The following is a 115,343-nucleotide window of genomic DNA, read 5'->3' as shown; positions in this document are numbered from 1 at the left end:
AAAGCCGCGCTTTTCCACCGGCTTGGGCAGCACGGTCATGGCCCGTACCAGCATCTTGCGCACCAGGGGATAGGCCGCGGTGCCATCGAGCAGGGCATTGCGCGGCGCATACAGGGCCACCCAGAAGCGCTCCCGGCCATTGAAACTGAGGTTGTCCGGCAGCCCCGGCAGGTTGTCGATGAACAGGTCGTGGCTGCCGGCCTTGTCGCCCTTGAGCCAGTAACGACTGATGCGGTAGGCCCCGGTTTCATTGACCAGGACAAACGCCTCGTCCGGTCCCAGGGCAATGCCGTTGGCAAATTCCAGGCCTTCCAGCAACACCTCGGTGGTGCCGCTCTGGAAGTCGTAGCGCAACAGGCGGCCGTCGCCGCCATGCTCGATCACCGCCTCGCCGTCGTGGCCATAGCCCCAGCGGCTGCTGGCGTCGCTGAAGTAGGCATAGCGCCCGGCGGCGTCCACCGCCACGTCGTCGGTGAAACCGAAGTTCAGACCATTGGCTTCGGTGCTCAGGGTCTGCAATTGGCCTTGCGGGTCCAGGCTCAGCAGGCCCTTGATGGCATCAGCGATGATCAGGCGTCCATCCGGATGCCGGGCCAGGCCCAGGGGCCGGCCGCCGGTGTTGACCAGCACCTTGAGGGCACTGCCGTCGAGGCTGGTTTGGATCACCCGACCGTCATGCAGGCCGGTGATCAGTTGGCCCTTCTCCAGAAGCAGGGCCTCGGGCCCCTCGATGTCCCGAGCGCCCACGGGTTGCACCGCCTTGAGCTTGTGGTTCTCGGCATAGGTGCCCTGGCTCAGTGAGGGGGCGGGGGCCGGGGTCCAGGCCACCGGCTGGACCCGGGTCGGTGCCAGTAGCAGGAACGCCAGGATCGCGACCACCAGCAGCAGGAGGATGCGGGCGGGGGAGAAGCGTCGGGGGGCAATCTGATTCATGCAAGGACTCCTGTCAGGGTCGGCTTCAGGATGGGCTGCTGGCCGGGGCGGTGGTTGTCAGCGGGATGGCCTGTTGGGCCGTCTCGCACAATGCCAGCAATGACGCGGCGGATTCTCGCTCTATCCGCCGTTTGAATAACAGCTGATTGCCCAGGCGCATCAGCAGGTTGTCGAAGCGGTATTCCAGGGTCCGCACAAAGCGCGTGCGTTCGCCCGTCAGCGCTTGGCACTCATAGGTCACTTGCAGCTCCAGGCCATGATCGCCCCGGGCGGTGGCACGCCAGCGGTGCCCCGGCAGGTACTCCCGGACCTGCCAGCTCAGGTGGCCGCTGCGTCCGCCGGCATGGATGTCTTCCTCGAAAACCTGCCCGGCGAACAGGGGGCCATCGTCACCCAACACGTTGAGAGAGGATGGATGCCATTGTGGCCAGCAGCGTGGGCTGGCGGCGTAGGCCAGGGTGGCGGCGGCGCTGCGCGGGATCTCGATCTGATGCTGCATGCGGGTCATGGGCGTGGACTCGTCAGGAAAGGGAGCGGGGGCCGGTACTTCTTCCGGTTGCCAGTGCAAGGTGCCGAACAGCCAGTCCATCAGCGGCAGGACGATATTGAAATTGCGCGTCTGCATCAGCTCGCGGCGGTGATGCAGCTCATGCAGACGGCGCATTTGCCGCACCCAGGGCAGGCGCGCCAGGGGATGACTGGCGGGCAAGTGCTCACAGGCATGGAAAACCTCATAGGCCAGGTAGCCGACCAAGGTGCAACTGGCGAACAGCGCCGCGATGTTGCCGTTCCACAGGCGCAGCAGCGCCCACAGCGGCAGGGCGAACAGCAGGCTGTGGACCACGATCAGCCAGGCCGGAAACAGGATCACCCGCCAGTCTTTGCGCTCTTCATAGGTCATCAGTCCCGGGGTGAAGAAACTGTGGTGGTCGCCGGTATGCCGGGCATAGAACAGCCGGGCGAAAGGCTGCTTGTGATGCCCCAGCCAGCGATGCACCACGTAGATGCACAGGTTGAAGAACAGCAGCGACACCGGCACCGCCAGCCATTCCGTGGGCTGCACCCGCTCCAGGGTGCTGCACAGCACCGCAATGCACAGCGCGCCGTAGGCAAGCACGAAGCCGCCATGCAGCCAGGGGTTGTAGCGCGGACTGACCGCGGCTCGATACTGCTCGCGAAAGTGTTGGGTGGTGGTTCGCACAGCGCTGTTTCCCGTTGTTGTTCTTGTGGGCAGCAGCGTAGCCGTCGCCCCTTTATCCGGCCAATGGACAGTGGGATTGAGCGGTATTCATCAAGCTGAACCGGCGGTGAAAAGCGGTCCGGGAAAGGGGGGCGAGGCGGTAGCGGGGTGAATGAAAGATTGACGCCAGAATAGTGGCTATTTAGTATTTTGCCATCAAATTGATATCACTTTTGCTGATGTTCTGTTTCTTTTGACCCGCTTTTCTCTGCTGCGGATCGATGGATTACCAGTTCGATCTTGCCTCGCGAAATCAATTATCGCTCGCCGTGGGCCTTCGGGATGAAGGCCTTTGGGGTTTTTTGCTCCTGCATTGTTGAGAGACTGACATGGACGTTCGCCAACTCGCCTTTATGGCCCGCCAGCCTTCGGCTGCCCTGCAATCGCGTGACTCTTTCTGCGGCTTTTCCAAGCGCAGCCTGGCGTTCATTCTCGCCAACATGATGTTCTGGCAGCCGCTGGTGGTGATGGCCGACGGCATCGTGGTCAACGGTAGCGGCACCACACTGGGTCAGGCCGGCAATGGCGTGCCCATCGTCAACATTGCCGCCCCCAATGGCAGCGGTCTGTCCCATAACCAGTTCAGCGATTACAACGTCGGCCAGCAGGGGGTGATCCTCAACAACGCCACCAACCGCACCCAGTCCACCCAATTGGGGGGGATCATCCTCGGCAACCCCAACCTGGGTGGCCGCGCGGCCAATGTGATCCTCAACGAGGTCAACGGCGGCAGCCCCAGCCAGCTCAAGGGCTACACCGAAGTGGCTGGACAGTCGGCCCATGTCATCGTTGCCAACCCTTACGGGGTGAGCTGCAACGGCTGCGGCTTCATCAACACCCCGAAAGCCACCCTGACCACCGGCAAGCCGGTGATCGAGAACGGCCAGCTCCAGCGTTACCAGGTGGATCAAGGCAGCGTCGCCATTGAAGGCGCGGGGCTCAACGCGAGCAATATCGACCAGTTCGAAATCATCACCCGCAGCGCGAAAATCAACGCCGAGATCCAGGCCCAGCACCTGGCGGTGATCGCCGGGGCCAACGATGTCGACGCCAAGACCTTGAACGCCACGGCGCGGACCGCCAACCCGGCGGATGCGCCGCAACTGGCCATCGACAGCAGTGCCCTGGGCGGCATGTATGCCGGGGCTATCAAGCTGGTGGGGACTGAGGCCGGGGTGGGGGTGAAACTCGACGGCAAACTGATCGCCAGTGGCGGTGATATCCAACTGGATGCCAACGGTCAGTTGCGCATGGCCGACGCCACCGCCGAAAAGGGCGCGGTGGCGATCAAGGCCGGCAGCCTCGATGCCCAGGGCGCGGTCTACGCCGGCAGCGAGCTCAAGGTGCAGACCCGGGGCGACCTGAGCAGCCAGAAAACCCTCGCCGCCCGGGACCGCATCAGCCTCGACAGCGGTGGCCAGTTGAGCAACCAGGGCATCATCGAGGCCGGGGTCAATGCCGACAACAGCCGCAACCCCGACGCGGACATCACCCTCACCGCCCAGAATCTCGACAACCGCGGCAAGAGCATCGTCGCCAGCCGCGATCTGACGGTCACGACCAGGCAGACCCTGGACAATCGGGGCGGGACCTTGAGCGGGCAACGTCAGGTGACGCTCGGTGCCGGCACCCTGGACAACCAGAATCAGGGCCGGGTGCTCAGTAGCGATGCGTTGGTGCTGCAAGCCGGGCAACTGCTGAATCACAACGCCTTGATCACCAGTGATGGCGAGCTCAAGGCCCATGTCGGCCACCTGGGCAATGACCATGGTGAGCTGAGTAGCCTGACCCAACTCACCCTGCAAGTGACCTCGCTGGACAACGTCGCCGGGCTGGTGATGGCGGGCGACACCCTGGACATCAGCGCCAGCGGGAAGATTAGCAACCAGGGCGGGGCCCTGGGGGCGGAGCAGCTGCTGAAGGTGCGCGCGGGGGACCTGGACAACAGCAAGGCCGGCAATCTGCGCAGCGAGGGGCGCCTCAGTGCCGAGGTCGCCGGACGTCTCGACAATCAGGACAAGGGACTGATCCAGGCCACCGGAGTCGTTGAGGTACAGGCCGGGCATCTGGATAACCGCAAGGGCAGGGTTTCCGCCGGCGACACCTTGCAGGTCAGTGGCGAGACGGCGGACAACCGCGGCGGGGTGATGCGGGCGGACCAGGCCCTGAACCTGCTGAGCCGCGAGCTGGACAACCGGGACAAGGGCCGCCTGGAAAGCCAGGCCGCGGTGAGGGTAGAAGGTCGCCGGCTGGACAACAGCGGCGGCCTGCTCAGCGCCACCTCCGGCCTGGCGCTCAAGACCCGGGAAGTGCTCAACAACGGTGGCCGTATCGCCAGCAAGAGCGACCTGCAGGCCCAGGTCGACAGCCTGCGCCAGCAGGGCGGCGAACTGGTGGCCGAGGGCGACCTGCACCTCACAGGTCAGCACCTGGACAACCGCGACAAAGGCCTGGTGGCGTCCCTCAAGGCCCTGACCCTGGACGTCGCTGAAGTGGACAACCGTGGCGGTGCGCTGTCGGGCCGGGGCGAGCTGCAGATCAACGGCCAGGGGCTGAACAACAGCGACGGCGGCAAGGTCCTGGCCGATGATCGCCTGCTGCTCAAGGTGGCCCGGGTGATCAACCAGAACCAGGGGCTGCTGTTCAGCAAGCAGGGGCTGAATCTCAGCGGCAGTAGCCTGGACAACAGCGGCGGCCAGCTGGTGAGTCAGCAGCCCTTGCTGCTGACCCTGAGCGCAGCCCTGGACAACCAGCGAGGCCTGATCAGCGGCGAAGACCTGCTGACCCTCAAGGTGGGCAGCCTGGACAACCGGGGTGGCCGCCTGACCGGCGCCCAGGCCCTGAGCATCGACAGCCGCGGGGCGCTGCTCAACCAGGCTGGCGCCATCGTCGCCGAGCAAGGCCTGGCCCTGGACAGCGCCAGCCTGAACAACAGCGGCAAGGGTGTGATCAGCGCCAAGGCCGACGCGCGCCTGAGCACCGGGGACTTCGACAACAGCCAGGGCGGCAGCTTCACCAGTGCCGGGCAGTTGACCCTGACCACCGCACAACTGACGAACCACCAGGGTCGGATCGGCAGCGATCAGGCACTGAGCGCCAGTGTCAGCGGTCTGGATCAGCAGGGCGGCGAGCTGTTCAGCAACGCTGACCTGACCCTGGACCTCAATCACGGACAGTTGAACAACCAGGGCGGCAACCTGCACACCCCCGGGCAACTGCTGTTGCGCAACCTCGATCAGGTGGACAACCGCGGTGGCGAGATCTCCGGGGCCAAGGCCTTCAGCCTGAACGCGCGGCAACTGGACAACAGTGGCGGCAAGGTCCTGAGCAACCAGGCGCTGACCCTGCGCATCGAACAGGCCCTGGTCAACGTCAAGGGCCTGATGACGGCGGCGGCGCTGGACAGTCGCAGCACTCGACTGGACAACCGCGAGGGCGAGCTGCACAGCCGTGGCGACCTGCAGTTGCAGGTCACCGAGGCGGCCGACAACCAGGGCGGAGTGATCCTGGCCGACGCCCAACTGACTCTCAAGGCCGGCACCCTGGATAACCGCCAGGACGGCCTGCTGGGGGCGACCCGGCAGCTTGACCTGAACATCGAGCAACTGGACAACCGTGGCGGTGAGCTGTCCAGCCAGCAGATCGGCCTGGTCGGCGAGCGCCTGGACAACAGTGCTGCCGGGCGGGTACTGGCCAGCGGCGACCTGACGCTGACCGTGGCCCAGGTCATCAACCAGAGCCTGGGGCTGATTAGCGCGGACCAGGGCCTGAGCCTCAACGGCACGAGCCTGGACAACCAGGGCGGGGATCTGGTGGGGCGGCAGCGCCTGGACCTGGCGCTTGCCGGCGACCTCGACAACCATCAAGGCCGCATCAGCAGCGAAGGCGGCCTGGACATTCAGGTGCGCAACCTCGGCAATCGCCAGGGCAGTCTGTCCAGCGCGGGCGCCCTGCAGATCAGCGCCCGGGAGACCCTGGACAACCGCGGCGGCAAGCTGCTGAGCGACGCTGCGCTGACCCTGTCCAGCGCGCGCCTGGACAACCAGCAACAGGGCGTTATCAGCAGCAAGGCCAAGCTGGCACTGGACACTGGCGAACTGGACAACAGCCAGGGCGGCAACCTCAACAGCGGTGATGCACTGAACCTGACCGCGACCCAGGTCAACAACGACCAGGGCAGCATCGGCAGCGCCAAGGCCTTGCAGGCCTCGGTCAGTGGCCTGCAGCAGCAAGGCGGCAAGCTGTTCAGCAAGACCGCCCTAAGCCTGGACCTCAATCACGGCACGCTGAACAACCAGGGCGGCTTCATCAACGCCCCCGGTCCACTGGTGCTGAGCAACCTGGGCACGGTGAACAACCGCCAGGGTGAAATCTCCAGCGAGCAGGCCTTCGAGCTGGCGGCGCACAGCCTGGACAACAGCGCCGGGCAACTGCTCAGCCATCAGGCGCTGACCCTGCGTATCGACGGCGCGCTGACCGCGCTCAAGGGCAAGATTGCCGCTGCCGCCCTGCAGATTGATGCCGGCAGCCTGGACAACAGCGGCTCGCTACTCAGCGACCACGACCTGGGCCTGAGGGTCGCCGGTGCGCTGCACAACCAAGGGCTGATCCAGTCCGCCGGGCACTTGCAACTCAGCGCCAAGGGCCTGGGCAATCAGGGCGGCAAGCTATTGGGTGGCACGGGATTGAGCATCGACCTGGGACCGCAGACCTCGGACCTGGACAACCGCCAGGGCCTGATCAACACCCAGGGCGTGCTGAGCATCGCCCACCTGCGGGACCTGCAGAACCGCGAAGGTGAAATCTCCAGCGCCCAGGGCTTCAACCTGGCCGGGCGCAACCTGGACAACAGCGCCGGCACGCTGATCAGCAACCAGCAGCTAGGGGTCGAGGCTGCGCAGCTGACCAACCAGCAGGGGCTGGTCTCCGGCTGGCAGGGGCTCAACCTCAGCGGTGGCAGCCTGGACAACCGCCAGCAGGGCACCCTGTCGAGCCTGCTGGGGGAGCTGAATATCGACCTCAGCGGTGCTTTGCTCAACAGTGCGCAAGGCGGGCTGGCCAGCCAGGGTCGGCTGACCCTCAAGGCCGCCAGCCTGGACAACAGCGACAAGGGCATCGTCACCAGCAAGGGCGAGCAGCAACTGATCCTCGGCAGTGGCGGTTTGAACAACGCCCGGGGCGGGCTGATTGAAAGCAGCGCCAGCCTCGACATCGGCGCCGGCGACCTGGACAACCAGGGCGGCCGTCTCAGCGCCGCGGGTGCCCTGAGCTTCACCGGCAACAGCCTGAACAACCAGGGTGGCAGCCTGCGCAGCGAAGGCGCGGTGACCCTCGACCTGCTGGGCGCCCTGGTCAATGCCCAGGGCCAGCTGGCCGCCAGTGGTCCGCTGCTGCTCAAGCGTTCGAGCCGGATCGACAACCAGGGCGGGCAACTGATTAGCCAGAACCTGATGACCCTGTTCAGCGCCAGCCTGGACAACAGCAATCGCGGCACCCTGGCCGCCAACGGTGCGCTGCAAGTCACCACCACTGGCCAATTGAGCAACCAGGGTGATGGCCTGATCTATAGCCGCGATGCCGGTTTGAGTCTCAATGCCGGCAGCCTGAACAATGCCCAGGGAGCGATCCAGAGCGCCAAGGCCCAGACCCTGGCCATGACCGGGGCCATCGACAACCAGGGCGGCAAGCTGATCGCCGAAGACGGCGACCTGCGTATCCAGGGCGCCAACCTGGACAGCCGCGGCGGGGTGCTGTCGAGCCTCAAGGGACTGTTTGAGGCACGTGTCTTGGGGCAACTGAACAACCATGGCGGCCAGGTCGAGGCCCGGAGCCTGGACCTGCAGGCCCTGGCCGGGATCGATAACGGTGGCGGGCGCATGGCGGCCAAGGGCGGCGATCTGCTGCTCAACAGCGGTGGCGCGGGGGTGGATAACAGCAACGGCGGGCTGTACGCCAGCGGGCGGGTCAAGGCCAGTGGCCACTCGCTGAACAACAGTGTGGGGCAGATCAACGGCCAGCACATCGACCTGGATTTCAAGGGGCCAGTGAACAACCGTGGCGGCCTGATTGAAAGCCGCGAGAGCCTGGCCCTGCGAGGCGCCAGCCTCGACAACCAGGGCGGCAAGCTGCGGGCCCTGGCGACCGGGGGCAAGACCGAACTGCAGATCGGTGGCCAGTTCGACAACCGCAACGGCCTGCTGGAAACCGCCAACACCGACCTGACCCTGGCGGCGTCGGACTTCCTCAATCAGGGCGGCAGCCTGCTGCACCTGGGAGAAGGCAACTTCGATATCGCCACCGGTAATGTGATCAATGCTGGCGGCAGCCTGATCACCCGTGGCGGCCTGACCCTCACTGCCGACAGCTGGACCAACAGCAGCGTGATCCAGGCCGGACGCTTGAACCTCAACGTCAACCAATTCGCCCAGACCGCCAGCGGCCAGCTGCTGGCCAGCCAGCACTTGCAGGCCCGGGGCGGCAACTGGAGCAACGACGGGTTGCTGGCCAGCGATGGCAGCCTGGACCTGCAGATCGGCGGCACCTATTCCGGCAATGGCCGGGTGTCCAGCCTGGGCGACATGACCTTCGCTGCTGCTCAGGTGAACCTGGGCAGTGCCGGCAGCATCGCTGGCGGCGCTGATACCCGGGTCAACATCGGCGGGCAACTGAACAACGCCGGGCGCCTGACTTCCAACGCCACACTCACGGTGAATGCCGGCGGTGTGCTCAACACCGGCACCCTGGGCGGCGCCCAGGACCTGAGCCTGACCACCCCAACCCTGGTCAACGACCATGGATTTGTCTTCAGCGGCCAGAACGCCAGCCTCAACGTCAACACCCTGACCAACAGCTATGGCGAGTTCTACAGCCTGGGCGGCCTGACCGTGGCCGGCATGGCGGCCGGCACCTCGGCCCAAAGCCTGAAGAACATCTCCGGCAACATCCAGAGCGGTGGCGATATCAATATTGCTGCCCTGGATCTGGTCAACGATCGTGAAAAATACGAGGCCAGCCAGCAGATTACCGATGGCCGCATGACCATCCGCTGCGCCCAGCACTGTGGCGGCGGCGCCAGTTGGGTCCGGGGGCCGGTGTTTATCTACCGGACAGTGGAAGGGGTGGTGAGCAGCGACTCGCCGCAGTCGACCCTGAATGCGGGAGGCAACCTGACGGTCAACAGCAGCAGTTTCCTCAACCGCTACAGCACCGTGTCGGCAGGCAATGACCTGACCATCACCAGCGGCGCTATCACCAACCAGGCCTCCTTGGTGGCGTCCGGTTCTTCCGGCTATGAAGTCGGTGCCGGGGTCAAGATCAAGCGCGGGCTGTTCTTCCAGCTGGCCCGTGACGTGCAAGCCTATGATCGGGCGCACCCCCAGGGCAGTGCCTTCAACCCGCAGGATTTCGCGGCCCTGGTGGCCAAGTTCAACCCGGGGATCTTCTATGGCATCGACCGGCCGGTAGAGACCTCGACCCTGAGTTCTTCCTCCGCGCCGGCCATCATTCAGGCCGGTGGTAAGGCCCGGCTCACGGCGGCCAACGACATCAGCAGCATCAGCGTGATCAAGAGCGCCATTGCCGTGGGCGATCGCGCCCGGGACACCGGCGTGGGGGCGGCGAGCAAGCCGCTGATGGTGGTGCTCAACTCCCAGCTGCCGCCGGACCTGGCGCAGCAGCAGGTCAATCCCCTGAGCCTGCCGAACTTCAGCCTGCCTTCGGGGCAGAACGGGCTGTTTCGCTTGAGTGGCCAGGGGGGCACCGCGCAGCCTGCGGGCCCGGCGCACAGCTGGAACATGGGGGGCGCCAGCCTGGAACTGACCTCGCGTCAGGCCGGGCCGGAGCCGATCCGCCCTCGGGACCTGAGCAGTCAACCGCTGCCGCAGGTGGCCCTGGGCGCCCGTGAGCTGAATCTGCAGGATCACCAGGCCACCGGCGTCGATGGCCGCACCGCAGCGGTCCAGGTCAGCGCGACGGCGGCGGACTCGCCGCTGGGCGTGCTGCCCGTGGGCGGCACCGGCAACCAGAGCGTCAGCCGGGTCCAGGGCCTGCCGGACAGCAGCGTGCGCAGCAATCCCCACAAATACCTGATCGAAACCAACCCGCTGCTCACCGACCTCAAGCAGTTCATGAGCTCCGATTATCTGCTGTCGAACCTCGGGTATGACCCGGACCAGAGTGCCAAGCGCCTGGGTGACGGCTTCTATGAGCAGCGGCTGATCCAGCAGGCGGTGACGGCGCGTACCGGCCAGCGGTTCCTCGATGGCCAGAACAGTGACGAGGGCATGTTCAAGTACCTGATGAACAACGCCATCGCCAGCAAGGATTCGCTCAACCTCGCGGTGGGCGTGACCCTGACCTCCCAGCAAGTGGCGGCCCTGACCCACGACATCGTCTGGCTCGAAGAGCAGGAGGTGAACGGCGAGAAGGTGCTGGTGCCGGTGCTGTACCTGGCCAACGCCAACAACCGCCTGGCGGCCAACGGCGCCCTGGTCCAGGGCCGGGACGTGACCCTGATTGCCGGTAAGGACCTGGTCAACTCCGGGACCTTGCGTGCCAGTGAGAACCTGAGTGCGACCACCGGCAACAACCTGGTCAATGGTGGCCTGATCGAGGCCGGCGAGCGCCTCAACCTGCTGGCCGGGGACAATCTGGTCAACCGCGCGGGCGGCATCATTGCCGGGCGCGATGTGACGGTCCGCGCCCTGGGCGGGGACGTGATCAACGAGCGCAGCATCAGCACGTTCCAGAGCAACCCTGGGAGCACCACCCAGCGCCTGGACTACGCCAACAACGCGGCGCGGATCGAGGCCGGCAATAACCTGAGTGTGCAGGCGGGCCGCGATATCAATAACGTCGGCGGGGTGCTCAGCAGTGGTGCCGACATCGCCCTGGTGGCGGGGCGCGACGTCAACCTGACGTCGGCCCGGGAGCACGACAAAATCACCCGCGATCGTTACTTGAACGAAAGCGTCACTCAGCATGGTTCCAGCGTCAGTGCCGGGCGTGACATCGCAGTCAGCGCCGGACGCGACCTGACGGCAGTCGCCAGCCAGATCGAGGCCAAGCGGACCATCGCCATGGATGCCGTGGGGGACATGACCCTGGCCTCGGCCGCGGATGAGCAGCACAGCTACTCCAAGACCAAGAAGGTCACCCGCCAGGAAGATCATGAGCGTCAGGTCGGCACTTCTCTCACTGCCGGGGCCGATGTGGTCCTCAGTGCGGGCAAGGACCTGAGCCTGATCTCCAGTCGCATCAGCGCCGGCAACGAAGCCTACCTGGTGGCCGGTGACGACCTGGAACTGCTGGCCGCCCAGGACAGCGACTACTCGCTGTACGACATGAAGAAGAAGGGCAGTTGGGGGCGCAAGAAAGCGCGCCACGACGAGGTGACCCAGGTCACCCACGTTGGCAGCCAGATCAGCACTGGCGGCGACCTGACCCTCAAGAGCGGCGGCGACCAGAAGTACCAGGTGGCCAAGCTGGAAAGCGCCAAGGACCTGACCCTGGACAGTGGCGGCGCGATCACCTTCGAGGGGGTCAAGGACCTGCATGACGAGACCCATACCAAGAGCAAGAGCGATCTCTCCTGGTACTCGATGAAGGGCAAGGGTCGCACCGATGAAACCCTGCGCCAGAGCACCCTGGTGGCCCAGGGCAATCTGCTGATCAAGGCGGCCGATGGCATGCGCATCGATATCCGCCAGGTCGACCAGCAGACGGTCAGCCAGACCATCGATGCCATGGTTCAGGCCGATCCGGGCCTGGCGTGGATGAAGGACGCCCAGGCGCGTGGGGATATCGACTGGCGCCAGGTCAAGGAAATCCACGAAAGCTTCAAATACGACTCCTCGGGTCTCGGCGCGGGGGCCAAGCTGGTAGTCGCGATTCTGATGTCCCTGGCCATGGGCCCGGCGGGCCTTGGCCTGGCAGCGCCCCAGGCGGCGGTGGCCGGCAGCCTGGCCACCACCGGGGTCAGCAGCACCATCAGCAACAAGGGCAACCTGGGCTTGGCACTCAAGGAAACCTTCAGCGCCGACAGCCTGAAAAACGCCGCCATTGCCGGGTTCACCGCCGGTGCCTTCGAGTACGCCGATGCCAACTGGTTCGGCGGTGCGGACAGCGCCGGAGCGGGTACTGCAGTCCCGGGCACCGAGGGCAGCACGGCCTCGACCTTGCAGAATGCCAACCCGTCCAAGGACATCTTCCGCTGGAGCACGGCGGCCGACACCGTGACCCGCACCACGGGCCGGGCGCTGATCTCCAGCGGCATCTCCACGGCGATCGGGGGTGGCAGCTTTGGCGACAACTTTGGTGCGGCCTTGCTCGGCGAGGCGGGCAACGTGGCCATGGCGACGGGGTTCAACTGGGTCGGCGACAACGTCCGCTTCCCCAATGGCGGTCTCGAGAAGATCGTCGCCCACGCCCTGATGGGCGGTCTGCTGGCGGAAGCCACGGGCGGCGATTTCAAGACTGGCGCCGCGGCAGCCGGTTTGAACGAGGCCCTGATCAACCAACTGGCGAGCGTGGCCGACGGCAACAAGGACCTGCAGTTGGCGCTGTCACAATTGACCGGCCTGGTGGCAGCTGCGGCAGTGGGCAAGGACCTGGACAAAGGGGCGCAGATTGCCCAGATGGCCACGGCCTACAACTATCTGTTCCACGAGGAAATACTCGAGAAAGACCGCAAGCTGAGTGCCTGTACGACGAAAACCGAATGCGACGGCATTCGCGACTACTACCGCAATCTGGATGAGACCCGGAACAAGGAGTTTCCGCAGCTTTGCCAGCAGAACCCGACACTGTGCCAGGCGGTATTCGAGCGCCTCAGGTCCGAGGAAGGGACCAATCAGCAATGGATGAGCGACCTGCGCAAATCGGACCGGCCCGACCTGTTTGCTCAGTTGACCGATCTGTATCTTGTCATGGGCAACAATCAGGTCGCGCTCAATCGTTACATTGCCAACGCTCAGCGGGACAAGTATGGAACCCTGGGGGTGGTGGCTGCCGACTACATCCTCGAGGCCGCGGACCCCAGGTCAAAACTCTTCACCCCGGGCGGTGGCGCCAAGGGGCTGGCGGATGGGATCAAGCGCGGTATCGTTGGCGGCGGGGCCGGCCAGAACGGCGGCATCAAGCATGTCTATGATTCGCTGCGCAAAGCGCCGGAGTACCCCGTGGGCTTCAAGGAGCGCGCCGGAGGAACCACCCGCAATGCGGTCAAGAACGTGGAGGCGCTGGCTGACTTGCGCAAGGTGGAGCCCGGCAAGTGGAGCAAGGTGTACAAGGATGGTTTCGATAACGCGGGTGCACGGGTCTCGGTGCACTATTTCCAGAGTGAAAGTGGCAAGGTCTTCAACGTGAAGACCAAGAACGGTTGGAGTAATACCCGGTGAAGGAAATATCGTTGATGGTTGAAGCTCTGGGCTCTGAACAGGCCACCCGGCTGGTGTGCACGCTGGCGATTGGCTTGTTGACGTCGTTGCGCACCGAGGCCATCTCCCTGGAGGAGGCCGAGTGGATCCTGTTCACGCCGCGTACCGCAAGCATTTTGCAGGACAAGGGGCTATCGCCCGAGCTCTGTAATCTGATCATGGAGGCATGCGAACTGGAGGATGTGCAGAGCCTGAGGCCGGATCGCCTGGAGGCCAATGTGCAACAACTGGCCGAGCGTTTTGCATCGATCCTGCAAAGCGATCCCGGTTATGCCCACAGAGCCAGTGAAAAGATCCGTCGGGAAGACTTGTATGTCATCCGTTAGTCCTCGACCTGCTGAACTTCGTGTTGCTGCTTGCTCATCTGATCAGCAATCCGCGCTTGCTCGGCGAAGTCAGGGGAGGGGTAGCTGTTGCTGATGCCCGTGTTGGCGCCGCTAGTGACGCTGTTGCGGATCTTCCTGGCCGCCGCCATGACCTGCTGGCTGACCGCGCGTTTGTTCCTGCCGCAGCAGGGTCCTGGTCCCGCCGTGGCCAAGTGATTCACGTGCCCCCGGTTGCCGTTACAGGCAGCCGGGTGGGGGCGCGCCACGAAGTATCCAGCACTCGGATCGCCGCTGGAGATTGTCCTGGGCTCGGCCAAGGTCCAGCGTCTCAACCTGATCTGGCATCGCCAGCAACAGCTGGCGTCGGGGGCAGTGGTTGCACGGAAATATCAGCGCGATTGCCCCTGCGGCGCAGGTATGAAGAGCACAGGCTCGGCCCCGAAAAAAAGCCACTGATGCGGGCTTCTTAGTTGTTGCAGGCCCTTCGGGCCAAGGCTTTCGGGGGGCTCGAGGCCGAACGTCTTGATGGGCCTCCGGTTTGCAATCAAGAATCTTCTCGGTCACGCCCGAGAGCCGTCCTATCTCATTCACAAGTTAACGTTTGTAGGCTTTCCAGGCCTTGAGGAGCAAGGCAAACGTCAAACACGAGATAGGTATAAAACCCATGAAATTCATCAAGTCCGCACTGTCTGTCGCTGTGTGCTGTGTCGCTGCCCAGGCCATGGCGGCCGACGGCGAAATCAACTTCACCGGCTCGATTACTGCCAATACCTGTTCGGTGAGTGTCGGCGACCTCAACGGCGGTGCCGGCGTTAATGTTTCCCTGGGCAACGCGCCCGCCCTGTCACTGAAAAAGGCCGGCGATACCGCTGGCGCCGGTTCCTTTGCCCTGAGCATGACGGCACCGAAGGACGACAAGGATTGTGTGCTGACCGGCAAGACCGCCACCGTGCGCTTTCTCAGCATGAACGGTGCCGCCGGCCCCAACGGTGAGTGGTTGGCCCTGGAGGGCGCAGGCGGCGCCGGGGTGGCCAAGAACGTCGCGGTGCAGATTCGCGACGCCAAGGGCGTGGACGTGCAACTGGGCCGGGCTTCCAGCGAGTACGCGGACCTGACCCAACCGATGCGTTTCACCGCCAACTACATCGCCACCGGTGAAGCCACGCCGGGCACCGCCAACGCCAAGGCGTCCTTTAGCGTCGACTACAAGTAAGCGCGTTCCGGCCGAGGCTCCTGCCTGTGACTTGGGGGCCTCGGCATGCCCTGTTCCCTGCCTCAGGTTCTGATCGATATGACTACTTTCCCTCGCTTTCGCGGCGCGCTGCTGTGTGCGTCCCTGGCGCTGCTCTGGCCCGTCTCCCAGGCCAGCGCCGGCATCATGCTCAATGGCACGCGGATCATCCTCAACGCCGATGAACGCAGTGCCTCGACCATCGTCTCCAACCTCACCAGCAGCGATTACGCGGTGCAGACCTGGGTCAATGACGCCGCGGACAGCAAGGGCTCGCTCAGCCCGTTCATCGCCATGCCGGCGCTGTTCAAGGTGCGTGCGGGCGAGGAGCAGGTGGTACGGATCATCAAGACGCCCGGGCAACTGCCGGAGGATCGGGAGTCGGTGTTCTATTTCAATGCCCAGGAAATTCCCCTGCTGGAGCAAAAGCAGGAGAACACCCTGAAAGTGGCGGTGCGCACCCGGGTCAAGCTGTTCTATCGGCCCGGCCACTTGCCGGGCAGCGCTCAGGACGCGCCCGGCCAGTTGACCTGGAAACTCCTGGCGCAACCGTCGGGAACGGTGTTGCAGGTGACCAACCCGAGTGCCTATCACATCACTTTCATCGCTATCCGGGTGATGGATGGCGACACCCCGATCGAGCTGCAGGACGTCGACATGGTGGCCCCCAAGTCCACCCAGGACTTCCCTCTCAAACGCCGGCTCAAGTCCGGCAGCGCCACTGTGGAATTCTCGATCATCAATGACTACGGGGGTTACAGCGATCCGTTGAAGTCCAGTGCGACATTTTGAGCCGATGACGTGCCTACGGAATGAAACCAGCGCATTCATGCAGAGGGTCAAGTTCGGGATGTGTGTGTGTTTGAAAAACTGGGTCGGTTGTTTGGCCGGATCGCTATTGTTGGCCGCGCTCAAGAACAGCGCAGTAGTCGCCGCAGAGTTCGATAGCGGATTCGTGGCGGATTTTGGCGGCAGCGGTGCGCTGAAAAGCGATCTCGAAGCCATGCTCCATGAGCAGGACGTGGGCCCGGGCCGCTACCTGGTGGAGATCAGTCTCAACCGTGATTATTTTGCCCAGCGCGACCTCAGCTTTGTCCCCGGCGACAAGGGCCTCAAGGCCTGCCTGCCGCAGGCACTGCTGACGGAAATGGGAGTCAAGCTGCCTCCCTTGCAGGCCCCCGGCATCGATGAGCAATGCCTGGACTTGCCCGGGCTGGTGCAAGGCGCGAGCGTGAATTTCGACAGCCGCCAGCTCCGGCTGGACATCAGCGTGCCGCAGATAGCCATGAACCGCGATGCTCGGGGCTATGTGGCGTCCGAAGAGTGGGACAGCGGGGTCAATGCCGGCTTTCTCAACTATCAGTTCTCCGGATCCCAGAGCAGGAACCCGCAGCGCAACGCGGCCAACTATTACCTCTACCTCAATGGCGGTCTCAACCTCGGCGACTGGCGCCTGCGCTCCAGTTCGTCCTATCGCAAGGACGGCACCTGGGAGCGTGCCGCCAGCTATGTGCAACGCGACCTGCCGGGGACCCTGGGCAGCCTGACCCTGGGTGAAAGCGTGACCCCGGGGGACACCTTCCAGAGTGTGCCGTTTCGTGGCGTGCAACTGGCCAGCGACACGCAGATGCTGCCCGACTCGCTGCAGGGCTATGCGCCGGTGATCCATGGCGTGGCCCAGAGCCAGGCCCGGGTCGAGGTGCGTCAGCACGGCTATTCGCTGTACAGCACCTTCGTCTCCCCGGGGCCTTTCGAGATCCGCGACCTCAACGCCGCGTCCGGCAGTGGTGACCTGGAGGTGATCATCACCGAGGCCGATGGCAGCGAGCGGCGTTTCATCCAGCCTTACGCGACCTTGGGCAACCTGCTGCGCGACGGCACCTGGCGCTACAGCGTCAGCGCCGGCCAGTACCATGAGCCGGGCTCGCAGGTGGAGCAGCCGGCCTTCACCCAGGCATCCCTGGCCTATGGCATGCCGCGGGACTACACCCTGTCCCTGGGCGGGTTGCTGGGGGAGGGCTATCGCGCCTATCAAGTCGGTGTGGGCAAGGGCCTGGGCACCTTCGGCGCTTTGTCCCTGGACGTGACCCAGGCCATGACCGACACCCCGCTGGGGTCGCTCAGTGGACAGAGTTATGGCCTGCGCTACGGCAAGGCGTTCGCCACCGGCACCAACCTGCGCTTTGCCGGCTATCGCTATTCGACCCCCGGCTACCGGGACTTCAGCGAGGCCGTGAGCCAGAGCACCTGGGACAGCGATCACGATGCGGACGGCCGCTATCGGCGGGTCAGCCGGCGCAGTCGACTGGAGGCCAACCTTTCCCAGGCCTTTGCCGACAGCACGTCGTTGTACCTGAACCTGTCACAGCAGGATTACTGGAACTCGTCCCGGCAGCAACGTCAGGTGCAGTTCGGGGTCAGTGGCCAGGTGCAGCGGGTCAACCTGTCGCTGTACGCCAGCAAGAGTCTGAGCGCCAGCGATAACGAAGGCGTGCAGTTGGGCCTGACCCTGAGCTTCCCGCTGGGTCGGCACAACGCCAGCGTCAGCCTGGAGCGCAATGCCGACGGCAGCCACGATCAGCGCCTGGGCCTGAGCGGCCTGGCGGGGGACTACCACAACCTCAACTACAACCTGGACATGCTGCGCAGCGAGCATTCGGCCAACACCGGCTCGGCCTCCGTTGGCTATCGCGCGCCCTGGGCCAACCTCAATGCCGGCCTGAGCAGCAGCAGCGCCTACAAGACTGCCAACGTCGGCCTCTCCGGCTCGGTGCTGGCCCATGCCGGTGGTGTGCAACTGGGGCAGAGCCTGGGCGATACCATGGCCCTGGTGGAGGTCAAGGACACCCCCAATGTGGGGGTCAACAATGCGCCGGGCACCTTTACCGATGCCAAGGGCTACAGCCTGGTGCCCTATGTGCAGCCGTACCGGCGCAACCGCATCAGCCTGGACACCAGCAAGCTGGACGCCAACACCGACATCGACAGCGGCGTGAGCACCGTGACCCCGCGGCGCGGTGCGGTGGTGCTGGCGCGCTTCAAGGCCCGGCACACCGAGAAGGTGCTGGCCAGCGTGACCCTGCCCGGGGGCGCGGTGGTGCCGTTCGGCGCGGCGGTGCTGGATGCCGCCGGGCATAAGGTCAATGCCGTGGGCCCCATGGGCCAGGTGTTGCTGGCGGTGGGCGAGAGTCGCGACTTCCGCCTGGTCTGGGGCACCGCCGCCAGTCAGCAATGTGCCGTCACCCTGGACCTGCAACAGACCCGGGAACAGGAAGGCTTCAAGCTGGCGAACCTGCGTTGCGCGCCCTTGGGCCACTAGCGCCCGGTCCCGGCGTCAGACCCGGCCCGCAAGCTTCGGCTTGCGGGCTTTTGTTTGGCTCTGCACCCGGGCTTGGTGCGCCCTGGCTCAATGTGGCTGGGCGGAAGTGGCCAGGGTGCTGTTGAGCTGTTCCATCAGGGTCCTGACCTCCTTGCACAGATGGGCCAGGGCGTCGACGGCGGCGTTGTCCGCCAGGGCTTGCTCCAGGGTTTCGCACAAGCGCAGCAGGGCGTCGGACTGCATCATCTGCGCCGAGCTTTTCAGCTTGTGGGCCTGGCTGGCCAGGGTCTTGAAGTCGAGGCGGGCCATGGCCTCCTCCAGGGCGTGAAGGTCCTGCTGATTGCAGACGATCAGGTGGCCCAGCAGGCTGCGGCGCTTGTCCTCCGGCAGGTTGAACAGCAACAGCGCCGAACTGCCGTCTTCCACTTCCTGCGGCGTCCTGCTCTCGCTGAACAGCGGCACGTAGCGGGCCAGCATCGACACGCTTAAGGGCTTGAGCAGGCAGGCATCCATGCCGGCGGCGAGGCCGGCCTGCATGTCCTCGCCCCGGGCGCTGGCGGTGGTGCCGATGATGGTGCAGGGGGGCATGCGCATCTGCTGTTCCAGGCGGCGGATCTCTTCGGTCAGGCCGATGCCGTCCAGCTCCGGCATGTTGCAGTCGGTGATGATCAGGTCGACCTCGTTGTCCTCCCAGATGAACAGCGCCTCAAGCCCGTCGTGGGCCAGGATCGGCAGGTGGCCGAGCAGTTCGATCTGCTCCTTGAGCAGGGTCAGGCTCGGCAGGTGGTCCTCGACGATGAGGATCTTCAGGCGCCGCTGGATGGGCGCCGCCGGTTCGCTCTTGGGCAGCGCCAGTGGGGTGTCGCTGTGGGGGGCTTCTTCGGCGCAGGCGGTCAGGGTCATGGTGGTGCCCTTGCCCGGGCTGCTGTCCACCAGCAGGTCGCCATCGATGATCCGGCTCAGCGACTGGCAGATACACAGGCCGATGCCGGCGCCACTGTTGCGGTTGACGGTGACCCGGGAGAAGGGCGTGAACAGGCTGGCCATGTCGGCCGGATCGATGCCCGGGCCGGTGTCCTGCACGCTGATGGAGAAGGCGAAGCGCTGTTCGCCCAGCGCCACGCCCTGGACCCGCAGGGTGATGTCGCCACTGTCGGTGAACTTGATCGCGTTGCTCATCAGATTGGAGAGGATCTGCTTGATCTTCAGCCGGTCCAGGCGCAATGGCAGGTCGGCGCAGGCATCGAAGTGGGTGATGATCGACAAGCCCTTGCGGGTCGCCAGGCTGTCGAAGATCCCGCGGATCGAGGTCACTATCTGCCGCAGGGTGCAGGTTTCCAGGTGCAGGCGGGTCTGCCCGGATTCGATGCTGGAGATATCCAGGATGCCCCCCAGCAGCTCCAGCAGGCTGACGGCCGCCTCGTGGGCCAATTGCAGCGATTCGAGGTTCTTGCCCTGGGGCGCCTTGCGGGTCAGTACCAGCTCCAGCATGCCGATGATGGCATTCATCGGGGTCCTGATTTCGTGGCTCATGGTGGCCAGGAAGGTCGACTTGGCGCTGTTGGCCCGGTCGGCGGCCTCCTTGGCCTGGCGCAGTTCTTCGAGGATGCGCAGGCGATCGCCGATATCCAGCCAGCCGCAGACCACGCCGAACACCTGCTGCTGATCGTCGCGCAGCGGCTGGATCCAGTGGTAGATATCCAGGCTCTGGCCGCCCAGGTGCAGGGTCTGGTCTCGGGCAATCGCGCTGCCCGATCGCACCACCTGCTCATAGTCGTGCTGCCATTGATTGACCACGGTGCGGCTGAGCAGCGCGTCGAGGACCTTGCTGTTGGTGCTGGAGGTGGCGCCAGGGACGAAGGTCTGGGCGTAGGGGGTGTTGAACAGCAACAGCTCGCCGTCACGGTCACGCACGTAGATCGGGTGGGGAATGCTGTCGACGATGTTCTGGATCAGGCTCAGGCGCTCCTGCAATTGCTTGCGCACGATGGATTTCTTGAAGATCAGCTTGCGCAGGTAAAGGATCCAGATGCAGGTGGCCAGAAGCAGGACGAAGGAGGCGCTGAGCACCTGATAGACCCGCAGGGTCACCTGTTCCCAGTACTTGTTGTCGGTGGCGGCGTTGGCCCGCCAGCGTCCGGAAATGGCCGCGGTCTCGCTCGGGGAAATGCGCAGCAGGGCCTTTTCGATGATGGAAATCAGCACCTTGTTCTGCGGCTGGCTGGCGAGGCCGATCCGTGCGTTGACGCCCTTGAGCAGGCCCGAGACTTTCAGCGCGTCCTCGTATTTGTAGGACAGGTAGTAGCGGGCCTGGTTGGTGGAGGTCAGGGTGAAGTCGCTGCCGCCGTCGCGTACCCGGTTCAGGGAGTCGGCGACGTTGTCGGTGGTGTGGATCTTCAGGTGCGGGTAGTTCTGGCGGATGTGTTCCAGCAGGGCGTCGGAGGTGGGCAGGGCGATGCTCTGCTCGGGACTGTCCTTGAGGTTGAACTCCTCGGGGCCGTTGTTTCGGGTGATCAGGGTATAGGGCGTGGTGATGACCGGGCGGGTAAACAGGTACTTGCGATCCCGCGAGTCGGTTTCCGACATGATTCCCAGGTCCACTTCGCCCTTGTCGAGCAGTTCCATGGCCTTGTGCACCGAGCGGGTGCGGACGATCTCGAAGCGCAGTCCGGAGTTCAGGCGCACCAGTTCCAGAATGTCGGACATGGTGCCGCCGAACTGGCCGCTGTTGTCGAACAGCGCGTAGGGCGCGAGGTCTTCGCTGACGGCGATCCGGAAGGGCCTCTTGCTCTGCAGCAGCTGCTTTTCCTCGTTGTTGAGCACGCTGACGAATTCGTCATCGCTGCACTTGAGGGTCACCACCCACCAGTTGACCATCCGAATGATCTGGCACCGGCTGCGCGACTGCAGCTGCTGGTTGAGGATCGAGACCAGGCGCCGGTTTTGCCCGGTGTAGGCAAAGCCGATGTAGGCCTCCAGGCCGTTGACGCTGATGTTGGTCACCAGCTGATTGTTGAAGCTCTGGTTCAGCAGGTAGTTGGTGCTGACGGTGTCGCCCAGGTAGGCCTGGGCCTGCCCCTTGAGCACGGCGGCGATGGCGTCATAGGGCGACTGGTAGTTCTTGATGGTGGCGCTGCGGAAGATCTTGAAGGTGTTCTCGTCGATGAAGCCGTCGGGGGTGGAGGAAATCTGTGCCGCGGGATCGCGCAGGTCCACGTCAAGCAGGCTGCCGGTGGTGGAATACAGGGCGATCTGGGTATAGGCGTAGGGCGAGGAGATTTGTACGCCGTACTTTTCCGCCTCCGGTTGGGTGGCGGCATCCACCAGATCGATTTCTCCCGCTTGCAGTGCCTTGAAGGCGCTCATGCGGTCCGGATAGCTGCTGATCTCGAAGCGGATGTTGAGGACTTTCTGCAGCGCCAGCAGGTTTTCCGCAAGGATGCCCTCCAGCTGTTTTTTCTCGGTGAAGATGGTCAGCGGCGGGTAGTCGGGGTAGGTCACGCCGATTCTGACCGGCTTGCGCTGGCTGAGCCAGGCCCGGTCTTGCTTGGTGACCTGGGCGGAGAACTGCAGGGCTTGTCCCCGTGACGATAACTGGAAGGGGTCGGCACCCTGGACAACGGCGGGCAGCAGGGCCGTGAACAGAGTCAGGAGTAGCGTCAGGTAGATGGGGTTCATAGGGCGCAGGTCAAAGCAGATTCATTTCTTTGGCTATGCCGGCCAGCTCTATGGTAGTGCGTACCCCCAACTTGCGAAGAATGTTGATCTTGTGTCCGCTGACCGTCTTGTTGCTCAAGTGCAGACGTTCACCGATGGCCACATTACTCAGTCCCTGGACCAGTAGTTGCAAAACGATGATTTCCTTATTGGTGAGTCTCTGCGAAGCCGACTCGTTGTTCTGGCCGTGTTCCATGTAATGGGCCAGTACTTCCTTGGGGAAGTAAAGATAACCGTCATTGATGGTGTTGAGCCCCTTCACCAGTTCATCCATGTTGGCGCTCTTGTTGATGAAGCCCAGGGCTCCGGCTTGCATGCAGCGGGCCGCATAAGTGCTGGCCAATTGCGAGGTGAAGACCAGGGTCTTGATCTTGAGGTTTTCCGAGTGGATGCGTTGCAGCACCGACAGCCCGTCCAGGCTATCGAGGCCGATATCCAGCAGCAGGTACTCCGGGGCCAGGCTGCGGATCTTGGCGAGGGCGTCCAGGCCATCGGTTGATTCGGCAACGACCTGATAGCCGTGTTGCTCCAGCGTGACTCTGATTGCCCCGCAGATAATCGGGTGATCATCCACGATCAGTACGGTTCTCGTCATGGTTTCCTCATTCTGATTCTTACTTGGAGAGTGTTTATAGCGGTATAGGATAAAGCTCCGGTTTAACATCCGAATTATACCTGCGCACCCTCTTGGACAGTTCTAAAGAGCAGTGCGCTGACGGACTTTTAAGGATGTTCTTGGTTTTCTACAAGAAGCTTCTTGGGTTTTTTGGCGGGTGCTTTTGTTAGCCTGTTGACTCTTTTAGTTGTGCTGGAAAAGAGCATCAGAGGCAGTTAATGCACGGTCGATTATTGTTTTTGCTTTGTTGCATAAGTGGCGGCGCCTGGGCCGATTGCACCGGTGGTGATACTGAAAAGTATCTGGACTTCGACATGGGCACTCAGTATGTGCCCCGTGATGCGCCCATCGGTTCGGTGATCGGCACGGCCAATGCCAGTTTCACTTACAAGCACTCCAGCGAGATTGAATGCCGCCATGGCGATCTGTGGGAGACTCGACTCAATGCCTGGCCCAGAGTGACGGGCATCACCCTGCCACCGTTCACGGGGCTGGATTTGAGCAAGGCCACCATCCTCAAGACCAATGTGCCCGGCGTCGGCGTGGTGATCAGTGCCCCCGGTCGCAGCATGACGCACTGGATCAACGTCAGCGGGGCACATCCTTTGGTCCCGTTCAAACTGAGCAATACCCAGGCCTTGCGTATCGTTGATCCGGTGGAAACCCGCTTCACCCTGATCAAAGTCAGCAATGATATTCCCATGGGCAGCTCGCAGGTCAGTAACAGCCAATCGGCAGTGGCGTTCTGGTCTGGCAACCGCCGTTTCCACAGCGTGTTCCTGCTCGCCACTGTGGTGCGCTCGGAGTGCTCCTTGGCCGGCGGCGCCAACACCTACCTCGAAGTGCCCATGGGCGAGGTCATGCGTCGCCAGTTCAACGGCAAGGACAGCCACATGGACAGCAAGGATGTGGTCATTCCCCTGACCAACTGTACGGCGGGCACCTACCCGACGGATCAGGGCTGGAACTACTACCAGAACGCCAACGCCCACCTGCGCCTGGAGGGCGTCCAGGGCTCGGCGATCCTCGACGCCCATCGGGGCATTCTCGGCCTGACGTCGGACTCCACCGCCAAGGGCGTGGCGGTGCAGGTCCTGCGCAAGGATGGCGTCACCCCCTTAACCTTGGGGCAGGAGGTATCGATGGCCCGTCTCAGCGGCAGCCAAATGAACATCGAACTCAAGGCCCGCTACATCCAGACCTCCGATTCGGCGGCAGGCCCCGAGCCGGGCAAGGCCAATGCCCGGGCGGCCTTTACCCTGACCTACAAGTAACCGCAGCGACTGGTCACACCCGCCCCTGGGGGCGGTGGGGCCGGCAAGGGCATGAACTCGGAAAGCTCTTGCTCCGATTCAGGAAGCGTCCTGAGTTCAAGCGAAGCTGTTTTGGATAGGATGATTTTTTTCCGGAGCTGTCTTGATGTCGACGTTGAGCGTACTGCTGCTGTGTTCGAACGCTTTTCGGGTTCGAGGCCTTTCAAGAATACTCACAGCCTCCGGGGTTGCCCGGGTTCAGGTGATCGGTCAGGAAAGCCAATGGGCGCAGTTCCCGCCCGAGCTGGATGAACTGGACCTGGTGATCTGCGATTCCCTGCAGTCGCTGACGGCCATCTACTACCTGCGCCGGCTCTGCGAGCACTATGGCTTTTTCTCGATGATCGAATGCGAGGCCCTGGATGCGCCCATCCGCTGGGGGCTTGCGAATTTCCGCGCACATTCGGGCAAGTACTGCGCCGGCAGCTACAGCGACCTGGACACCACGCAGATCAGCGGCTTGCTGCTCAAGGCCCTGACCGTCAAGCGCGCGGTGCACAAGCACACCCGCAGCAGCACCCTGGCCGCGCCGAAACGCCCCCCCGCCAGCAACGACTGGGTGGCGCAACGGGATGTGTTTCAGGCCCTGGCCGCGCAGCAGTTCATTCCCTACTTCCAGCCTCAGGTGTGCCTGCGCACCCGACGCATCACCGGTGTCGAGGTCCTGGCCCGCTGGCAGCATCCCGACAAGGGCGTGCTGGGGCCGCAATTCTTCCTCGACCTGTTCGACAGTCCGTCGCGGCATCGCCAGTTGTTCGAGTGCCTGGTGCACCAGGGGCTGCAGGTGCAACGGCAATTGCAGGGCACGTCGGGCGGCGAGGCCCTGGTGTTTTCCTACAACATCGAGGCCAGTCAATTGACCGACCCCGAGTTTGCCGCCCGGGTGTTGCAGCAGATCGACGCCGCCGGGGTGCCCAAGACTCAGGTCACCCTGGAGATCACCGAGCGCCAGGCCCTGACCCTGGACATGCAGAGCATCGAGAACATTAGCGTTCTGCTCAACAGCGGGGTACGCCTGTCCCTCGACGACTTTGGCACCGGGCATTCGTCGATCATGCGTCTGGCGGACATTCCCTTCGGCCAGATCAAGCTCGACTCGGGCTTTGTCGCCAGTGCCCTGGGGCACAAGGAAACCCGGATCATCGAGGCCCTGGTGGGGCTGGCCCGTTCGCTCGACCTGGAGTTGGTGGCCGAGGGCATCGAAACCGAGAAGCAGCGCCGGCATCTGCAGCGCCTGGGAATCGATGCGGCTCAGGGTTATCTGTTCCACAGGCCGATGAAGGGGGCGGCGCTGGCCCGGCTGCTGGCCACGGACAGCCCGCCGCTGCGGCTGATCCGTCAGGGCTAGTGCCACTGCGGTCCGGCACCGCTCACAGCAGGTCCATCTCCTTGGCGATGGTGGCCAGTTCGATGGTGGTGCGCACCCCGAGTTTCTTCAGCACATTGATCTTGTGCCCGCTGATGGTCTTGTTGCTCAGGTTGAGCTTGCTGGCGATTTCCAGGTTGCTGTAGCCGCTGGCCAGCAATTGCAGGATCACCAGTTCCTTGTTGGTCAGGTTGTTCAGTGCGTCATTGGCGGCGTGGCCGATTCCCCGGTACATCTCCAGGACTTCCTTGGGGAAATACAGATAGCCGTCGGCCAGGGCATTCAGGCCCTTGACCAGTTCCTGCAGGCCGGCGCTCTTGCTGATGAAACCCATGGCCCCGGCCTGCATGCAGCGCACGCCGTAGGTGCTGGCGCGATTGGCGGTGAATACCAGGGTCTTGACCTCCAGTTGGTCCACTGCAATGCGTTGCAGGACCGAGAGCCCATCCAGGTTGTCCAGGGAAATGTCCAGCAGCATGTAGTCCGGACGCAGCTTGTGAATCTTGTCCAGTGCGTCGAAGCCGTCGGAGGACTCGCCGATGGGCTTGTAGCCGTTCTCTTCAAGCAGCTCGCTGACCGCGGCGCAGATGATGGGATGGTCGTCGACGATAAGCACGCGTCTTTTTTTCATGGGGTCCTCGGAAGAAACCCTGGTCAGAGCTGTTAGGGCTCGTTGCGTAAAATGGGTCACTCGGCAGTCACTGCTTTTATTGTGGAAGTCATAGGCCCGATGACTCTTTTGCATGGGGTCAACGATGTTTTGCAGGGCCGCGGAGACCGCGGCGTAACCCCAAGAGAGTGAAGGCTTGGTAAACAGCGCAAGCATGTTAGTTCAGAAAAACGGGCAAAAGATTCGCGCAAGAAGCGACTGGTAAATATCCAAGACGCTTCTTGCCAGGGCGCGCGCGCTGTCTGTGAGCGCTGTACTCAAGTGGGAAGTTTGCGCAGTGTCCTCAGCCGCTCGGGGCTGAGGCTGGCGGGGCGGCAGGTCCTGGGCGCCGTTCAGTAGCTATTACGGCGCCTTGAGCATCACATAGGCTTCACCGCCACGGCGATCGTGCATGAGGATGAAGGTCTGCCCGTCGAGGGTGATCTTGGTCGGCACGCTCTGTGCCAGCGGGGTGCTGGAGAACTTGCCGGCCATGCTCAGAAACTGCTGGGTCAGCGAGCTGTCGTTCTGGCTCGGGGTGGTGATCGCGCATTCCTTGCCGGCCTGGACCTGGACCCCCAGGGTCTGGTCCTCGTTCATGCCCATCTTGGCGAAGCCGGCATCGGTGAGTTCAAGAATGCCATGGGCCCGGGCGGCGGTTTCGGCACCGGCGAAGGACGGCGCGGATTTCAGGCAGATATCGCGAAAGGCCAGGATGCCGGCGGAGGTGATGGTGGGTTCCTGCCTGATTTCCCGGGTCACGCTGGAGCAGGCGCCGAGCAGCGCCAGAGCGGCGAGAAGTGAGGCTAGGGATGCGGTGCGGGGCAGAGTGTTCATGGAAAATCCTTGCAAACGGGCCGGCCAGGGCGCGGGGAATGGTGCTTGCCGAAGGAGGCGTCGGCGCTCTAGCAGGTTAGGCAGGGGCACCGTGCAGATCAATCTTTTGTGTGACATCCGCGGAGTCAGGAGCGATTGGCCAAGGGCTGGCGCAGTAATTGCGTGCCTGCTGGATCCGTTCAGCGAGGGGGCCTGTGGCCATGCAGTTACGAGCGTTGCGTTACTTCCACGAGGTGGCCCGGTGTGCCTCCCTGCGTCAGGCGGCCGAGCGCCTGTACGTGACGCCTACCGCCGTGAGCCGGCAGATCGAGCAGTTGGAGCACTTCTTTGGCACTGCGCTGATCGAGCGCGGCCCGCGGGGCATCCGCCTGACGGTGGAAGGCGAGTGCCTGGCCGAGCAGGTCAGTTCCACCTTGCGCGGCTTCGATCAGGTGCGCGACGTGATCGCCAGTCGCCAGAGCCAGGTAGCGGGTAACGTCAGCATCCATGTGTCGGAAAGTATCGTTTCCAGCGTGCTGGCGCCGGTGCTTGCGGCGTTCAACCGGGCCCATCCGAAAGTCACCTTCAACATCGTCATCGCCAGTGCCGGCGCCACCCTGGATGCCCTGTGCAGCGGCGAGGCCGACCTGGGCCTGGCCTTCTACCTGCCGGAGCGGGCCGAGGTGGACGTGACCGCCCATTGCCAGTTGTGGCACCGGGTGCTGGTCAGCGCCGAGCACCCGTTTGCCCAGTGCCCGAGCATTCGCCTGGCGGACCTGCAGGGCCAGCCCCTGGCGATTCCCGATTCGGCCTACGGCGTGCGCCAGGCCCTGGAAGGGGCGGCGAAGAAGCGCGGGGTGAGCATTCTGCCGGTGTTCACCACCAGTTCCCTGGAGGTGCAGAAAAGCCTGGCCCGCCAGCGCGCGGCGGTGCTGATCCTGCCCCAGGTGGATGCCGAGGCCCGGGACCTGGGGGATGGCCTGGTGGCGGTGCCGATCGACGACGAGTCCCTGGAGCGGATCCGCGTCGACCTGTGCGTGGTGCGCAACCGCCCCCTGTCGGTGGCCACCCTGAAATGCCAGGAAATGCTTGCCCGCGCAATGCAGCACTACGCCCTGGTCGATTGAGGTCCTGCATACATGACCCTGTAGCCGCTGCCGAGCCTGTGGCGAGGCTGCGACAAGGTCCGCAGGACCTTGCCTGGCGATCTCTCGCCATCGCACCGCCCCATTTCTCAGAACAACTTGAACGGAAAGTTGCCCACCAGGCGGAACTCGTCATAGCTGCCGTCGATCTGGCCGCCGCTGGCGCGGTGGTTGTAGACGATGGTGCGCAGCACTGCATCCTTGAGCCGCCCGGATTGCACCACATACGCCAGCATCAGGCCGTTTTCGTCGTGCTTGGCGCCGTCCAGGCCGCGCACGTTGTAGCCGCGGTTGCGGCCGTTGCGATCGCCGTCGTAGTGCGTGCCATCGATGTCCCAGCCCTTGGCGTGCCACAGGCTGGCGCTCAGCCCGGGCACGCCGTAGGCGGCAAAATCCAGGTCGTAGCGCAGCTGCCAGGACTTTTCATTGGGGCCGTTGTAGTCCGAGTACAGGGAGTTGGCCATGTAGTTGCCGGTGGACTCCCAGACATAGTCGAAGTACTCGTTGCCGAACACTTGCTGCCAGGCCAGGGTCAGGCTGTGGGCCTGATGGCTGCCGGTCAGCGCCAGGCTCAAGGCGTCGTTGTCGATGTAGCCCAGGCGCTGCTGGCCCTGGTCCCGGGTGTGGTAGTAGTTGAACGCGGTCTTCAGCGCCAGCCGGTTTTTGTCCCCGGCGCGGTGTGTCAGGCCCAGGTAGTACTGGTCCCACATGTTCTCGAAGCGCGAGGCGTAGAGGCTGCCTTCCAGGCCCAGACCGGGTTTCACGGTGGCCCCCAGGTAGCTGATGCGCTCACCGCTGTAGGCGCGGTTGCCGAAGGTGGTGGTCAGGCGCTCGCTGCCGGTGCCGGTGCGCGGGATGGCCCGGTCGAAACTGCCGGCCTGCAGCGCCAGCCAGTCGGTTTCGTTGCTGTACAGGCCCAGGCCCTGAAAGCTTGAGGGCAGGGCGCGGTTGTCCTTGAAACGCAGCACCGGGTTGTCGGTCATCAGGCGTCCGGCCTTGAGCTCGGTGTTGGACAGGCGCAAGCGCACATCGCCGATGCCCAGGCGGCTCCAGGTGGGCAGGGCGTCGCCGTCGCTGTCCACCAGCACCCGGTCGCCGCCATTGGCCACCCGGCCATGACCGCGCTCCAGGTTCACCGCGCTGAACAGCGCGGCATCCACGCCCAGGCCGATCAGCCCCTGGGTGTAGCCCGAGCTGTACTTGAGCATGCCGGTCTGTACCCAGGTTTCCCTGACCCGGGTGCGTTCGATGCCGTCGGGCTTCTTGATGCTCAGGTAGGTGTCGCGCTGGGTGTGCTGGTTGGAATAGTAGTGGCGCAGGTTGAGGTCCAGGTGGCTGCCCTGGATGAACCCCGGCGCCTGGTCCTGCTGGCTCGGGCGCGGGTTGTCCTGGGCGATGACGGCGCTACTGGCCGCCAGTGCCAGGGTGAACAGTACGGGCTGTTGCATGGTGCTTCCCCACAAATCAAAGGCGTCGGTCCTCCGCCCGACCGCGGTCATGCGCGGCCGGCAGGGTAGAGAAAAACGCGGTGCCGTAAAAGGGTGTCGGGCCGTGAGGCGAATGCTCAGCGGGCGCGGGCTTCTGCGAGCCGTTGGCCGGGGTGGCTGCGCCCGGGTGATTGCGGGCGGGTTTCCTTGGCGAACCAGGCCGCGGTCAGGCACACCAGGTTGGCCACCAACAGGTAGCCCACTGGCGACATCGGGTTGCCGGTGGTGCCGATCAGCCAGGTGATGATGATCTGCGCGGTGCCGCCAAAAGCCGCCACGCCAAAGGCGTAGACGATGGAGAAACCGGTGGAGCGCACCGCCTTGGGAAAGCTCTCCACCAGCAGCACGATCAGCGCCGCGCCGCTCATGCCGTGCAGGCCGGAGAGCACCGCCAGGGTCAGCAGGAAAGTCGTCGGGCTGGGATGCTCGGTCATCAACTGCAACGCCGGGAACAGCACCAGCAACAGCACCACTCTTGGCGCCATGAGGATGGTGCGGCGGCCGAAACGATCGCAGAGCATGCCGCCGGCAATTGCGCACACCGCCATCGCCGCGCCGGCCACCAGGGTCGAGAGCATGGAGATGCTGGTGGGCAGCTTGAGCTCGGTGAGGGCGAAGGTGGTCATGTAGTTGATGAAGTACTGGGTGATGGTGCTGCCGGAGAGAATCAGCAACCCCAGCACCAGGGCCCGGCGGTGCTCGCCGAACACCTGGCGCACCAGGCTGCCGGTGCTGGCCTCTTCGCCCTGGCCGTGGAAGGTTTCCGCCAGGTTGCGGCGGATGTAGATGCCGATCGGCAGCACCAGCAGGCCGAACACGAAGGGCACGCGCCAGCCCCAGGTGTTGAGGTCCTCAGGCGATAGCACCTGGGTCAGGGTGTAGCCCACGGTGCCGGCGGCCATGGCGGCCACGCCCTGGGCCACCACCTGCCAGCAGGCGTAGGTGCCGCGCTTGTGCGGCGGCGCGGCTTCGAGGATGTAGGTGGTGGCGGGGCCGGCCTCGCCGCCCCAGGCCAGGCCCTGGATCAGCCGGGTGATTACCAGCAGGATCGGCGCGGCGATGCCGATGCTCTCGTAGCTGGGCAGGATGGCGATGCTGCCGGTACCCACGGCCATCATCACCAGGGTCAGGAGCATCGCCGGCTTGCGTCCGACGCGGTCGGCGTAGGCGCCGATCAGCACCGCCCCCAGGGGCCGCACGATAAAGCCGACGCCGAAGGCGGTGACCGACAGCATCAGGCTGACGAAGGCACTGTCGGAGGGAAAGAAGGTGTGGCCGATCATCACCGCGAAGGTGGCGTAGACCCCGAAATCGAAGAACTCCACGGCGTTGCCGAGGATCACCGCGAACACGCTGCGCTTGCCCCCCGCCGCGTTGGGCGTTTCGGGCTCGGGTGTGGCGGATGGATTGGACGCTTGGCTGTGCATACTGGCCCCTCGAATTTTTATTCATAGGTTGCCCAGGCCCCGGGCGGCAAGGCCCGGAGCTGGGGTGAAGGTGGCAGTTTCGGTGTGTCAGTGAGACGGCGGATTCGGCCAGCTGTGGATTGCTCCGCGCCAGCTCTCATAGGTCTTGGCCACTTGCAGCAGCCATTGATCGGCAAATCGCGGGGCGATCATCTGCAGGCCGATGGGCAGGCCATCGGCGGCAAAACCGCAGTTGATCGACAGCGCCGGTTGTTCGCCCATGTTCCAGGGCAGGGTGAAGACGATGTGCTCGAACGGTTGCTGCGGGTCGTTGCTCGGCGACGGCCACTGCGCGGGAAAGCTGTTGACCTGGTTGGTCGGCGACAGCACCAGGTCGAACTCGCTGAACACCTGGGCGGCGCGTCGGCGCATCTCGAAGGTCTGGTTGAAGCCCTGCACCGCCTCGACCCCGGACAGCTCGGCCCCCGGCGCCGCCCAGTCGCGGATATAGGGCAGCACCTTGGCAAACTGCTCGGCGCCCAGGGCTGAGAGTTCCGCCCATTGCCGGGCGCGCCAGAAGCGGTCCAGGCCGTCCAGTTGCGTGCGGTCCATGATCGGCGCCAGGGTGCGCACCTGGGCGCCGTGGCTTTCGAACCATTTCGCGGCGCGCTCCACCGCCTCACAGACAAAACCTTCCGGCTGCAGCCCGGCGCCGGGCTCCAGCATCAGGCCGATCTTCAAGCCGTTGACCGACACCGGTTCATCGCTCCAGTCGCCGGTCAAGGGCGGCAGGCTGGTGGCATCGCGGGCGTCGGGCTTGGCCAGGTAGCGCATCAGCAGCACCGTGTCCTCGACACTGCGGGTCATGGGCCCGGCGCAACGCCCGGTGTAGTACGGATCGATGGGAATCCGCCCCAGGGTCGGCTTGAACCCCACCAACCCGCACCAGGCGGCCGGCAGGCGCACCGAGCCGCCGATGTCGGTGCCGATGTGCAGCGGCCCGTAACCGGCGGCCGCTGCGGCCGCGGCCCCGGAACTGGAGCCACCGGTATTGCAGGCAGTGTTCCAGGGATTGCGGGTAATGCCGTGGAAGCTCGACAGCCCCGAAGACAACATGCCGAAATCCGGCACCGTGGTCTTGGCCAGGATGATCGCCCCGGCCTCACGCATCCGCGCGGCCGGTGGCGCATCCTGCAGGGCCGGCTTCAGGGCGGTGGCCGCGCTGCCCAGGGGAATCGGCGTGCCTTGGGTGGCGATCAGTTCCTTGATCGTCACTGGAATCCCGTCCAGCGGGCCGTTGGGGGCGCCCTTGTTCCAGCGCTCGGTGGCGGCCCGGGCCAGCAGGCGTACCTGCTCCGGATCGAAGGCATAGAGCGCCCGGATATGCGGCTCCCAGCGCCCGATATGGGCCAGCAGATGGTCGTAGTAGTCCAGGGGCGAGAGCTGGCGGCTGGCGAACTGCGCCAGCAACTGGGCGGTGGATAGATCGTGCAAATCAGTCATCGAACGCATCCTTGTGTCGGGCGTCAGTCGGGTTGCTGATGACCCGACTGTAGCGCTTGCACCTTAGCCCAACCATCACAAAGGACGCAGCGTGGTGTTGCGTTTTTGTGAGCACTGCGGCGGCGTATTGCTCGGCCTGATTGGAATGCGGCCTCACCCAATCGAGACGTTCTGTGGGAGCGGGCTTGCCTGCGAAGGGGGCCGAAAGGTCTACACATGGCTCCCGCTCCTCTTCGCCGGCAAGCCCGCTCCTACCGGTTCAGCGGGTCTGCGCTTGCAGCTGGCGGCCCAGCACATCCAGCACATCGCAGCCATCGCGCAGCGGGATGGCGCAGATCAGCGCCAGCTCTTGCAGCACCACCGCATCGCCGGGAATGTCGGGGCGGGTGGCGAAGTTTTCCAGCAGTTGAGTGACGGCGCGGATGCGATAGGCGGCTGCTTCGTACAGCACATCGGCAGGGGCCTGGGTATCGATCAGCAGGGAAGGAATGGTGCAGTCGTGGCCGGTGATCGGCATGTAGCGATTCATGAGTCCAACTCCATTCAGGGGTGAGCGCTGTCACTCAATCGTCGCCAAACAAAAGGGTGGCAGCTGTACGCGGGTTGGCGAGCCGGGAATGGAAGAACCGACAGACCCGAAGGTCTCCCGCGCACAGCCGCCATCAAGCGGTCATGCGATAACAAAAGCCCTGACCAATCTGCCAGCGCCTCGCTTTGTTCCATTCACAGGGTCGCCAAACCCGTTCGTCATCAGGACGACCCGGGACTATAGGCATGCACTCCAGAACGGGACAAGGCACTGGCAGGACAGGACTTTCTGAGTTTGCTGTAGGACTCAGGAGCGCGAGTGTGGATCAAGCGTGCCGCAGGTTCAATGGCGGGGCTCAGTCGAAGCCGACGCTTGCGCTGTGGCGGGTTTCGCGTTCGTGCAGCTGGTCGATATTGGTTTCGTAGGTGCACTGGCCGCTGCAATGGTGCTCGTAGCTGATGGCCGGCTTGAACTGCAACTTGAGCTTCGGCGTGTCGCTCTCCGGTGCCGGTGCCTGGGCGGTGGCCGGCAATGGAGGCTGCGGGTAGCTCAGGTCAAGGCCGGTGGCCTGGGCCGAACAGGCTGCCATCAGTAACAGGCTGGGGAAAAACGCTTTGCAACTGAGCATCATCGAATCCGCATGGCCATAAAAGGGTTGCCGATTATAACGAGCCAGGGGCGGAAAATTTAACCGCACAGGCTCTGGAATGGACTTTGCGCGGGGTTTTCGTCGCCGTGGACGTTTGCACCGTGAAACATTTGTCACGGGGCAGGGGGACCGCTCGCTCCTACACTGCAACTCATCTTCGTGGCCAAGGACACCTCCCATGCCGGCAAAGTCTGCACCCCGCCTTCTCGACACCCTTGAAGGCCAGCGCCTGCAAGGCAGCGAGGCCGAGCACTGGCGCCAGTGGGGCCCGTACCTGAGTGAGCGGCAGTGGGGCACGGTGCGCGAGGACTACAGCGCTGATGGCGATGCCTGGAGCTACTTCCCCCATGAGCATGCCCGCAGCCGTGCCTACCGTTGGGGCGAGGACGGGCTGGCGGGGTTCTCCGACAAGGCCCAGCACTGGTGCCTGGGGGTGGCGTTGTGGAACGAGCACGACAGCATTCTCAAGGAGCGTCTGTTCGGCCTGGACAATGCCGAGGGCAACCACGGCGAGGACGTCAAGGAGCTGTACTTCTACCTCGACGGCGTGCCCAGCCATGCCTACATGCGCATGCTCTACAAGTACCCCCAGGCGGCCTTTCCCTATGCCGACCTGGTGGCGGAAAACGCCCGGCGCGGCCTGAAGGATGCCGAGTACGAGATCCTCGATACCGGGGTGTTCGAGGACAACCGTTACTTTGATGTGACGGTGGAGTACGCCAAGCACAGGGCCGATGACATTTTCATGCTCGTCACCGTGCACAACCGTTTCCACCAGCCGGCGCGGTTGCGGGTGCTGCCTCAGGTCTGGGCGCGCAACACCTGGAGTTGGGGTGGCGACGAGCCGCGACCGAGCCTGCGCCTGGAGGGCGACAGGGTGCTGGCGCGGCACGGGCAACTGCCCGAGCGGCAGATCACCGCCTGGGGCGCCGAGCCTTGCCAGTGGCTGTTCTGCAACAACGACAGCAACTTCCCCAAGCTGGACGGGCTGGCGACGCCGGGGCCGTTCAAGGACGGCATCAACGACTATCTGGTGGACGGGCAAGCCAGTGCGGTGGCCTTCGATGGCGGCACCCGGGTGGCGGCGCATTTCGTCCTGGAGCTGGCGGGCGGCGAGAGCAAGCGGCTGTTCCTGCGCTTTGCCCCGGCCGGCAGTGAACCGGTCAGCGCCCGCAACCTGTTCGAGCAGCGGCGGCGCGAGGCCGATGAGTTCTACGCGGCGCTGCAGCAGGGCATTGAAAGTGCGGACGCGCGCAATGTGCAGCGTCAGGCCCTGGCCGGGTTGCTGTGGTCCAAGCAACTGTATGACTTCGACGTCAACCGGTGGCTGGACGGCGATCCCGGGCAGCCGGCGCCCCCCAGCGAGCGCAAGCACTTGCGCAATACTCATTGGCGCCATCTGTCCAACTGCGACATCGTTTCCATGCCCGATACCTGGGAATACCCCTGGTATGCCTCCTGGGACCTGGGCTTCCAGGCGGTGGCCTTCGCCCTGATCGACCCCGGCTTTGCCAAGCAGCAACTGCTGTTGCTGGTCAAGGATCGGTTCATGCACCCCAATGGCCAGCTGCCGGCCTACGAGTGGCGCTTCGATGATGCCAACCCGCCGGTGCACGCCTGGGCCTGCTGGCGGGTCTATCAGCAGGAAAAGGCCCTGACTGGCGTGGGCGACCTGGACTTTCTCGAACGCATCTTCCACAAGCTGCTGCTGAATTTTTCCTGGTGGGTCAACCGCAAGGACGCCGAGGGGCGCAACCTGTTCCAGGGTGGTTTTCTCGGCCTGGACAATATCGCCCTGTTCGATCGTTCCGCGCCGTTGCCTGATGGCTTCACCCTGGATCAGGCCGACGGCACGGCCTGGGTCGCGGCCTACGCTCTGGACCTGATGCGCATCGCCCTGGAGTTGGCCAAGCGCAATGGCGTGTACGTGGACATTGCGGTGAAGTTCTTCGAGCACTTCCTTTATATCGCCGGGGCCATCAACCGCGTGGATCAAAGCGCCGAGGGGCTGTGGGACGAACAGGACCAGTTTTTCTACGACGTGCTGCACCGTCCCGATGGGCAGAACGAACCCCTGCGCCTGCGCTCCATCGTTGGCTTGATGCCGCTGTTCGCGGTGCAGGTGCTGGAGCAGCACGAGCACCAGAACCTGCCGGGGCTGGCCCCGCGCCTGCTGGGCTTCTTGCATCACCGGCCGGACCTGGCGAGCCTGGTGTCGCGCTGGTACGAACCGGGCAAGGGCAACCGCATGCTCCTGGCGCTGTTGCGCGGCGAGCGCACCAAGGACCTGCTCAAGCGCATGCTCGATGAAAACGAGTTCCTCTCGGACTTCGGCATCCGCTCCCTGTCCAAGGCCTTCGAGCAGCCGTTCGCCATGCAGGTGGATGGCAAGCAACTGTGCGCCCGCTATGTGCCGGCGGAGTCCGATTCACGGCTGTACGGTGGCAACTCCAACTGGCGCGGGCCGCTGTGGATGCCGATCAACTACCTGCTGATCGAATCCCTGCGCGAGTTTCATCGCTACTACGACGTCAACTTTTCGGTGGAGTACCCACGGGGTTCGGGGTATCTGGCGTCCCTGGAGGAAGTGGCCGACGGCTTGAGCCAGCGCCTGACGCGATTGTTTCTGCTGGACGAGGAAGGGCGCAGGCCGTCCATGAGCGGCTATCCGCAGTTGCAGGTTGAGGCCGAGGACCGTGAGCTGGTGCTGTTCCATGAATATTTTCATGGTGAAACCGGGCGTGGGCTGGGGGCGTCCCATCAGACGGGGTGGACGGCGCTGGTGGCGCTGCTGTTACAGCCACGAGGCTGAAGGCGTCGCCCGGCGAGCCGGGCGACGGTTGCGCAAGGGGAGGCTTTGGATCAACCCACCAGGGCGATGTCCTGGGGCTTGGCCCAGGCTTCGATCAGCCGCTCCGGTGTGCAGCAGGTCTTGCGCTTGTAGACGAAGTTGCTGCACTTCTCGGCGAAGCCCTTGCGGTTTTGCACCATGTCCATGTGCATCTCTTCCAGCTCGGCGTTGCGGCAGTGCTGCATCAACTGTGGGTCGGCGTCCAGCTTGCGCTGGCGCAGGTGCTGGTAGCGCGGGTCGGTGAGTACGCCGTTGGCCCGTTGCAGCAGCCACAGGCCGAACTCGTCCGGGCAGCGCGGGCCGATCTCCTGCACCATGCCCATCTGCAGGGCCTGGAGGGCGCTGATGGGCAGGCAGGCTTCGGTCAGTTGCTTGGCCATGGCCTGGCCGACGGCGCGGGGCAGGCTGTAGGTCCAGTACTCGGAGCCGTACAGGCCCATGCTCTTGTAGTGCGGGTTGTAGACGGTGTCGGCGCGGGCCAGGACCACGTCCGCGGCCAGGGCCAGCATCAGGCCGCCAGCGCCGGCATTGCCGGTCAGGCCGCTGACCACCAGTTGGCCGGCGCTGAGCAGTTCCAGGCAGACGTCGTCGATGGCCTGGATGTTGGCCCAGGCTTCCAGGCCCGGCACTTCGGCGGCCTGGATCACATTCAGGTGCACGCCGTTGCTGAAGGCGCCGCGGCCGCCGCGTACCAGCAGCACCTGGGTGTCCCGGGCCTTGGCCCAGCGCAGGGCGCTGACCAGGCGCTGGCATTGCTCAGTGCTCATGGCGCCGTTGTAGAACTCGAAGGTCAGCTCACCGACTCGGCCGGACTCGCGGTAGCGAATCGGCTGGTAGGACTCGGTGCTGAACGGGCTGCTGGAGACCGACCAGTCCAGCACCGGTACCTCGGCCAGGCGTTCGCCGAGTACGTGTCGGGCCGGGCGCTTGAAGGTTTCCTCGCCGGGCTGGGGCTTGAGGCGCAGGGCGCCGATCCACAGGCTGTGGTCGCCGCAGGCCACCAGCACCGCATCGTCATGCACAGCCAGCAGTTGCCCGGGCATGCCGGTGCGCGAGTCCAGGTGAGCGTCGTACACGTAGTACTGACCGCCGGCGAGGCTGGCGAGGACGCCGGGCTGGCCGTCAGCGGCGTCGATGCTGCGCTTGATGAACTGCGCGCTGTCGTGCCAGCTGAAGGTGCGGTCGCACTGCTTCATGTTCGGTTGCAGGCGGCCAAGCACTGCGGGGTTGTCGTAGTCCAGAGGGACCGGGGTAAAGCCGTTGCGGAATTTTTCCACCACATCGCGGATGCAATGGATGGCGGCGTCGCTGACCAGGCCGTTGTACAGCTCGGATTTGCGCAGGCCGGCGGGCAGGTTGAATTCGTGGGTCGACCAGATTGGCCCGGCGTCCATTTCTTCCACCGCCTGCAACGCGGTGACGCCCCAGCGCTTGAGCTCCTTGCTGATGGCCCAGTCCAGGGCGCTGGCACCACGGTCGCCGACGATGCCTGGGTGAATGATCACCACCGGACGCTTGGCGTTGCTCCACAGCTGCTGCGGTACCCGGTCCTTGAGGAACGGGCAGATCACCAGGTCGGCCTCGGCCTCTTCGATCTGCCGGCAGACCTCTTCTTCACCGGTGAACAGCACCACGCTGGGGCGGTGCCCGGCCTGGCGCAGGTCAAGCCAGGCGCGTTGGGTCAGGCCGTTGAAGGCGGTGGACAGCAGGATGATCTTCAGTGATCGCATAAGCAGACTCTTCCGTGAGTGATAGCGGTGTGGCAAAGGGCTCCGGCTGTGCCGTCCCTGGCCGCAATGGAGGCGCAAGAGTAGAGGGGGGGGGCGAGGCACAAACTGACCGAGATCAATCAAGCGTGCGGCCGGAAGACTGAGCTGCCCAGTGGTATTGATCCAGGGCAAAGCGGCGGGCTAGAGGCGTTGCGTGGTGCAGAAACGACAAATCCCGCCACGGGGGCGGGATTTGTCTACAGCCGGACCTTGCGGGGTCTTAGGCTGGGAACAGCTCGCTCAGCTTCATGGCCAGCATCATGTCGCCTTCGGCGCGCAGTTTGCCGCCCATGAAGGCTTGCATGCCGTCGGTTTCGCCGCTGACGATGCCGTCCAGGGTTTCGCCGTCCATCACCAGGGTGACTTGGGCGTCTGGGTTTTCGCCTTCCTTGAGTTCGCAGGTGCTGTCCTTGACGACCAGCGAGAAGTGCTTGGAATCATCGATGCGGAAACCGAAAACCAGGTCCAGGCCGGCAGCGGCAGCTGGGTTGAACTTGGCTTGCATGGCTTGTACGGCGTCAGCTACGGAGGTCATGGTTCGATCCTTTTATGGGTGGTTACAGCAAGGGTCACAGTAAGCCGGGCTCAACGGAAAGTGATGAGCTCCGGAGCCTTCAACAGTTGCAGATGGGCATGACCGTTGAAGGAAGCCAAAGACACCTCGCGCCCGCGGAACTTCAGCTGGTTGAGCGAGGTGTTGACGATTTGCCAATTCAGTTCGAACGCCTGCTGGGCAGGTATCCGGGTGATCAGGTGGAGCAGGGCGGTGATGGTGCCGCCGGAGGTGAATACGGCAATCTTGTGCTGGTTGTCCGCGGCTTCGAGAATCCGCTGCAGGCCGCCCTGGACCCGCTCGACGAAGCCCAGCCAGCTTTCCAGCCCGGGCGGATCGTAGGTGCCGGCCAGCCAGCGCTGGATGATCAGGGCGAAGATGCGTTGGAACTCGGCGCGGTTCTGCGCGGCGTTGCGCAGGATGTTCAGGGCTTCGGGTTCCTGGGGCAACAGGTCGGGGAGCAGGGCGCGGATGATGGCATCGGCGTCGAACTCGTTGAAGGCTGAATCGATTTCCAATGGCGGGTGGTCAAACCCGGCGGCGTTCATCTGTTCCATCGCGGCCTGCGCGGTGTGCTGCTGGCGCCGCAGGTCGCCGGACAGGCAGCGATCAAAGCTGATGCCCAGCGCCGCCAGATGCTCACCGAGCACGGCAGCCTGGCGCACGCCGGTGGCAGACAGCACGTCGTAGTCGTCTGCACCGAAAGAGGCTTGGCCATGTCGAATCAAATAGATGCTGCCCACGTCCGTGTCGTCCCGGTACGTTGAAAGTTTTGCGAGGTTATGAGGATGCCAGTGAGCTGTCAATGAAAAAACATACGCTTGTTTGAAATGCTTGTTGGAGCCTCGTAACACGAGGTTTCGCGACTGGTGGCCGACCGGTCGCGCCGGTATGCTTGAGCCCATTGCGCTGCTGGTTGGCAGCGGTTCATGTTTGAGGAGTCCCTGTGGAGTTTTTCGCCGAATACGCCAGTTTTCTGGCCAAGACCGTGACCCTGGTGGTCGCCATCCTGGTGGTGCTGATCACTGCCGCTGCGCTGCGCAGCAAGGGCCGCCGCAAAGGCACCGGGCAGTTGCAGGTCAGCAAGCTGAATGATTTCTACAAGGACCTGCGCGAGCGCCTGGAGCAGAGCCTGCTGGACAAGGATCAGCTCAAGGCCTTGCGCAAGGCCCAGGGCAAGACCGAGAAGAAACAGAAGAAACAACCGGCCGAGGCCAAGCCCCGGGTGTTCGTGCTGGACTTCAATGGCGATATCAAGGCTTCGGCGACCGAAGGCCTGCGCCATGAGATCACCGCCTTGCTGAGCCTGGCCACGCCCAAGGATGAAGTGGTGCTGCGTCTGGAAAGCGGTGGCGGCATGGTGCACAGCTATGGCCTGGCTTCCTCTCAACTGGCGCGTATTCGCCAGGCCGGGGTGCCTTTGACCGTATGCATCGACAAGGTGGCGGCCAGCGGCGGCTACATGATGGCCTGCATCGGTGAGAAGATCATCAGCGCGCCGTTCGCCATCCTCGGCTCCATCGGCGTGGTGGCCCAGTTGCCCAACGTCAACCGCCTGCTGAAAAAGCACGACATCGATTTTGAAGTGCTCACCGCCGGCGAGTACAAGCGCACCCTGACGGTGTTTGGCGAAAACACCGAGAAGGGCCGGGAGAAGTTCCAGGAAGACCTGGATGTGACCCATCAGTTGTTCAAGAATTTCGTGTCTCGCTATCGCCCGCAATTGGCCATTGATGAAGTGGCCACCGGTGAAGTCTGGTTGGGCGTGGCGGCGCAGGAGAAGCTGCTGGTGGACGAGCTGAAAACCAGCGATGAGTACCTGGCGGACAAAGCCAAGAATGCCGAGGTGTTCCACCTGCACTATGCCGAGCGCAAGAGCTTGCAGGAGCGTGTGGGGCTGGCGGCCAGCGGTTCCATCGACCGCGTGCTGCTGACCTGGTGGAGCCGCCTGACCCAGCAGCGTTTCTGGTAAGCCACCACTTGCAGAAGCCGGCAAGCCGGCTTTTGCGCCAGGGTCGGAAGCAGGTACAAAAAAGCCCTGGACCGGGAAACCGGTTCAGGGCTTTTTGTTGGCGCCAGGGCTTAGCGGCGACGGAACAGCGGCAGCGGTTCGTCGGTAGCGGCCTGGTAGGTCACCGAGAAGTCCTTGAGGCTTTCAAGGGCTTCGTAGGGGTCCTTGTCGGCCCGCAGGGCGTAGGCGTCGAAGCCGCAGCGGTGCAGGTAGAACAGCTGGTCGCGCAACACGTCGCCAATCGCTCGCAGTTCGCCTTTGTAGCCATAACGGTCACGCAGCAGGCGGGCGTTGGAGTAGTTGCGGCCATCGGTAAAGGCCGGGAAGTTCAGGGCAATGACCTGGAAATGCTCGACGTCGTCACCGATCTCCTCGGCTTCTTCGTCCGCATCCAGCCACACGCCCAGGCCGCCATCGCGAGCCTTGAGGGCATGGGCGTGATCGCGCCACAGAGCCAGCGGCACGATCAGGTCGTCGCAGTTGGAGATGCCGTCGAGGGTCGCGTCCTTGGGCAGCAAGTGCCAGGTTTCGTCGATGACCTCGTTGTTCTTAATGATTCGCTGCATAGACGCGCTCCTTGAAGAGGTCGATGCCAATACGTTGATAGGTGTCGATGAAGCGTTCGTCTTCGGTACGTTGTTCCACGTACACGTCGATCAGCTTCGAGATCACGTCGGGCATGTCGTCCTGGGCGAAGGACGGGCCGAGGATCTTGCCCAGGCTCGCGTCGCGGCTGGCGCTGCCACCCAGGGACACCTGGTAGAACTCCTCGCCTTTCTTGTCCACCCCGAGGATGCCGATGTGGCCCACGTGGTGGTGACCGCAGGCGTTCATGCAGCCGGAGATGTTCAGGTCCAGCTCGCCGATGTCGAACAGGTAGTCCAGGTCGTCGAAACGGCGCTGGATGGATTCGGCGATCGGGATCGACTTGGCGTTGGCCAGGGAGCAGAAGTCGCCGCCCGGGCAGCAGATGATGTCGGTCAAAAGGCCGATGTTCGGCGTGGCGAAGCCGTTTTCACGCAGTTCGCCCCACAGGGTGAACAGTTGGCTTTGCTCGACGTCCGCGAGAATCACGTTTTGCTCGTGGGAGGTGCGCAGTTGGCCGAAGCTGTAACGGTCGGCCAGATCGGCGATGGCGTCGAACTGCTTGTCGGTCACGTCCCCCGGCGCTACGCCGGTAGGTTTGAGCGACAGGGTCACGGCAACGTAGCCCGGCTTCTTGTGGGCCAGGGTGTTGCGCGCACGCCAGCGGGCAAAGCCCGGGTGCTCCTTGTCCAGGGCCGCCAGTTCGGCGTCCTGGTTGCTCAGGGCCTTGTAGTCGGGGTCGACGAAGTGTTTAGCCACCCGATGCACTTCGGCTTCGGTGAGGGTGGTCTGGCCGCCCCGCAGGTGGACCATTTCCGCCTCGACCTTCTCGGCGAACACTTCCGGCGTCAGGGCCTTGACCAGGATCTTGATCCGCGCCTTGTACTTGTTGTCGCGACGGCCGTAGCGGTTGTAGACCCGCAGGATGGCGTCGAGGTAGCTCAACAGGTCCTGCCAGGGCAGGAACTCGTTGATGAAGGCGCCGACCACCGGGGTACGGCCCAGACCGCCACCGACCAGCACGCGGAAACCCAGCTCGCCGGCAGCGTTGTACACCGGCTCCAGGCCAATGTCGTGGACCTCGATGGCTGCGCGGTCGGAAGTCGAGCCGTTGATGGCGATCTTGAACTTGCGCGGCAGATAGGCGAATTCGGGGTGGAAGGTGGTCCATTGACGGACGATCTCGCACCAGGGGCGCGGGTCGATCAACTCGTCGGCGGCGACACCGGCAAACTGGTCGGTGGTGACGTTACGCAGGCAGTTGCCGCTGGTCTGGATGGCGTGCATCTGCACGGTGGCCAGTTCGGCCAGGATGTCCGGCACGTCTTCCAGGGCTGGCCAGTTGAACTGCACGTTTTGCCGGGTGCTGATGTGCGCATAGCCCTTGTCGTAGTCACGGGCGATCTTGGCCATCATCCGCGCCTGGCGCGAGGTCAATTGGCCGTAAGGCACGGCTACCCGCAGCATTGGGGCAAAACGTTGGATATAAAGGCCATTCTGCAGGCGCAGGGGACGGAATTCCTCTTCGCTCAGCTCGCCTGCCAGATAGCGTCGGGTCTGATCACGGAACTGCTTGACGCGGTCCTCGATGATCCGCTGATCGTACTCGTCGTATACGTACATATAGGTCCAGTTCTCAGGCTACAGGTGGCGCCAAAGCGCACTTGGCAAATACTGCGGTGAACGGCTTCGGTACGTTGCTTCGACTGGCGTCGACCGGGGCTTGTCGCCGGTTTCACCTCGTCCTGCCTTCGTTCTCGCTCAACCCCACCCATGTAAGCAAATCTGCGCGCACGGCCGCGCACTCCGGTCGGAGCCGCCGAACGATACCAGTTTGTGGTTATGCGCAAAAGTGATGTTTGAGTATATGCAAAGAACCAAAACGACTAACGGTAGGGGTATATGAGTATCCACATTTGAGGTGGGGACAATCCTGGTCTTAACTGTGGTCGTGTCTTTGAGCAGTCACCGACAAAATCTACTAGAGGCGATGCTATGAGCCATCCAACCAAAACAAGGAAAAGTGACAGTAGCGTTGATGCTTGGGCCATTCTCTTTCTGATCATACTGGTCGTGGGTACGGCCGTGTTTTGGGTCAGCCACCAGTAGTCGAGCGTAAAAGAAGAGCCCGAATTGTCGGACAATCAGGACAATTTGCCGCCGTTGGCCAGCAATTTGCCAGTTATACTGCCTGGGATAATCCAGGGGCTCTTTTCACAATGTTCAAGGTTCTGTGCAAGTGGGTGATATGTCTGAGTTTGCCGTTCTGGGCGGTGGCTCAAGCAACGTCGGTGGTGTTTCTCAACCCCGGTAATTCAACGGAAACCTTCTGGGTCAGTTATTCGCGGTTCATGCAGGCAGCCGCCCGGGATCTGGGCATGGACCTGCAAATTCTCTATGGCGAACGCAATCCGCAGAATTCTCTCGATCAGGCTCGGGAGCTGTTTCAGCGAGCGCAAAAGCCCGATTACCTGATATTGGTCAACGAACAGTATGTCGCTCCGCAGATCCTGCGCATGTCGCAGGGTTCCGGGGTCAAGCTGTTTATCGTCAACAGCCCACTGACCGAGGATCAGCGGGCGTTGATCCGCCAAAGTCGCAGCAGTTACTCCGATTGGATCGGCAGCATGATGAGCAACGATGAAGAGGCCGGTTATCGGATGCTCAAGGAGTTGTTGCGCCAGCATGGCCCTTTGCCTGCCGGGCAAACAATCGATTTGCTGGCCTTTTCCGGGGTGAAAGTCACGCCGGCCGCGCAGTTGCGCGAGCAAGGGCTGCACCGGGCCCTGGCGGAAAATCCTCAGGTGCGTCTGCGCCAGCTCGTGTATGGCGAATGGAACCGGCAGCGGGCGCACGAACAAGCACAACAGCTGTTGCAGCGCTATCCACAGACGCAACTGATCTGGTCGGCTAACGACGAAATGGCTCTGGGGGCCATGCAGGCTGCCCGGGAATTGGGTCGCAAGCCGGGGCGCGATCTGCTGTTCAGTGGACTCAACAGTTCGCCCGAAGCCTTGCAGGCATTGATCGACGGGGAGTTGTCGGTGCTGATGGCCGGACATTTCACCAGCGGCGGCTGGGCCCTGGTGGCCCTGCATGATGATGCGCTGGGGTTCGATGCCCGACGTCTGGGAGGGCCGGACTGGCATTTGTCGCTGTTCCAGTCATTGACCCGTGACCAGGCCCGGCAACTAATGCGCCTGGGCGATCAGGTCGGTGCCCGGGTCGATTTTCGCGGGCTGTCCGCCCAAGGCAAGCCGGACAGCTACCGCTATCCCTTCAGTTTGCAGCTGTTGCTGCACTGACGCCGTTTCAGACTCCCGCCAGGTGCATCGCCAGGTTGGCGATGCCCAGCAGCACCAGCACGAACAGGGTGGTAAAGAGAATGCCCAGCACGATGAAGTGACTGGGTTTGCCGTGACTGAAGTCCCGGGCGCGATTTTTCCCGCTTTGTACGCCGAAGGCGGCCGCCAGCACGCTTTGCAGCATCTGCAGGAAGGTTGGGGGCTGATTGTCGCTGCTTGGATCGTCCATAAATCCCTCGACACGGTTGGGTGTCAACAGAGCATAGACAATGTCGCCTGTGATGGCGGGCTGGTGTAGGAGCCGGCAGGCCGGCTCCTACAGAGTCTGGGTCAGTTGTCGTAGCCCAGGTTCGGCGCCAGCCAGCGCTCGCTTACGGCCAGGTCCTGGCCCTTGCGCTCGGTGTAGCTCTGTACCTGGTCCTTGTCGACCTTGCCCACCGCAAAGTACTGCGCCTGCGGGTGGGCGAAGTACCAGCCGCTGACTGCAGCCGCCGGGAACATGGCGAAGTGTTCGGTGAGGAACACGCCACTGCGGCCGGCGCGGCCTTCGCTGGCCTCGGGGTCGAGCAGGGCGAACAGGGTGCTCTTCTCGGTGTGATCCGGGCAGGCCGGATAACCCGGGGCAGGGCGGATACCGCTGTACTGCTCCTTGATCAGCGCCTCGTTGTCCAGCTGCTCATCCTGGGCATAGCCCCAGTAGTCCTTGCGCACCTGCTGGTGCAGCCACTCGGCGCAGGCTTCGGCCAGGCGATCGGCCAGGGCCTTGACCATGATCGAGTTGTAGTCGTCGCCGGCATCCTGATAGGCCTTGGCCACTTCCTCGGCGCCGATCCCGGCGGTGGTGATGAAGCCGCCGACATAGTCAGTGATGCCGCTGTCTTTGGGTGCGACGAAGTCCGCCAGGGAGAAGTTCGGCTTGCCGTCGGTCTTGATGATCTGCTGGCGCAGGTGGTGCAGGCGGGCCAGTGGCTGGCCGTCGTCGCCGTAGACTTCCAGGTCGTCGTCCTGCACCTGGTTGGCCGGCCAGAAGCCGAATACCGCCCGGGCGCTGATCAGTTTTTCATTGATCAGCTTGTCGAGCATCTCCCGGGCGTCCTTATACAGGGCGGTGGCGGCTTCACCGACCACTTCGTCTTCAAGGATGCGCGGGTACTTGCCGGCCAGGTCCCAGGAGATGAAGAACGGCGTCCAGTCGATGTACTCGGCCAGCACCTTGAGGTCGATGTTGTCCAGCACCCGGGCGCCGGTGAAGGTTGGCTTGACCGGCTGGTAGTTGGCCCAGTCGAACTGTGGCTTCTTGGCGATGGCTGCGGCGTAGCTCAGGCGCTCGGTACGGGCGCTGCGGTTGGCGGTGCGCTCGCGCACCTCCACGTACTCCTCCCGGGTCTTCTCGACGAAGCCGGCCTTGAGCTCCTTGGACAGCAGCTGGGTGGCCACGCCCACGGCGCGGGAGGCGTCGGTGACGTAGACCACCGCGTCATTGCTGTACTTGGGTTCGATCTTCACCGCGGTGTGGGCCTTGGAGGTGGTGGCGCCACCAATCATCAGCGGCAGGTGGAAATCCTGGCGCTGCATCTCGCGGGCGACGTGGACCATCTCGTCCAGGGACGGAGTGATCAGCCCGGACAGGCCGATGATGTCGCACTTCTGCTCCTTGGCCACCTGGAGGATCTTCTCCGCCGGCACCATCACCCCGAGGTCGACGATGTCGTAGCCGTTGCAGCCCAGGACCACGCCGACGATGTTCTTGCCGATGTCGTGCACGTCGCCCTTGACCGTGGCCATGAGGATCTTGCCCTTGGCCTCCGGCTTGTCGCCTTTCTCCAGTTCGATGAACGGAATCAGGTGGGCTACTGCCTGTTTCATCACCCGGGCGGATTTCACCACCTGGGGCAGGAACATCTTGCCGGCGCCAAACAGGTCGCCGACCACGTTCATGCCGGACATCAGCGGGCCTTCGATCACTTCGATCGGGCGGCTGAAACTCAGGCGCGACTCTTCGGTGTCTTCGACGATATGGCTGGTGATGCCCTTGACCAGGGCGTGCTCCAGGCGCTTGTTGACGTCCCAGCTGCGCCATTCCTCGGTTTCCGCCTCCTTGACGCTGCCATCGCCCTTGAACTGGTCGGCGATGGCCAGCAGCGCGTCGGTGCCGTTTGGCGTGCGGTTGAGCACCACGTCTTCCACGGCGTCACGCAGCTGCTGCGGGATCTGGTCGTAGATCTCCAGCTGGCCGGCGTTGACGATGCCCATGGTCAGGCCATTGCGGATCGCGTACAGCAGGAACACCGAGTGGATCGCCTCACGCACCGGGTTGTTGCCGCGGAACGAGAACGACACGTTGGACACGCCGCCGGAGCTCAGGGCATAGGGCAGTTCGTCGCGGATGTAGGCGCAGGCGTTGATGAAGTCCACCGCGTAGTTGTTGTGTTCCTCGATGCCGGTGGCCACGGCGAAGATGTTCGGGTCAAAGATGATGTCTTCCGGCGGGAAGCCCACTTCATTGACCAGAATGTCGTAGGAGCGCTTGCAGATTTCCTTCTTGCGCGCCTCGGTGTCGGCCTGGCCGACCTCGTCGAAGGCCATTACCACAACGGCAGCGCCGTAGCGCTTGCACAACTTGGCGTGGTGAATGAACTGCTCGACGCCTTCTTTCATGCTGATGGAGTTGACGATGCCCTTGCCCTGGATGCACTTGAGGCCGGCTTCGATCACTTCCCACTTCGAGGAGTCGATCATGATCGGTACGCGGGAGATGTCCGGCTCGCCGGCGATCAGATTGAGGAAGGTGACCATGGCCTTCTTCGAGTCCAGCATCCCTTCGTCCATGTTGATGTCGATCACCTGGGCGCCAGCTTCCACCTGCTGCAGGGCGACTTCCAGGGCCTCGGTGTAGTTGTCCTCGCGGATCAGCCGGGCGAACTTGGCCGAACCGGTGATGTTGGTGCGCTCACCAACGTTCACGAACAGCGAGTTGCGATCGATGGTGAAGGGCTCCAGGCCCGACAGGCGGCAAGCCTTCGGAATGTCCGGGATCTGTCGCGGGGCATAACCGGCCACGGCTTTGGCGATGGCGGCAATGTGCCCCGGGGTGGTGCCGCAGCAGCCGCCGACGATATTCAGGAAGCCGCTCTGGGCGAATTCCTCGATGACCTTGGCGGTTTGCTCCGGCAGTTCGTCGTATTCGCCGAATTCGTTGGGCAGGCCGGCGTTGGGGTGCGCCGAAACGTGGGTGCTGGCCTTGTTCGACAGCTCTTCCAGGTAGGGGCGCAGTTCGCTGGCGCCCAGGGCGCAGTTCAGGCCCACCGAGATCGGCTTGGCGTGGGCCACGGAGTTCCAGAAGGCCTCGGTGGTCTGGCCCGACAGGGTGCGGCCAGAGGCATCGGTGATGGTCCCGGAAATCATGATCGGCAGCTCGACGCCCAACTCTTCGAACACGCCCTGTACGGCGAAGATTGCCGCCTTGGCGTTCAAGGTGTCGAAGATGGTCTCGATCAGGATCAGGTCGGCGCCGCCTTCGATCAGGCCCTTGGTGGACTCGGTGTAGTTCTCCACCAGTTCATCGAAGGTGACGTTGCGGTAGCCGGGGTTGTTGACGTCGGGCGACAGCGAGCAGGTGCGGCTGGTCGGGCCCAGGACGCCGGCGACGAAGCGCGGCTTGTCCGGGTTCTCCTGGGTCTTGGCGTCGGCCACCTTGCGGGCCAGGCGTGCGCCCTCTACGTTTAATTCGTAGGCCAGTTCTTCCATGCCGTAATCGGCCATGGAAATGCGTGTGGCGTTGAAGGTGTTGGTTTCCAGGATGTCGGCGCCGGCATCCAGATAGGCTTTTTCGATGCCACCGATCACGTCCGGACGGGTGATCACCAGCAGGTCGTTGTTGCCCTTGACGTCGCTGGGCCAGTCGGCGAAACGCTTGCCACGGTAGTCCTGTTCTTCGAGCTTGTAGCTCTGGATCATGGTGCCCATGCCGCCATCGAGAATCAGAATGCGCTCTTTGAGGGCTTGCTGGAGAGCGTGGAGGCGAGCACTGCGATCAGACATGAGAACTACCTGGTAGGGCCATAACGAAGGGCGTGGATCATAGCAAACCTGCATGGATTTGCGGCATGTACGGGTTTTACATGAATATCGCTCATGTTGGTGGCCGGGCGACATCGGTAGAATCGCGGCGTTTTTTTTACTTTCGGGACCAGGGACATGCCGTACCGTTTTGTCGTTGCCAGCGCTTTGCTGCTGCTCAGTTCATTGTGCATGGCCCAAGGTCCCGCACCGGCCATTTCCTACACCCGCGACATCCAGCCGATCTTCACCGAGAAGTGCGTGGCCTGTCATGCCTGCTACGACTCCGCCTGTCAGCTCAACCTGGGCAGTGGCGAAGGGGCCGGTCGCGGTGCCTCGAAGATTCCGGTGTACGACGGTGAGCGCAGCAAGGCCCAGGCGCCTACGCGGCTGTTCTATGACGCCAGCGGCAAGGCGGCCTGGCAGCGCCAGGGCTTCTATTCGGTGCTCGACGCCCAGGGCAGCCAGGCAGCGCTGATGGCGCGCATGCTCGAACTCGGCCACCGCACCCCCTTGCAACCCAATGCCAAGCTGCCCAGCGAGATCGTGCTGGGCTTGAGCCGGGAGAACATGTGCCCGCAGCCGGGGGAGTTCGACGCCTATGCCGGTGCTCATCCCAAGGAGGGCATGCCCCTGGCCGTCACCGGCCTCACTGACCAGCAGTACCAGACCCTGCAACGCTGGCTGGCCTCCGGCGCGCCGATCGACGAACAGGGCCTGGCCCCCAGTGCCCGGGAAAGCCTGCAAGTGGCCCAGTGGGAGAACCTGCTCAACGCCCCCGGCGCGCGGGAAAGCCTGGTGGCGCGCTGGCTCTACGAGCACTGGTTCCTGGCCCATATCTATTTCGAAGGCGGCGAGCCGGGGCACTTCTTCCAGTGGGTGCGCTCGCGGACCCCCAGCGGCCAGCCCATCGACCTGATCAACACCCGGCGCCCCAACGACGACCCGGGCACCCAGGTGTATTACCGCCTGTGGCCGGTGCAAGGGGTGATCGTGCACAAGACCCACATCACCTACCCGCTGAGCGCGGCGAAGATGGCCCGGGTCAAGACCCTGTTCTACAGCGGCGACTGGCAGGTCAGCGCCTTGCCGGGCTACGGGCCGGGGCGCCGGGCCAATCCGTTCGAGACCTTCGAGGCGATTCCGGCCAAGGCCCGCTACCAGTTCATGCTGGATAACGCCGAATACTTCGTGCGCACCTTCATTCGTGGCCCGGTGTGCCGCGGGCAGATCGCCACCGATGTGATCCGCGACAACTTCTGGGCGCTGTTCCAGGCCCCGGAACACGACCTGTACATCACCGATCCTACCTATCGTGGCCAAGCCACACCGCTGTTGGCCATGCCTGGGCAGAACGACGATGTCGGCAGCGTGCTCAGCCTGTGGCTGTCCTATCGCGACAAGCGCAACGAGTACGAAGCCCTGCGCCGCGACTTCTATGCCGACTCTCCGGCCCCCAGCTGGTCGACCCTGTGGGCCGGCAACGACAACGCGCTGCTGAGCATCTTCCGCCACTTCGACAGTGCTTCGGTGAGCAAGGGCCTGATCGGCGAGGTGCCGCAGACGATGTGGCTGTTCGATTACCCGCTGCTGGAGCGCACCTATTATCAGTTGGCGGTGAATTTCGACGTGTTCGGCAACGTCTCCCACCAGGCCCAGACCCGGTTGTACTTCGACCTGATCCGCAACGGCGCCGAGCAGAACTTCCTGCGCCTGATGCCCGCTGGGACTCGTGAAGATTTCCTTGACGATTGGTACCAGAACAGCGGCAAGTTCAAGATGTGGCTGGATTACGAGTCCATCGACGACGACAAGCGCAGCGCCCTGAAACTGGACCCCAAGGACCCGAAGAAAGACTTCGCCCATCAGTTGCTGGCCCGCTATGGCGAGCTCAACGCCAAGCCGGACCCGATCAATCGCTGTGACAGTGCCTATTGCTCGCGGCCCAATATCGACCCGGCGTTGCAGGATGCCGATCAGGCCCTGAGCCGCCTGGCGTCGCGTCCGGCGGCGGGACTCAAGGTCATCGAGCAGTTGCCGGAAGCCACCTTGCTGCGGGTCCAGGCCCCGAGCGGCAAGCGCGAGTTCTACAGCATGCTGCGCAATCGCGCCCACAGTAACGTGGCCTTCATGCTGGGCGAGTCGCTACGCTACCAGCCGGGCCTGGACACCCTGACCATTTTTCCGGGCATTCTCAGCAGTTATCCGAACTTCATGTTCAACGTTCCGAGCGAGCAGGTGCCGGCATTTGTCCAGGCCATGCAAGCGGCCAGGGATGCCGCCGGCTTCGAGAAGATCGTCGATCGCTGGGGGATTCGCCGCAGTCATCCGCAGTTCTGGCAGTACTTCCACGATCAGACCCGTTATCTGCAGGAAGTCGACCCGGTCGAGGCCGGAGTCATGGACATGAACCGTTACGAAAACCTCTGATACAGGGCCGCTATCTGTCCTCGGGACGCCCGCTGGCGGGCCCCGGGGAAGCCCTATACCAAGGTCTATCCCGACAAAAATACTAGGACTTTGTCAGCGGCGTCGATTGGCGTAAACTGCGCCCACGTCTGCGAGGAACCACCATGAGCGCCATAACCATTACCGACGCCGCCCACGATTATCTGGCTGATCTGCTATCCAAGCAGAACACCCCGGGGATTGGCATCCGCATCTTCATTACCCAGCCAGGAACTCAGTACGCCGAGACCTGCATCGCCTATTGCAAGCCGGGCGAAGAGAAACCCGAAGACAAGGCCCTTGGCCTGAAGAGCTTCACCGCCTACATCGACGCCTTCAGCGAAGGCTTTCTCGATGACGCGGTGGTCGACTACGCCACCGACCGCATGGGCGGCCAGCTGACCATCAAGGCGCCCAACGCCAAGGTGCCGATGGTCAATGCCGACAGTCCGGTCAACGAACGCATCAACTACTACCTGCAAACCGAGATCAACCCAGGGCTGGCCAGCCACGGCGGTCAGGTCAGCCTGATCGACGTCGTTGACGACGGCATCGCCGTGCTGCAATTCGGTGGCGGTTGCCAGGGTTGCGGCCAGGCCGACGTGACCTTGAAGGAAGGCATCGAGCGCACCCTGCTCGAGCGCATCCCCGAGCTCAAGGGCGTACGTGATGTCACCGACCACACGCAGAAAGAAAACGCCTACTACTAAGGCGTTCGCTGCGAACAAAAAAACGGCGCCCCGTGAGCGCCGTTTTTTTATGCCCGCAAACCAACGCCTCCCGAAATAAGCCTCCGTAGGAGCCGGCTTGCCGGCGAAAGGGCCCTAGAGCCTTGCGCCAACGCCGAGATTGCCTTCGCTGGCGAGCCAGTTCCTGCAAAGAGGGTCAGGGGCGATAGAGGTGCGCGTGTCCGGCGCGGTACAGCGATGATTCGCTGAACGCGTCCGTGGCCAGCACCCGGCCCACCAGGATCAGCGCCGTGCGCCGGAAGCCCTTGGCCGCGACTTTATCGGCAATGTCCGCCAGGGTGCCCAGGACCCAGTCCTGGTCCGGCCAGGTGGCTCGGTGTACCACGGCAATCGGGCAGTCGGCGCCGTAGTGCGGCAGCAGCTCTGTGACTATCTTCTCCAGGTGGTTGACCCCCAGGTGAATCGCCATGGTGGCGCCGTGGGCCGCGAGGCTAGCGAATTCTTCACCGGCCGGCATGGCAGTCTTGTCCGCATAGCGGGTCAGGATCACGCTTTGGGACACATCCGGCAGGGTCAATTCGGCTCCCAGCAGGGCGGCACAGGCGGCGGTGGCGGTGACGCCAGGGATGATCTCGAAGGGAATACCCAGCTCCCGCAGGCAGCGGATCTGCTCGCCAATGGCGCCATACAGGCTCGGATCGCCGGAATGTACCCGGGCTACATCCTGGCCCTGGTCGTGCGCGTGCTTGATCGCCTCGATGATCTGTTCCAGATGCAGCTCGGCGCTGTTGATCACTCGTATCGCGCTGTGGCCTTCGAGGACGGCCTCGGGCACCAGCGAGCCGGCGTAGATGATCACCGGGCAGCGATGGATCAGGCGCTGGCCCTTGACCGTGATCAGTTCCGGATCGCCGGGACCGGCACCGATGAAATAGACAGTCATGGCTGTGTCCTGTGCAAAAAAAAGGCGGGAGCAGAGCGGCAGATGAAGAACGCTCATGTTCGAAGAAGGGAATTGTCGGCGATTCTACCGGGCAGTGGCCAATGCCAGGGTGGCCTGGGCGCATTTTTGCCTGGGAACCAGCAGTTCGGCCGGGCCACCGGACAGCTGTTCGGCCATGGCCAGGGCGGCGCTTTCGGCAACGCCATAGCAGCCGCTGTGTTCAAAGGCGATCTGTGAACGATGGCTCAGGCGCGGGGCATAAGGCGCCAGTTGACTGCTGCTGAAGCAGGTCAGTGGCAGGGCCAGTTGATCCGCCAGTTGCAGCAGGCCGGGTTCGCTACGCTTCAAGTCGATACTGGCCAGGGCCAGCAATTGCCCGCTCTCCAGGCCGTGGGCTTGCAGCACCTGCTCAAGCAGGGCGCGCAGCGTGGTCGCCGGGCAGCCTTTCTGGCAGCCCAGGCCGACCACCAGGGCCGGCGCCGCGCGCCTTTCGATCATGTCGGGTACAGGTCCGTGTTCTTGCGCCGGAACAGCCAGGCGCTGATCAGCCCGAGGGCCAGCCAGAACGCCGCATTGGTCAACTGCGAGGCGATCTTGAACTGCGCTTCCAGTTCTTCCGGGGCCAGCATCGAATGCACTTCCGGTTGTGGTGCGCCGATCACGTGAGGCACGGCGATGATGGCGGCGCCCAGCAGTTTCAGCAGCCAGTTGCCTGCGAACACAATCAGGGCAAGGCCCACGGCGGTGGAAGCGGCAGCGCCGATCCACCAGACCTGGCGCTGCACCAGATCGGCGGCCGCGGTGCCCGGCAACTCCGGCGGCAGGCCCAGGGTTGGCGCCAGGCAGAAAGTCGCATAACCGGCCAGGCCCCAGAGCAGGCCCTGGGAAGTGCGGCTGGGCGCCCGCAGGGTATAGAGTCCGGCCAGCATCAGGGCGAAGCCGACCGCCACCACCAGGTTGCCACCGGTGGTGGACAGGGTGCGCTGCCAGCCGTCTTCCGGTTCCCAGGCCTCGGCATCATGGCTGTGACCGGCCATGGCGCCTTCGGCGTGTTCGTGGACTTCGGCCGCCGGGGCCTGTTCATAGGTTTCCGCCTGCAGAATCAGCGGGGCCACCCAGAAGCTCTGCAGCAGGGTCAGCAGCAAGGCCGCCAGCAACCCGCTGAAGCCTGCGGTTTGTGCAATACGCTTGATCATGTCGGCAGGTCTCAGTGGCAAGGGAAAGCAGCGCTGTGACGAGTGTCGTGGGCGGCGTTGTGCACCGCTTCGATATGGGAGAAACCGGCGAAGTACACCAGGCAGGCGCCCAGCAGCGAAGCGCCGATGGCGGCCACCAGGCGCTGGCTCAGGGTGGAGGTGCTGCTGGCGGAATGGCTGGTGCTGCTGATGATCGACATGGCGCTTCCCTTTGGAGTGTCGGCGGGGGAGGAGCGCAGGAAAACCCCGCGTGAGGAGCACGCAGGGTTTGCAACAGCGCCCGCCCACCGCGGGTTTGTTATGTGTGTGTTGCGGGCCGGTCTCCGGGCTCGCGAGGGGCAGGGGGCGACTCATGTCGTACCGTGCCGAAAAGTGTCGCCTTCCCATGCCTTGGCACAGTGGATCTGACACTTCGCTCGCTTACCGTTGCGGGGGCAGCACCGGACTGGTCACGACTTTTTAGTAAAGCACGTGATTCACCGGTTTCCCGTTTCACCCTGTGAAGGGCACCCGTAACAAGGCGCGTAGCAAATCATGGGCGGGGTAACGTCGTCAATTGCGGATGCCGGTGTATTGCCGATTGACCGTCCCCCGCGCTCTGCGTAGCCTTGCGCCTTCGAGGTTCTTCGGCCAGCGGTCGAAGCTAAGAAGGGAACGCGGTCGATGCCGCGGCTGCCCCCGCAACTGTGAAGGGTTTCATTTCTGCAAGGCCACTGCATTGGCGTTCGTAACGCCTGCGGGAAGGCGCGGAAACCGCCAGTCCAATGACTGGCAAGCCCCCAGCCAGGAGACCTGCCTCGATCCCAGATTCTCACTACAACCGGGCGGGGTGATCCGGTGGCGAAATCTCCGCGCGCCTCTGCGCTGCGGCTCTCGTCCCGTATGCCCGCCACCTTTGCCAAGGGGCATCCGATGAAAACACTGGCCAAACTTCCCGTCACCATCGTCACCGGCTTCCTTGGCTCGGGTAAGACCACCTTGCTGCGGCACATGCTGGACAACGCCCAGGGCCGGCGCATCGCGGTGATCGTCAACGAGTTCGGCGAGCTGGGCATCGACGGCGAGATCCTCAAGCAATGCTCCATCGGCTGCACCGAGGAAGAGGCCAGCGGCCGGGTCTACGAGCTGGCCAACGGCTGCCTGTGCTGCACCGTGCAGGAAGAGTTCTTCCCAGTGATGCGCGAACTGGTGGCGCGCCGTGGCGACCTGGACCACATCCTTATCGAAACCTCCGGCCTGGCCCTGCCCAAGCCCCTGGTCCAGGCCTTCCAGTGGCCGGAAATCCGCAGCGCCTGCACCGTCGACGCGGTGATCACCGTGGTCGACAGCCCGGCCGTGGCCGCCGGCACCTTCGCCGCGTTCCCCGAGCAAGTGGACGCCCAGCGCAAGCTCGACCCCAACCTGGACCACGAATCGCCGCTGCACGAGCTGTTCGCCGACCAACTGTCCAGCGCTGACCTGGTGATCCTCAACAAGACCGACCTGATCGACCCCGCAGACCTGGCCAAGGTGCGCCTGGAAGTGGCCGAAGAACTGCCGCCGGCGGTGAAAGTCATCGAAGCCAGCAGCGGCCGCCTGCCCCTGGACGTGCTGCTGGGCCTGGGCGCCGGTTCCGAGGAGCATATCGACGGCCGCCACAGTCACCACGATCACCACCACGACGGCGATGATGACCACGACGACCACGATCACGACGCCTTCGATTCCATCTCCATCGAACTGCCCCAGGCCGACGAAAGCCTGCTGCTGGACGCCCTGACCCAGCTGGTGGTCAAGCACGGCATCCTGCGGGTCAAGGGCTTTGCCGCGATCCCCAACAAGCCGATGCGTTTGCTGATCCAGGGCGTGGGCACGCGCTTCGACAAGCACTTCGACCGCAAGTGGGGCGCTGACGAAGCCCGCACCACGCGCTTGGTACTGATCGGCCAGGAACTGGACGCCGCCCAACTCGAAGCGCAACTGCGCGCCGCCCTCAGCGTGTAAGCCATGCACCTGCTCAGGACCCAGCCCGGCGGTTTCGTGTCGGATGACAACATTGCCGACCTTGGACAAACCCCCGCCGAGCTGGTGATCCTGTGCAGCGGCGACTCCAGCCTGGCGCTGCTGGCGGATGCCGCCGAGCAGTTGCCCGAGGATTACCCCAGTTTTCGCCTGGCCAACCCGATGCAGGTGCAGAACCACGCTTCGGTGGATCTGTATGTGGACCAGGTGCTGCGCCACGCCAAGGTGATCCTGATCTCCCTGCACGGCGGCATCGGCTACTGGCGCTACGGCGTCGAGCGGCTGGTGGAGCTGTCCCAGCGCGGGGTGCAACTGATCCTGGTGCCGGGGGACGACCGCCCGGACCCGGAGCTCAGCGACCTGAGCACCGTGGGCCCCGTCGAGCGCGACCGCCTGTGGCAGTTCCTGCGCCAGGGCGGGCGGGACAACGCGCTGAATTTCTACCGCTGCCTGGCCAGCGGCCTGCTGGGGCGCGACTACCCCTGGAGCGAACCGCAGACCCTGCCACGTACGGCGATCTACCACCCGCACAAGAGCCAGGCCGCCCTCAGCGACTGGCAGGCCGATTGGCAGCCTGGTCAAGCGGTGGCGGCGCTGCTGTTCTACCGCTCCCACCTGCAGGCAGCCAACACCGGCTTTATCGACCTGTTCTGCCAGCGTTTGCTGGCGGCGGGCCTCAACCCCTTGCCGATCGCGGTGGCCAGCCTCAAGGAGCCCGGCTGCCTGAGCCAGGTGGAAGACTGGCTGGATGAAACCGCGGCCGGGGTGATCCTCAACACCACCGGCTTTGCCCAGTCCAGCCCCGAGGCGCCGCACTTGCGGCCGTTCCGCCGCAATATCCCGGTGATCCAGGCCATCTGCGCCCAGGACAACGAACCAGGCTGGCGCGACAGCGAGCAAGGCCTGGGACCGCGGGACCTGGCCATGCACATCGCCTTGCCGGAACTGGACGGGCGCATCATCAGCCGGCCCATCAGCTTCAAGGACCTGGCCTGGCGCAGCGAGCGCAGCCAGTCGGACGTGGTGTGCTACCGCGGCCAGCCCGAACGCATGGACTTTGTCGCCGAGCTGGCCCGGCGCTGGGTCGAACTGGGGCGCCTGGACAACGGCCACAAGCGCATTGCCCTGGTGCTGGCCAACTACCCGACCCGGGACGGGCGCATCGGCAACGGCGTCGGCCTGGATACTCCGGCTGCGGCGCTGAACATCCTCAAGGCCCTGCACGCCGAAGGCTACCCACTGCCGGCCGAGTTGCCCGCCAGCGGCAGCGAGCTGATCCGCCAGTTGCTCGGCGGGGTCAGCAACGACCTGGACAGCCTCGACCAGCGCCCGTGTCAGCAAAGCCTGGCCCTGGACGACTACGCGCTGATGTTCCAGGCCCTGCCCGCCGCCAACCGCGAGGCAGTGCTGCAGCGCTGGGGCGCACCGCAGCAAGACCCGATGTTCCGCGACGGGCGGATGATGATCGCCGGCCTGCGTTTTGGCCTGACCTTCGTCGGCATCCAGCCGGCCCGGGGTTATCAGGTGGACCCCAGCGCGGTCTACCACGACCCGGACCTGGTGCCGCCCCATGGCTACCTGGCGTTCTACTTCTGGCTGCGCCAGACCTACGGCGCCCATGCGCTGATCCACGTCGGCAAGCACGGCAACCTGGAATGGCTGCCGGGCAAGGGTGTCGGCCTGTCGGAGAACTGCTGGCCGGACGCGCTGCTGGGGCCGCTGCCGAACATCTACCCGTTCATTGTCAATGACCCGGGGGAGGGCGCCCAGGCCAAGCGCCGCACCCAGGCGGTGATCATCGACCACCTGATGCCGCCCCTGACCCGTGCCGAAACCTACGGCCCGCTGCGTAACCTGGAACTGCTGGCGGACGAGTACTACGAAGCCCAACTGCTGGACCCACGTCGCGCCCGCGAGCTGCAACGGGACATCCTGCAACTGGTGCGCGAGACCCACATCGACCGCGAGTTGCAACTGGGCGAACAGCTGGACAGCGACGCCGACGCGGCGATCTGGCTGCCGCGCCTGGACACTTACCTGTGCGACCTCAAGGAGTCGCAGATCCGCGATGGCCTGCACGTGTTCGGCGAATCCCCCGACGGCCGACTGCGCATCGACACCCTGCTGGCCCTGCTGCGCATTCCCCGGGGCGATGGCAAGGGCGCCCATGCCAGTCTGCTGCGGGCCTTGGCCAAGGCCTTCGACCTGGGCTTCGATCCGCTGGACTGCGCCCTGGCCGAACCCTGGACCGGGCGCCGCCCGCAGCCGTTGCGACAGCTCAGCGATGCCTTGTGGCGCACGGCGGGCGATGTGCGCGAACGCCTGGAACTGTACGCCGCAGCATTGATCGAAGCCGCGCTCCAGGGCCCGGTGGCGCAGTTGGATGAGCCGGGCTGGGAGCCGGTGCGGGTCATCATCGACGCCTTGCGCGAAGTGGTCGCGCCGCGCCTGGACGCATGCGGCCCGGCGGAAATGCGTGGCCTGCTGAACGCCTTGAACGGCCGTTTCGTCCCCGCCGGACCCAGCGGCGCGCCCAGCCGCGGGCGTCTGGACGTGCTGCCCACCGGGCGCAACTTCTATTCGGTGGACGTGCGCAACCTGCCCACCACCACCGCCTGGCGCATCGGTTTCCAGTCGGCGAACCTGATTCTCGAACGCCACCTGCAGGACCACGGCGATCACTTGTTGCAACTGGGCCTGTCGGTCTGGGGCACCGCCACCATGCGCACCGGCGGCGACGACATTGCCCAGGCCATGGCCCTGATGGGCGTGCGCCCGGTGTGGGCCACCGGCAGCCAGCGGGTGGACGATTTCGAGATCCTGCCCCTGAGCCTGCTGGACCGGCCGCGGGTCGACGTGACCCTGCGGGTGTCCGGGTTCTTCCGCGACGCCTTCGCCAACCTGATCCGCCTGTTCGACGCGGCGGTGCAGGCGGTGGCGGCCCTCGACGAGCCTGAGGACATGAACCCGCTGGCGGCCAGGGTCCGCGCCGAGCGCGAGGCCTTGATCGCCTCCGGCCTGGAGCAGGACGCGGCCGCGCGTCAGGCTGGCTGGCGGATCTTCGGCGCCAAGCCCGGAGCCTATGGCGCCGGGGTCCAGGGCGCCATCGACGGTCGCCTGTGGCAGAGCCGCGAGGACCTGGCCGAGGTCTACCTGAACTGGGGCGGCTACGCCTATGGCGGCAGCGACGAAGGCACCGCCGCCCGCGAGCAGTTCGCCACCCGCTTGAGCCAGGTGCAGGCGGTGTTGCAGAACCAGGACAACCGCGAGCACGACCTGCTGGATTCCAACGACTATTACCAGTTCCAGGGCGGCATGTTGGCCGCGGTGGAAAGCCTCAGCGGGGCCAAGGCCGCCAGCTACCACGGCGACCACAGCCAGCCGGACCTGCCGAAGATCCGCACCCTCAAGGAAGAACTGAACCGGGTGATCCGCTCCCGGGCGGCCAATCCGAAGTGGATCGAAGGGGTCAAGCGCCATGGCTACAAGGGCGCCTTTGAAATGGCCGCGACCCTGGACAACCTGTTCGCCTTCGACGCCACCACCGAGCTGATCGACGATCACCAGTACGCCTTGCTGGCAGACGCCTACCTGCTGGACGACTCGACCCGCGAGTTCGTCCGCCAGCATAATCCCCACGCCCTGCGCGACATGACCGAGCGCCTGCTGGAAGCCCAGCAGCGCGGCCTGTGGCAAGAACCCGGCGATTATCGTGAAGCCCTGGAGCACCTGTTGCTGGATATTGAAGAAGACAGCTGAGCCTGTAGCCGCTGCCGCAGGCTGCGAACGCCGACGACGTCGACGTCACGTGCTACCGCCCCGAACCTCCTCGCGACGGCTCTGCGGTGCCGATCGCAACCTGTAGCAGCGGCCACCCCCTGATGTTTGCACAACCCTTGAGCGAGACCCCGACATGAGCGACACCCCCCATTTTCCGCTGTCCGCCGTGGTCGGCGCCGAACGCCTGAAACTGGCCCTGTGCCTGACCGCCATCGACCCGAAGATCGGCGGTGTGCTGATCGAAGGCCCGCGGGGCATGGCCAAGTCGACCCTGGCCCGGGGCCTGGCCGATCTCTTGGCCAGCGGCCAGTTCGTCACCTTGCCCCTGGGCGCCACCGAAGAGCGCCTGGTGGGCACCCTGGATTTGGACGCCGCCCTGGGCGAAGGCCGGGCGCAGTTCTCTCCGGGGGTTCTGGCCAAGGCCGACGGTGGTGTGCTCTATGTCGATGAAGTCAACCTGCTGCCTGATCACCTGGTGGACCTGCTGCTGGACGTGGCCGCCAGCGGCACCAACCTGATCGAGCGCGACGGTATTTCCCATCGCCATTCGGCGAAGTTCGTGCTGATTGGCACCATGAACCCGGAAGAGGGCGAACTGCGTCCGCAACTGCTGGACCGCTTCGGCCTCAACGTCGCCTTGAGCGGCCAGCCCGCGCCGCAGGAGCGCGGGCAGATCATCCGCCGGCGCCTGGATTTCGACAGCGATCCCCAGGGCTTCTGCGGCCAATGGGCCGAGGCGCAAACGGCGTTGCGCGAGCGTTGCCAGCAGGCCCGAGCGCTGCTGCCGGCCATCGCCCTCGATGACCTGTCCCTGGAGCTGATCACCGAGCGTTGCTTCGCTGCAGGCGTCGACGGCCTGCGCGCCGACCTGGTGTGGTTGCGAGCCGCCCGGGCCCACGCCGCCTGGCGCGGTGCCAGCGCTATCGCCGAGCAGGACATCGACGCGGTCGCCGAGTTTGCCTTGCGCCACCGCCGCCGAGAGACTGCGCCCAGTGCGCCGCAATCGGAGCCCAGCCCCCAGACGCCGGCGTCAGCCAATGCCAACCCCAGTGAAGGCCAGGGCCAATGGGGCGAAATGCCGGCCCAGGCGTTGCCCACCGGCGCCCGGCGTGAAGTGCCCAGCTGGCCAAAAAAGCCCTAGGCATTCGTCCCCGCACTGATCGGGGGGCGGATGCCAAGCCCCGGGCGGGGCACCTGGATCATGGCCGGCAAGGCAAAGGCCGCGAGGCCCGCGCCGGTTCCATCAACTGGCCCGGCACCTTGCTCAAGGGCCGGCCGCGCTTGCGCCAAGACCTGCTGTTTCGCCTGCGCAGCCGCGCGCCCCATGAACTGTGGCTGGTGATCGTCGACGCCTCGGCCTCGACCCGCCGCCACAGCGCCCTGAGCGACGCCAAGGGCCTGCTGGCGCAACTGTTCGACGACGCCTACCGCCAGCGCGCGCGCCTGGCCCTGCTCACCGCCAGCGGCCGCGCACCGAGCTGGCAGGTCCAGGGCCTGAAAGCCTCCCAGGACCTGCGGCACTGGCTCGATGGCCTCGGTGCTGCTGGCGGCACGCCCTTGCCACAAGCCCTGAGCGAAGCGGCCCAGTGGCTGGAACAGCGCCAGCGGCGCCTGCCGGCGGAACAGCAGCGCGTACTGCTGATCACCGACGGCCGCCTGAAAACCCTGCCGCTGTTGCAGCCCCTGAACTGCCCGACCTTGCTGCTCGACATCGAACGCGGCCCGATCCGCCTGGGCCGCGCCCGCGAACTGGCCACACGCCTCAACGCCACCTACCAACACATCGACCTGTAGCCGCTGCCGCAGGCTGCGAACGGCCCGCAGGGCCGCACAGTTCCAGCGGGTGCCGTGGCTTGACGGTTGATCGCCAGGTAAGGCCCTGCGGGCCTTTTCGCAGCCTCGCCGTGGCTCGGCAGCGGCTACAGCCAGTGTCAATCCGGGCTGGTGTAGCCGCTGCCGCAGGCTGCGAACGGCCCGCAGGGTCGCAAAAAACCTGAGAGCGCTAGAGACTCGTCAGTCGATCACCAGGCAAGGTCCTGCGGACCTTTACGCAGCCTCGCCGAGGCTTGGCAGCGGCTACACTGCCTGCGCCAACACAGGAGTGAAGCGATGCGGGTACTGGTGCGTAACGATAAGGACGATTTCCGGGTCAAGGCCTATGCCGGGACCAATGGGGTGTTGCTGGCCATGGATCTGGATGCGTCACGGCGCAAGGGGCTGCTGGGCTTCGCCATCGAGAAGCAGGTCGGCAGCAAGCCCTGGCTGTTTCTGTTCAATAGCCTGACCTTCCCCGGCAAGACCCATACCTTCCCCCAATACAACGCCACCCCCAGCGATCAGGCGCCGCTGCAGAAGTTTCGCTGGGCCGACTACGCGGTCCGCCCCGGCACCACCCTCAACTATCGGGTGCATCTGGCCTACGGCAGCCCCGATGCGCCGCAACTGGGGGAGGCCCTGGAACTGAGCATCACCGCCGACAACGGCCAGCCGCCGGGGCAGCAGGTGATCTTCAACCGTGCCGTGGCCGCCAGCCAGGCCTTCTCGCGCAAGTTTCCGCAACTGGATGCGTTGCTCAGCAACAACAAGAAACTGCCCATCGAGTCCTGGCCCGACGCCCCGCGGCAATGGCTGGAAAACGGTCTGCTGGAGGCGCTTCTGGGGTTTATCCAGCGCGCCACGGATGCCAGCTGGAGCCTGGACGTCGCCATCTACGAGTACCAGTTGCAGGCCGTCGTTGACGCGGTCAACGCCGCCTTCGACCGTGGCGTGCACGTGCGGGTGCTGTACCACGCCGGCCCCGGGGACGACGACACCACGCAGAACCAGGCCAGCCTGCAGCACCTGCCCGAGCACAGCAAACGCGGGCGGGTGACCCACGGGATCTTCCATGACAAGTTCATCGTCCTCAGCCGCCTCGACGCCGCCGGCCAGCGTCAGCCCGAAGCGGTGCTCTGTGGCAGCACCAACTTCACCGCCAACGGGGTCTACCGCCAGGCCAATGTGCTGCACAGCCTCGATCACCCGGACATTGCCGGGCGCTATCTACAGGTGTTCGAGCAGATCTGGCAGGCGCCGACGGACGTGGGCGCCACGCGCAAATGGTTGACCCAGGACAATCCCATGCAGCCGGATGCACCGCTGTTCGCCGGTTTTTCTCCGCGCAGGGGGCAGGGCGATCTCAGTGAGTTCGTCGACATCATCAACGGCGCCCGCCGCGACCTGCTGTTCGTCACCGCCTTCGCCTTGCCCGACAGGATTCTCGACGCCTTGCTCGGCCAGCCCCACGACGATGTGCTGCGTTATGGCCTGCAAAACACGGCCAGTCGCATCACCGGCTTCCACGCCGATCGCACCGCCGAGTTTGCCGCCACCGCCTTGCTCAACAAGGGCCTGGAAGGCTGGCTCAAGGAGGGTCTGAAGGGCCAGAGGGGCAACCTGCTGGTGCACACCAAGGCGCTGGTGACCGACTTCACCAGCGAGGCTCCGGTGATCATCAGCGGCAGCCACAACCTCAGCGTCGGCGCCAGCCAGAGCAATGACGAGAACTACCTGATCATCCGTGGCGACACCGATCTGGCGGATCGCTACGGCCTGGAACTGCTGCGCTTCTATGAGCATTACCGGTTTCGCTACTTCGCCAGGCAGTTGGCCCTCAAGCAGGTCCGGCCCCTGGCGGTGGACGACCGCTGGAGCGATGACTATTACCTGGAAGGCGACCTGCGCCAGCTGTCGCGCCTGCGTTTTTCCGGGCGCTGAACCGAGCCGCCGAACGGCCTGCCATCGGTCCGCTTTTACCGGGGCCTGGCAGGCAGATTGATATCACCTGATCTAGCGTTGCCAGCGGAGCGAGCGCTCCCTCCGCAACGGAGCCTTTTCAGGGAGATAAATCATGGTTTATATACGGCGTGATGTAGGGAAATTGAGCGGCGATTGGGACCCGACCCTGTTGTGGTATGCCAGGGCGGTTGGCGTCCTGCTCCAGCGTCCGATCACCGATCGCACCAGTTGGCGATTCCTCGCGGCGATTCACGGATTCTCCGAGTCGTGGTGGAGGATGGACGGCTACCTCAAGGCCGGTGAGGCACTGCCCAACGAAGCGGAACAGCTGCTGTACTGGGACCAGTGCCAGCATGGCAACTGGTTCTTCCTGCCCTGGCACCGCGGTTACCTGGCGTCCTTCGAACAGATCGTCCGCGATGTGGTCGTCCAGCTGGGTGGTCCCAAGGATTGGGCGCTGCCTTACTGGAATTACAACGAGGGGCAGCGGTCCCTGCACCTGCCCGCGTGCTTTGCCGCCAAGACCCTGCCAAACAATGAGGGGCCCAACCCGCTGTATGTTGAAAAGCGCTTTGGCCTTTTGGGAGACGGCAACGTCGTGCTCGATGGCAGCCTGATCGGTCTCGGCTGTCTGGACGACCCGAGGTACGAGGGCGGCAGCGAAGGCAGCCCGCCCGGCTTTGGCGGTACCCCGAAAACCCTGCTTAGAAGCGGTGTCACAGGCGGCCTGGAGTCGTGCCCGCACAACGTCGTGCATACCGAAGTCGGTGGCCGCGATCAGGTGCGAACCGCTCCCGACGGTTCTCGGTATACGGTTCGTGGCCTGATGAGCTATCCCAATACCGCCGCGCTGGACCCGATCTTCTGGCTGCACCATGCCAATATCGACCGATTGTGGCAGGTCTGGCTGGACAGCCCCGAGGAGCACAGCAACCCCGACAAGTCCAACTGGTACAACGGCCCCGACAAACTGAGCCGGCCCTTTATCGTGCCCCAGGTCGATGGCGAACCATGGAAATTCAAGGTGGCGGAGGTGCTCGATACCCTGGCGCCCAGGCTCAACTATCGATACGACACCACGGCTCCCGCCAAGAGCCAGGGCAACCGTCTGCACCAGCGCTTGCAGCGCCTGGGTCTGGCAACCGATCAATTGCAGAACTTCAGCGCCAGCGGAGCATTGATGGCCAAGGAACCGGAAACAGAAGTGATAGGGGCCAATCGTGCGCCGCTGGAAATCGTCGGGCACTCGGTGCAGACCTCAGTGCAACTGGACAAGCAGGGCGCGCAACAGGTGTTCAGCAGCCTGAAGTCGAACCTGTTCGCGGCTAGCTTCACGCCGCCGGACCGGGTATTTCTCAACCTGGAGAATATTCGCGGCAACAGCGATGCGGTGTTGCTGGAGGTCTATGTCAACCTGCCGGCCGATGCCGATCCGGCTCAGCATCCGGAGCTGCGGGCCGGGGTCTTGTCGTTGTTCGGCGTGAGCGATGCCAGTCGTACCGACCACGAGCACGGCGGGCACGGCATCACCGAGGTGTTCGAGATCACCGATATCATCGATGCCCTGCACCTGGGGGGTATCACCTCGGCGGATCAGTTGAATATCCGTCTGGTGTCCAGGGCGGCGGTGCCTGCCGAGGACCAGATCACGGTAGCGCGGGTCAGCCTTACCCGGCTGGGCGGTTGAGGGGCGTGCTACGTGGCCTGCGACCCTTGGGCCAGAACCCGCGGCCCTGGTTGCTGCTGATCAGCCTGGTGGGGTGGGGGTGGTTGCTGGGGTCGACGGCGATGCTGTCGATTCCGGCGTTCTGCGGCAGCCTGCCGTTGTCGGGTTATGCCTTGGGCTGGCGGGGCATCGAGCAGGCGTTGCTGTTCAATCCACCGCAGCAATTGTTGCAGGGCTGGTGGCTGATGCTGCTTGCCATGCTGCCACTGCTGTTGGTGCAGCCCTTGCTCTATGTCTGGCACCGTAGCTTGCGGCGCAAGCGTTGGCAGGGCGTTGCCCTGTTCGTGCTGGGCTTCGGCGCGGTCTGGAGCCTGGCAGGCGTGGTGCTGATGGGGCTGGTGGTGGCGGTCCGGGTGTGGTTCGGCCTGAGTGCGTGGCAGGGTTTTTTCGCCGCGTTGCTGTTGTGCCTGGTCTGGCAGGCCTCGCCGTTCAAGCAACATTGCCTGAACCAGTGCCACCGGCAGCCGCGGATCTGTGCCTTTGGCCTGGGCTATCTGAGGGACTGCCTGGGTTTTGGCCTGTCCGCCGGGGCTTGGTGCGTAGGTTCCTGCTGGCCGCTGATGCTGTTGCCGGTGCTGCTGGAACAGGGGCATGTGGCGCTGATGCTGCTGGGCATGCTGTGGATGCTCTACGAACGCCTGTTGCGGCCTCGGGGCTTGCGCTGGTACTGGCCCTGGCCTCGTCATCCGCGGGGTTTGTCCTAGTCGTTGTCTGAGGTTGCCCAGGGGCAGGATCGCCCGCGGTTGCGATCCCGCCCCTTGGTAGCCTTTGCCTCAGGCCTACAACCGCGGCGCCGGGCTCACCGTGGCATTGCGCCAGGCGGTTTGCAGTTGCTCCTCGAGCAACGCCGGGACCTGTTTGCCGGGCTGGTTTTCCAGGCTCAGTTTCAGGCCGTTGAGGGAGCGGCCGCTGAGGCGGTTGCCCGCCAGATCCTCACGAAACACCTGTTCCGCCTCGGCATAGCGTTTCTGCGCCAGCAAGGCATAACCCAGGGACTCGCGCAGGGTGTAGTACCAGTCCGGCGGCTCGTTGTAGGCCAGGGCGTCTTGCACCTCCACAGCCTTGCGCCAGGCGGCAATCTGCTGCTGGCCGGCATCGCCGGTCAGGGCCTGCAGGTCAGCGTTGAGGCCCTCTTTGGCGTTGTTGAATACCTGGTTGCCCAGGTTTTTGAGGGCTGCCAGGTCCAGTGGGCCGGCGGCACGGGTCAGGGCGCGGTCGAGCAGGGTCAGGTTGGCGATGCGCAGCAGCTGCAGCGCGGAATTGTTGCCATATTGCAGGGCGTCCTTGCCGGTCAGGGGCTGGGGCGAGGCGGCGACCGCCTGCCAGAAACCCTTGAGGGCATCGCGGGCCTGGTCCTGGTTGAGGTTCTGGGCGCTCAGTTGCCGGTACGCCAGGGCATAGGCCTTCATCAGCTGGGTGTAGGGCTTGGTCAAGTCCTGCCAGGGCTTGTCCGTTCCCTGGTTGGCCTCGCGGCAGGTCTGGTTGAGGGTGGCCAGGCCGGCGTCGATCTTTGGCTCAATCCGTGCCAGGGCGTCCCAGTCCTCGAAGCGCACGGCGAAGTAGTAGGGCACCGCGTAGAAGTAGTCGCTCTTGGTCTTGAGCTCTTCGGGGTACTGCTGGCAAAGGAAGGGCACGGCCGCGTAGCGGGTGGTGTTCTCCACCAGTTCCTCGGCCATGTTCATGGATTCGTTCTGCCGGCCTTCGATGGACAGTGTCCAGGTCAGGAAGTGGATGTTGTGCCCCAGGTAGTGCAAGGCATAGGGGCTTTGCGGCTGGACCTGATGGGCGTAAGCGCGGTCCACCGAGACGGCGGTGTAGTTGGCCACGCTGGCCAGGTTGTTGTTGCCGGTGCGCTGGTAGATGTGCGAGGCCATGTGCACCAGATGGCCGATGGCCGGGTTCTGGTCGCGGAAGCGATTGGCCATGGGCAGGCCGCTGTCGGGGAAGGGTGATTCCTCGATGGCGTGGATGTAGAAGTGATTGGCCCCGGTGTGCTGCTGGTCCTGGACCAGCACCCGGTTGAGCACTTGCAGGGCCTCGTAGGCGGCGTCGGTCGGCTTGACCTGATTGGATACGGCCTCGGTGCCGTCCCACCATTTCCACGGGTCGCGGCTGAGCAGGGCGTCGGCGTACAGGGTCGCGGCATCGAGGTCGTCAAAGTAGTCTTCCGACAGTTTTTTCATGGAGTCGGCGTAGCGCTTGTTGCCCTCATCGCCGAGGCTGACCTGGCCGTCCTTTTCGCTATACAGGCTCAGCAGCGCCTTGGCGTAGTCCACCTCGCGCTGCAGCTGACGCTGGCTGAAGGCGGCTTGTGCGGCGCTGTCCTTGAGCCGGGCGCTGGCGTGCTCCAGGGCGATCTGAACCGAGCGGTAGGCCAACTGGTTGCAACCGGTGGTGGCGACACTGTTGATGTTGGAGTTGGCCGACAGCGCGATGCCCCAATAGGGCATGGCCGAGCCTTCGTCGAAGCGGCTGGCCTGATAGAAGGCGCGGATCGCTGCCGAGAAATTGAAACCGTATTGCAGGGCCATGCCCTGGCTGTAGAAGGCCTGGACCTGCTCCGGCTGCTTGAGGCTGACCAGGGGGTAACGGGTGCCGCCCAGGCCCGAGAGCAGTTGGTCGCCCTCGGTGTCCTGGGGGCTGACGCATTTGTGCAGCACTTGCAGGTAGGGCGTGTCCGGCGGCACCGGGGTGAAGCCGCCACTGTGTTCATCGCTGCCGTGGTTCATGGTGTGGGCCAGGGCGCTGGCGCTGGCCAGCAGCAGGCCGGCGGCCAGGGTCGAGCGCAGGAAGGGGACGTCCATGCTGTGTTGCTCCTTGCAGGAATCGCTGGGTGGAGCCGGCTTGCCGAGGCGTGGGCGGGCAAGCCGGCTCCTGCAGCGCGAGGGTTCAGTCGTTGTCGTTGTCGTGGCTGTGACGGGCGACGAATGACGGGCCGTCCGGCTTGGCCAGGCGCTTGATCTGCGGTGCCAGGTCCTGCCGGGGAATCACCACCTGGATCAGCGCCGGGCGGTCCTTGATCTGCAGCAGTTGCGGCAGCAACTGTTCCAGCCCGGCCCGGGTCGAGACCTTGAAACCCTCGGCGCCAAACCCCTTGGCCAGGGCCAGGTAGTCCCAGGTCGGCAGGGTGTCGAACGGGGCGAACTGGCCGCCGGGTTCGAAGGCGTCGATATCGACGAAAGCCTGTTCGATGGCATAGACCTCGTTGCTCATGACGAACACCAGGGCGTTGATCCGGTTGCGTGCCAGGGTCGACAGCGACTGGCAGATCATCATGAAGCCGCCGTCGCCGGCCACCACGATCGGCCGCCGACCGCTGCCCATGGCCACCCCCAGGGCGCAGCCGGTTTCGTGGCCCAGGGAACCCCAGATGGCATCGGCGACAAAGCTGTCCCGAGGCAGGCCGTTGATGTTGCTGGCGGCATACAGGGCCGAGCTTTCACCGAGGATCAGGCTGCTGCCCGGCCACAGGTTCTGTTGCCGGGCAAAACCGTCGAGGATCTCCAGGAACAGGTCATAACCCAGTGCATCGTCGGGGGCGCCCTGTTGCAGCTGCGGCGGGCGCGCGGGTTCCGGAGCGTGGTTGCGCAGGGGGTAGTCGCTGTCCAGGCCCAGGGCCCCCAGCAGCCGTTGCACGTACTCCGGCAGCGGTACGTGGGGGTAGTACTGCAGGCCGGTGCGGGCCAGTTGGCTGTTGACCAGGATGATCCGGCTGAAGTCCTGGTTCAGCAGTTGCAGGTAGTCGTCGGTGAAGATCACCCCCAGGGCGAGGATGCAGTCCACGTCCTGCATGAAGGCCTGGGTCCACAGGCGCGAAGCGGTGCCGGCGTAGGTGCCGATGAACTGCGGGTGACTTTCGTCGACCACGGTCTTGGCTTCCAGGCTGGTGGTGAAGGGTAGGCCGCTGGCCTCGATCAGGCGCATTACCTGCTCCTGCAGGCCGTAGCGGGCCACCTCGATGCCGAGCATGATCAGCGGCGAGCGGGCGCTGCCCAGGCGCAGCAGGCTGGCCTCGATGGCGGCGCGCATCGAGTCCTCGTCGCAGCGGGCGGGCAGCGGTTGCAGTTCGCCCTGAGGGCGCGGGCAAGGTTCGCCCCAGACGTTCTGCCAGGCTTCCAGGTAGATCGGCCGGCGCTCGCTGATGGCCTTGACCAGCGCCTCGTCGATCAGCGCCGGGGCGCGCAGGCTGTCGTCAAGAATCAGGCTGGCCACGGTCACCGGCTCGAAGACCTTGCGGCCCACGTCCAGATCACCGGTGGAGTGGTGGAACAGCACGTCCTGGGACCAGATCAGGTCGCGGTTCTGCGCCGACGGGCTGGCGCTGATCAGCACCAGCGGATTGCGTTCGACATAGGCGCCGGCAATGGCATTCAGGGCACTGAAGGTGCCGACGCTGTATTGCAGCGATACCGCGCCGATCCCGGTGTAACGGGCATAGCCGTCGGCCGCGTAGGCGGCGGCCATCTCGTTGACTTCGCCCACCGCGTCGATGCCGTCGAAGTCGTCCAGGGCCGACATGAAGTGCGAGACGTAGTCCCCCGGCACCTGGAACACCTTGGTCAGGCCCAGTTGCTGCAGGCGGGTCAGCAGGTAGTCGGCGACGCTGAAGGGGTCATTGCTGGCCATGGGCGATCCCCTCGTAGGCGAACTGGGTGACGCCGTCCAGGGTCTTGGCGCAGTTCTGGCAGGGCAGCGGCTGGTCGCCGGGCAGGGTGCAGCCGTCCGGGGTCGGCACTGGCAGCAGGGCATAGTCCTTGGGCAGCCAGTTGGGGCGCTTGAGGCCAAAGAAATCCTGCAGGGTCGACTCGGCCACGGTCAGCGCGCCTTCCACCCAGCCCTGGCCCATGGAGTAGGCCTCGCCGACGATATGGATCTGCTGGTCGGCCACCGGCTTGCGCATGCGGCACAGGATCTGGTCGATCCGGTAGTTGGCCTTCCATTCGTGCCAGCCGCCGCCATAGGGATCGGCATCCCAGGCATGGTAGACCGCCGAGTAGGGGCGTGGCAGCTCCACCTGGTCATGCAGTTGAGTGACTTGCATCTGCGCCACCCGGACCATTTCGTCGCTGACCTGGAACTCGCTTTTGGGCACCACTGCAGCGGCTTGCAACTGCCCGGCGAGGCTGGCCGGCACATGGCCGACAAAGGGTGCACCGCCTTCGAGGCCTTTCCAGAAGGGCACGGTGCCGATGTCGTTATAGGAGGCCATCAACAGCGAGTTGAGATTCGGCTGGCCGCCGGGCTGTTCGCACTCGGTACCCATGTAGTAGACCTGGCGCACCGGCAGGTCGGTGACCGAGCGCCCGGCCACCAGCCCGAGGCTGCGCCACCAGGGCTGTTCGTAGGCCAGAAACAGCTTGAACGCCGACTGCATCAGCACCGAGCCGAGGTTTTCCTTGAGCCAGGGATCGTCGAACAGCGGCGCATCGATCAGCTCCAGGGCACGACGGGGCATGGCCAGGATGATCTGCTTCGCCTTGACCACCTGGCTGCCGTCGATGTCCCGCGTGCTGCCCTGTTCGGTGACGGTGCTCTGGAAATGCAGGCGATAGGGGAAGTCGCGGTCCTTGGCGTAGCTGATCTGCACCAGGCGCTGGTTCATCTGCACCCGTTGCGCACCGGGCAAGATTCCCGGCAGCTTGCGGAACTTGGCCTCCAGGGTCAGGGGCAGGCTCTGGAAACCCTTGGTCAGGGTGAGGAACTCGGTGTCGTCGCTGTATTCGGTGGCGGGCAACTGGGTGACCGCGCTGGCGTTGGCGACGTTGGCGTCGTAGCCGCCGGCGTCCTTCATGAACTGGTAGCCCTCATTGCTCATGACCCGGTACAGCAGGTCCCAGAAGCCGTAGCGCCAGATTTCCTTGCCGAACACCTTGACCTGCATCTGCTGGCACAGGCTGAGCTGGTCGAAGCCCGGGTAGACGTAGTTCATCACCTTGACTTGCAGGTCCTCGGGGCCGAAGCCGCGCTCTGACCAGGCCAGGTCGTAGGGGATCTTGTGTGGCGCTTCCTTGAAGTCGCGATAACGAAAGCGCTTGCCCCGCAGGTAGAACAGGTTGTTCAGCGAGCCCACCGGGGGCGGCGCGCCCATGGGGAATTTCTGGCTTGGCAAGCGCAATTGCTTGACCAGGCTGTCCACCAGCACATGGCCGGTGGGGCCGGGGATATAGCGCATGCCGCCGACTTCCGCGACCACGTTGGGCAGCCCCGGCAGGTTGATGCTGAACAGCCGGCCGCCGATCCGGTCGCCGTATTCGAACAGGCCGATACGCAGTTTTTCACCTTGTTCATGCTGCAGGCGCCAGGCGCTGTAGGTGCCGGACACACCCCCACCGACCACCGCGACATCGAGTTCGAGTTCTTGAGGTTTCATGCTGAAGTCCTTTTCGCTGGGAGGCGGACAGGGAGGTCCGTCGCGACCAGTATTGTCCAGTTTTGGCGAAATGCCAGTTTGCCATTAGTGCATGTTTCGGCCCGTGTGTACGGGGCTTTTATGATGATTGTCGGACAATATGCGGGCCTGCTGGCGGGGCGCTCTGGGAGGGGCTTGAAGCGTCGCAGCAGCGTTGGACAGGGCGGCGCCAACTGCGTAGTTTTCACACACTGCGCACAAGGACTCCGCCATGTCTCCGGACCTGACTTCCATCGAGCTGTTTCTCAAGGCCCTGACCCTGGGCAACCTGTCCCGGGCCGCCGAGCAGTCGCACCTGTCGCTGTCGGCCGCCAGCCGGCGTCTGTCGCTGCTGGAGCAACACTTCAAGGTGGCGCTGCTGACCCGCACCTCCACCGGGGTGCAGCCCACGGCGGCGGGGCAGGCGCTGGCCGAACATGCCCGCAGCCTCCTGCGGGCGGTGGATGTGATGCACGCTGACCTGGCCGACTTTGCCAAGGGCGCCACCGGCCGGGTCAGCCTGTACGCCAACAGCTCGGCGATGAGCCAGGAACTGCCCCGGCAATTGACCCAGTGGAGCGAGCTGCACCCGGGGATTCGCGTGGACATCCGCGAAGAGCGCAGCCGCGAGATTCTTCTGGCGGTGCGCGACGGCATCGCGGATGTGGGCATCGTCACTACCTTGCCCCAGGCCCGGGACCTGCACTTCAAGCCCTATTGCCGTGACCGCCTGTGCCTGATCGTGCCCCAGGCTCATCCGTTCAAGATGAGCCATGCGCGCTTCCAGGACTTGCTGGGCTACGACTTCGTCGGCCTGGAAGACAACGCCGCCATCACCCCATTGATCACCGAGGCTGCGGCCGCGGTGAGCATGCCCTTGCGCCTGCGGGTGCAGGTGCGCAGCTTCGAGGCGGTGTGCCGGCTGATCGCCGCCGGGCAGGGCGTGGGGGTGCTGCCCCAGGGCGCGGTGCAGATCTTTCGCAAGGAGATGGCCTTGCGTTTTATCGAAATCGACGATGCCTGGGCCGATCGTCAGATGTTCCTCTGCCGACGCCGGGAGCAACCGTCCCTGGCCAGCCGCGAGCTGTTCGACTACCTGGCTGACTGCGATCGCAGCGCGGCGCCGCCGCCCTAGTCGCGGCCCCCTGGCTGCCTGGCGCCGCGAGCCTTCGAATTTTGCGAAGGCGGTTTCCACAATGAGCAATTCCCCTGGGCGCTTCCCCATGCCCAGAATGGGCTCGCCCGTACGCTTGACCTGCCTCGATAACAACAACACGTCAGACCAGGAGAGACGGCTTGTCCAGGATCAATCCCGCTGTAAAACCTCCCCATCGCATCGCGGTGATCGCCGGTGACGGCATCGGCCGCGAAGTGGTTCCCGAAGGCCTGCGCGTGCTGGAAGCCGTCAGCCGGCGCTTCGGCATCGCCTTGCAGTTCGATCATTTCAATTGGTGCAGCGAGCACTACCAGGCCCACGGCAGCATGATGCCCGAGGACTGGGCCGAGCAGATCGGCGACCACGAGGCGATCTTCTTCGGCGCCGTCGGCGCGCCGGATATCGTCCCTGACCATATTGCAGTCTGGGATTCGCTGCTGAAGATCCGCCGCCAGTTCGATCAATACGTGAATATCCGTCCGGTGCGGCTGATGCCCGGGGTGCCGTGCCCGTTGGCCGGGCGGGTGCCGGGGGATATTGATTTCATCGTGGTGCGGGAAAACACCGAAGGCGAATACTCCAGCGTCGGCGGGCGGATGTGGGAGGGCACCCCGCGGGAGATTGCCTTGCAGGAGTCGGTGTTCTCCCGTCACGGCGTGGACCGGGTGGTGAAGTACGCCTTCGAGCTGGCCAGCCGCCGGCCCCGGCGCAACCTGGTGGCGGCCACCAAGTCCAATGGCATCGCCATCACCATGCCGTTCTGGGACGAGCGGGTGGAGGCGCTGGCCAAGGCCTACCCCGAGGTCGACACGCGCAAGTTCCACATCGACATCCTCTGCGCGCATTTCGTCCAGCACCCGGACTGGTTCGATGTGGTGGTGGCTTCCAATCTGTTCGGCGACATCCTCTCCGACCTGGGCCCGGCCTGCACCGGCACCATCGGCATCGCGCCCTCGGCCAACCTCAACCCGGAGCGTCTGTACCCTTCGCTGTTCGAGCCGGTGCATGGCTCGGCGCCGGATATCGCCGGGCTGGGGGTGGCCAACCCGATTGGTCAGATCTGGTCGGCGGCGCTGATGATCGAGCACCTGGGGCAGGGGGATGAGCTTTACCAGCGAGCCGCGGCGGCGATTGTCCAGAGCATCGAGACGGTGCTCGCCGAAGGCCCGCGCACCCGGGAAATGGGTGGCAACGCCAGCACCGTGGAAGTCGGGCGGGCGATTGCCGAGTGTCTGGCTGGCAACAGGAGCTGATGAAAATGAGCCTCGAACACTACATCGACAACCAATGGCAAGCCTCGTCCTGGGCCGAGGACATTCCGGTACTCGACCCCAGCACCGGCATCGCCTACGCGCGTATCGCCCGGGGCACCGCCGAGGACATCGACCTGGCGGTGCAGGCCGCGCAACGGGCCCTGGGTGACAACTTCGACGGGCCCTGGGGCAGCCTTTGCGCCCTGGAGCGTGGGCGCCTGCTGGCGCGCCTGGGCCAGGTGGTGCTGGAGCACCACGAAGAGCTGGCGCAGATCGAGGCCCGGGACACCGGCAAGGCGCTGAAGGTGGCCCGGGCCGACGCCACGGCCCTGGCGCGCTACTTCGAGTACTACGCCGGGGCCGCCGACAAGCTGCACGGCGACACCTTGCCCTACCAGGCCGGCTACACCGTGCTCACGGTGCGCGAGCCCCATGGCGTCACCGGGCACATCATTCCCTGGAACTACCCGATGCAGATCTTCGGCCGCAGTGTCGGTGCCGCCCTGGCGGCGGGCAACGCCTGCGTGGTCAAGCCTGCCGAGGACGCCAGCCTGTCGCTGTTGCGGCTGGCGGAACTGGCGGCCCAGGTGGGGTTTCCGGCGGGCACGATCAACGTGGTCAGCGGCTATGGCCACGAAGCCGGCGCGGCGCTGTGCGCTCATCCCGGCATTGCGCATATCTCATTTACCGGTTCCACCGGCACCGGCGCCCGGGTGGCCAAGGCGGCGGCCGAACGGCATTGCCCGGTGACCCTGGAGTTGGGGGGCAAGTCGCCGCAGATCGTGTTTGCCGACGCCGATGTGGAGCGCGCGCTGCCAGTGCTGATCAACGCCATCGTGCAGAACTGCGGGCAGACCTGTTCCGCCGGCAGCCGCCTGCTGGTGCAGCGCAGCCTCTATGAACCGCTGCTGGAACGCCTGGCCCAGTGCTTTGGCCAACTGCGCACCGGGCCCTCGGAGCTGGACCTGGACATGGGCCCGCTGATCAATCAGAAGCAGCTGCGCCAGGTGCGCGAATTCGTCCGCGAAGCCGAGACCGCCGGCATCCCGGTGGCGGCGCGCGGGCAGGTGGTGGCCGAGGCCGGCAGCGGCGGCTACTTCCACGAGGCGGTGCTGTTTCGCGATGTGCCGCCAGACAGCCGCCTGGCCCGGGAGGAGGTGTTCGGCCCGGTGCTGGCGGTGATGCCCTTCGAGGACGAGGCCGAAGCCATTCGCCTGGCCAACGACAGCGCCTTCGGCCTGGTGGCCGGGGTCTGGACCCGGGACGGTGCGCGGCAGTTGCGCATGGCCCACAAGCTGCGCTGCGGCCAGGTGTTCATCAACAACTACGGCGCCGGCGGCGGCGTCGAACTGCCCTTCGGCGGGGTCAAGGCCAGCGGGTATGGCCGGGAGAAGGGCTTCGAGGCACTGCTGGGTTTCACCACCTTGAAGACCATCGCCATTCGCCACGACTGACGGCCGCCACGGCGGTCCATAACAACAAAAACAGGAGTCACTTCCATGCGTCTAGCCAACAAGACTGCCATCGTCACCGGCGCCGGTTCCGGCTTTGGTGAGGGGATCGCCAAGACCTTCGCCCAGCAGGGCGCCCGGGTCATCGTCGCCGACATGAACGCCACGGGCGGCCAGCGGGTGGTGGACGAGATCCGCGCCGCCGGCGGCCAGGCCCACTTCATCGAGGTCAACGTGGCCCAGGACGCCAGCGTTGGCGCCTTGCTGCGCAACACCCTGGAGCACTACGGCGGCCTGGACATCGTGGTCAACAATGCCGGCACCACCCACCGCAACCGGCCGATGCTGGAAGTCGACGAGGCCGAGTTCGACCGGGTGTTTGCGGTCAACGTGAAAAGCATCTTCCTCAGCGCCAAGCACTTCGTGCCGCATTTTCGCGGCCAGGGCGGCGGGGTGTTCATCAACATTGCCTCCACCGCGGCGATCCGGCCGCGCCCGGGGCTGGTCTGGTACAACGGCAGCAAGGGCGCGGTGGTAGTGATGAGCAAGACCATGGCCGCCGAGCTCGGGCCGGACAACATTCGTGTCAACTGCGTCAACCCGGTGGTCGGCGCCACGGCCCTGCTCAGTGAGTTCATGGGCGTGCCGGACACCCCGGAAAACCGCCAGAAATTCATGGCCACCATTCCCCTGGGGCGCTTCTCCACCCCCCAGGACGTGGCCAATGCCTGCCTGTACCTGGCCTCCGATGAGGCGGCGTTCATCACCGGCACCTGCCTGGAAGTGGATGGTGGACGTTGCGTCTGATGATCTGTAAAACCCTCCAGGCCCGCGGGTAATCCGTGCTTTGTGTAGCCGCTGCCGCAGGCTGCGAACGGCCCGCAGGGCCGCACAGTTCAAGCGGGCGCCGGGGCTTGACGGTTGATCGCCAGGCAAGGCCCTGCGTGCCTTTTCGCAGCCTCGCCGTGGCTCGGCAGCGGCTACAGCCAGTGTCAATCCGGGTTGGTGTAGCCGCTGCCGCAGGCTGCGAACAGCCCGCAGGGCCGCACAGTTCCAGAGGGCGCCTGGGCTTGACGGTTGATCGCCAGGCAAGGCCCTGCGGGCCTTTTCGCAGCCTCGCCGTGGCTCGGCAGCGGCTACAGCCAGTGTCAATCCGGGTTGGTGTAGCCGCTGCCGCAGGCTGCGAACGGCCCGCAGGGCCGCACAGTTCCAGCGGGCGCCTGGGGTTGACGGTTGATCGCCAGGCAAGGCCCTGCGGGCCTTTTCGCAGCCTCGCCGTGGCTCGGCAGCGGCTACAGCCAGTGTCAATCCGGGCTGGTGTAGCCGCTGCCGCAGGCTGCGAACGGCCCGCAGGGCCGCACAGTTCCAGAGGGCGCCTGGGCTTGACGGTTGATCACCCAAGCAAGGCCCTGCGGGCATTTTCGCCCGCTTCAACCCAATCAATGGAGTGCATTCGACATGTGTGGGATCGATAACGACAAGAACCACCCCAATACCAAGCAGCTGCTTGAAGGTCTGCCAAAGAACTGGGGCAAGTGGGGCCCGGACGACGAGGTCGGTGCCCTCAACTACCTGCAACAGGCCGAGGTGCTGCGCGGTGTTGCTGCGGTGCGCCAGGGCAAGACCTTCACCCTGCAGGTGCAGATCGGCCACCCCGGCGGCGACCCGATGTGGCCGGCGCGCAACCCCTCGATGCGCTTCAACACCCTGGACCGCAGCCACTATCAGGCCGGCAAGCAGCCGTCCATGACCGGCGGTGCCGAGTACTGCGACGACGTGATCTTCATGCAACTGCAGGGCTCGACCCAGTACGACGCCCTGGGCCACGCCTGGTACGACAACCAGTTGTGGAACGGCTACGACGCCAGCAGCACCGTCGGCGGCATGGCCAAGGCCAGCGTGCTGCCGATTGCCGAGCGCGGCGTGGTGGGCCGCGCGGTGCTGATCGACATGGCCCGGCACCGCGGCAAGAAGTACCTGGGCCGCGGCGAAACCTTCAATCACCTGGACCTGCTGGCCGCCGCCAAGGCCCAGGGCGTGGCCATCGAGAAGCGCGACATCCTGATCATCCGCACCGGCTCCATGGGCGCCTTCTACGAGTACGGCAAGACCGAGTTCTTCAAGGACCTGGTGGAGCCCGGGCTGACCTACAGCCGCGAACTGGTGGACTGGTTCAACCAGATGGAGATCCCCAACCTGGTCACCGACACCATCGCCAACGAAGTGATCACCGACCCGGTGTCCGGGGTGCAGATCCCGCTGCACTGCGCGCTGATGCGCAACCTGGGGATCGCCTTCACCGAGATCGTGCTGCTCGAAGACCTGGCCGAGGATTGCGCCGCCGACGGCCAGTGGACCTTCCTCTACACCGCTGCGCCGTTGAAGATCGTCGGCGGCAGCGGGGCACCGGTGAACCCCATCGTCATCAAGTAGGCGGCGCTTGCTGGTGGAGAGGCGGGCGCAGGGTTTATCCTGCGCCCCCTCACCAAGACCGATAGGGATCATCGACCGATCATGCATGACGATTCGCACTCGCCGGACTGCAGCTGCTGCCTGGATCACGCCAATGCCCATCAGGGCGTACTCGATACCCTGGAGTTGATGGCCGACCACCCCGAGGCCAGCGAGGACGACATCGTCCAACTGCTGCAGGCGCGTGGCTACTCGGCCATCGCCGCGGAAAAACTCAACGCCTTCGTGCCATCGGCCCTGGCCTGGATCGTGCTCAAGCGCCTGGGGGTGAAACACCTGCCCAACCACTTCATCGCCCTGGATGAGGAGGGTGAGGAGGTCCGGGTTCCGGTGGCCGACCAGCACTACTTCACCGCCGCGCTGACCCTGGCCTACAACACCTTCGAAAACGGCTGGAGCGAGGTGCTGCCGCGCAAGACCTACGAAATGGTGGCTGGCCGCAGCGCCGAAATGGCCATGGCCAACGAGGCGCTGTATGCCGGGGAGTCCCTGCAGGGGTCCACCCTGGAGCCCGTGCAACTGCTGCGTCTGGATGCCCGGGCGGCGCTTGAGTAAGCGCGCGGACACTGGCGGGCCGCAGGTCATGGGGTTACCCTGCGGCTGTTTTTTTTGAGACCGATATGGACCTTCGCCTCCCGTGACCGATACCTGCCCGCCCAACGGCGCGCATTGCGCCGAATACCCCGACCACCAGACCGCCCACCAGGCCGTGGTCGAAGCCCTGCAAGTGATGGGCGCCCACCCCAAGGCCAGCGAAGACGAGATCGTGCAGATGCTCCAGGCCCGTGGCTACTCGGCCATCGTCGCCGAGAAGCTCAACGCCTTTGTGCCCTCGGCCCTGAGCTGGCCGCTGCTCAAGCGCCTGGGGGTGGAGACCTTCGTCGGTCACTTCGTCGCCTACGACGACAATGGCCAGGAGGTGCAGATCCCGGTTTCCAGCCAGCACTATTTCACCGCCGCGCTGATGCTGGCCTACAACACGCTCGAAGCGGGTTGGAGCGAGGAGTTGCCCCACGGCACCTTTGTCAGCGTGACGCAACACAGCGCCGAGATGAACGCGGCGAACAAGATGTTGAACCAGGGCGGCAGCCTGGAGGGCGGGACGATCGGGCCCTTGAAGTTGCTGCGGCTGAGCGCCAGCGAGGTGCTGGGGCAAGCCCCTAGCTGATGTAGATGATCTTCGACACCAGCTCGGCGCTGTTCTTGGCCTGCAGCTTCTTCATCAGGCGGGCGCGGTGCACCTCCACCGTGCGGTGGGAAATCGCCAGTTTGCGCGCCACTTCCTTGCAGGTCAGGCCGTTGACGATGTGCAGCGAGATCTCGCGCTCGCGTGGGGTCAGGCGCACGGTGGGCGCCAGCTGCCGGTCCAGGCGTTCGAAGTGCCAGATCATCAGCCCGAACGGGTCGTCCGGGGTCAGGGAAAAACCATGGGCCCGGGCCCAGAACACTTCGCCGTTGCGGTGCTGCATAAAGCGTTCGTCCGTGTAGGACGCGCCCTGGCCGTTGCGCAGCCAGTGTTCGCTGCGTTCGCCAATGCTCTGGTAATCGGCCTGGGAGGGGTACAGCAACAGGGTCAGGTGATCCAGCAGTTGTTCGCGCTCATAGCCGAACAGGCGCAGGAAGGCCTGGTTGCAATCGAGCATGCGCCGATGCCCGGTGATCAACTGCGGTGCGGGGGAAACCTGGAAGGCCAGGCGCTCTAGGTCCTGGAGCTGCTGGGCATATACGGTCATGGGGCATCCTGCCTCGTGGAAGTCGGTACGCCGCTCTGGCGAGCGGGGTACTACTTACTGCTGTACGTAGTTGCCCCAACTAGCGTCTGATTTCGGCGCTCGCCATTGTAAGGAATGCCCGCTTCAAGCACAGAAGAAAATCACCATGACCCATGCTTCCGTATCCATTGTTGCTGCTGCCCACACGTCTTTCGGCCGTCTGCAGGGCTCGACCCTCGAGGACCTGATTGTCCAGGTCACTCGTGAAGCCCTGGCGGATGCCGCGATTGACGCCGCCGAGATCGACGCCCTGTTCCTCGGACACTTCAACTCAGGCCTGGTGCCGGACGGTTTTCCGGCCTCGCTGATGCTGCAGGCCGATCCGCAATTGCGCTTCAAACCGGCCACCCGCTGCGAGAACGCCTGCGCCTCGGGCTCGGCGGCGATTCAGGCCGGGGTCAATGCGATCCGCAGCGGCGCCGCTGAACTGGTGCTGGTGGTGGGGGCGGAAAAGATGACCGGCAACTCCACCGCCGAGGTCACCCAAGCCCTGGCCGGAGCCGGTTACCAGAATGATCCGCAGGAGGCCGGCCTGAGCTTTGCGCAGCTGTTTGCCCGGGTCGCGCAGCAGTACACCGAGCGCTACCACAGCCCGCTGGCCTCGATGGCGGCGATTGCGGTGAAGAACCACAGCAATGCCATGGCCAACCCGCTGGCGCAGATGCATCGGCCGATGGACTTCGAGCATTGCAACAATGTGTCCCAGAGCAATCCGCTGATTGCGCCGTCGCTGCGCCTCACCGACTGCTCGCTGATCAGCGACGGCGCGGCGGCCATTGTCCTGGCGTCACCGCAGCGCGCCCGCTCGTTCCGGCGCGAGGTGGCGATCCGCTCCCTGAGCCAGGTCAATGACCTGCTGCCGATGGCCAGTCGCGACATCCTCGCCTTCGACGGCCCGCAGCGGGCCATCCACGGCGCCTTGCGCGAGGCCGGGGTAAGCCTGGGGGACATGAACTTCGCCGAGGTCCACGACTGCTTCACCATCGCCGAGCTGTTGATCTACGAGGCCATGGGCCTGGCGCCCAAGGGCGAAGGCCATCGGGCGCTGGACGAGGGCATCGTGCGCCAGGGCGGTCGTTTGCCGGTCAACCTGTCCGGTGGGCTCAAGGCCAAGGGCCACCCGGTGGGCGCCACCGGGGTCTCGATGCATGCCCTGGGCTTTCGCCAATTGATCGGCGAGCCCATTGGTCTGGGCGTGCCCCGTGCCGAGTTCGGCTTGCTGTTCAACATGGGCGGGATGGCGGTAGCCAACTACGCGTCGGTCCTGCAAGCGGTCAGGACCTGAGCATGAACATCGCTCATTGGCTGCTGGATGCGGCTCAACGCTGGCCCCAGCGTCCAGCGCTGTTCGCGGGCTGCCGCCAGGTGGCCGACTATCAGGACTTCGCAACCCGGGTCCGGGCTCGGGCCCTGCACCTGCGTCAAGGTCACGGCATCGCCCCGGGGGAGCGGGTGGCGTTGCTGATGAAGAACAGTTGCGACTACCTGGAACTGCTCTACGCCATCTGGTGGAGCGGGGCGGTGGCGGTGCCGGTCAACAGCAAGCTGCATCCGCGGGAGGCGGCCTGGATTGTCGGCAACGCCGGGGCTCGGGCGATCTATACCGACAGCGGGCGGACTTTCGAGCTTAAGGACTTGCCGGACAACTGCCGCGAGTTGCCCGGTTACGCCAGCCCCGCGCCGGCGCCAGCCCCGGGCCACGAGCTGCTGGAGCCCTGTCCGCGCAGGGACGATGATCTGGCCTGGCTGTTCTACACCTCGGGCACCACCGGCCGTTCCAAGGGGGTGATGCTGTCCCATGGCAACCTGATGGCCATGTCGCTGTGCTACCCGCTGGATGTGGACTCGGTGCAGGCCACTGATGCGGTGGTCTATGCCGCGCCGATGTCGCACGGGGCCGGGCTCTACAACTTCATTCACGTGCGCTGCGGGGCCCGGCATGTGGTGCCGGAGTCACGGGGGTTCGATGCGCAGGAGCTGTTCGGGTTGGCGCAGGAACTGGGGCAGGTCAGCCTGTTTGCCGCCCCGACCATGGTCAAGCGCATGGTCGAGCAGGCCCGGCAGCAAGGCTATGACGGCGCGGGGATCAAGACCCTTGTCTACGGTGGGGCCCCCATGTACCTGGCGGACCTGGGCCAGGCCCTGGAGACCTTCGGCCCGCGGTTGGTGCAGATCTACGGCCAGGGCGAGTGCCCGATGACCATCAGCGCCCTGTCCCGGGAGCTGATCGCCGACCGCGAGCATCCCGACTGGCCCGCAATCGCGGCCTCGGTGGGGCGGCCGCAGTCCTGTGTGGAGGTGCGGATAGTCGATGCCGATGGACAGCGCCTGGGCCCCGGCGAACCCGGGGAAATCGCTGTGCGCGGGGCCCCGGTGATGCACGGCTACTGGGACAACCCGTCAGCCACTCAGGCGGCCCTGGTGGACGGCTGGTTGCTCACCGGCGATATCGGCTTTCTCGACAGTCGCGGGATGCTGACCCTCACGGACCGCTCCAAGGATGTGATCATTTCCGGTGGCAGCAATATCTACCCACGGGAAGTGGAAGAGGTGCTGATGCAGCATCCCGGGGTGTTCGAGGTCTGCGTGGTGGGGCAGGCGGATGCCGAGTGGGGCGAATCGGTGGTGGCTTTCGTGGTGCTGCGCTGCCCTGGCGGCCTCGATGCTCAGGCACTCAACCAATGGTTCGTGACCCGCATGGCCTCGTTCAAGAAGCCCAGGAAATACCTGTTTTGCCGCGAGCTGCCCAAGAACAGCTACGGCAAGATTCTCAAGACCCGCTTGCGCCAGTGGTTGCAGGACCCCACAGGGTCCATCGCCGACCTCTGAAAGATTTTTTCCATGGACAGCAATACGACAGGAGTCTCCCAACATGGACATGACCTCTTGCAATCCCCAGCGCCAGCGGCGCCGGGCCTTTATCGGCGCGACCTCGGGCCACTTGATCGAGTGGTACGACTACGGCGTCTATGGGTTCCTGGCGCTGTACATCGGCAAGGCGTTCTTCGTCTCCGATGACCCCACCAGCAGCCTCTTGGCGAGCTTTGCGGCCTTTGCCCTGAGCTTTTTCATCCGTCCCCTGGGCGGGCTGTTCTTCGGCCCCCTGGCGGACAAGATCGGTCGGCGCAAGACCCTGATCACCGTACTGATGCTGATGGCCGGTTCCACCTGCCTGCTGGGCCTGCTGCCGACCTACGCCAGCATCGGCATCGCCGCGCCGATCCTCCTGGTGCTGATCCGCTGCGTGCAGGGGTTTTCCGCCGGAGGCGAGATCGGCACCATCACCAGCTTCATTTCCGAATACGCCGGGCCCGGGCGCCGGGGCTTTGCCACCTGCTGGCTGATGGTCACCGCGGTGCTCGGCCTGTTGCTGGGCGGCGCCGTGGCCAATGGCATGACCTGGGCCCTGGGGGCCGAGTTGATGCAGGACTGGGGCTGGCGAATTCCGTTCCTGATCGCCGGCCCCCTGGGGTTCATCTCGCTGTACATCCGCCTGAAGCTCGAAGACAGCCCGGAGTTCCTGGCCCTGGTGCACGCCGGAGAGACCTCCAAGGCACCGCTGCGGGAGGTCTGGCAGTGGAAGCGCTCGATTGCCCTGGTGTTCTTCATCATCACCCTGCACAGCTCGATCTTTTACCTGGTGCTGACCTTCGCCTCGACCTACATGTCCAACACCCTCAAGTTCGACAGCGGCACTACCTTGCTTTACGTGTTCGTCGCCAGCCTCTCGGCGGCGCTGGTCATGCCCCTGGGCGGCGCCTTCACCGACCGCTACGGACGCAAGCCGTTCCTGATGGTGATCGGCACCCTGGCCACCCTGGCCATGTACTGGTTCTTCAAGAACGCGCCCAACGCCACCCCGGCCACGCTGTTCTGGCCGCTGATGGCGGTGGCGATCCTGTTCGGACTCTACGCCTCCTCGACCTACGCCCTGATGAGCGAACTGCTGCCGACCCGCATCCGCTCCACCGGGATTGCCGTGGCCTACAACATTCCCGTGGCAGTGTTCGGTGGCAGTGCACCGTTGATCTCCACCTGGCTGATCAAGCTCACCGGCGACATCACCTCGCCCTGGTATTTCTACGTGGCCACCGGGGTGGTGTCGTTGATTGCCCTGGTGGTGCTGCGCAAGGAGGACTTTGTCGCCTGCGCTCCCGGCTCGCACACCCCAGGCAGCCTGGCACCCCCGTTGCTGGTCAACCCGGCGCCTTGAGCCAGCAGGCCGGCTGCGGCCTGGGGGATTCAGCAGGTGGGGGGCAGCAGGTGCGGGATTCAGGAGCCCTGGGGTTTCCAGCATGCCGCCGGTGGCGCGGCACCGGCACAGGCGCGGTTTTGGCCATACAGCGGTTTTGCCGGCTTGCGGGTTACCGCGCTGTTGCGGGTCCTGATGCAGGTGCGGGTATAGCGGTGCATCTGGTTCAGCGCCAGGTTGCGCAGCCCCTTGGGGCAGATCAACAGGGCCTCGCCGAAAGAGAAGAGTTGAAAGCCCTGAACTTCCAGGCGCTGCTCCGAGGTCAGGCGGGTGTTCCACATCAGTGGGTCCAGGTCATGCAGTTCGAGGTCATCGTGCAGCACGAATCGTTCGACTCCGTCCTGACGCACATCCAGGCTGCCGGCGGCCTTGTAGGTGATCTGGCTCATGGCCCCGGGCAGCACCAGAAGAAAGGCTGCGGCCAGGAGCAGGGTGCACATCAGGGCATAGAAGACCCGTTTGTAGGGACTACCGGCCTTGCAGTAGAAGAACACGATGGGCAGCAAGGAGAAGAGCAGCCCCAGGAAGTTCAACAAGGCTGGTAAGTGTGGCGAGTCATTGGACACTTCGTTGCTGTAGGCATTGATGATCAGCAGGCTGGTGAAGATCCCCGAGATCACCGTGCCCAGCAGGCAGAGTGTCAGGGTCACGAACAGGCCACCCCAGGTGCCCCTGCCCGCAACGGGGTGTTTCTCCAGACTGCTGTGGATCACGCGTTTGAACGCGGGGCGTGACATCACCAGCCTTGTCACCAGTACCACCACCGCCACCAGTATCAGCGACGCCAGTGCCTCACCCAGATGCACGTAGTAGCTGAGCACGATCAGAGTCAGGAAGCCTGCCAGGACCGGCAAGGTCAGCCATACCACCACATCGTTCATGTGTTCTGGAGTGTTGCGAAACACATCGTTTGCCAGCCCGAACAGTAGGGTGGTGACCGTAAGCAGCAGCAAGTAGATCAGCATGAGAAACAGCACCATGACCAGCCAGACCACCAGCGCCGATCTGGCATCGATGGAGGCCATGAACAGGTCGGTGCGGCCGATGGCCCGGGTGTACATGTACAGGCTGAACAGCCCCAGCGCGGCGGCGCTCAGGCCGATGACGGTGCCGATCTGGCTCCAGTAGTTGAGGACGCGTTTGAGGTTTTTCCTGAACACCTCTTCAAAGGTGGGTCCTGCGACTTGCATGTGGGCACTCCCTGGCAACGACGATGGCGGCGGGAGTAGAACAAGACGAGGGGGCTCTGTCGGTGCTTTTGCACGCAGGACCGGGCTCCGACAGTGCCGCTCCCGGGCCCAGTCTTTCAGGCTCGCGCCTCAGCGGTATTGCGCCGCCGCTTGCAGCGGTGTCCGCCCCTTGCGCCCGGCCGTCAGGCGATAGGCAATGGCCAGCCAGACGAACCACGCCGGCATCACGCACAGGGCCATGCGGGTATCCGGGCGCAGGGCCAGCAAGGCCAGGACGAACAGCAGGAACGCCAGGGCGAACCAGGCCATGGGCACGCCGCCGGGCATCTTGTACTGGGAACCGGCGTGCAGTTCAGGGTGCTTTTTGCGGTAGGCGATGTAGGACGCGAGGATGGTCGACCAGGTGAAGATCACCAGGATCGCCGACACCGTCGACACCAGGGTGAAGGCGGTCATCACCTCCGGAACCACGTACAGCAACAGCACCCCCAGCAGCATCAGCAGGCTGGTGAAGGCCAGGCTGATCACCGGAACGCTATGCCCTGACAGGCGTTTGAACACGCGTGGTGCGTTGCCCTGGTCCGCCAGGCCGAAGAGCATGCGACTGGCGGAGAACACGCCGCTGTTGGCCGAGGAAGCCGCGGAGGTCAGCACCACGAAATTGACGATGCCCGCCGCAGCCGGAAAGCCGGCGATCAGGAACAACTCCACGAACGGGCTCTTGCTCGGCGACACCTGCTGCCAGGAGGTCACGGCGATGATGCATGCCAGGGCCAGCACATAGAACAGGATGATGCGCAGCGGAATCGCGTTGATGGCCCGGGGCAGGGTCCGGCGCGGGTCGCGGGTCTCCGCCGCTGCGGTGCCGATCAGCTCGGTGCCGGCAAAGGAGAAGATCGCCATCTGGAAACCGGCGAAGAAGCCCAGCAGGCCGTTGGGAAAGGCGGCTTGGCGTTCCAGCAGGTGGTTCAGGGAGGCGCTCACCCCGGACGGCGAGACAAAGGCGGTGGCGATCAGCACCAGGCTCACCGCGATCAGGGTGACCACGGCGATGATCTTGATGATGGCGAACCAGAACTCCACCTCGCCGAACAGTTTCACCGTCAGCACGTTGAGGGCGAACAGGGTCAGCATCATGGCGATGGCGGGAACCCAGGCCGGCACATCGGGGAACCAGTACTGGAAGAAGCCGCCCACCACCACGGCATCGCCCACCACCGCGACACTCCAGCTCAGTCAGTAGGACCAGCCGAGGAAGAACGCCGCCTGGGGCCCCAGGTAGGCACCGGCGAAATCGGCAAAGCTCTTGAAGTTCAGGTTCGACAGCAGCAGCTCGCCCATGGCGCGCATCACCAGGTACACGAACAGGCCGATGATCATGTAGATCAGGATGATCGAGGTGCCGGACATGGCGATGATCTTGCCCGAGCCCATGAACAGCCCGGTGCCGATGGCGCCGCCCATGGCCATGAGCTGGATATGACGGTTATGCAGGGTGCGTTGCAGCGTCGGGTGCTCGGAGGCCCCGAAGGTATCTGGATTCATCACAAAACCTCTTGATTTTATAGTTGTCGAGTTTTGGCAGTGGAAGGTCGTTGGGGGCTGCGGTCTGTAATTGTTGTGGTGCAGCCGGGTCAGGTATTGCCCGTGAACAGGGGCACGAGGCCGGTTCCCTGTTCATGGGCCACAGGAGCGCTCTTTCAGCCGGCGGTGATCCGTCGTGGTGCCGTCGCCAGGGAGGCGGGGCGCTGTTGCAGCAACTGGTACAGGTCCTTGATATTGGCCGGCGTGGGCACCAGCTGAATCTGCTCGCCGATGCCGTGCTGGCGTGCCAGGTCATGCAGGTAGCGCAGGGACGCGAAGTCTTCCAGGGCGAAACCCACCGAGTCGAACACCGTGACCTGGGCCTCATGCTCGCGGCCCGGCGCCAGGCCCTGGGCAATGCGGAAGTACTCGGTGACCGGGAAGTGTGCCGGCATCTGCTGGATATCGCCCTCGATGCGGGTCTGGGGTTCGAACTCGACGATCACCCGGGCGTTGCGCAGGATGTCCGCGTGCAGCTCGGTCTTGCCCGGGCAATCGCCGCCCACGGCGTTGAGGTGCATGCCTGGCTCGATCAGTTCGGGGGTGAGGATGGTGGCGTAGGCCTTGTCCGCGGTGACCGTGGTCACGATGTCCGCGCCCTTGACCGCATCGGCCACCGAGTCGGCGATGCGCACCTCGAGCCCTGGCCAGGTCTGCAGGTTGTGCTTGAGCTTGTGGGACGCTTCAACGTCGATGTCGAAGATCCGCAGCTCGCTGATGCCGAGCATTTCATGGAAGGCGATGGCCTGGAATTCACTCTGGGCGCCGTTGCCGATGAGTGCCATGCGGCGGGCGTCCTTGCGGGCCAGGGATTGCGCCACCAGCGCTGAAGTGGCGGCGGTGCGCACCGCAGTGGTCAGGGTCAGCTCGCTGAGCAGCACCGGGTAGCCGCTGTCGACCTGGGCCAGCACGCCGAAAGCCATCACCGTCAGCAGGTGCCGGGCGGGATTGCCGGGGTGGCCATTGACGTACTTGAACGCGTACTGCTGGCCATCGTCGGCGGGCATCAGCTCGATGACGCCAGTGGCGGAGTGATTGGCGGTGCGCGGGGATTTCTCGAAGGCTTGCCAGCGCTGGTAGTCGGCCTGGATGTAGCCGGCCATTTCCCGGATCGCCCGGCCTATGCCCAGGCGCGAATACAGGTCCGCTGCGTGATCCACATCGATGAACAAGGTCATGTCTTTTCCCTCTCGGTCAGAACGTTGAAAACTGCTGGGCAGTGCGACGCTGGTGCATTAGCGGTTGGCATGGCCGTGGAGCACATTGACCGCGTTGATGCCGATCTCATCCACCATGTAGCCGCCCTCCATGACGAACAACGTGGGTACGCCCACGCCGGCGATGACCTGGCCCATGCCGAGGAAATCCTCGCTTTCCAGAAGGAAGTGGCTGATGGGATCGTCCTTGAAGGTGTCGACGCCCAGGGACACCACCAGCAGCTCCGGGGAGAACTCGCGAAGCCGGGCGCAGGCCTGGATCAGTGCTTCCCGGTAACGCTGCCAGGTGGTGCCTCGGGGCAGGGGGACGTTCAGGTTGCAGCCTTCGCCGGCGCCGGCCCCACGCTCCGCGGCGAACCCCGAGTAGTAGGGGTAGGAGACCGCTGGATCGCCGTGCAGCGAGACGAACAGGACGTCATCACGCTCGTAGAAAATGTTCTGGGTGCCGTTGCCGTGGTGGAAGTCCACGTCCAGCACCGCCACGCGTTTCGCGCCCCGGGTCACGGCGTGTTGCGCGGCAATGGCGGCGTTGTTCAGGTAGCAGTAGCCCCCCATGTATTCCCGTGCCGCGTGATGGCCCGGCGGACGGCACAGGGCAAAGGCACTGTCCTGGCCTTCGTCGATCAGCGCCAGGCCGGTGAGGGCAATATCGGCGCTGGTGCGCACGGCATTCCAGGTGGTGGCGGTGATGGGCGAGCCGGCATCCATGGCGAAGAAGCCCAGCTTGCCGTCGATGAACTCCGGCACCTGCTGGTTGGCCAGGTCGCGTACCGGCCACACCAGGGGCAGGGCGTCGTGGCTGCGGCCGGTGGCGCGCCATTCGCTCCAGGCGCTTTCCAGGAAGGTCACGTAGCGTTCGCTGTGGGCGGCGACGTAGCAGGAGCGGTCGAAACGGCGGGGGACGATGATGTCGCCAAGCCCCACGTGCCTGACCCGGTCGCGGACCGTATCGGCCCGGCTGGGTTGCTCGAAGGAGGGCTTGAGCACCCCATCCTTCAACTCGGTGCCGTGGTGCAGGCGGTGGGATTCGCTGAAGACGGTAAGCATGCTGAACGCATCCATTGTTGTTGTCCGGTGCAAATAGTTTGTTCCGGCATGGCTGCGACTTCTTTGCTTTTTGTTCTGATGGAATTAGAGTTTTGGGTAATATTTTTCCATTGAGTGGCTACTTGTGAAAAAAATGACTCGAAGGGTGTCCCTGGACGAAACCGACCTGGCGATCCTCGCCCTGTTGCAGCAGGACGCGAGCATTTCCAACGCCGAACTCAGCGAGCGCCTGTCCCTGAGCCTCACCCCCTGCTGGCGCCGGCGCAAACGCATGGAAGAGGAGGGGGTGATCAAGGATTACCAGGCCAACCTCGATCGGCGCCTGCTGGGGCTGGACATCATGGCCTTCGTGCATGTGCGTTTTGCCACCCACTCCGACCAGACTCCGGATGACTTCGAGGCGGTGATCATGCGGTTGCCCGAGGTCCAGGCCTGCCACAAGATCACCGGTGACGCCGACTACCTGTTGCAGGTGCTGGCCCAGGACCTGGACAGCTACAGCGATTTTGTCGAGCAGGTGCTCAGGCGCCAGCCGGGCATCGCCTCGATCCAGTCGAGCCTGGCGCTGCGGGAGATCAAGGCCACCAGTCGCCTGGCAATTGCCCCGGCACCGGCCCGTTGAGTCGAACCCCGGTTACTGGAATTCTCCGCTGAGTCAGGTGGCCGTCTTCTAGGCGACTTCACGGCTGTCGGGCTTTGTGCGCCGCCTGCAAGGTCCGGCGCACGCCTTCGGCATAGGGCGTCTTGGCGATGGGCCCGATCAAGCCTGGCAGGGCCGGGGAAACCTTGAAACGGCCGCTTTCGAAATCCTCGAAAGAGAACAGCGAGGCGTTCAGGCCAGCGGCCAGCACTGCCTCGTACTCGTCCAGGTAGTGCTCGTCCGGGCATTTGGGGTCGAACGGGTCGCTGCGATACAGCAGGTGCATGGCAGGTTCCATCAAGTGAAAGTGGGGCTGGGTCGAGGGACGCGGTGAGGATGGCGTTCGAACGGTGGATGATAACGGCATTTTTGCAGGCTTTGTTCCTGGGTCTGCAGCGCCTCACATCCCTGCACGTTTATTCACAGAAAATCACTGACTGCAGACAGATTCCAACGTTTGCCATGAGGATACTGGTGCGCCTTCCGAGGAGCCTCCCAAGGAGCCTGAAGGATCGACGTGACCAGAGGAAACCCCCCATGCGTTCCATGCTTGCAACCTTGCTGATCAGCACCTTGGGCGCGATGCCCCTGGCCCATGCCACCGAGCCTCTGGCGTTTCACGAGGTGTTCGACGACATCAAGCCTGACCAGCCCGGTTGCGCCGCCGGGGTGATGCGCGGCGCCAAAACGATCTGGAGCGCAGGGTACGGCGCTGCCGACCTGGCCACGGGCCGGGCGATCCAGGCCGATACCCTGTTCAACCTGGCCTCGGTGTCCAAGCAGTTCACCGGTTTTGCCATCCTTGAGCTCGAAGCCCAAGGTCGCCTGGATCTGAATGACTCGATCCGGCGCTTTGTGCCTGAGCTGCCGGCCTATGCCGAGGGCATCCAGATCCGTCATCTGCTGCACCACACCTCGGGCCTGCAGGACTACATGCTGCTGGCGGAGTTGGCGGGGATTCCCCTGACCCAGCGCTTCACCCAGCAACAGGCCCTGGATCTGCTGTTCAAGCAGAACGCCCTGATGTTTCCCCCCGGCAGCGAATTCAGCTACAGCAACAGCGGTTATGTACTGCTGTCGAGCATCGCCGAGCGAGCCGCCGGCATGCCCCTCAAGGACTACAGTCGAGCCCATCTGTTCGAGCCCCTGGGCATGAGTCGCTCGAGCATTGTCGATCAGTACCCGGTGCAGTTGCCGAACCTGGCCCAGGGCTATGAACAGGGCGAGCCGTCCAAGGGCCCCGAAGCCGTGGACGCCCGCTGGGAACAGACCGGCGACGGTCAGGTGCACAGCACTGTGGCAGACCTGATGCTGTGGTTGCGCAACCTGTCCACGGGGCGGGTCGGGGGCACGGCGCTGGTGGAGAAGATGCGCCAGACCGAGCCCTTCAACGACGGTGACCCGGGCTATTACGGCATGGGCCTGGCCAACCGCAGTTATCGGGGCCTGCAAGAGGTGTCCCACAGCGGCAGTTGGGCCGGTTTCAGCACCGATGTGGCCTGGTACCCGAAGCTGGATGTGGCCACTGTGGTCCTGTGCAACAGCACGGAAGGGGAGGCGTCGGAGCGCGGGCATCGCTTGCTGGATGTCCTGCTGGGCCCGTCCTGGTTGCCCCGGGACACGGGCATTCCGGCGCCGCCGCCGAGCATCAAGGCGGTGCCCAAGGCGTTCTTGAATACCTTGGTGGCCGGCACCTACCTGGATGATCTCGGTCATCAGTTCCAGCTGCAACGCACCGGCAAGGGGTTTGTCCTGGACACCTTTCATGAGGTCCTGCCGTTGCTCCGCCAGAGCGATCAACTGATGGTGGCGGACAACGACGGCATCCCGATCTATCTCGCGGCGGCACCGGGGGCACGGATCGTCGGCAACAACCCGGCCTCGACCTACGTCCTGGCCCCGGCTTGGAAACCCGAGGATATTCGTCGTTATGTCGGCCTCTACGCGCTGCAAACCAGCCCCGGACAGCTCAAGGTCTACCCCCGGCAAGGCAAGCTCTACGTACGTATCGGCCAGCACAGCTATCCTTTGCAGCCGCTGACGACGGAGCGCTTTCGCGCCGGTGAACTGGGGGTGATCAGCTTTGCCGAGGAGGGTGCCGTGTTGACCAGCAGCGTGGCGCGCAATCTGCGCTTCAGGAAGGTGACGGGGCAATAGCCTCGGGCCGCATGTTGGTAACGGACAGTCGGGGCCTTCTTGCAGCCTTTTGAGGCGAGCATTTTAGACCTGGAAGCCCCACCACCTGCCCGGCACCTCGGACCAGGACCTTTGGGGGACTACCAGTGGTCAACCAGTTGCTTGACCTGCGACGCATCGTGGCACCGCAGCAGCGCTTGGCGAAAGCGTGGATTGGAAAACAGCCGGGCAGTGTCCGCCAGCAGTTCCAGGTGTTGCTGATCGGCGGGGGCGGGCACCAGCAGCACGAGGATATCGCTCACCGGCTGCTGGTCGGGGGCGGCAAAGGCCATGGCGGTCTGCGGCCGCAGGTACAGCGCATGGATGCTGTCGAGCTCGGCGAGCCGCGCATGGGGCACGGCCACACCGTCGCCGATGGCGGTACTGGCGGCCAGTTCCCGGCGCCACAGACTGGCCGTGACCCAATCGCCGGGCAGTTGCCGGGTCTCTTGAAGATGCTGGCCAACCTGATCGAACAGGCGCTGTTTGTTCGAGATATTGACGTCGAGGAGGATGTCCTCGACCTGCAGATAGCGGGCAAGCTTGCTCATGGGCTTCTCCGGTCGTTTCAGACTTGGCTCAAGGAGAATTGAAGCGCATTTGCCTGGCTGGGTCAGTGGCGGCCGGGCAGTCTTTACGAACTCTTTAGATGGGGGCTGGCGGGTGGAAAGGGAGTGGCCGAGGAGGGTGGAGTTCTTGTGGGGGATCTGTTCAAAGACGATGGCGCCGTTGGTGTAGATGGGCGCGGCTTTGCGCGGTTTTTCACCGCTCCACAGGTATTCCTCGCCGATGATGTGTTGTTCGCTGTGGGCGTAGTGTGTGCCGCGTTTGTTGCTGCGGCTGAAGTTAAACTTGCGCGTGCGACGGCCGAAGGCGTCGTAGTTGTAGCGCCAGTGTTCGTTGTTGGGGGTGTAGAGGTCGGTGAGGCGATTGTCGCTGTTCCAGCGGTATTGCCAGCGCTGGGGGCGGAAGCCGTGGCGGTCGACGATTTTTTCGGCCAGGCGGCCGCAGGCGTCGTAGCGGTAGCGGTTGGCCCCGGACTTGACCACGCGCCCGCCTTTTTGCTCGGCCTTGACGCCCATGCCCTTTGCGCTGTGGATCTGCCCTTCGCTGAGCAGATTCAGGGCGTTGTCGTAGAGCCATTGCTGCGGCTGGCCCTGGCCCAGGTGGGCGGCGATCAGTTGCTGGTTGGCGTTGTAGCGGTACTGGCTCTGGCCCCAGCGGTTGTCGTCAATCTGGATCGGGTTGAAGGCTTTGTCGTAGCGGTAGTGGCGTTCGACAAAGGAGTTTGCGGCCGCGCCGGCCTTTTGCTCGGTCAGCAAGCTGAGGCGGTTGTAGTGCTGGTGCAGGTTGAAGCCAGCCGTGCTGCTGCACTGGGTGTCTCATACTTTTAAATTGATAATTATAAATTTATTTAGGCTCACAAATAAAAATCCAACAATTCGATTATTGATTTTTCAATAATCCTCCGCCTGCGATTGCACCTTATAGCTTTAAGGTGAGGTAATATTTCTTTGCTTAACTCCAAAACCAATGACTCCATGCTCTGATTCAGTTCGTCAAGTCTATTGTCTGACATGATTGCTAAATATTTTTCCATCAGGCAATACTCTGCATGATTCGGCTCTTTGATCAGATCTAAGTTTTCGTCAACTGACCCACAAAGGTAACGGATTGGGTTTTTTAATCGATATCCGCAATATTTATTTTCTGAAAAGATAAAGCTAAAGTCTTTTTTTATATGTATGTGAGTGACGCTTGAAGAGGGAGTGAAATTTAGACAGGTCAGTTCTTTTTTTTCTGCATTAAAGTTTCTTAGCTTTGTAGGTTCTAATAAAAAATGTTTTGGGTTTTTAAGTTTTATTTCACCCCAGCAAGATGAGTGTTCACTTAAATTATTTTTTGTATTTTTATTGGGGACGGAAAGTTCGGAATTTACGAGGTCGCCATAAATATTAAACAAAAAAAACTCTGAGTTTTCAGATATCCAATGTTCAGAGCCAATGCCTGGTTTTCCATTTGAGAGAGAGATGACTGATGAGTTTCCCCCGAAAGCATACTTTATTGTAAAATTCTCATAAATGGTATGAGGTAAGGGGTAAGTTTTAATCTGCATGCATGAAATATTAAGCATATTATATCTTCGTTGCTGGAGGTAGAAAGCCACCATTAGGTTTGGGGATGCTTCCTGATGCAATCATTTCAGACGTTATCGGTATTCCGGGATCAGAAGGCGCGCCTCCATAAATGGCTGCTCCGCTTTCACCACGCGGACCTCCTTGACCATAACTAGTAATTACGTTGCCCTGAGCCCCACCCTTACCATGAGTTACAACAATGTTCCCGTCTTTATGGAAGACTAAATTTCCATTTTTGGCTTGATATACGTTTTCTGGATTACTAAGAATATCCAACTCAGTATCATGCCCCAACCTCCCGTGATAGTCTTTTCCTCGTCGAATTTTCCCATTTGAGGCATTTTCTTTGATTTTCGCTGCGGCTTCTTTTGGGCATGTTGCCAGCCCCAGCGGATCAATCCAACTATTCGGATTATCCACATACCCCTGCGGCCGAGTCCCACCCCCCAGCCCCAGCGGGTCCGGACTCAAATACTGCGCAGTCTCCGGATCGTAGTACCGGTGCCGATTGTAGTGCAGGCCACTCTCTTCGTCGTAGTACTGACCCGGAAAGCGAATCGGGCAGGTGGTCTTGTTGATCGGCACCACATTGCTGCTGGCGAACTCGTCATTCGCGGCTTGCCACAGTCGCGCTTGCCCCCAGACGCTGGGGCTGTTGCTCCAGCCCAGTTGGCCGCTTTCGTCCAGTAGCTCTCTGGGCGTGCCGAGGTGGTCGGTGACGATGTACCAGAGTTTTTCGCCTTGCTGTTGCGCCAGCGGGGTGATGCCGCCCGGGGCGTAGCTCCAGCGGGTGGCGTGTTCGAAGGCGACGGTGCCGTCGGCGTAGATGGGCGCGGCTTCGAGCAGTTGTTCGCCGCTCCACAGGTATTCCTCGCCGATGATGTGTTGTTCGCTGTGGGCGTAGTGTGTGCCGCGTTTGTTGCTGCGGCTGAAGTTGAACTTGCGCGTGCGGCGACCAAAGGCGTCGTACTCGTAGCGCCAGTGTTCGTTGTTGGGGGTGTAGAGGTCGGTGAGGCGATTGTCGCTGTTCCAGCGGTATTGCCAGCGCTGGGGGCGGAAGCCGTGGCGGTCGACGATTTTTTCGGCCAGGCGGCCGCAGGCGTCGTAGCGGTAGCGGTTGGCCCCGGATTTGACCACGCGCCCGCCTTTTTGCTCGGCCTTGACGCCCATGCCCTTTGCGCTGTGGATCTGCCCTTCGCTGAGCAGGTTCAGGGCGTTGTCGTAGAGCCATTGCTGCGGCTGGCCCTGGCCCAGGTGGGCGGCGATCAGTTGCTGGTTGGCGTTGTAGCGGTATTGGCTCTGGCCCCAGCGGTTGTCGTCGATCTGGATCGGGTTGAAGGCTTTGTCGTAGCGGTGGTGGCGTTCGACAAAGGAGGTCGCTGCTGCGCCGGCCTTTTGCTCGGTCAGCAGGCTGAGGCTGTTGTAGTGCTGGTGCAGGTTGAAGCCGACGGCGCTAGTGCGCTGGATGTCGCGGCCCAGGGCGTCGCGGCTGATCTGCAGCGGTGCATGGCCGGCGATCAGCAGTTGCGCCAGGCCGCCATTGCGGTCGTGCTGCCACTGCACCTGGGGCAGGGCGGCGAAGGCTTCCTGGGCGTTGGCCTGTTCGGCGATGGCACCGGCTTGCTGGCCGATGGGCAGGCCGCTGGCGGGGTCGTACTGGTGTTCGATCAGGCGGCCATTGATGCGTTCGCTGAGCAGGCGGCCCACGGCGTCGCGTTGGTATTCGATACGGGCGCCCGGGCTGTTGACGCCGATCAGGTGTCCGACGTCGTTGTAGTTGAACTCGGTCTGTTCGCTCAGTTCGCCGTTGGCCCGGTAGTGAGCGATGCTCAGCAGGCGCGCACTGGCGATGTCGTAGTGGTAGGCCACGCGGGCGCCGTCGGCGCAGTGTTTTTCGCTGAGCCAACCGACGGCGTTGTAGCAATAGCGGGTGAGGGTGCCGGCGAAGTCGCGTTCGGCGATCAAGCGCCCGGCCTTGTCGTAGGCGTATTGATACACGTCGCCGACGCCATTGGTCAGGCGGGTCAAGCGGGTGAGTCTGTCGTAGTCCAGGGTCAGGCTTTGCCCGCCGGGGTAGGTGAGCTTCTCCAGCAGGTCGAAGGCGCTGTAGGCGTAGCGGGTGCGATGGCCTTCGCCGTCGATGAAGCGGGCCAGTCGGTGTTCGCTGTCGTAATCCCAGTGTTGTTCGGTGCCATCAGCCAGGGTCACGGCGCTGAGGGAGCCACGGGGATGGGCGTGCTGGCTGTGGTAGGCATAACGGGTGATATGCCCCAATGCGTCTTGCTGTTGGAGAGGGCGGCCCAGGGTGTCCAGCTGTACGCGGCTGATCTGGCCGTCCGGTTGCTGGATTTCGCTCAGGCGCTGTTTGCGGTCGTAGCGGTAAAGGGTCTGGGTGCCCTCCGGCCAGGTCTGGCTCAGCAACTCGCCATGGGCCCCGTGTTGGTAAGTGGTGGTACGCCCATCGGGGTCTTTGACGCTGCTGAGGTTGCCCTGGGCGTCGTACGCCATTTGCCAGGTGACACCGTCGGCGGCGACGTAGCGCGTCAGCAGGCCTTGGGCGTTGTAGTCAAAGGTGTGCCGGGTGCCGTCCGGGTTGATTTGGGTCAGCAGCTCGCCGAAGTCGCTGTAGCGGTAGGTGGTGGTGCGACCCAGAGGGTCGGTGGTGGCGACCTTGTTGGTGTATTCGTCCCACTCGGTGAGCCATTCATGGCCCAGCGCATCGATTTTGCGCACCACCAGGAAGTCGCTGTTGTAGTAGTGCCGGCTGCATCCGCCTTCAGCGTCGTGGTAGTCCGTGCAGCGGTTGGCCTCGTGGTACTCGAAGCGATCGGTGTAATGCCCGCTGTCGGCATGGGTGCGAATGACTCGCCCTTTGGCGTCGTAGGCAATGTGGAAATGGGTTTTGTCGGTGTCGTGCCACTGGGTCATGTGCCCGGCGTTGTTGTAGGCGTGATAAAGGGTGCCGAATTGATGGCTGGCGCAGTCGGTCAGCATGTTGTGTTGCGCATAGCGGCAACTGAGCAAGCGGCGCGGGTGTTGTTCGCCGTCGTGCAGGGTGATGCCTGTCAGCAGGCCTGTGCTGCTGAGCTCGATGTGCAACTGATAGCCGTCGCTGTGCTCGATACGCTGCAGCCGCTGCTGTGGATCGTAGATAAAGCGGATGCGGTTGCCGTTGCCGTCTTCGATAGCGGTCAGGGGGCGAGTGTGGTTCGGGCTGTGGGCAAAGCTCAGGGTCTGCTGGGTCGCGCGGTCATACAGGCGCAAGGTGCCGGAACGTTGGCCGCTGAGCAGGTAGCGACCGTTGCGCCGGTTGTGGGCCTGGACTTCGTCGTCCGGCGCCTCGTAGTCCAGGGTGCTGCCATCGACGGTGTGATAGGTAATGCGCAGGCGATCGAGCACCAGGTGCTGGGACCAGTCGTCGGCCCATTTAAACCCCAGTAACCCATGAAAACTGGCCCGCGAGCGATACAGGCGCGAGAGTTTCAGCGGGATGCTGCCGGGGATCTCCAGCACCGGCCAGGTTTGCAGGTAGTCACCGGTGGCGACATCCACCGGTTCGCCTTCCAGGCTGCATTTGCTGGTTTCGCAGTTCTTGCCGCTGTCGGAGGTTCTTCCGGTTTTTACCTCTTCTGCGCTGCCGTGCGCGGCGCCCTGGGGGCGGACATGAACGCCGTCGCCGCCGTGGGCCACGGTTTCTGTGCGGTTGGCGTTCTTCAGTGCCTTGGCCGCCTTAGCCGCCTCTGCCGCTTTGCCTGCCTTGAACAGCGTCCAGGGCAAGGTCAGGATCTCCACGCCCGCCCGGGTCACGGCCTCGATGTGATTGCCCTTGGACCAGGCATCGGTGACCGGTTTGACCAAGGCAGACCCCACGGCTTTGGCACCGTTGCTGATGCTTGTTCCGACAGTCCCCGGGGTGATATTGCCCAGGCGCATGTTCTCCGCGAGGATCTGCGCATCCAAGGCACGGCCGCGCAGACCGTCTGCGGTGTAGTTGCTCTGCAGGTTCTTGGCTTGCAGCTTGGCCCCGGTGTAGGCCAGTTCACCCAAGCCCATGACGGTGTCTTTGGCAAACCCGGTCACGCCACGGGTGACTTGCGCATCGGCGTCCGCCACCGCCGGAAAGTAATGGGCAATCAGCGGACCCATGGGCGTCGAGCCCAGCACCGCCCCTTGCTTGATGCTGGCGATGCCTTCATCGGCGCTTTTGTTCCAGCCGTCAAAATCGATGTACTTATCCAGCCCATCGATGTCGAGCTGCTGCTTCAGGGCTTCGCGCTCGGCCTCCAGTGCTTGCAGGCGTTCGCTGGTGCGTTCTCCGGGAGGGGCCAGGTCACTCGTCTCGCTGGCAACCGCATTGGCCGACTGGGCCGTCGTCACAATCTTGCCCAGGGTGCCGCCTACACCGGCGGCGTTGCAGTTGACCAGGCAGGCGCTGTCATGCCGGGCCAGCGGCAGGCCATTGACCTTGACGTTGCCGTGGCCCTCCAGCAGCTTGACGTTGCCCGCGCCCAGCGAGGTACCGGCCACCACGTGGGCGCCGGCATCGGCCTGGACCTGATTGAAGAGATCCCCCAGCCGATAGACCTTGGTGCCACGGGCCTTGACGTCGCTGGAAGCCAGCACCGGTTTGTCCAATGTCGCGAACGAGTCGAAAGCCACCACCACCGGTCCGACCCAGCAGAAATCCGGCACACTGCACACGGCTTGCCATTCACTGCTGTCATGGGCGACGTGGCGCTTGCTGCCCCCTTTGGCGGTGGCGGCCGCGTCCCTATCCACCGGCGCCGACTCGGCGGCTACCGCTTGAGTGGCGGCGACTTTTTGCGCGTCCAGCTCAGCTTTCAGCTGCTGCAACTCACTGAGCCTGCGCTCATCCATCAAGCGTTGTTCCGCTGCCGCATCATCGGCGCTGTCGGAGATCGTCAATCTGTCCGTCATGTTCAAGCCTTCCCTGGCAACGCGGCGGTGCCTACCAGCGCCATGGTTATCTGGCTGATACCCGCCGTCACGGGCAGGCGCCAGAGCAGCACGGCCTGGCGCTGGTCCAGGTCAAGGCGCAGGGTGTCGAGCACCGGCACGCTGACGAAGGGCTCAGCGTCCGTGCTTTCACACACCACCAGTGGTGCAACTCCGGGCAACCGCATGATGTAGTCGCCTTCGCTCAGGCAGCCCTTGAGCCGCATGCTCTCATCGCCGGTCAGATAGGGCACGGCCACCTGATCGGCCGGGGCGCTCTGGTAAATGCGTGGGTCGAAGTCGTCCGGCAGCAGTGGATAGCGTTCAGCGAGCCATTGCGCGTCCAGCGTGCCTTGCAAGTCCACGCGCGGCTGCCACCAGCGCGCCAGCGCGGTCAGGCCCACGGGCTGCAAACGCTGCGAGGGGGCTTTGTAGGGATGTGCTGGGTCTTCAATCTGAGGGGCGGGCAGGCTGTCCAACTGCGCGATCTGTGCTTCGATGCGTTGGCGCACCGAAGCCTCCGGGTGTTCAATTCAGCCGCGCTCGGCAGCCAGCCACAACCAGCGGTGTTGCTGGGGTAGCTGACGCTGGGAATCGGCGTCTGCCCGGGTGACGGCTCGGGGTCGTAGAAGCAGCCGCCAAACGCCAGGCGGTAATCCAGCGTGACCTTTTCCACCTTATCGGGGGCACCGAGCGTCCAGCCCATCAGCCCTTTGTGCACGGTGCGCGGACCATGGACCTGCAAGCTCTTGCGCACCGCTCCGACCTGCACCTCGACCGGCCAGTTCGTGCGCCACTGCCCCTCAGCACTGTGCACGCTGCCTTGCAGCAGCACATCGGTGCCGGGCTTGCCCAACAGCAGATCGCCTTCTTCGGCGATCACCGCCTGCAAGGGAAAAGTGGCTATCGGTCCATCGAAGCGATCGCCGAGGACAATCGCGCTCTGATCTGCACTCAAGGGCATGGCCAAGCCCTGCGCAAAATCAAAGGTGCCGCGAATCACCAGGATGTCCGTGGGCACGCCCGCCGGGGTGGTTTTTTCATACAGCAGGTGTGGCAGCCCGGTGTGGTTCTCGATATGGATGACGCCCATCACCAGCTACCGTCGATCAAGAGCGGCATGGCATCGGTCACATCCAGGCCTTTGAGCTGGGTGGTTTCGGCGTCCACCGGCAGGTTCGGCGCCGGTTGTGCGGTGCCGCTGTTGAGGTGCACGTCTGCGGGGGCATCGGCATTGACCGTGTTGCCTGCCACCAGATGAATGTCCGGTCCGTCGAGGTAGATCCCGGCATCGGTGATCACCACTTTCGAGCGTCCGACCTGCAAGGTGATGCTTTCACCGTCCAGCTTGATGCTCGATCCTGGTCCGCTGGCCTCCGGCGCAGGCTCCTCACCCGCAGGCGGTGCGGCACTTTGCACGCTGCCATCGCCGACCTTGAGGCTGTAGGACGTGCCCACCACCGTGCTCTGGCTACGGCCCACCTGGGTGCTCTGGTTGATCCCCACCAGGGTGTTCATGTGCAGGCCGACGTTCTGGCTGTAGACCGTGCCGATGTTCATCATCTTGGCCAGCCCGACGTTTTGCAGAGAGGCCAGGTTGATGGTCTCGGTCTTGAAGCAGTCGACATTGATCGACCAGTTGCGCTTGATGCGATCACGTTCGTGGCGGTCGATGGTCTTGGTGCGATCACGTCCGACCCAGTGGGTTTCGTCGTGTTCGACTTCGATGTTCTGATCCCTCTCCGCGTGGACGTAGATCTCTTCGGCGCCCTTTTTGTCCTCGATGCGCAACTCGTTGGAGCCATTGCCGCCCAGGCTGCTGCGGGTCTTGAACACGCTGCGGGTCTTGTTCGCCGGCAACGGATAAGGCACGGGCGTGTGCTGGTTCGGTACGCAGCCGGTCACCAGGGGCTGTTCGGGATCACCGCCGATAAAGCTCACCAGCACTTCCATGCCGATCCGCGGGATGATCACGTGGCCAAAGCCTTCACCGGCCCAACTGGTGGCCACCCGCACCCAGCAGCTGGAGAACTCGTTGCGCTCGCCTTCGCGGTCCCAATGAAACTGAATCTTTATCCGTGAGAATTCGTCACACCAGATTTCCTCACCGGCAGGGCCGGTCACCAGCGCGGTCTGGCTGCTCAGGCGGGGCTTGGGTGCGGGCTCTTGCGGCCGAAAGAAGGTGTCCCAGGGGATGGCGCTGAAGCGGTTGCGGTAACCCTGGGTAAAGCCGCCGTGGCGGTCGTCGCTGGTGACCGACTCTTCCAGCACCTGCGGTTGTCGACCCTCATGCTCAACGCTGACCAGCAGCCACATCTGGTTGTATTCACCGCGCGGATGCTCGCCGAGGGTGACCAGATGGCCGCAGCGAAAGCTCGACAGATCACTCTGCCCCTTGGCCAGCTGGTAATCGGCGCGATGGCCTTCAAGGGCGATCTGGCTCAGTTGTTGGCCCACCGCGCCTGCGCTGTAGCGGCCCGGATAGCGATAGTCCTCAAGGATTGGTAGCGCCTCGCTCTGTGCGCAGCTGTGCAGGGTGCTGGGCACCGGATCGAGCGGGGCGCCGCTGGAGGCGCTGCGCGGGTCGGGCTTTTTCAGGTTGTAGTCGCGGCGCACCACCTGGCTGGTGCGGGTGCTGAAACGCACCGCGAAATGGCTGACCACCGGGTCTTCGGCGGCCAGGCCACTGCTTTGCTGATAGCGCGCGGTGGCGAGGATCGGGTAGTTGGTCTGGTTGTCGGAAAATACCAGCAGGTGCTGGTCGAGGCTGTGTTCGTGCTGCCAGTGAATGCCGTCTTCGAAGCACAGGCGTTGCACAAACTGGAAATCCGTCTCCCCGTATTGCACGCAATACACCCTGGGTACTGAAGGCTTGGGAGCAATGTTGAAGCGGTATTGGTCGGCGAGGATGCCGTGTTCCTTGAGCACCTTGGCAATGATCTGCGGCACCGTCAGGTTCTGGTAGACCCTTTGGTTGTGGCGGTGCTGCAACTGATAAAGGTGAGGACGCAGGATCAGGTGATAGCGGGTCATGCGCTTGCCGCTGTCGCCGATTTCGATGTCGTCGATCAGGCCGTGGATGCCTTCACCCTTGAGGCCGAACTGCAGGAACGCCGGTTGGTTGAGCAGGCTTTCCAGATCGACGTTGGGGTTGTCCGAAACCAGCTCGATATGGATCGCATACAGCTCGCTGATGGCTTCGCGACCCTTGAAGGCCAGTACCTTGAAATCGTGGCGAACGGCGGGGATGGACAGCACGAAATGCGCAGTGTCGGCCGGCGCGAACATAGGCTCATCCTTAAGCGTGAGAGAGGCCAGACCCGCGCCGTACCTGGCCCGGGTGCAAAGTGGCGCTCAACCTAGCAAAGGGTGCGCAAAAACTAATATGGGATGAGTCTGGAAAGTCGCTTGAAATTTCCGGACCTGACTTTGCTGTCCGCAACCAGGAGTCAGGGATGGTTGAGCCACTCAGGTCATGACCCGGCTCAAGCTCACGGGTGGCTTGATTCGAAGAACGGACACCCGTTGACGAGCCCGCTGAACCCCGTCAGCCCAGACGTGCCGGGCGGCACGAGGCAAGCTCGGCAGAGCATTGGCCCAGCAGCAACTCCTGGCTGACCAGGCGGCCGACGGTGGGCGCCAGGGTCACCCCGGCATGCATCACCGCCAGGTACAGGCCCAGGTACTGCTGGCTCGGGCCAATGATCGGCAACTGATCACAGGGCATTGGGCGTAGACCTACCTCAACGCTGCGCAGGGCTATCTTCTCGGCGCCGCGGAACAGTCGGCGGATCGTGGTCATGGCTTGCTGCGCTATGGCCTCGGGCCCTTGAGGACCGCTGTCGTCGATGTAGTCTTCCGCCGCCAGCAGGCTGCCGTCCGCCGCTTCGCGAATCTCCAGCAGGCTGTTGGAAACCAGGGTCTTGACCAGGCCGCGCGGGGCATCGAAGCGGATCAGGATCGACGGCGAGGCCTGCACCGGCAGCTGGATTCCCAGGGGCGCCAACAGGGCAGGGGTGGCGCAGCCCGTCGCCAGGACGATGTGCTCGGCTAGGTAAGGCCCGGCCGCAGTGGTGATGCCGAGCACGCGCCGGCCCTCCACCAGCAACCCCTGTACCGGCGTCTGGGTCAGCACCCGGGCGCCGTGGGCCCGGGCCCCTTCGAGCAGCGTCTGGGTGGTGGCTACCGGGTCGAGGCTGCCTTCGCCGGGGGCGTACCGGGCTCGTTGCGGTAGTTCCTGCAGATTGGGTTCAAGCGCCCCGATCCGGTGACGGTCGATCCAATGGGCGGACGACATCGGCCCCTGGGTATCGGTGTCTGTCGAGTCCGGGCCGGTTTCGGCATAAGTCAGTGCTCCGGTCCATTGAATCTGCAACTGGGGCAACTCCTGCTGCAGGCGTCGATAGTCCGCCAGCGCCAGGGAGCGCAGCGGCCGAGCGGCTGCCGGGAACTCGCCGTGGGGGTTGATCCAGGCAAAGGAATGGCGGGTGACCCCGGAGCCGGGACTGGCTTGCTCGACCACCGTGACCTGCGCGCCCTGTCTGGCCAGGTGGTAGGCGATGGATGCACCGACAATGCCGGCACCGACCACAATCACGTTTGTAGGCTTCACACTGACCTCGTCTGCTGAAGGCCGTACCTTAGCCGGCCATTTGTTGTTCAAGCCATGTGTTTATTGTTCTGAAATTGCAAGCAGCGGGCCGCTGCCCATCTGGGCGGCGGCCCAGAGAGCCGATCGGCATCCCCATGCCTCATTGGGTTTTCAGCACCAGGCCTTGGGCTTGGGGCAGGGGGTTGCGCATCAATCGGCCCACCACCAGGGCCCCAAGCAGGGCGAGAATGCCTGCCACCGTCAGTACCAGCCCGAAGCCGCCGACAAAGGCTTGCTGGGCCAGGGGTTCAATCAGGGCGCGGGTGCTTTCCGGCAGGCTCGCCAAGGCACCCTGCATATCCCCGGCCACCACCCGCGAGGCGATGTCCGGCGCCTGGACCAGCCAAGGCCCGGGCACCTGGCTGAGGCTGCCTTGCAGTCGTTGCAGGGTATGGCTGGCCAACAGCGCACCGAACACGCCGATGGCCAGCATGATGGCGCTGAAGCGCATGGTGGTGCTCATGCCCGAGGCCATGCCGGTACGTTCCCGGGGCACGCAGGCCATGATGTTTTTCTGCGTGTCGCCGTTGAGCAGGCCGGCCCCGGCACCAGTCACGGCAATCGCCGCCGCGAAGCTCAGGTAGCCCCCGGCATGCACCGCCCAGGCACTGAGCAGGTTGCCGCAGCCCACCAGGGTCAGTCCGGCGGCCATCAGGGCGGCAGGGCTGTAGCGCCCGGCGAGACGGGCACCGATGCGTGGGCAGATCAGCATGGTCAGGGCAAAGGGCAGCATGCCCAGGCCTGAGGCAATGGCGGAGAAGCCCAGACCGTTCTGCAGGTAGAAGGGCAGCAGGGTCATCATCACCTGGGCACAGCCGGCGTAGGCGAACATGCCCAGCAGGGCGCCGATGAACCGCGGATGGCGAAACAGTTGCAGGTCGACCATGGGCCGGCGTTGCAGGCGCTCGATCAGCACGAACAGCCCCAGCAGCGCCACTCCGGCCAACAGGCGGGTGGAGGTGGCTGGGTGGCTCCAGCCGATGCGGTTGGCTTCGATCAGGCCCCAGATCAGGCACAGCAGGCTGGCGCTGAAGGCCAGGCTGCCCCAGGGGTCCAGGCGCGCCGCCTGGGTATCCCGGGATTCCGGTACGTTGCGCAGCACGCTCCACAGCAGCAGGGTGCCTACCGGCAGGTTGAAGTAGAAGATCCAGCGCCAGCCGAAGTACTCGGTGATCAAGCCGCCGACCGTGGGCGCGGCGGTCATGGCCATGCCCATGCAGGCTCCCCAGAAGGCCCAGGCCTTGGCCCGTTCCGCTTCGTCATGGAAGGTATGGCCGATGGAGGCCAGGGCCGAGGTTAGAAGCAGCGCCGCGCCCACGCCCTTGAGGGCCCGAGCGAGGTCCAGCAGCAGGGCGTTGGGGGCGGCGCCGCAGCCCAGGGAGGCGAGGATGAACAGGCCCAGGCCGCAGAGCAGGGTCCTCTTGCGTCCGAAGCGGTCCGCCAGGCTGCCCGCCGGCAGCAGCAGGGCGGCGAAGGCCAGCATGTAGGCACTGACCACCCATTCGATATCGGCGAAGTTGGCCCCCAGGTCGCGGGCGATGCTCGGCAGGGCCACGGCGACGATGTTGGTGTCCAGGACGATCAGCGAGCAGACCCCGGAAGCAGTCAGCAGGGTCAGGCGGGGATTGATGAGGCGGCTCATGACGCTGTCCGCCGACTGAGGATGGACAGTGCTTTCAGTTCGATGCTCGCCACCACCGGTACCCCGTCATCGAGGATGACCACTGCACAGGAGCAGCCTCTGGCCTGGGTGGTTTGCTGGCCGGCCTTGAGCGGGATTGGGGGGCTGTTCAAAGGCAGGATTGCTTTGTGGGCAACGTTGGCTTGGATCTCTGCGGCCACGGCGCTCTGCAGGCAGCAGCAGGCGATCATTGCCAGAATCAGGGGTTTGACGCGCATGGCAAAGGCTCTCTACTGTGAAGGTCCGCTCAGCTTATCCCGGCCTTTGTGGGTCTTTGTTAGCTGCTGGCGGTCAGTTCGTTACCTTTGAGCTAATGCCCTTTATGGAAATTCGTCACTTTCGCTACTTCCTGGCGGTGGCCCGGCAGCGCAATTTTACCCGCGCGGCCGAACAACTGGGGATTGCCCCGCCGACCTTGAGCCGACAGATCCAGGACATGGAGAAGACCCTCGGTACGCGGCTGTTTTTGCGACAGCAGCGCGAGGTCAGTCTGACCGAGGCCGGTGCCACTTTGCTCCTGGAGGCCGAAGCCACGGTGCGCCAGTTCGAGTTCGCCCAGCGCAACGCCCAGCGTGCCGGGCGCGGAGAGATCGGCCATATCGAGCTGGGCTACGTGGCCTCGGCGGTGTATTCCGGGTTGTTGCAGAAGCAGGTGCAGAGCTTCAGCCGCGACTGCCCGGACGTCAGCCTGAATGTGCGCGAGTGTCCGATGGCAACCCTGCCGGCGCGGATTGCCGACGGACGTCTGGACGTCGGCTACATTCGTTCGCCCATGACCCTGCCCGACGGCGTGGAGGCCATTCGCCTGGACGCCGAGGGGTTTGTCCTGGCGCTGTCCGCCGAGTCCTGGCTGTGCCGGCTGCCGCAGATCGCCTCCGAGCACCTGCTCAATGAAACCTTCATCCTTCCTGAGCAGATCAGCGGCACCTTGCAAGTGGCGGCCCAGGGGGCCTATGCCCCCAAGCTCGGTGCCCAGCCCGGCGGCCTGGTGGCGGTGCTGGCCCTGGTTTCCCTGGGGCAGGGCGTGGCGGTGGTGCCGGAATCGGTGGTGGGGCATTTGAGCCTGCCCCATGTGGTGTACCGGCCGATCGGCGGCAGTTCGGCGTCGTCCTGGCTGTCGCTGATTTACCGGCGTTTCGAGCAGGCGCCGGCGGTAGTGCGCTACATCGACCAGGTCAAGCGCGAGTACCGGCGTTCGGCCTGATACGGCATGTTCAGCACTGCGACCGGCGAGCATAATCCGCCGGGCTATTTCTCTTCCTTCAGGAGCTGCGTCCTTAATGATCGACCACCTTGACCACCTGGTACTGACTACCATCGATCCTCTGGCCGCCGAGGACTTTTACGTTCGGGTGCTAGGTATGCAACTGCAAACCTTTGCCGGCGGGCGCAAGGCCTTCAAGTACGGCCAGCAGAAGATCAACCTGCATGTGCGTGGCCAGGAGTTCGAACCCAAGGCCCACCTGCCGGTACCGGGAGCGCTGGACCTGTGCTTTATCGCCAGCGTGCCCCTGGAGCAGGTGATTGCCCATCTGCGCCGAGTCAACTGGCCGATCATCGAAGGCCCGGTGGCGCGCACCGGAGCCACGGGGCCGATCCGCTCGGTGTACCTGCGGGACCCGGACTTGAACCTCATCGAGATTGCCGAGCGGGTGTAGGCGGTTTGAGGGGGTGTCCCGGCTAAACTTTTGTAATGATTTCCCGCTGGGGAAAAGTGCCGCTGCCCCTGTAACCTCCAAGTCCGTTTTTTCACTCAGGACTTGCATGAACACGCTCTCGGAGCCCCCCAGTCGGCGCTCTTTCTTCGCTTTGCCCCATGACTTCTCGCGCCATCCGGCCCCATTGAGACGCAGACGCTCAGGCAGTCATTCTCCCGGCCGTACATCCCAGGCCTTTGCCACTTCCCGTACTGACCAGCCCGTCACCCAGGTTGCACCTGTCCTGCACCTTGGTGCTTCGTCGCGCCTGGCCGTTTGAATTTTCTGGAGAACTTGAGTCGTCGTTATGGAATGGATCGCAGACCCCACGGCCTGGCTTGGCCTTTTGACCCTGATTGTCCTGGAGCTGGTGCTGGGCATCGACAACCTGGTGTTTATCGCCATCCTCGCGGACAAGCTGCCGCCGGAGCAGCGTGACCGCGCACGCTTGATCGGCCTGTCCCTGGCACTGCTGATGCGTCTGGGCCTGCTGGCCAGCATTTCCTGGATGGTGACCCTGACCCAGCCGCTGTTCGAGGTGTTCGACAAGAGCTTTTCCGGCCGCGACCTGATCATGCTGTTCGGTGGTGTGTTCCTGTTGTTCAAGGCCACCATGGAGTTGCATGAGCGCCTGGAGGGGCATGTCAGCCAGCGGGCCGGCAGTGCAACCTACGCCTTGTTCTGGCCGATCGTGGCGCAGATTGTGGTGCTCGATGCGGTGTTCTCCCTGGACGCGGTGATTACCGCCGTGGGCATGGTGGAGCATCTGTCGGTGATGATGATCGCGGTGGTGGTTTCCATTGGTGTGATGATCGTCGCCAGCAAGCCGCTGACCCGTTTCGTCAACGAACACCCGACAGTGATCATGCTGTGCCTGGGCTTTTTGATGATGATCGGCTTCAGCCTGACCGCCGAAGGCCTGGGCTTCCATATTCCCAAGGGCTACCTGTACGCGGCCATCGGCTTCTCGATTCTGATCGAGGTGTTCAACCAGATCGCCCGGGCCCGCCGCAAGAAGTCCATGCAGGGCCTGCGCCCGATGCGTGAGCGCACGGCCTATGCGGTGATGCGCCTGCTGGGTGGCCGCAAGCTGGCAGCGGAAGAAGTGGGTGAGGAAATTGCCGATTTGCTGGAAGACGGTGATGCGCCGAGCAGCGAGCTGTTCGATCGCCGCGAACGGGTGATGATCAGCGGCGTACTGCAGTTGGCGGAACGGCCGATCCGCACGCTGATGACGGTGCGCGCCGAGGTCGACTCCATCGACCTCACGGACAGCCCGGAGAGCATCCGGACCAAGTTGATGCACTCGTCTTATTCGCGCCTGCCGCTGATTCGCGATGGTGCGGTGGATGAGCCGCTGGGCTTCGTGCACAAGAAGGAGTTGCTCAAGGAATACCTGGCCGGCAACGAGCCGAACCTTGAGCACCTGGCGCGCAAGACCATCAACCTGCTGGACAGTTTTTCGATCCTCAACGCCCTGGAACAGATGCGCAAGGCGTCGACCCACATCGCCTTCGTGATCAACGAGTTTGGCGACTTCATGGGCATCCTGACCATGACCGACATTCTCGAATCCATTGCCGGCGAGCTGCCGGATGCCAGCGAGGTCGAAGGGCCGGATGTGGTGGAAGACGAGGGTAGGTTCCTGGTCAATGGCGCCCTGAACCTGCCCCAGGTGCGCCAGCGTACCGGCTTTGGCGCCGAGCCTACCGAGGACTACCAGACCCTGGCCGGGCTGGTGATGAGCCTGCTGGACCGTCTGCCGGTCAAGGGCGACCGCCTGGAATGGGAGGGTTGGAATATTCAGGTGATGGCGGTGGAAGAGCGCCGCGTGACCCAGGTCCAGCTGTCTCGGCAGGTGCCTGCCTGACGGAAGTCCTGGAGTTGGCGCTGCAAGGTGCTATGCCGTTGCGCGGCTTGAGCGCAGAGGTTCAGGCCCAGGTTCATGCCCTGTCACGCAGGGCTTTTGCCTCCAGCCAGGTGTATAGGTGGCGAGCGATGCGTTCACTGGCATGGCCGTCGCCATAGGGGCTGTGTACTCGGCTCATGCGGGCATAGAGCTCGGTATCGTCCAGCAGTTCGCTGGCATGGTGCACGATGCGTTCGCGGTCGGTGCCCACCAGCAACGCGGTACCGCCCTCCAGCACCGCCGGCCTTTCGGTGACGTCCCGCAGTACCAGTAGCGGCTTGCCGATGGCCGGTGCTTCTTCCTGGATGCCGCCGGAGTCGCTGAGGATGAGGTGCGAGCGCCCCATCAGCCAGACGAAATGCTGATAGTCCTGAGGCGCTATCAGGTAGATGTTGGGCGTGTCCGAGAGCACGCCATGGACCGTGCTCTGCACCTGTGGATTGAGGTGCACGGGGTACACGAACTGCACGTCCGGGTAGCGCCGGGCCAAGGTCGCCACGGCTTCGCAGATATTGCGCAAACCGTCGCCGAAGTTCTCCCGGCGATGGCCGGTTATCAGCACCATGCGCCGCTGGTGTTCCAGCACCGCCAGGGGCGAATCGGCGGCGGGGCGCCACTGGGTCTGTTGCTGGTGATGCCGCATCCACAGCAGCGCATCGACCACCGTGTTGCCGGTGACCTCGATGGTGTCGGCGGGCACGTTTTCCCGCAGCAGGTTGGTCCGGGCCTCGGCGGTCGGAGCGAAGTGCAGGTCGGCGATAATCCCGGTCAGGCGCCGGTTGGCTTCCTCGGGCCAGGGCGCCCTGAGGTTGCCGGTACGCAGCCCGGCTTCGACATGGCCGATGGGCAACTGGCGGTGGAAAGCGGCGAGGGCGGCGATAAAGCTGGTGGTGGTATCGCCATGCACCAGGACGATGTCCGGTTGCAGGCGTTCGAAGGCGGTATCCAGATGGATCAGCAGTTGCTGCGAGAGGCCGTTGAGGGACTGGCCCTGGGTCATCACTTCCAGGTCTTTGTCGACTTGCAGCTCGAAGGAGTCCAGTACCTGTTTGAGCATGTCCCGATGCTGACCGGTGGAGCAAATGTGCAGTTGCAGACCTGGCCAGTGTTTTAGCACCCTGGCCAGTGGCGCCATCTTGATTGCTTCTGGGCGTGTACCGAAAACCATCACGACTTTAAAAGGCATGTTCCCCTCCTTGGGTGCGATGCAATCGGAACGAAGGTTGAATCAAAGCAGCGGGAACTGCGCTTGTCCAGCCAGGGCGTGTGGGACACATGCCTGGAGCTGGTGCTGGCGGCCAATGGCTCCAGGCGTTGAGTCGCATCAATGTGGCACAGGTTTTTGTACACGTCTGTTGCTGTCTGTATGCTCTCGGTCCGGCGAATGAAGTGATCTGCTCCGGGGCATCGGAGCGGATGCAATCCACCCTGTCTTGCCGCTCCCTATCATGCGGAGGCGGTCCGCTGGAGAAAATCAATCAATGTCCGGGCCGACTGTCAGGGTGCTGTTGCCGCGCAAGATCGATGGCTTGGTCGAAAGCCTGGTGCGCGCCTGCTTGGCCGAGGTTGCAGATCACCCCTGGGCGGGTAGGGGGGCGTTTTTTATTGAAGGCAGTCCCATGCTTTGCGCGCTGGGGGCCGATTATCCAGAGGAGCTGGCGGAATATGCCGGGCTGGCCGGGGAGCTTGGATGGCTCCCTGAAGGCATCCTGAGCCTGGCGGCCATGGATAAAGATCAGTTGGATCACCAACGACTAGGACAGGCGGCGCTGGCGTTGGTCCGTCGTCTGGATGGCGTGGTGGCCTTCTGCGCCAGTATCCATACCTACACTCGGGATGCCGAATTTCTGGCGGGGCTGGCGATCATCGAGCATGAGGGTGAGAGCATTTTCAGCGCCGCGGACTTTGCGGCTTGGTTGGGCCACCGGGATTTTCGACTGGTGAAATAGTCCACGGCCCCACTGCCACTTCCCCACCACCCGTCCTGGGCGCTGGCTTGACAGCGAAGGCGGCCGTGAGATCGCTTTCGCCGGCAAGCCGGCTCCTGCAAGGGAGAGGTCAGATCTTCTGCTGGTGCTCGGCGGCATGCATGCCGAGGTAGGCGCGAAGGTTGTCGTCGTTGATGCCCAGGGTGCCGAGAATCTGCGCCATGAAGCTCACCGGGGCGCTGCCCGGGGCGGTGATCACGCGCTGGTCCGCCACGGCGTGTGGCACATCCTCATAGTGCGCGGCGCCGGCATAACCCACCGCCAGCAGGTTGTCCGCCGAATTGGAGGTGTGCTTGAGGTTATCCATCACCCCGGCCCGGGCCAGTTCGCGGGTGCCGTCGCAGATGGCGGCGATCACGATCTGGCGCGCCTGGGCGGCGCGCAGCAGGTCGCCGATGTCCGGCGCCTTGTCGCTTTGCCAGACGCTCCCGCCGCAAACCATCAGCAGATCCACTTCATCCAGACGAATGTCTTCCAGCGCCAGGTCCGGGGTTACCCGCAGGCCGCCCATGGAGGTCACGATAGCGCCCTTGGGGGAAGCGTAACGGCAGTCGAAGCCATAGTAGCCACGGCCGGTGGCGTTGATCAGGGCGGTTTCCCAGTCGGCGAAGTTGTCGCAGATGATAGTGATGGCGCGGGTCATGGAGCTTCCTTGCTTGGGGCGATGAGCGGGTGGGGAGCGCCAGGGTAACCCGTTTTTGCCGGGTGCCTGGAGAAGCTTTTACAGCTCTGGCGACAATCGCCGGCAATTGTCGTTGGCCTTCAACCAGCGAGCTGCCTTAGGCTCTGTACGAAAAGTTTTGAGACGAAGGTCAGGCAAGGCGAAAACGGTCGAGGAAGCGGAGTTTACGGGGTGTAAATGAGCATTCCGAGACCGTTTTCAACGCAGCATCACCGAGTATCAAGGCTTTTCGTACAAAGCCTAGGATCCAGCACCTTGATTTCATTGAGCGCAGTGCAGGGCGGTTCGTCAGTGAACCCATCAAAGGAACTGAACATGTACAACTTTCTGAACGGAACCCCGGCTCAGTGCGGGTTGTTGACCGGCCTTCTTCTGGCGCTGTCCGGTTGCCAATCGGACTTGCCTGGTACCCCGCTGTCCAAGGACGAGCAGCAACGACAGCTGGAGACGCAGTTCTATGCCAACGCGGTGCAGCAGGTGCTGTACCGCGAAAGCCTCAGGGCCAATGCCGAGCAACTGATGGGCAGCGTGGAGCTGGTCATGCAGTTCGATCGGCAGAATCAGGTCATCGGTTGTGCGGCGCAGAGCAGCCCCTTGCCTGAAGCGCGGGCCTATCCCTACAACCCGAAACTGGGCGAGATGCTCGAGGGCGTCTGCTGGAACACCGTGTTCCCTCTGGCGCCCGCCGCCGCCTTTGAGCCTGATGGCGTGCTGGAGGTCAAAGGGACGTTGATGTTCCCTCGCTTGACCCTGGAAGGCGAGCAATTGAAGGGGTTTGCCTTCGATACCGCTCAATACGCCAAAGGCCATTTCTTCTGGACGCACACCCTGGCCCAGTTGCCGGTGGACAGCGTCGGAGTGGCCAGTTTTGAGGTCAAGGCCGATCCCCAGGGCCGGGTGCAGGAATGCTGGGTGAACCTGCGGGCGGTGCGCTACCGACCCGAGTCATTCAAGCCCGACAATCAATTGCGCAATCGCGTCACCCAACTGTGTGAGCAGTTGGACCTGCGGCAGATGCCGGGTTTTGCGGCCGAGCAGGGCCAGGCGCGGCCGATCCATGCCAGCGTGTTTTACACGCCGTGGAAAGGCGGGCCGAACAAGGCCGCGCAGCGTGTGCAGGCAAGCGGCGCTGAACCTTGAGTCTGGCTGGTGCGCATTGGTGATGCAGATTTTACTAAAGCTTCGGCTATTGGTTCGTTCAGTGATTGAGCCGACCCTTTCCGGGGCGCGGGGCGTGGCCCTTGCGCCCGGTCATTGATCAATGAGTTTCCCATTCATGTCATTAGCATTCTTGCGCACCTCGACCCTGGCCTTGCTGACTCCGGCCGTGCTGACCCTGGGCGCCTGCCAGAGCAAGACTCCGGAGCAGAGCGCCGCCCAGGCCCTGGAAACCCAGAAAAGCCTGGAATTCTCTGTCGCCATCAGCGAAGTGCTGAGGCGCAACATCATGGCCGCCAACCTTCAGGGCCTGAGTGGCGCGGTGGAGTTGCGGATCAAGCTCAATCGGCAGAACGAAGTGCTCGACTGCACGGTACGCCCCGGCAGCGGTGATGTTTCCCAGATCCTGGCCACCCCAACCCTGCTGTACCTGGCCCGACAGGTGTGCTGGAACACCCTGTTTCCTGCCGCCGCGCCTGAGGCCTTTGGCGATGGGAACGTCATCAAGGCGATTGCCAACCTGGAGTTTCCGCACCCCAGCCAATTGCCCAAGCGTGAGCGTCAGGCGTATCGGCTGAGTTCCAGCCTCTATCAGCAAAGCCGGTTCTTCTGGGAGCAGGCCGTCGTCGGGTCGGGCATCGACAGCATCGGCGTGGCCAGTTTCCACTACAGCGCCAATGCCCAGGGGCAGGTCCGGGAATGTCTGGTAAACCTGGAGCACAGCGCGTTCCGGCCGGAAGCGTTCAAGGCCGACGCCACCCTGCGCCAACGCTTGACCCAGCGCTGCCAGCAGCTGGATCTGCGGCAGATGCCGGGCTTTGTCAGTCAGCCCGACGGCCTGAGCCGCGGTGAGGTGCTGGTGGAATACATGCCGTGGCGCGGCGGCCCGGCACCGCACTGACGCCACGCCGTCCGGCAGGCACCTCCCCAGGTGCCTGGGCAAATAATTTCCCCCGGGCTATTTACATCCACGGCGTCATTCCCCATTATCCGCGCCGTCTAAGTTTCGCTGCTGACCAGACAATTCCAGCCACCAAAAGGGTGGTTGTTTTGTTGCGTCCAAGAAAAGCAGTTGAAAATGACCAAGACTCCTCTGAAAAGAATTCAGCACAAGCTCGCCCGTTCCGGGGTGGCCATCGAACGCCTGAATTCCAATTCCCTCTCCATTTCTTCGATCAATGACGCCGGGCTCAAGGTGGATCTGTTGCTGCCCGAAAGCTTTGCCATCGAAGAAAAAGCCGTCCTGCAACTGATGGATTTCGCCAAGGTGGCTCACCCCCATGGCGGCGAAGTGAAGTGCGCCTGCGCCACGCCGGACTTCCACACCGGCAGCCCGATTCCGGTGGGCAGCGTGATTGTCACCAGTCACGACATGGTGGTGCCGCAGGCCATCGGCACCGACATCAATTGCGGCATGCGCCTGCACAAGCTGGGGCTGAACTACGAGCAGTTCATGGCGCAGAAAGCCAAGTGGACCGCCCTGGTGCGCGGCGATCTGCTGGAGGGCACGCGCAACATTCCCACCAGTCCAATGGCCATGACCGCGCTGTTTCAGGCCGGGCTCGGGGATTTCTGGGCCCAGGTGCAGCAGCAGGACCCGATCGGGTTGTTTGCCGGGGCGGACTTCGCCCAGCTGCAACGTGAGCTGTCGGGTTTGCATGAGTCGTCGTTCGCCAGCGGCAGCGCCGACTACGCGCCGGAAGCCTTGCAGGATCGCTCGCGCAAAATCCTCCGCGACCCGGGCCTGGGTTCCCTGGGTGGCGGCAACCACTTTGTCGAGATCCAGGTGGTCACCGAACTGGTGGATCGTCAGGCCTGCTTTGCTCAGGGCCTGTCGGTGGGGCAGGTGGTGATGATGATCCACACCGGCTCGCGCGATGTGGGCTTCTATGTCGGGCGGCGCTGGATGGACAAGGCCAAGGCCCTGTGGCCGGCGGGGATCAAGCACCCTGATTCGAAGATCTTCGCCCTGTTTGGCGAGATGGCCGACGAGTACCTGCTGGCCATGCACAGCGCTGCCCACTACGCCGACGCCAACCGCGCGCTGATCGCCGAGATGGTGCGCCAGCGCACCCGGCAAGTGTTTGGTGCGGGCATCGAAGCACCGCTGATTGTCGATGTGCCGCACAACATCGTGCTGCGCGAAGAAGAGGGCAACGTGCATCGCAAAGGCGCGACACCGGCCTATGCCGGCCAGCCGCTGCTGATCCCGGGGAGCATGGGGCATGACTCCTACCTGCTCACCGGGCTGGGCAATGAGCGCTGGCTGCGTTCGGCCAGCCACGGCGCCGGGCGCTCGATGTCGCGCAGCGAGATTGTGTTCAAGGCCAAGAAGGACAAGGCATTCCTCGGCTTGCAGGGCGTGGAGTGCATCACCACCAAGGAAGAGCGGATGATCGAAGAGGCGCCAGGGGCCTACAAGGAAATTGGCCAGGTGATCCAGTCCCAGGTGGAAGAGGGCACGGTGTCGGTGATGGCGCGGTTTTCGCCGATTCTGACCTTCAAGGCGTAAG

Annotated in this window: 81 protein-coding genes, 1 pseudogene and 2 riboswitches (1 of these 84 running past the window's edge); of the genes and pseudogenes, 40 read left to right on the top strand and 42 right to left on the bottom strand. The window is 64.0% G+C overall.

What is annotated here, in order from left to right; genetic code table 11:
- Both J5M73_RS17110 and J5M73_RS17105 read right to left on the bottom strand, forming a co-directional pair.
- Positions 1–933, bottom strand: partial view of an SMP-30/gluconolactonase/LRE family protein gene (locus J5M73_RS17110; protein WP_102864855.1) — the 5' portion only. Its footprint begins 171 nt before the window's first position; the window shows 933 of its 1,104 coding nt (coding positions 1–933); it begins with the start codon at positions 931–933; its stop codon lies off the left edge, out of view.
- A gap of 25 nt (positions 934–958) precedes the next feature.
- Complete coding sequence (locus tag J5M73_RS17105) at positions 959–2,134, bottom strand: SRPBCC family protein (protein ID WP_102864856.1); 1,176 nt, start codon at positions 2,132–2,134, stop codon at positions 959–961.
- Between the two features lie 368 nt (positions 2,135–2,502).
- Here J5M73_RS17105 and J5M73_RS17100 point away from each other — a divergent pair, with 368 nt between their 5' ends.
- The 6 genes from J5M73_RS17100 (at position 2,503) to J5M73_RS17075 (ending at position 18,484) form a co-directional block, all read left to right on the top strand.
- On the top strand, positions 2,503–13,569 hold the full coding sequence (locus J5M73_RS17100) for a DUF637 domain-containing protein (protein WP_243433832.1): 11,067 nt from the start codon (positions 2,503–2,505) through the stop codon (positions 13,567–13,569).
- 14 nt (positions 13,570–13,583) lie between these two features.
- Positions 13,584–13,934: a DUF3969 family protein gene (locus J5M73_RS17095; protein WP_102864857.1), complete on the top strand. Its 351-nt coding sequence runs from the start codon at positions 13,584–13,586 to the stop codon at positions 13,932–13,934.
- 87 nt (positions 13,935–14,021) lie between these two features.
- Positions 14,022–14,150 carry a hypothetical protein gene (locus J5M73_RS32080; RefSeq protein ID WP_258009287.1) on the top strand — a complete coding sequence of 43 codons (129 nt, stop codon included), beginning with the start codon at positions 14,022–14,024 and terminating at the stop codon, positions 14,148–14,150.
- 448 nt (positions 14,151–14,598) lie between these two features.
- Complete coding sequence (locus J5M73_RS17085) at positions 14,599–15,147, top strand: fimbrial protein (protein WP_102864858.1); 549 nt, start codon at positions 14,599–14,601, stop codon at positions 15,145–15,147.
- A gap of 78 nt (positions 15,148–15,225) precedes the next feature.
- Entirely contained in the window at positions 15,226–15,957 is a 732-nt protein-coding gene (locus J5M73_RS17080) for a molecular chaperone (protein WP_060845151.1), read from the top strand.
- A 109-nt stretch (positions 15,958–16,066) separates the two neighbouring features.
- Positions 16,067–18,484: a fimbria/pilus outer membrane usher protein gene (locus J5M73_RS17075; RefSeq protein ID WP_243433831.1), complete on the top strand. Its 2,418-nt coding sequence runs from the start codon at positions 16,067–16,069 to the stop codon at positions 18,482–18,484.
- Between the two features lie 87 nt (positions 18,485–18,571).
- Here J5M73_RS17075 and J5M73_RS17070 read toward each other — a convergent pair whose 3' ends face one another.
- Positions 18,572–22,162 (bottom strand): transporter substrate-binding domain-containing protein, encoded by a 3,591-nt coding sequence (locus J5M73_RS17070; RefSeq protein WP_207815912.1) that lies wholly within the window; start codon positions 22,160–22,162, stop codon positions 18,572–18,574.
- Positions 22,163–22,172: 10 nt separating this feature from the next.
- A complete protein-coding gene (locus J5M73_RS17065; protein WP_102864861.1) occupies positions 22,173–22,796 on the bottom strand; it encodes a response regulator transcription factor in 624 nt (207 codons plus the stop codon).
- A gap of 335 nt (positions 22,797–23,131) precedes the next feature.
- On the opposite strand from J5M73_RS17065, the gene J5M73_RS17060 reads away from it, so the two are divergent.
- Both J5M73_RS17060 and J5M73_RS17055 read left to right on the top strand, forming a co-directional pair.
- The gene (locus J5M73_RS17060; RefSeq protein WP_162884068.1) at positions 23,132–24,091 is read left to right on the top strand and encodes a fimbrial protein; all 960 of its coding nucleotides are present in this window, start codon (positions 23,132–23,134) and stop codon (positions 24,089–24,091) included.
- A 145-nt stretch (positions 24,092–24,236) separates the two neighbouring features.
- Positions 24,237–25,478 (top strand): EAL domain-containing protein, encoded by a 1,242-nt coding sequence (locus tag J5M73_RS17055; protein ID WP_207815910.1) that lies wholly within the window; start codon positions 24,237–24,239, stop codon positions 25,476–25,478.
- Positions 25,479–25,500: 22 nt separating this feature from the next.
- Here the strand turns inward: J5M73_RS17055 and J5M73_RS17050 are convergent, their stop codons facing one another.
- Together J5M73_RS17050 and J5M73_RS17045 are read right to left on the bottom strand one after the other, a co-directional pair.
- Positions 25,501–26,127 (bottom strand): response regulator transcription factor, encoded by a 627-nt coding sequence (locus J5M73_RS17050; RefSeq protein ID WP_102864864.1) that lies wholly within the window; start codon positions 26,125–26,127, stop codon positions 25,501–25,503.
- A gap of 381 nt (positions 26,128–26,508) precedes the next feature.
- A complete protein-coding gene (locus tag J5M73_RS17045) occupies positions 26,509–26,982 on the bottom strand; it encodes a hypothetical protein (protein ID WP_102864865.1) in 474 nt (157 codons plus the stop codon).
- Between the two features lie 200 nt (positions 26,983–27,182).
- Between J5M73_RS17045 and J5M73_RS17040 the strand changes: the two genes are divergently transcribed.
- The gene (locus J5M73_RS17040; protein WP_102864866.1) at positions 27,183–28,088 is read left to right on the top strand and encodes a LysR family transcriptional regulator; all 906 of its coding nucleotides are present in this window, start codon (positions 27,183–27,185) and stop codon (positions 28,086–28,088) included.
- A 107-nt stretch (positions 28,089–28,195) separates the two neighbouring features.
- Here the strand turns inward: J5M73_RS17040 and J5M73_RS17035 are convergent, their stop codons facing one another.
- The 5 genes from J5M73_RS17035 to J5M73_RS17015 all read right to left on the bottom strand — a co-directional run bounded on the left by J5M73_RS17035 (position 28,196) and on the right by J5M73_RS17015 (position 33,659).
- Complete coding sequence (locus J5M73_RS17035) at positions 28,196–29,554, bottom strand: OprD family outer membrane porin (protein ID WP_207815908.1); 1,359 nt, start codon at positions 29,552–29,554, stop codon at positions 28,196–28,198.
- 116 nt (positions 29,555–29,670) lie between these two features.
- The gene (locus J5M73_RS17030) at positions 29,671–31,020 is read right to left on the bottom strand and encodes a citrate-proton symporter (protein ID WP_207815904.1); all 1,350 of its coding nucleotides are present in this window, start codon (positions 31,018–31,020) and stop codon (positions 29,671–29,673) included.
- An 87-nt stretch (positions 31,021–31,107) separates the two neighbouring features.
- Entirely contained in the window at positions 31,108–32,502 is a 1,395-nt protein-coding gene (locus tag J5M73_RS17025; protein WP_207815902.1) for an amidase, read from the bottom strand.
- Between the two features lie 259 nt (positions 32,503–32,761).
- Complete coding sequence (locus J5M73_RS17020; RefSeq protein WP_102864870.1) at positions 32,762–33,031, bottom strand: hypothetical protein; 270 nt, start codon at positions 33,029–33,031, stop codon at positions 32,762–32,764.
- 355 nt (positions 33,032–33,386) lie between these two features.
- Complete coding sequence (locus tag J5M73_RS17015; RefSeq protein ID WP_243433830.1) at positions 33,387–33,659, bottom strand: hypothetical protein; 273 nt, start codon at positions 33,657–33,659, stop codon at positions 33,387–33,389.
- Between the two features lie 199 nt (positions 33,660–33,858).
- On the opposite strand from J5M73_RS17015, the gene J5M73_RS17010 reads away from it, so the two are divergent.
- Positions 33,859–36,492, top strand: a complete 2,634-nt coding sequence (locus tag J5M73_RS17010) for a glucosidase (RefSeq protein WP_207815899.1) — start codon at positions 33,859–33,861, stop codon at positions 36,490–36,492.
- Between the two features lie 50 nt (positions 36,493–36,542).
- Here J5M73_RS17010 and J5M73_RS17005 read toward each other — a convergent pair whose 3' ends face one another.
- The 3 genes from J5M73_RS17005 to J5M73_RS16995 all read right to left on the bottom strand — a co-directional run bounded on the left by J5M73_RS17005 (position 36,543) and on the right by J5M73_RS16995 (position 39,596).
- Positions 36,543–38,261 (bottom strand): hydrogenase maturation protein, encoded by a 1,719-nt coding sequence (locus J5M73_RS17005; protein WP_102864873.1) that lies wholly within the window; start codon positions 38,259–38,261, stop codon positions 36,543–36,545.
- A gap of 259 nt (positions 38,262–38,520) precedes the next feature.
- Positions 38,521–38,835: an SCP2 sterol-binding domain-containing protein gene (locus tag J5M73_RS17000; protein ID WP_011061945.1), complete on the bottom strand. Its 315-nt coding sequence runs from the start codon at positions 38,833–38,835 to the stop codon at positions 38,521–38,523.
- Positions 38,836–38,885: 50 nt separating this feature from the next.
- Positions 38,886–39,596, bottom strand: coding sequence for a histidine phosphatase family protein (locus J5M73_RS16995; RefSeq protein ID WP_102864874.1), 711 nt, complete (start codon positions 39,594–39,596; stop codon positions 38,886–38,888).
- A 203-nt stretch (positions 39,597–39,799) separates the two neighbouring features.
- On the opposite strand from J5M73_RS16995, the gene sohB reads away from it, so the two are divergent.
- Complete coding sequence (sohB, locus tag J5M73_RS16990; protein WP_102864875.1) at positions 39,800–40,825, top strand: protease SohB; 1,026 nt, start codon at positions 39,800–39,802, stop codon at positions 40,823–40,825.
- A 110-nt stretch (positions 40,826–40,935) separates the two neighbouring features.
- Here the strand turns inward: sohB and J5M73_RS16985 are convergent, their stop codons facing one another.
- Complete coding sequence (locus J5M73_RS16985; protein WP_016966421.1) at positions 40,936–41,430, bottom strand: DUF934 domain-containing protein; 495 nt, start codon at positions 41,428–41,430, stop codon at positions 40,936–40,938.
- Positions 41,414–43,072, bottom strand: a complete 1,659-nt coding sequence (locus J5M73_RS16980) for a nitrite/sulfite reductase (protein WP_047305033.1) — start codon at positions 43,070–43,072, stop codon at positions 41,414–41,416. The genes J5M73_RS16985 and J5M73_RS16980 overlap by 17 nt, the downstream gene beginning before the upstream one ends.
- 596 nt (positions 43,073–43,668) lie before the next feature.
- Here J5M73_RS16980 and J5M73_RS16975 point away from each other — a divergent pair.
- On the top strand, positions 43,669–44,754 hold the full coding sequence (locus J5M73_RS16975; protein ID WP_102864876.1) for an ABC transporter substrate-binding protein: 1,086 nt from the start codon (positions 43,669–43,671) through the stop codon (positions 44,752–44,754).
- Between the two features lie 7 nt (positions 44,755–44,761).
- On the opposite strand, the gene J5M73_RS16970 is transcribed toward J5M73_RS16975, so the two are convergent.
- Both J5M73_RS16970 and metH read right to left on the bottom strand, forming a co-directional pair.
- The gene (locus tag J5M73_RS16970) at positions 44,762–44,983 is read right to left on the bottom strand and encodes a DUF2970 domain-containing protein (RefSeq protein WP_102864877.1); all 222 of its coding nucleotides are present in this window, start codon (positions 44,981–44,983) and stop codon (positions 44,762–44,764) included.
- 101 nt (positions 44,984–45,084) lie between these two features.
- Positions 45,085–48,795, bottom strand: coding sequence for a methionine synthase (gene metH, locus J5M73_RS16965; protein WP_102864878.1), 3,711 nt, complete (start codon positions 48,793–48,795; stop codon positions 45,085–45,087).
- A gap of 156 nt (positions 48,796–48,951) precedes the next feature.
- Here metH and J5M73_RS16960 point away from each other — a divergent pair, with 156 nt between their 5' ends.
- Positions 48,952–51,243: a fatty acid cis/trans isomerase gene (locus tag J5M73_RS16960; protein WP_102864879.1), complete on the top strand. Its 2,292-nt coding sequence runs from the start codon at positions 48,952–48,954 to the stop codon at positions 51,241–51,243.
- Positions 51,244–51,386: 143 nt separating this feature from the next.
- Positions 51,387–51,971, top strand: a complete 585-nt coding sequence (gene nfuA / locus J5M73_RS16955) for a Fe-S biogenesis protein NfuA (protein WP_102864880.1) — start codon at positions 51,387–51,389, stop codon at positions 51,969–51,971.
- A gap of 175 nt (positions 51,972–52,146) precedes the next feature.
- On the opposite strand, the gene cobM is transcribed toward nfuA, so the two are convergent.
- The 4 genes from cobM to J5M73_RS16935 form a co-directional block, all read right to left on the bottom strand.
- Positions 52,147–52,893: a precorrin-4 C(11)-methyltransferase gene (gene cobM, locus J5M73_RS16950; protein WP_102864881.1), complete on the bottom strand. Its 747-nt coding sequence runs from the start codon at positions 52,891–52,893 to the stop codon at positions 52,147–52,149.
- Positions 52,894–52,977: 84 nt separating this feature from the next.
- Positions 52,978–53,391: a cobalamin biosynthesis protein gene (locus tag J5M73_RS16945; RefSeq protein ID WP_102864882.1), complete on the bottom strand. Its 414-nt coding sequence runs from the start codon at positions 53,389–53,391 to the stop codon at positions 52,978–52,980.
- Entirely contained in the window at positions 53,388–54,089 is a 702-nt protein-coding gene (locus J5M73_RS16940; protein WP_102864883.1) for a CbtA family protein, read from the bottom strand. The genes J5M73_RS16945 and J5M73_RS16940 overlap by 4 nt, the downstream gene beginning before the upstream one ends.
- Positions 54,090–54,100: 11 nt before the next feature.
- Positions 54,101–54,289, bottom strand: coding sequence for a CbtB-domain containing protein (locus J5M73_RS16935; protein ID WP_060839964.1), 189 nt, complete (start codon positions 54,287–54,289; stop codon positions 54,101–54,103).
- Between the two features lie 96 nt (positions 54,290–54,385).
- A riboswitch (cobalamin riboswitch) is annotated at positions 54,386–54,618 on the bottom strand.
- 73 nt (positions 54,619–54,691) lie between these two features.
- Positions 54,692–54,904: riboswitch (cobalamin riboswitch) on the top strand.
- A 97-nt stretch (positions 54,905–55,001) separates the two neighbouring features.
- Here J5M73_RS16935 and cobW point away from each other — a divergent pair.
- The 7 genes from cobW (at position 55,002) to J5M73_RS16900 (ending at position 66,077) form a co-directional block, all read left to right on the top strand.
- A complete protein-coding gene (cobW, locus tag J5M73_RS16930) occupies positions 55,002–56,072 on the top strand; it encodes a cobalamin biosynthesis protein CobW (protein WP_102864884.1) in 1,071 nt (356 codons plus the stop codon).
- A 3-nt stretch (positions 56,073–56,075) separates the two neighbouring features.
- Positions 56,076–59,849: a cobaltochelatase subunit CobN gene (cobN, locus tag J5M73_RS16925; RefSeq protein ID WP_102864885.1), complete on the top strand. Its 3,774-nt coding sequence runs from the start codon at positions 56,076–56,078 to the stop codon at positions 59,847–59,849.
- 154 nt (positions 59,850–60,003) lie between these two features.
- Positions 60,004–61,011 carry an ATP-binding protein gene (locus J5M73_RS16920; RefSeq protein ID WP_102864886.1) on the top strand — a complete coding sequence of 336 codons (1,008 nt, stop codon included), beginning with the start codon at positions 60,004–60,006 and terminating at the stop codon, positions 61,009–61,011.
- A gap of 53 nt (positions 61,012–61,064) precedes the next feature.
- Positions 61,065–61,664, top strand: a complete 600-nt coding sequence (locus tag J5M73_RS16915; protein WP_102864887.1) for a VWA domain-containing protein — start codon at positions 61,065–61,067, stop codon at positions 61,662–61,664.
- Between the two features lie 315 nt (positions 61,665–61,979).
- Complete coding sequence (locus J5M73_RS16910) at positions 61,980–63,626, top strand: phospholipase D-like domain-containing protein (protein ID WP_102864888.1); 1,647 nt, start codon at positions 61,980–61,982, stop codon at positions 63,624–63,626.
- A 133-nt stretch (positions 63,627–63,759) separates the two neighbouring features.
- Entirely contained in the window at positions 63,760–65,334 is a 1,575-nt protein-coding gene (locus J5M73_RS16905) for a tyrosinase family protein (protein ID WP_102864889.1), read from the top strand.
- 5 nt (positions 65,335–65,339) lie between these two features.
- A complete protein-coding gene (locus J5M73_RS16900) occupies positions 65,340–66,077 on the top strand; it encodes a DUF2182 domain-containing protein (RefSeq protein ID WP_146036432.1) in 738 nt (245 codons plus the stop codon).
- 75 nt (positions 66,078–66,152) lie between these two features.
- Here J5M73_RS16900 and J5M73_RS16895 read toward each other — a convergent pair whose 3' ends face one another.
- The 3 genes from J5M73_RS16895 to J5M73_RS16885 form a co-directional block, all read right to left on the bottom strand.
- Positions 66,153–68,177, bottom strand: a complete 2,025-nt coding sequence (locus J5M73_RS16895) for a hypothetical protein (RefSeq protein ID WP_102864891.1) — start codon at positions 68,175–68,177, stop codon at positions 66,153–66,155.
- A gap of 85 nt (positions 68,178–68,262) precedes the next feature.
- A complete protein-coding gene (locus J5M73_RS16890) occupies positions 68,263–69,999 on the bottom strand; it encodes a thiamine pyrophosphate-binding protein (protein WP_102864892.1) in 1,737 nt (578 codons plus the stop codon).
- Positions 69,986–71,743 carry an FAD-dependent oxidoreductase gene (locus J5M73_RS16885; protein WP_102864893.1) on the bottom strand — a complete coding sequence of 586 codons (1,758 nt, stop codon included), beginning with the start codon at positions 71,741–71,743 and terminating at the stop codon, positions 69,986–69,988. The genes J5M73_RS16890 and J5M73_RS16885 overlap by 14 nt, the downstream gene beginning before the upstream one ends.
- A gap of 250 nt (positions 71,744–71,993) precedes the next feature.
- Between J5M73_RS16885 and J5M73_RS16880 the strand changes: the two genes are divergently transcribed.
- The 7 genes from J5M73_RS16880 to J5M73_RS16850 all read left to right on the top strand — a co-directional run bounded on the left by J5M73_RS16880 (position 71,994) and on the right by J5M73_RS16850 (position 79,261).
- Positions 71,994–72,896 (top strand): LysR family transcriptional regulator, encoded by a 903-nt coding sequence (locus J5M73_RS16880; protein WP_102864894.1) that lies wholly within the window; start codon positions 71,994–71,996, stop codon positions 72,894–72,896.
- 161 nt (positions 72,897–73,057) lie between these two features.
- Positions 73,058–74,170: a tartrate dehydrogenase gene (locus J5M73_RS16875; protein WP_060839957.1), complete on the top strand. Its 1,113-nt coding sequence runs from the start codon at positions 73,058–73,060 to the stop codon at positions 74,168–74,170.
- Positions 74,171–74,175: 5 nt separating this feature from the next.
- On the top strand, positions 74,176–75,624 hold the full coding sequence (locus J5M73_RS16870) for an aldehyde dehydrogenase family protein (RefSeq protein ID WP_102864895.1): 1,449 nt from the start codon (positions 74,176–74,178) through the stop codon (positions 75,622–75,624).
- A gap of 45 nt (positions 75,625–75,669) precedes the next feature.
- The gene (locus tag J5M73_RS16865) at positions 75,670–76,428 is read left to right on the top strand and encodes an SDR family oxidoreductase (protein ID WP_102864896.1); all 759 of its coding nucleotides are present in this window, start codon (positions 75,670–75,672) and stop codon (positions 76,426–76,428) included.
- A gap of 651 nt (positions 76,429–77,079) precedes the next feature.
- The gene (locus J5M73_RS16860) at positions 77,080–78,054 is read left to right on the top strand and encodes a cyclase family protein (RefSeq protein WP_102864897.1); all 975 of its coding nucleotides are present in this window, start codon (positions 77,080–77,082) and stop codon (positions 78,052–78,054) included.
- Between the two features lie 81 nt (positions 78,055–78,135).
- Positions 78,136–78,648, top strand: coding sequence for a hypothetical protein (locus J5M73_RS16855; protein WP_102864898.1), 513 nt, complete (start codon positions 78,136–78,138; stop codon positions 78,646–78,648).
- An 82-nt stretch (positions 78,649–78,730) separates the two neighbouring features.
- The gene (locus J5M73_RS16850) at positions 78,731–79,261 is read left to right on the top strand and encodes a hypothetical protein (protein WP_102864899.1); all 531 of its coding nucleotides are present in this window, start codon (positions 78,731–78,733) and stop codon (positions 79,259–79,261) included.
- On the opposite strand, the gene J5M73_RS16845 is transcribed toward J5M73_RS16850, so the two are convergent.
- Complete coding sequence (locus J5M73_RS16845) at positions 79,254–79,826, bottom strand: LuxR C-terminal-related transcriptional regulator (RefSeq protein ID WP_016967597.1); 573 nt, start codon at positions 79,824–79,826, stop codon at positions 79,254–79,256. The genes J5M73_RS16850 and J5M73_RS16845 overlap by 8 nt on opposite strands.
- Positions 79,827–79,971: 145 nt before the next feature.
- On the opposite strand from J5M73_RS16845, the gene J5M73_RS16840 reads away from it, so the two are divergent.
- From J5M73_RS16840 to J5M73_RS16830, 3 genes are read left to right on the top strand one after another with little or no spacing between them, the layout of a single operon-like run.
- Positions 79,972–81,150 carry an acetyl-CoA acetyltransferase gene (locus J5M73_RS16840; protein ID WP_102864900.1) on the top strand — a complete coding sequence of 393 codons (1,179 nt, stop codon included), beginning with the start codon at positions 79,972–79,974 and terminating at the stop codon, positions 81,148–81,150.
- A gap of 2 nt (positions 81,151–81,152) precedes the next feature.
- Positions 81,153–82,694, top strand: coding sequence for an AMP-binding protein (locus J5M73_RS16835; RefSeq protein ID WP_102864901.1), 1,542 nt, complete (start codon positions 81,153–81,155; stop codon positions 82,692–82,694).
- 43 nt (positions 82,695–82,737) lie between these two features.
- Positions 82,738–84,078: an MFS transporter gene (locus J5M73_RS16830; RefSeq protein ID WP_102864902.1), complete on the top strand. Its 1,341-nt coding sequence runs from the start codon at positions 82,738–82,740 to the stop codon at positions 84,076–84,078.
- Between the two features lie 59 nt (positions 84,079–84,137).
- On the opposite strand, the gene J5M73_RS16825 is transcribed toward J5M73_RS16830, so the two are convergent.
- The 4 genes and pseudogenes from J5M73_RS16825 to J5M73_RS16810 form a co-directional block, all read right to left on the bottom strand.
- Positions 84,138–85,307 carry a hypothetical protein gene (locus tag J5M73_RS16825; protein WP_102864903.1) on the bottom strand — a complete coding sequence of 390 codons (1,170 nt, stop codon included), beginning with the start codon at positions 85,305–85,307 and terminating at the stop codon, positions 84,138–84,140.
- Positions 85,308–85,436: 129 nt separating this feature from the next.
- A pseudogene (locus J5M73_RS16820) lies at positions 85,437–86,852 on the bottom strand (amino acid permease).
- A 155-nt stretch (positions 86,853–87,007) separates the two neighbouring features.
- Positions 87,008–88,069 (bottom strand): ornithine cyclodeaminase, encoded by a 1,062-nt coding sequence (locus J5M73_RS16815; RefSeq protein ID WP_102864904.1) that lies wholly within the window; start codon positions 88,067–88,069, stop codon positions 87,008–87,010.
- 57 nt (positions 88,070–88,126) lie between these two features.
- Positions 88,127–89,155 carry a histone deacetylase family protein gene (locus tag J5M73_RS16810; protein ID WP_180988620.1) on the bottom strand — a complete coding sequence of 343 codons (1,029 nt, stop codon included), beginning with the start codon at positions 89,153–89,155 and terminating at the stop codon, positions 88,127–88,129.
- Positions 89,156–89,288: 133 nt separating this feature from the next.
- On the opposite strand from J5M73_RS16810, the gene J5M73_RS16805 reads away from it, so the two are divergent.
- Complete coding sequence (locus J5M73_RS16805; RefSeq protein WP_170004083.1) at positions 89,289–89,777, top strand: Lrp/AsnC family transcriptional regulator; 489 nt, start codon at positions 89,289–89,291, stop codon at positions 89,775–89,777.
- 58 nt (positions 89,778–89,835) lie between these two features.
- Here the strand turns inward: J5M73_RS16805 and J5M73_RS16800 are convergent, their stop codons facing one another.
- Positions 89,836–90,081, bottom strand: a complete 246-nt coding sequence (locus J5M73_RS16800) for a hypothetical protein (protein ID WP_102864907.1) — start codon at positions 90,079–90,081, stop codon at positions 89,836–89,838.
- 251 nt (positions 90,082–90,332) lie between these two features.
- Between J5M73_RS16800 and J5M73_RS16795 the strand changes: the two genes are divergently transcribed.
- Complete coding sequence (locus J5M73_RS16795; RefSeq protein ID WP_102864908.1) at positions 90,333–91,952, top strand: serine hydrolase domain-containing protein; 1,620 nt, start codon at positions 90,333–90,335, stop codon at positions 91,950–91,952.
- A 119-nt stretch (positions 91,953–92,071) separates the two neighbouring features.
- On the opposite strand, the gene J5M73_RS16790 is transcribed toward J5M73_RS16795, so the two are convergent.
- From J5M73_RS16790 to J5M73_RS16750, 9 genes are all read right to left on the bottom strand, one after another.
- Positions 92,072–93,292 (bottom strand): PTS sugar transporter subunit IIA, encoded by a 1,221-nt coding sequence (locus tag J5M73_RS16790; RefSeq protein WP_102864909.1) that lies wholly within the window; start codon positions 93,290–93,292, stop codon positions 92,072–92,074.
- A 98-nt stretch (positions 93,293–93,390) separates the two neighbouring features.
- Positions 93,391–94,104 (bottom strand): hypothetical protein, encoded by a 714-nt coding sequence (locus tag J5M73_RS16785; protein WP_146036433.1) that lies wholly within the window; start codon positions 94,102–94,104, stop codon positions 93,391–93,393.
- A gap of 1 nt (position 94,105) precedes the next feature.
- Positions 94,106–99,046 (bottom strand): RHS repeat-associated core domain-containing protein, encoded by a 4,941-nt coding sequence (locus J5M73_RS16780; RefSeq protein ID WP_102864910.1) that lies wholly within the window; start codon positions 99,044–99,046, stop codon positions 94,106–94,108.
- A gap of 2 nt (positions 99,047–99,048) precedes the next feature.
- Positions 99,049–99,576 carry a DUF2169 domain-containing protein gene (locus J5M73_RS32075; protein WP_258009290.1) on the bottom strand — a complete coding sequence of 176 codons (528 nt, stop codon included), beginning with the start codon at positions 99,574–99,576 and terminating at the stop codon, positions 99,049–99,051.
- On the bottom strand, positions 99,459–100,157 hold the full coding sequence (locus J5M73_RS32070; protein WP_102864912.1) for a DUF2169 domain-containing protein: 699 nt from the start codon (positions 100,155–100,157) through the stop codon (positions 99,459–99,461). The genes J5M73_RS32075 and J5M73_RS32070 overlap by 118 nt, the downstream gene beginning before the upstream one ends.
- Positions 100,157–102,352: a type VI secretion system tip protein VgrG gene (locus tag J5M73_RS16765; protein WP_207815898.1), complete on the bottom strand. Its 2,196-nt coding sequence runs from the start codon at positions 102,350–102,352 to the stop codon at positions 100,157–100,159. Before J5M73_RS16765 ends, J5M73_RS32070 begins: the two co-directional genes overlap by 1 nt.
- A 259-nt stretch (positions 102,353–102,611) precedes the next feature.
- Positions 102,612–103,676: an FAD-dependent oxidoreductase gene (locus J5M73_RS16760; protein WP_258009291.1), complete on the bottom strand. Its 1,065-nt coding sequence runs from the start codon at positions 103,674–103,676 to the stop codon at positions 102,612–102,614.
- 139 nt (positions 103,677–103,815) lie between these two features.
- Entirely contained in the window at positions 103,816–105,357 is a 1,542-nt protein-coding gene (locus J5M73_RS16755) for an MFS transporter (RefSeq protein ID WP_207815897.1), read from the bottom strand.
- Complete coding sequence (locus J5M73_RS16750) at positions 105,354–105,614, bottom strand: hypothetical protein (protein WP_207166119.1); 261 nt, start codon at positions 105,612–105,614, stop codon at positions 105,354–105,356. Before J5M73_RS16750 ends, J5M73_RS16755 begins: the two co-directional genes overlap by 4 nt.
- 104 nt (positions 105,615–105,718) lie before the next feature.
- Between J5M73_RS16750 and J5M73_RS16745 the strand changes: the two genes are divergently transcribed.
- From J5M73_RS16745 to J5M73_RS16735, 3 genes are all read left to right on the top strand, one after another.
- A complete protein-coding gene (locus tag J5M73_RS16745; protein ID WP_170004105.1) occupies positions 105,719–106,600 on the top strand; it encodes a LysR substrate-binding domain-containing protein in 882 nt (293 codons plus the stop codon).
- Positions 106,601–106,676: 76 nt separating this feature from the next.
- Entirely contained in the window at positions 106,677–107,054 is a 378-nt protein-coding gene (locus J5M73_RS16740; protein ID WP_102864918.1) for a VOC family protein, read from the top strand.
- Positions 107,055–107,400: 346 nt separating this feature from the next.
- Complete coding sequence (locus J5M73_RS16735) at positions 107,401–108,963, top strand: TerC family protein (protein ID WP_102864919.1); 1,563 nt, start codon at positions 107,401–107,403, stop codon at positions 108,961–108,963.
- 73 nt (positions 108,964–109,036) lie between these two features.
- Here the strand turns inward: J5M73_RS16735 and wecB are convergent, their stop codons facing one another.
- Positions 109,037–110,188 carry a UDP-N-acetylglucosamine 2-epimerase (non-hydrolyzing) gene (gene wecB / locus J5M73_RS16730; protein ID WP_207815896.1) on the bottom strand — a complete coding sequence of 384 codons (1,152 nt, stop codon included), beginning with the start codon at positions 110,186–110,188 and terminating at the stop codon, positions 109,037–109,039.
- A gap of 295 nt (positions 110,189–110,483) precedes the next feature.
- Between wecB and J5M73_RS16725 the strand changes: the two genes are divergently transcribed.
- Positions 110,484–110,951: a DUF6368 family protein gene (locus J5M73_RS16725; protein ID WP_207815895.1), complete on the top strand. Its 468-nt coding sequence runs from the start codon at positions 110,484–110,486 to the stop codon at positions 110,949–110,951.
- 109 nt (positions 110,952–111,060) lie between these two features.
- Here the strand turns inward: J5M73_RS16725 and J5M73_RS16720 are convergent, their stop codons facing one another.
- Complete coding sequence (locus J5M73_RS16720; RefSeq protein WP_207815894.1) at positions 111,061–111,633, bottom strand: type 1 glutamine amidotransferase family protein; 573 nt, start codon at positions 111,631–111,633, stop codon at positions 111,061–111,063.
- A gap of 354 nt (positions 111,634–111,987) precedes the next feature.
- On the opposite strand from J5M73_RS16720, the gene J5M73_RS16715 reads away from it, so the two are divergent.
- The 3 genes from J5M73_RS16715 (at position 111,988) to J5M73_RS16705 (ending at position 115,342) form a co-directional block, all read left to right on the top strand.
- Positions 111,988–112,812, top strand: coding sequence for a hypothetical protein (locus tag J5M73_RS16715; RefSeq protein ID WP_207815893.1), 825 nt, complete (start codon positions 111,988–111,990; stop codon positions 112,810–112,812).
- A gap of 136 nt (positions 112,813–112,948) precedes the next feature.
- Positions 112,949–113,731: a hypothetical protein gene (locus J5M73_RS16710; RefSeq protein ID WP_207815892.1), complete on the top strand. Its 783-nt coding sequence runs from the start codon at positions 112,949–112,951 to the stop codon at positions 113,729–113,731.
- Between the two features lie 177 nt (positions 113,732–113,908).
- On the top strand, positions 113,909–115,342 hold the full coding sequence (locus tag J5M73_RS16705; RefSeq protein WP_207815890.1) for an RtcB family protein: 1,434 nt from the start codon (positions 113,909–113,911) through the stop codon (positions 115,340–115,342).
- Position 115,343: the final 1 nt, after the last annotated feature.

Source organism: Pseudomonas sp. 50_B, from assembly GCF_017491625.1.
GTDB lineage: Bacteria > Pseudomonadota > Gammaproteobacteria > Pseudomonadales > Pseudomonadaceae > Aquipseudomonas > Aquipseudomonas danubii.
The sequence above is the reverse complement of the archived record's forward strand: the minus strand, read 5'-3'. Positions and strand labels throughout refer to the sequence as shown.

Bases quoted from the DNA above. Each gene is read 5' to 3' on its own strand.
- J5M73_RS17100 (WP_243433832.1), top strand. From the start codon at position 2,503: ATGGACGTTCGCCAACTCGCCTTTATGGCCCGCCAGCCTTCGGCTGCC.
- J5M73_RS17095 (WP_102864857.1), top strand. From the start codon at position 13,584: ATGGTTGAAGCTCTGGGCTCTGAACAGGCCACCCGGCTGGTGTGCACG.
- J5M73_RS17085 (WP_102864858.1), top strand. From the start codon at position 14,599: ATGAAATTCATCAAGTCCGCACTGTCTGTCGCTGTGTGCTGTGTCGCT.
- J5M73_RS17080 (WP_060845151.1), top strand. From the start codon at position 15,226: ATGACTACTTTCCCTCGCTTTCGCGGCGCGCTGCTGTGTGCGTCCCTG.
- J5M73_RS17070 (WP_207815912.1), bottom strand. From the start codon at position 22,162: ATGAACCCCATCTACCTGACGCTACTCCTGACTCTGTTCACGGCCCTG.
- J5M73_RS17065 (WP_102864861.1), bottom strand. From the start codon at position 22,796: ATGACGAGAACCGTACTGATCGTGGATGATCACCCGATTATCTGCGGG.
- J5M73_RS17060 (WP_162884068.1), top strand. From the start codon at position 23,132: ATGGGCACTCAGTATGTGCCCCGTGATGCGCCCATCGGTTCGGTGATC.
- J5M73_RS17055 (WP_207815910.1), top strand. From the start codon at position 24,237: ATGTCGACGTTGAGCGTACTGCTGCTGTGTTCGAACGCTTTTCGGGTT.
- J5M73_RS17050 (WP_102864864.1), bottom strand. From the start codon at position 26,127: ATGAAAAAAAGACGCGTGCTTATCGTCGACGACCATCCCATCATCTGC.
- J5M73_RS17045 (WP_102864865.1), bottom strand. From the start codon at position 26,982: ATGAACACTCTGCCCCGCACCGCATCCCTAGCCTCACTTCTCGCCGCT.
- J5M73_RS17040 (WP_102864866.1), top strand. From the start codon at position 27,183: ATGCAGTTACGAGCGTTGCGTTACTTCCACGAGGTGGCCCGGTGTGCC.
- J5M73_RS17035 (WP_207815908.1), bottom strand. From the start codon at position 29,554: ATGCAACAGCCCGTACTGTTCACCCTGGCACTGGCGGCCAGTAGCGCC.
- J5M73_RS17030 (WP_207815904.1), bottom strand. From the start codon at position 31,020: ATGCACAGCCAAGCGTCCAATCCATCCGCCACACCCGAGCCCGAAACG.
- J5M73_RS17025 (WP_207815902.1), bottom strand. From the start codon at position 32,502: ATGACTGATTTGCACGATCTATCCACCGCCCAGTTGCTGGCGCAGTTC.
- J5M73_RS17020 (WP_102864870.1), bottom strand. From the start codon at position 33,031: ATGAATCGCTACATGCCGATCACCGGCCACGACTGCACCATTCCTTCC.
- J5M73_RS17015 (WP_243433830.1), bottom strand. From the start codon at position 33,659: ATGCTCAGTTGCAAAGCGTTTTTCCCCAGCCTGTTACTGATGGCAGCC.
- J5M73_RS17010 (WP_207815899.1), top strand. From the start codon at position 33,859: ATGCCGGCAAAGTCTGCACCCCGCCTTCTCGACACCCTTGAAGGCCAG.
- J5M73_RS17005 (WP_102864873.1), bottom strand. From the start codon at position 38,261: ATGCGATCACTGAAGATCATCCTGCTGTCCACCGCCTTCAACGGCCTG.
- J5M73_RS17000 (WP_011061945.1), bottom strand. From the start codon at position 38,835: ATGACCTCCGTAGCTGACGCCGTACAAGCCATGCAAGCCAAGTTCAAC.
- J5M73_RS16985 (WP_016966421.1), bottom strand. From the start codon at position 41,430: ATGCAGCGAATCATTAAGAACAACGAGGTCATCGACGAAACCTGGCAC.
- J5M73_RS16980 (WP_047305033.1), bottom strand. From the start codon at position 43,072: ATGTACGTATACGACGAGTACGATCAGCGGATCATCGAGGACCGCGTC.
- J5M73_RS16975 (WP_102864876.1), top strand. From the start codon at position 43,669: ATGTTCAAGGTTCTGTGCAAGTGGGTGATATGTCTGAGTTTGCCGTTC.
- J5M73_RS16970 (WP_102864877.1), bottom strand. From the start codon at position 44,983: ATGGACGATCCAAGCAGCGACAATCAGCCCCCAACCTTCCTGCAGATG.
- metH (WP_102864878.1), bottom strand. From the start codon at position 48,795: ATGTCTGATCGCAGTGCTCGCCTCCACGCTCTCCAGCAAGCCCTCAAA.
- J5M73_RS16960 (WP_102864879.1), top strand. From the start codon at position 48,952: ATGCCGTACCGTTTTGTCGTTGCCAGCGCTTTGCTGCTGCTCAGTTCA.
- nfuA (WP_102864880.1), top strand. From the start codon at position 51,387: ATGAGCGCCATAACCATTACCGACGCCGCCCACGATTATCTGGCTGAT.
- cobM (WP_102864881.1), bottom strand. From the start codon at position 52,893: ATGACTGTCTATTTCATCGGTGCCGGTCCCGGCGATCCGGAACTGATC.
- J5M73_RS16945 (WP_102864882.1), bottom strand. From the start codon at position 53,391: ATGATCGAAAGGCGCGCGGCGCCGGCCCTGGTGGTCGGCCTGGGCTGC.
- J5M73_RS16940 (WP_102864883.1), bottom strand. From the start codon at position 54,089: ATGATCAAGCGTATTGCACAAACCGCAGGCTTCAGCGGGTTGCTGGCG.
- J5M73_RS16935 (WP_060839964.1), bottom strand. From the start codon at position 54,289: ATGTCGATCATCAGCAGCACCAGCCATTCCGCCAGCAGCACCTCCACC.
- cobW (WP_102864884.1), top strand. From the start codon at position 55,002: ATGAAAACACTGGCCAAACTTCCCGTCACCATCGTCACCGGCTTCCTT.
- cobN (WP_102864885.1), top strand. From the start codon at position 56,076: ATGCACCTGCTCAGGACCCAGCCCGGCGGTTTCGTGTCGGATGACAAC.
- J5M73_RS16920 (WP_102864886.1), top strand. From the start codon at position 60,004: ATGAGCGACACCCCCCATTTTCCGCTGTCCGCCGTGGTCGGCGCCGAA.
- J5M73_RS16910 (WP_102864888.1), top strand. From the start codon at position 61,980: ATGCGGGTACTGGTGCGTAACGATAAGGACGATTTCCGGGTCAAGGCC.
- J5M73_RS16905 (WP_102864889.1), top strand. From the start codon at position 63,760: ATGGTTTATATACGGCGTGATGTAGGGAAATTGAGCGGCGATTGGGAC.
- J5M73_RS16895 (WP_102864891.1), bottom strand. From the start codon at position 68,177: ATGGACGTCCCCTTCCTGCGCTCGACCCTGGCCGCCGGCCTGCTGCTG.
- J5M73_RS16890 (WP_102864892.1), bottom strand. From the start codon at position 69,999: ATGGCCAGCAATGACCCCTTCAGCGTCGCCGACTACCTGCTGACCCGC.
- J5M73_RS16885 (WP_102864893.1), bottom strand. From the start codon at position 71,743: ATGAAACCTCAAGAACTCGAACTCGATGTCGCGGTGGTCGGTGGGGGT.
- J5M73_RS16880 (WP_102864894.1), top strand. From the start codon at position 71,994: ATGTCTCCGGACCTGACTTCCATCGAGCTGTTTCTCAAGGCCCTGACC.
- J5M73_RS16870 (WP_102864895.1), top strand. From the start codon at position 74,176: ATGAGCCTCGAACACTACATCGACAACCAATGGCAAGCCTCGTCCTGG.
- J5M73_RS16865 (WP_102864896.1), top strand. From the start codon at position 75,670: ATGCGTCTAGCCAACAAGACTGCCATCGTCACCGGCGCCGGTTCCGGC.
- J5M73_RS16860 (WP_102864897.1), top strand. From the start codon at position 77,080: ATGTGTGGGATCGATAACGACAAGAACCACCCCAATACCAAGCAGCTG.
- J5M73_RS16855 (WP_102864898.1), top strand. From the start codon at position 78,136: ATGCATGACGATTCGCACTCGCCGGACTGCAGCTGCTGCCTGGATCAC.
- J5M73_RS16845 (WP_016967597.1), bottom strand. From the start codon at position 79,826: ATGACCGTATATGCCCAGCAGCTCCAGGACCTAGAGCGCCTGGCCTTC.
- J5M73_RS16840 (WP_102864900.1), top strand. From the start codon at position 79,972: ATGACCCATGCTTCCGTATCCATTGTTGCTGCTGCCCACACGTCTTTC.
- J5M73_RS16835 (WP_102864901.1), top strand. From the start codon at position 81,153: ATGAACATCGCTCATTGGCTGCTGGATGCGGCTCAACGCTGGCCCCAG.
- J5M73_RS16830 (WP_102864902.1), top strand. From the start codon at position 82,738: ATGGACATGACCTCTTGCAATCCCCAGCGCCAGCGGCGCCGGGCCTTT.
- J5M73_RS16825 (WP_102864903.1), bottom strand. From the start codon at position 85,307: ATGCAAGTCGCAGGACCCACCTTTGAAGAGGTGTTCAGGAAAAACCTC.
- J5M73_RS16815 (WP_102864904.1), bottom strand. From the start codon at position 88,069: ATGACCTTGTTCATCGATGTGGATCACGCAGCGGACCTGTATTCGCGC.
- J5M73_RS16810 (WP_180988620.1), bottom strand. From the start codon at position 89,155: ATGCTTACCGTCTTCAGCGAATCCCACCGCCTGCACCACGGCACCGAG.
- J5M73_RS16805 (WP_170004083.1), top strand. From the start codon at position 89,289: ATGACTCGAAGGGTGTCCCTGGACGAAACCGACCTGGCGATCCTCGCC.
- J5M73_RS16800 (WP_102864907.1), bottom strand. From the start codon at position 90,081: ATGCACCTGCTGTATCGCAGCGACCCGTTCGACCCCAAATGCCCGGAC.
- J5M73_RS16795 (WP_102864908.1), top strand. From the start codon at position 90,333: ATGCGTTCCATGCTTGCAACCTTGCTGATCAGCACCTTGGGCGCGATG.
- J5M73_RS16785 (WP_146036433.1), bottom strand. From the start codon at position 94,104: ATGCTTAATATTTCATGCATGCAGATTAAAACTTACCCCTTACCTCAT.
- J5M73_RS16780 (WP_102864910.1), bottom strand. From the start codon at position 99,046: ATGACGGACAGATTGACGATCTCCGACAGCGCCGATGATGCGGCAGCG.
- J5M73_RS32070 (WP_102864912.1), bottom strand. From the start codon at position 100,157: ATGGGCGTCATCCATATCGAGAACCACACCGGGCTGCCACACCTGCTG.
- J5M73_RS16765 (WP_207815898.1), bottom strand. From the start codon at position 102,352: ATGTTCGCGCCGGCCGACACTGCGCATTTCGTGCTGTCCATCCCCGCC.
- J5M73_RS16755 (WP_207815897.1), bottom strand. From the start codon at position 105,357: ATGAGCCGCCTCATCAATCCCCGCCTGACCCTGCTGACTGCTTCCGGG.
- J5M73_RS16750 (WP_207166119.1), bottom strand. From the start codon at position 105,614: ATGCGCGTCAAACCCCTGATTCTGGCAATGATCGCCTGCTGCTGCCTG.
- J5M73_RS16745 (WP_170004105.1), top strand. From the start codon at position 105,719: ATGGAAATTCGTCACTTTCGCTACTTCCTGGCGGTGGCCCGGCAGCGC.
- J5M73_RS16740 (WP_102864918.1), top strand. From the start codon at position 106,677: ATGATCGACCACCTTGACCACCTGGTACTGACTACCATCGATCCTCTG.
- J5M73_RS16735 (WP_102864919.1), top strand. From the start codon at position 107,401: ATGGAATGGATCGCAGACCCCACGGCCTGGCTTGGCCTTTTGACCCTG.
- wecB (WP_207815896.1), bottom strand. From the start codon at position 110,188: ATGCCTTTTAAAGTCGTGATGGTTTTCGGTACACGCCCAGAAGCAATC.
- J5M73_RS16725 (WP_207815895.1), top strand. From the start codon at position 110,484: ATGTCCGGGCCGACTGTCAGGGTGCTGTTGCCGCGCAAGATCGATGGC.
- J5M73_RS16720 (WP_207815894.1), bottom strand. From the start codon at position 111,633: ATGACCCGCGCCATCACTATCATCTGCGACAACTTCGCCGACTGGGAA.
- J5M73_RS16715 (WP_207815893.1), top strand. From the start codon at position 111,988: ATGTACAACTTTCTGAACGGAACCCCGGCTCAGTGCGGGTTGTTGACC.
- J5M73_RS16710 (WP_207815892.1), top strand. From the start codon at position 112,949: ATGTCATTAGCATTCTTGCGCACCTCGACCCTGGCCTTGCTGACTCCG.
- J5M73_RS16705 (WP_207815890.1), top strand. From the start codon at position 113,909: ATGACCAAGACTCCTCTGAAAAGAATTCAGCACAAGCTCGCCCGTTCC.